At 40.7% G+C, this 115343-nt stretch carries 103 protein-coding genes, 1 tRNA gene and 1 pseudogene (2 of these 105 cut by a window edge); 9 read left to right on the top strand and 96 right to left on the bottom strand.

Going from position 1 to position 115343, the window contains the following annotated elements; translation table 11 throughout:
• From DL92_RS0101055 to DL92_RS0101040, 4 genes are all read right to left on the bottom strand, one after another.
• A protein-coding gene (locus DL92_RS0101055; RefSeq protein WP_026666654.1) for a methyl-accepting chemotaxis protein crosses the window boundary here: on the bottom strand, window positions 1–174 show its start. The gene continues 1902 nt to the left of window position 1, outside the view; 174 of the gene's 2076 nt are visible here — the first part of the coding sequence; the start codon lies at window positions 172–174; its stop codon lies beyond the left edge, outside the window.
• A gap of 50 nt (window positions 175–224) precedes the next feature.
• On the bottom strand, window positions 225–2012 hold the full coding sequence (locus DL92_RS0101050; RefSeq protein WP_026655106.1) for a methyl-accepting chemotaxis protein: 1788 nt from the start codon (window positions 2010–2012) through the stop codon (window positions 225–227).
• Between the two features lie 154 nt (window positions 2013–2166).
• The gene (locus DL92_RS0101045) at window positions 2167–2439 is read right to left on the bottom strand and encodes a hypothetical protein (protein ID WP_026655107.1); all 273 of its coding nucleotides are present in this window, start codon (window positions 2437–2439) and stop codon (window positions 2167–2169) included.
• A 188-nt stretch (window positions 2440–2627) separates the two neighbouring features.
• On the bottom strand, window positions 2628–2882 hold the full coding sequence (locus tag DL92_RS0101040) for a hypothetical protein (protein ID WP_026655108.1): 255 nt from the start codon (window positions 2880–2882) through the stop codon (window positions 2628–2630).
• Window positions 2883–3065: 183 nt separating this feature from the next.
• Here DL92_RS0101040 and DL92_RS0101035 point away from each other — a divergent pair, with 183 nt between their 5' ends.
• Entirely contained in the window at window positions 3066–4766 is a 1701-nt protein-coding gene (locus DL92_RS0101035) for a hypothetical protein (protein WP_026655109.1), read from the top strand.
• A gap of 86 nt (window positions 4767–4852) precedes the next feature.
• Here the strand turns inward: DL92_RS0101035 and DL92_RS0101030 are convergent, their stop codons facing one another.
• The gene (locus tag DL92_RS0101030; RefSeq protein WP_026655111.1) at window positions 4853–4990 is read right to left on the bottom strand and encodes a cyclic lactone autoinducer peptide; all 138 of its coding nucleotides are present in this window, start codon (window positions 4988–4990) and stop codon (window positions 4853–4855) included.
• Between the two features lie 109 nt (window positions 4991–5099).
• Window positions 5100–6410, bottom strand: coding sequence for a sensor histidine kinase (locus tag DL92_RS0101025; protein ID WP_026666653.1), 1311 nt, complete (start codon window positions 6408–6410; stop codon window positions 5100–5102).
• Between the two features lie 226 nt (window positions 6411–6636).
• Here DL92_RS0101025 and DL92_RS0101020 point away from each other — a divergent pair, with 226 nt between their 5' ends.
• Window positions 6637–7377 (top strand): LytR/AlgR family response regulator transcription factor, encoded by a 741-nt coding sequence (locus DL92_RS0101020; protein WP_026655113.1) that lies wholly within the window; start codon window positions 6637–6639, stop codon window positions 7375–7377.
• Between the two features lie 26 nt (window positions 7378–7403).
• The gene (locus tag DL92_RS0101015; protein ID WP_026666652.1) at window positions 7404–7967 is read left to right on the top strand and encodes an accessory gene regulator B family protein; all 564 of its coding nucleotides are present in this window, start codon (window positions 7404–7406) and stop codon (window positions 7965–7967) included.
• A gap of 16 nt (window positions 7968–7983) precedes the next feature.
• Here the strand turns inward: DL92_RS0101015 and DL92_RS0101010 are convergent, their stop codons facing one another.
• From DL92_RS0101010 to DL92_RS0100950, 13 genes are all read right to left on the bottom strand, one after another.
• The gene (locus DL92_RS0101010; RefSeq protein WP_026655115.1) at window positions 7984–8994 is read right to left on the bottom strand and encodes a TRAP transporter substrate-binding protein; all 1011 of its coding nucleotides are present in this window, start codon (window positions 8992–8994) and stop codon (window positions 7984–7986) included.
• Complete coding sequence (locus DL92_RS0101005) at window positions 8994–9779, bottom strand: response regulator transcription factor (protein ID WP_026655116.1); 786 nt, start codon at window positions 9777–9779, stop codon at window positions 8994–8996. Before DL92_RS0101005 ends, DL92_RS0101010 begins: the two co-directional genes overlap by 1 nt.
• A 3-nt stretch (window positions 9780–9782) precedes the next feature.
• The gene (locus DL92_RS0101000; protein WP_242827147.1) at window positions 9783–11321 is read right to left on the bottom strand and encodes a sensor histidine kinase; all 1539 of its coding nucleotides are present in this window, start codon (window positions 11319–11321) and stop codon (window positions 9783–9785) included.
• A gap of 42 nt (window positions 11322–11363) precedes the next feature.
• Window positions 11364–11834, bottom strand: a complete 471-nt coding sequence (locus tag DL92_RS0100995) for a YcxB family protein (protein ID WP_026666650.1) — start codon at window positions 11832–11834, stop codon at window positions 11364–11366.
• A gap of 11 nt (window positions 11835–11845) precedes the next feature.
• Window positions 11846–13144 carry a TRAP transporter large permease gene (locus tag DL92_RS0100990; RefSeq protein WP_026655120.1) on the bottom strand — a complete coding sequence of 433 codons (1299 nt, stop codon included), beginning with the start codon at window positions 13142–13144 and terminating at the stop codon, window positions 11846–11848.
• Window positions 13144–13668 carry a TRAP transporter small permease gene (locus DL92_RS0100985; protein ID WP_026666649.1) on the bottom strand — a complete coding sequence of 175 codons (525 nt, stop codon included), beginning with the start codon at window positions 13666–13668 and terminating at the stop codon, window positions 13144–13146. Before DL92_RS0100985 ends, DL92_RS0100990 begins: the two co-directional genes overlap by 1 nt.
• 99 nt (window positions 13669–13767) lie before the next feature.
• A complete protein-coding gene (locus DL92_RS0100980; protein WP_026655121.1) occupies window positions 13768–14844 on the bottom strand; it encodes a TRAP transporter substrate-binding protein in 1077 nt (358 codons plus the stop codon).
• Between the two features lie 128 nt (window positions 14845–14972).
• Window positions 14973–16094: a PrsW family intramembrane metalloprotease gene (locus DL92_RS19940; protein ID WP_051198928.1), complete on the bottom strand. Its 1122-nt coding sequence runs from the start codon at window positions 16092–16094 to the stop codon at window positions 14973–14975.
• Between the two features lie 249 nt (window positions 16095–16343).
• Window positions 16344–18272, bottom strand: coding sequence for an EAL domain-containing protein (locus DL92_RS0100970; RefSeq protein ID WP_026666648.1), 1929 nt, complete (start codon window positions 18270–18272; stop codon window positions 16344–16346).
• 4 nt (window positions 18273–18276) lie between these two features.
• Window positions 18277–19035, bottom strand: coding sequence for a response regulator (locus tag DL92_RS19935; protein ID WP_026666647.1), 759 nt, complete (start codon window positions 19033–19035; stop codon window positions 18277–18279).
• 14 nt (window positions 19036–19049) lie between these two features.
• Complete coding sequence (locus tag DL92_RS19930; RefSeq protein ID WP_051625194.1) at window positions 19050–22832, bottom strand: EAL domain-containing protein; 3783 nt, start codon at window positions 22830–22832, stop codon at window positions 19050–19052.
• A 33-nt stretch (window positions 22833–22865) separates the two neighbouring features.
• Complete coding sequence (locus DL92_RS0100955) at window positions 22866–24095, bottom strand: EAL and HDOD domain-containing protein (protein ID WP_026666646.1); 1230 nt, start codon at window positions 24093–24095, stop codon at window positions 22866–22868.
• Between the two features lie 96 nt (window positions 24096–24191).
• A complete protein-coding gene (locus tag DL92_RS0100950) occupies window positions 24192–25112 on the bottom strand; it encodes a glycosyltransferase family 2 protein (protein WP_034462001.1) in 921 nt (306 codons plus the stop codon).
• 173 nt (window positions 25113–25285) lie between these two features.
• On the opposite strand from DL92_RS0100950, the gene DL92_RS0100945 reads away from it, so the two are divergent.
• Both DL92_RS0100945 and DL92_RS20920 read left to right on the top strand, forming a co-directional pair.
• On the top strand, window positions 25286–26752 hold the full coding sequence (locus DL92_RS0100945) for a methyl-accepting chemotaxis protein (protein WP_026666645.1): 1467 nt from the start codon (window positions 25286–25288) through the stop codon (window positions 26750–26752).
• Between the two features lie 178 nt (window positions 26753–26930).
• Window positions 26931–27104, top strand: coding sequence for a hypothetical protein (locus tag DL92_RS20920; RefSeq protein WP_155833748.1), 174 nt, complete (start codon window positions 26931–26933; stop codon window positions 27102–27104).
• Window positions 27105–27200: 96 nt separating this feature from the next.
• Here the strand turns inward: DL92_RS20920 and DL92_RS0100935 are convergent, their stop codons facing one another.
• Window positions 27201–28058, bottom strand: a complete 858-nt coding sequence (locus tag DL92_RS0100935; RefSeq protein WP_026666644.1) for a hypothetical protein — start codon at window positions 28056–28058, stop codon at window positions 27201–27203.
• Between the two features lie 163 nt (window positions 28059–28221).
• Here DL92_RS0100935 and DL92_RS0100930 point away from each other — a divergent pair, with 163 nt between their 5' ends.
• Window positions 28222–28473, top strand: a complete 252-nt coding sequence (locus DL92_RS0100930) for a hypothetical protein (protein ID WP_026666643.1) — start codon at window positions 28222–28224, stop codon at window positions 28471–28473.
• 203 nt (window positions 28474–28676) lie between these two features.
• Here the strand turns inward: DL92_RS0100930 and DL92_RS0100925 are convergent, their stop codons facing one another.
• The 18 genes from DL92_RS0100925 to DL92_RS0100840 all read right to left on the bottom strand — a co-directional run bounded on the left by DL92_RS0100925 (window position 28677) and on the right by DL92_RS0100840 (window position 51927).
• Window positions 28677–29636: a D-2-hydroxyacid dehydrogenase gene (locus tag DL92_RS0100925; RefSeq protein WP_026666642.1), complete on the bottom strand. Its 960-nt coding sequence runs from the start codon at window positions 29634–29636 to the stop codon at window positions 28677–28679.
• 33 nt (window positions 29637–29669) lie between these two features.
• Window positions 29670–31103, bottom strand: coding sequence for a GGDEF domain-containing protein (locus DL92_RS0100920; RefSeq protein WP_026666641.1), 1434 nt, complete (start codon window positions 31101–31103; stop codon window positions 29670–29672).
• A gap of 85 nt (window positions 31104–31188) precedes the next feature.
• Complete coding sequence (locus DL92_RS0100915) at window positions 31189–32883, bottom strand: phospho-sugar mutase (RefSeq protein WP_026666640.1); 1695 nt, start codon at window positions 32881–32883, stop codon at window positions 31189–31191.
• A 13-nt stretch (window positions 32884–32896) separates the two neighbouring features.
• Complete coding sequence (locus DL92_RS0100910) at window positions 32897–33721, bottom strand: TrmH family RNA methyltransferase (RefSeq protein ID WP_026655135.1); 825 nt, start codon at window positions 33719–33721, stop codon at window positions 32897–32899.
• Window positions 33714–34286 (bottom strand): GNAT family N-acetyltransferase, encoded by a 573-nt coding sequence (locus DL92_RS0100905; RefSeq protein ID WP_026666639.1) that lies wholly within the window; start codon window positions 34284–34286, stop codon window positions 33714–33716. Before DL92_RS0100905 ends, DL92_RS0100910 begins: the two co-directional genes overlap by 8 nt.
• Window positions 34286–35962: a M3 family oligoendopeptidase gene (locus tag DL92_RS0100900; RefSeq protein WP_026655137.1), complete on the bottom strand. Its 1677-nt coding sequence runs from the start codon at window positions 35960–35962 to the stop codon at window positions 34286–34288. The genes DL92_RS0100905 and DL92_RS0100900 overlap by 1 nt, the downstream gene beginning before the upstream one ends.
• Before the next feature lie 86 nt (window positions 35963–36048).
• Window positions 36049–37560 carry a CapA family protein gene (locus tag DL92_RS0100895; protein WP_026666638.1) on the bottom strand — a complete coding sequence of 504 codons (1512 nt, stop codon included), beginning with the start codon at window positions 37558–37560 and terminating at the stop codon, window positions 36049–36051.
• Entirely contained in the window at window positions 37557–39791 is a 2235-nt protein-coding gene (locus DL92_RS17830) for a DUF3160 domain-containing protein (protein ID WP_051625193.1), read from the bottom strand. Before DL92_RS17830 ends, DL92_RS0100895 begins: the two co-directional genes overlap by 4 nt.
• A gap of 131 nt (window positions 39792–39922) precedes the next feature.
• A complete protein-coding gene (gene mmsB, locus DL92_RS0100885) occupies window positions 39923–41113 on the bottom strand; it encodes a multiple monosaccharide ABC transporter permease (RefSeq protein ID WP_026655138.1) in 1191 nt (396 codons plus the stop codon).
• Window positions 41113–42660, bottom strand: coding sequence for a multiple monosaccharide ABC transporter ATP-binding protein (gene mmsA, locus DL92_RS0100880; RefSeq protein WP_026655139.1), 1548 nt, complete (start codon window positions 42658–42660; stop codon window positions 41113–41115). The genes mmsB and mmsA overlap by 1 nt, the downstream gene beginning before the upstream one ends.
• A gap of 97 nt (window positions 42661–42757) precedes the next feature.
• Window positions 42758–43906: a multiple monosaccharide ABC transporter substrate-binding protein gene (gene chvE, locus DL92_RS0100875; protein WP_026655140.1), complete on the bottom strand. Its 1149-nt coding sequence runs from the start codon at window positions 43904–43906 to the stop codon at window positions 42758–42760.
• Window positions 43907–44122: 216 nt separating this feature from the next.
• Complete coding sequence (locus DL92_RS0100870; protein WP_026655142.1) at window positions 44123–45190, bottom strand: sugar ABC transporter substrate-binding protein; 1068 nt, start codon at window positions 45188–45190, stop codon at window positions 44123–44125.
• Window positions 45191–45195: 5 nt separating this feature from the next.
• Window positions 45196–46791: a helix-turn-helix domain-containing protein gene (locus DL92_RS0100865; protein WP_026666637.1), complete on the bottom strand. Its 1596-nt coding sequence runs from the start codon at window positions 46789–46791 to the stop codon at window positions 45196–45198.
• Between the two features lie 21 nt (window positions 46792–46812).
• A complete protein-coding gene (locus DL92_RS17825; RefSeq protein ID WP_034462002.1) occupies window positions 46813–48294 on the bottom strand; it encodes a sensor histidine kinase in 1482 nt (493 codons plus the stop codon).
• On the bottom strand, window positions 48287–49330 hold the full coding sequence (locus DL92_RS0100855; RefSeq protein ID WP_026666636.1) for a substrate-binding domain-containing protein: 1044 nt from the start codon (window positions 49328–49330) through the stop codon (window positions 48287–48289). The genes DL92_RS17825 and DL92_RS0100855 overlap by 8 nt, the downstream gene beginning before the upstream one ends.
• Window positions 49331–49481: 151 nt before the next feature.
• Window positions 49482–49631 (bottom strand): FeoB-associated Cys-rich membrane protein, encoded by a 150-nt coding sequence (locus DL92_RS20915; RefSeq protein WP_155833747.1) that lies wholly within the window; start codon window positions 49629–49631, stop codon window positions 49482–49484.
• 44 nt (window positions 49632–49675) lie between these two features.
• Window positions 49676–51667 (bottom strand): ferrous iron transporter B, encoded by a 1992-nt coding sequence (feoB, locus tag DL92_RS0100845; RefSeq protein ID WP_026666635.1) that lies wholly within the window; start codon window positions 51665–51667, stop codon window positions 49676–49678.
• Between the two features lie 47 nt (window positions 51668–51714).
• On the bottom strand, window positions 51715–51927 hold the full coding sequence (locus tag DL92_RS0100840) for a FeoA family protein (RefSeq protein WP_026655145.1): 213 nt from the start codon (window positions 51925–51927) through the stop codon (window positions 51715–51717).
• A gap of 390 nt (window positions 51928–52317) precedes the next feature.
• Between DL92_RS0100840 and DL92_RS0100835 the strand changes: the two genes are divergently transcribed.
• The gene (locus tag DL92_RS0100835) at window positions 52318–52683 is read left to right on the top strand and encodes a metal-dependent transcriptional regulator (RefSeq protein ID WP_026512717.1); all 366 of its coding nucleotides are present in this window, start codon (window positions 52318–52320) and stop codon (window positions 52681–52683) included.
• A 75-nt stretch (window positions 52684–52758) separates the two neighbouring features.
• Here DL92_RS0100835 and DL92_RS0100830 read toward each other — a convergent pair whose 3' ends face one another.
• The 7 genes from DL92_RS0100830 to DL92_RS0100800 all read right to left on the bottom strand — a co-directional run bounded on the left by DL92_RS0100830 (window position 52759) and on the right by DL92_RS0100800 (window position 57235).
• Window positions 52759–53241, bottom strand: a complete 483-nt coding sequence (locus DL92_RS0100830; protein ID WP_026655146.1) for a hypothetical protein — start codon at window positions 53239–53241, stop codon at window positions 52759–52761.
• A 184-nt stretch (window positions 53242–53425) separates the two neighbouring features.
• The gene (locus DL92_RS0100825; RefSeq protein ID WP_026666634.1) at window positions 53426–54457 is read right to left on the bottom strand and encodes a S66 family peptidase; all 1032 of its coding nucleotides are present in this window, start codon (window positions 54455–54457) and stop codon (window positions 53426–53428) included.
• 138 nt (window positions 54458–54595) lie between these two features.
• A complete protein-coding gene (locus tag DL92_RS0100820) occupies window positions 54596–55201 on the bottom strand; it encodes a DUF6088 family protein (RefSeq protein WP_026666633.1) in 606 nt (201 codons plus the stop codon).
• 155 nt (window positions 55202–55356) lie between these two features.
• A complete protein-coding gene (locus DL92_RS20910; protein ID WP_155840966.1) occupies window positions 55357–55512 on the bottom strand; it encodes a hypothetical protein in 156 nt (51 codons plus the stop codon).
• Between the two features lie 10 nt (window positions 55513–55522).
• Complete coding sequence (locus DL92_RS0100810; RefSeq protein ID WP_026666632.1) at window positions 55523–56236, bottom strand: metallophosphoesterase family protein; 714 nt, start codon at window positions 56234–56236, stop codon at window positions 55523–55525.
• Window positions 56233–56625 carry a resolvase gene (locus DL92_RS17820; protein WP_242845817.1) on the bottom strand — a complete coding sequence of 131 codons (393 nt, stop codon included), beginning with the start codon at window positions 56623–56625 and terminating at the stop codon, window positions 56233–56235. Before DL92_RS17820 ends, DL92_RS0100810 begins: the two co-directional genes overlap by 4 nt.
• 115 nt (window positions 56626–56740) lie before the next feature.
• The gene (locus DL92_RS0100800) at window positions 56741–57235 is read right to left on the bottom strand and encodes an RNA polymerase subunit sigma-70 (RefSeq protein WP_197027229.1); all 495 of its coding nucleotides are present in this window, start codon (window positions 57233–57235) and stop codon (window positions 56741–56743) included.
• On the opposite strand from DL92_RS0100800, the pseudogene DL92_RS21775 reads away from it, so the two are divergent.
• Window positions 57163–57333 (top strand): annotated as a pseudogene (locus DL92_RS21775) (IS256 family transposase); the annotation flags it as partial. The gene DL92_RS0100800 and the pseudogene DL92_RS21775 overlap by 73 nt on opposite strands.
• Window positions 57334–57390: 57 nt before the next feature.
• Here DL92_RS21775 and DL92_RS0100795 read toward each other — a convergent pair.
• The 44 genes from DL92_RS0100795 to DL92_RS0100575 all read right to left on the bottom strand — a co-directional run bounded on the left by DL92_RS0100795 (window position 57391) and on the right by DL92_RS0100575 (window position 103353).
• On the bottom strand, window positions 57391–57954 hold the full coding sequence (locus DL92_RS0100795) for an HD domain-containing protein (protein WP_026666630.1): 564 nt from the start codon (window positions 57952–57954) through the stop codon (window positions 57391–57393).
• A 500-nt stretch (window positions 57955–58454) separates the two neighbouring features.
• On the bottom strand, window positions 58455–59057 hold the full coding sequence (locus tag DL92_RS0100790; protein WP_026666629.1) for a hypothetical protein: 603 nt from the start codon (window positions 59055–59057) through the stop codon (window positions 58455–58457).
• An 85-nt stretch (window positions 59058–59142) separates the two neighbouring features.
• Entirely contained in the window at window positions 59143–59475 is a 333-nt protein-coding gene (locus tag DL92_RS17815) for a type III toxin-antitoxin system ToxN/AbiQ family toxin (RefSeq protein ID WP_051625191.1), read from the bottom strand.
• 476 nt (window positions 59476–59951) lie between these two features.
• Window positions 59952–60818: an Abi family protein gene (locus DL92_RS0100780; RefSeq protein WP_051625190.1), complete on the bottom strand. Its 867-nt coding sequence runs from the start codon at window positions 60816–60818 to the stop codon at window positions 59952–59954.
• Between the two features lie 232 nt (window positions 60819–61050).
• Window positions 61051–61818: a type IV toxin-antitoxin system AbiEi family antitoxin domain-containing protein gene (locus tag DL92_RS0100775; RefSeq protein ID WP_026666627.1), complete on the bottom strand. Its 768-nt coding sequence runs from the start codon at window positions 61816–61818 to the stop codon at window positions 61051–61053.
• 182 nt (window positions 61819–62000) lie between these two features.
• On the bottom strand, window positions 62001–62582 hold the full coding sequence (locus DL92_RS0100770) for a hypothetical protein (RefSeq protein WP_026666626.1): 582 nt from the start codon (window positions 62580–62582) through the stop codon (window positions 62001–62003).
• Between the two features lie 35 nt (window positions 62583–62617).
• Window positions 62618–62785 (bottom strand): hypothetical protein, encoded by a 168-nt coding sequence (locus DL92_RS20905; RefSeq protein WP_155840962.1) that lies wholly within the window; start codon window positions 62783–62785, stop codon window positions 62618–62620.
• A gap of 72 nt (window positions 62786–62857) precedes the next feature.
• Window positions 62858–63055: a hypothetical protein gene (locus tag DL92_RS0100760; RefSeq protein ID WP_026666625.1), complete on the bottom strand. Its 198-nt coding sequence runs from the start codon at window positions 63053–63055 to the stop codon at window positions 62858–62860.
• 99 nt (window positions 63056–63154) lie between these two features.
• Window positions 63155–63763: a hypothetical protein gene (locus tag DL92_RS0100755; RefSeq protein WP_026666624.1), complete on the bottom strand. Its 609-nt coding sequence runs from the start codon at window positions 63761–63763 to the stop codon at window positions 63155–63157.
• 18 nt (window positions 63764–63781) lie between these two features.
• A complete protein-coding gene (locus tag DL92_RS0100750) occupies window positions 63782–65725 on the bottom strand; it encodes a P-loop NTPase fold protein (RefSeq protein ID WP_026666623.1) in 1944 nt (647 codons plus the stop codon).
• Between the two features lie 108 nt (window positions 65726–65833).
• Window positions 65834–68131: an SEC-C metal-binding domain-containing protein gene (locus DL92_RS21685; protein ID WP_305879430.1), complete on the bottom strand. Its 2298-nt coding sequence runs from the start codon at window positions 68129–68131 to the stop codon at window positions 65834–65836.
• Between the two features lie 106 nt (window positions 68132–68237).
• Window positions 68238–68402 (bottom strand): type I restriction-modification system subunit M N-terminal domain-containing protein, encoded by a 165-nt coding sequence (locus DL92_RS20570; RefSeq protein WP_330371010.1) that lies wholly within the window; start codon window positions 68400–68402, stop codon window positions 68238–68240.
• Between the two features lie 143 nt (window positions 68403–68545).
• On the bottom strand, window positions 68546–69400 hold the full coding sequence (locus tag DL92_RS0100730; RefSeq protein WP_026666621.1) for a hypothetical protein: 855 nt from the start codon (window positions 69398–69400) through the stop codon (window positions 68546–68548).
• A gap of 102 nt (window positions 69401–69502) precedes the next feature.
• On the bottom strand, window positions 69503–70762 hold the full coding sequence (locus DL92_RS19925) for a hypothetical protein (protein ID WP_051625189.1): 1260 nt from the start codon (window positions 70760–70762) through the stop codon (window positions 69503–69505).
• A 315-nt stretch (window positions 70763–71077) separates the two neighbouring features.
• The gene (rlmD, locus tag DL92_RS0100720) at window positions 71078–72481 is read right to left on the bottom strand and encodes a 23S rRNA (uracil(1939)-C(5))-methyltransferase RlmD (protein WP_026666620.1); all 1404 of its coding nucleotides are present in this window, start codon (window positions 72479–72481) and stop codon (window positions 71078–71080) included.
• 9 nt (window positions 72482–72490) lie between these two features.
• The gene (locus DL92_RS0100715; RefSeq protein WP_051625188.1) at window positions 72491–72757 is read right to left on the bottom strand and encodes a hypothetical protein; all 267 of its coding nucleotides are present in this window, start codon (window positions 72755–72757) and stop codon (window positions 72491–72493) included.
• Between the two features lie 113 nt (window positions 72758–72870).
• Complete coding sequence (locus tag DL92_RS0100710) at window positions 72871–75306, bottom strand: ATP-dependent helicase (protein WP_026666618.1); 2436 nt, start codon at window positions 75304–75306, stop codon at window positions 72871–72873.
• A 14-nt stretch (window positions 75307–75320) separates the two neighbouring features.
• Window positions 75321–75965, bottom strand: coding sequence for a DUF1836 domain-containing protein (locus tag DL92_RS0100705; protein WP_026655161.1), 645 nt, complete (start codon window positions 75963–75965; stop codon window positions 75321–75323).
• A gap of 10 nt (window positions 75966–75975) precedes the next feature.
• Window positions 75976–77676, bottom strand: a complete 1701-nt coding sequence (gene recN / locus DL92_RS0100700) for a DNA repair protein RecN (RefSeq protein ID WP_026666617.1) — start codon at window positions 77674–77676, stop codon at window positions 75976–75978.
• A gap of 16 nt (window positions 77677–77692) precedes the next feature.
• Window positions 77693–78145 (bottom strand): arginine repressor, encoded by a 453-nt coding sequence (argR, locus tag DL92_RS0100695; RefSeq protein WP_026655163.1) that lies wholly within the window; start codon window positions 78143–78145, stop codon window positions 77693–77695.
• A 32-nt stretch (window positions 78146–78177) separates the two neighbouring features.
• Window positions 78178–79029 carry an NAD(+)/NADH kinase gene (locus DL92_RS0100690; RefSeq protein ID WP_026655164.1) on the bottom strand — a complete coding sequence of 284 codons (852 nt, stop codon included), beginning with the start codon at window positions 79027–79029 and terminating at the stop codon, window positions 78178–78180.
• 28 nt (window positions 79030–79057) lie between these two features.
• Window positions 79058–79960: a TlyA family RNA methyltransferase gene (locus DL92_RS0100685; protein ID WP_026666616.1), complete on the bottom strand. Its 903-nt coding sequence runs from the start codon at window positions 79958–79960 to the stop codon at window positions 79058–79060.
• A gap of 6 nt (window positions 79961–79966) precedes the next feature.
• Window positions 79967–81817, bottom strand: a complete 1851-nt coding sequence (dxs, locus tag DL92_RS0100680; protein ID WP_026666615.1) for a 1-deoxy-D-xylulose-5-phosphate synthase — start codon at window positions 81815–81817, stop codon at window positions 79967–79969.
• Window positions 81818–81823: 6 nt separating this feature from the next.
• Window positions 81824–82768 (bottom strand): polyprenyl synthetase family protein, encoded by a 945-nt coding sequence (locus DL92_RS0100675; RefSeq protein WP_026655168.1) that lies wholly within the window; start codon window positions 82766–82768, stop codon window positions 81824–81826.
• The gene (gene xseB, locus DL92_RS0100670) at window positions 82768–83001 is read right to left on the bottom strand and encodes an exodeoxyribonuclease VII small subunit (RefSeq protein ID WP_026655169.1); all 234 of its coding nucleotides are present in this window, start codon (window positions 82999–83001) and stop codon (window positions 82768–82770) included. Before xseB ends, DL92_RS0100675 begins: the two co-directional genes overlap by 1 nt.
• A 14-nt stretch (window positions 83002–83015) precedes the next feature.
• Window positions 83016–84236 carry an exodeoxyribonuclease VII large subunit gene (gene xseA, locus DL92_RS0100665; RefSeq protein WP_026655170.1) on the bottom strand — a complete coding sequence of 407 codons (1221 nt, stop codon included), beginning with the start codon at window positions 84234–84236 and terminating at the stop codon, window positions 83016–83018.
• Window positions 84226–84627, bottom strand: a complete 402-nt coding sequence (nusB, locus tag DL92_RS0100660) for a transcription antitermination factor NusB (RefSeq protein ID WP_026514247.1) — start codon at window positions 84625–84627, stop codon at window positions 84226–84228. Before nusB ends, xseA begins: the two co-directional genes overlap by 11 nt.
• Before the next feature lie 25 nt (window positions 84628–84652).
• Complete coding sequence (locus DL92_RS0100655; protein ID WP_026655171.1) at window positions 84653–85006, bottom strand: Asp23/Gls24 family envelope stress response protein; 354 nt, start codon at window positions 85004–85006, stop codon at window positions 84653–84655.
• Between the two features lie 147 nt (window positions 85007–85153).
• A complete protein-coding gene (locus tag DL92_RS0100650; protein WP_026666614.1) occupies window positions 85154–86596 on the bottom strand; it encodes a transglutaminase domain-containing protein in 1443 nt (480 codons plus the stop codon).
• A 33-nt stretch (window positions 86597–86629) separates the two neighbouring features.
• Window positions 86630–88507: a transglutaminase domain-containing protein gene (locus tag DL92_RS19920; protein WP_026655173.1), complete on the bottom strand. Its 1878-nt coding sequence runs from the start codon at window positions 88505–88507 to the stop codon at window positions 86630–86632.
• Between the two features lie 31 nt (window positions 88508–88538).
• Window positions 88539–90143 carry a peptide chain release factor 3 gene (locus DL92_RS0100640; RefSeq protein WP_026655174.1) on the bottom strand — a complete coding sequence of 535 codons (1605 nt, stop codon included), beginning with the start codon at window positions 90141–90143 and terminating at the stop codon, window positions 88539–88541.
• Window positions 90144–90308: 165 nt separating this feature from the next.
• On the bottom strand, window positions 90309–92396 hold the full coding sequence (locus tag DL92_RS0100635) for a polyribonucleotide nucleotidyltransferase (protein WP_026666613.1): 2088 nt from the start codon (window positions 92394–92396) through the stop codon (window positions 90309–90311).
• A 195-nt stretch (window positions 92397–92591) separates the two neighbouring features.
• Entirely contained in the window at window positions 92592–92858 is a 267-nt protein-coding gene (gene rpsO / locus DL92_RS0100630; RefSeq protein WP_024864377.1) for a 30S ribosomal protein S15, read from the bottom strand.
• 160 nt (window positions 92859–93018) lie between these two features.
• Entirely contained in the window at window positions 93019–94578 is a 1560-nt protein-coding gene (locus DL92_RS0100625; protein ID WP_026666612.1) for an ABC-F family ATP-binding cassette domain-containing protein, read from the bottom strand.
• The gene (locus tag DL92_RS0100620; RefSeq protein WP_026666611.1) at window positions 94579–95493 is read right to left on the bottom strand and encodes a bifunctional riboflavin kinase/FAD synthetase; all 915 of its coding nucleotides are present in this window, start codon (window positions 95491–95493) and stop codon (window positions 94579–94581) included. It abuts the gene before it with no gap.
• 22 nt (window positions 95494–95515) lie between these two features.
• Window positions 95516–96475 (bottom strand): tRNA pseudouridine(55) synthase TruB, encoded by a 960-nt coding sequence (gene truB, locus DL92_RS0100615; RefSeq protein ID WP_034462003.1) that lies wholly within the window; start codon window positions 96473–96475, stop codon window positions 95516–95518.
• A 76-nt stretch (window positions 96476–96551) separates the two neighbouring features.
• On the bottom strand, window positions 96552–97502 hold the full coding sequence (locus DL92_RS0100610) for a DHH family phosphoesterase (protein WP_026655179.1): 951 nt from the start codon (window positions 97500–97502) through the stop codon (window positions 96552–96554).
• The gene (gene rbfA, locus DL92_RS0100605) at window positions 97492–97887 is read right to left on the bottom strand and encodes a 30S ribosome-binding factor RbfA (RefSeq protein WP_026514257.1); all 396 of its coding nucleotides are present in this window, start codon (window positions 97885–97887) and stop codon (window positions 97492–97494) included. Before rbfA ends, DL92_RS0100610 begins: the two co-directional genes overlap by 11 nt.
• An 11-nt stretch (window positions 97888–97898) precedes the next feature.
• Complete coding sequence (gene infB, locus DL92_RS0100600) at window positions 97899–100748, bottom strand: translation initiation factor IF-2 (RefSeq protein WP_081816794.1); 2850 nt, start codon at window positions 100746–100748, stop codon at window positions 97899–97901.
• A gap of 15 nt (window positions 100749–100763) precedes the next feature.
• Window positions 100764–101075 (bottom strand): L7Ae/L30e/S12e/Gadd45 family ribosomal protein, encoded by a 312-nt coding sequence (locus DL92_RS0100595; protein ID WP_026655181.1) that lies wholly within the window; start codon window positions 101073–101075, stop codon window positions 100764–100766.
• Window position 101076: 1 nt separating this feature from the next.
• Window positions 101077–101337, bottom strand: a complete 261-nt coding sequence (gene rnpM, locus DL92_RS0100590) for an RNase P modulator RnpM (protein WP_026655182.1) — start codon at window positions 101335–101337, stop codon at window positions 101077–101079.
• Window position 101338: 1 nt separating this feature from the next.
• Window positions 101339–102565: a transcription termination factor NusA gene (nusA, locus tag DL92_RS0100585; protein ID WP_026666609.1), complete on the bottom strand. Its 1227-nt coding sequence runs from the start codon at window positions 102563–102565 to the stop codon at window positions 101339–101341.
• A gap of 26 nt (window positions 102566–102591) precedes the next feature.
• Window positions 102592–103056 carry a ribosome maturation factor RimP gene (gene rimP / locus DL92_RS0100580; protein WP_026655185.1) on the bottom strand — a complete coding sequence of 155 codons (465 nt, stop codon included), beginning with the start codon at window positions 103054–103056 and terminating at the stop codon, window positions 102592–102594.
• A 225-nt stretch (window positions 103057–103281) separates the two neighbouring features.
• Window positions 103282–103353 (bottom strand) — tRNA-Glu (locus DL92_RS0100575).
• A gap of 369 nt (window positions 103354–103722) precedes the next feature.
• Between DL92_RS0100575 and DL92_RS17800 the strand changes: the two genes are divergently transcribed.
• Window positions 103723–104586: an Rpn family recombination-promoting nuclease/putative transposase gene (locus tag DL92_RS17800; protein ID WP_051625187.1), complete on the top strand. Its 864-nt coding sequence runs from the start codon at window positions 103723–103725 to the stop codon at window positions 104584–104586.
• Between the two features lie 44 nt (window positions 104587–104630).
• Here DL92_RS17800 and DL92_RS0100565 read toward each other — a convergent pair whose 3' ends face one another.
• The 7 genes from DL92_RS0100565 to DL92_RS0100530 all read right to left on the bottom strand — a co-directional run.
• Complete coding sequence (locus tag DL92_RS0100565; RefSeq protein ID WP_026666608.1) at window positions 104631–106301, bottom strand: hypothetical protein; 1671 nt, start codon at window positions 106299–106301, stop codon at window positions 104631–104633.
• A gap of 225 nt (window positions 106302–106526) precedes the next feature.
• Complete coding sequence (locus DL92_RS17795) at window positions 106527–111050, bottom strand: PolC-type DNA polymerase III (RefSeq protein ID WP_034468243.1); 4524 nt, start codon at window positions 111048–111050, stop codon at window positions 106527–106529.
• A gap of 71 nt (window positions 111051–111121) precedes the next feature.
• Entirely contained in the window at window positions 111122–112180 is a 1059-nt protein-coding gene (gene ispG, locus DL92_RS0100550; protein WP_026666607.1) for a flavodoxin-dependent (E)-4-hydroxy-3-methylbut-2-enyl-diphosphate synthase, read from the bottom strand.
• A 24-nt stretch (window positions 112181–112204) separates the two neighbouring features.
• Window positions 112205–113257, bottom strand: coding sequence for an RIP metalloprotease RseP (gene rseP / locus DL92_RS0100545; protein WP_026666606.1), 1053 nt, complete (start codon window positions 113255–113257; stop codon window positions 112205–112207).
• A gap of 9 nt (window positions 113258–113266) precedes the next feature.
• Window positions 113267–114418, bottom strand: a complete 1152-nt coding sequence (locus DL92_RS0100540; RefSeq protein WP_026666605.1) for a 1-deoxy-D-xylulose-5-phosphate reductoisomerase — start codon at window positions 114416–114418, stop codon at window positions 113267–113269.
• Window positions 114419–114503: 85 nt separating this feature from the next.
• A complete protein-coding gene (locus DL92_RS0100535; protein WP_026666604.1) occupies window positions 114504–115328 on the bottom strand; it encodes a phosphatidate cytidylyltransferase in 825 nt (274 codons plus the stop codon).
• A gap of 14 nt (window positions 115329–115342) precedes the next feature.
• Window position 115343: a 1-nt sliver of an isoprenyl transferase gene (locus DL92_RS0100530; RefSeq protein ID WP_026666603.1), read on the bottom strand. The gene runs 728 nt beyond the window's last position; only 1 of the gene's 729 nt is visible here; the start codon falls outside the window, past its right edge — the gene reads right to left on this strand; the stop codon is cut by the window's right edge — 1 of its three bases falls inside, at window position 115343.

The raw sequence follows: 115343 nt of genomic DNA, 5'->3' as shown, positions 1-115343 counted from the left end.
AAGCTCATAGTAATTTGCCATCTGCTGCAGCGCAGTCACGGCATTACTTTCATAAGTCTCCTGTGTTCCACTTGATGCTATAGAGTAAGCGGTATACCCGACAATAATTATAAAGATGACAGGTATCAGAAAGAATGCAGTCAGCTTAACCCTAAGGCTGTTCAGCTTTTTCATTGAGCGGCTCTCCTTTCATGTACAAAAGGTGGTGATCCCCCGTCCCCAAATCAGAGATTTGCAAATCTCTTAGTGCTGTTGCTTAGCTGATCTGTAACTTTGTTGTTCTCTCCCATTGCTTCGCTGATACCCTGAATCTGTCCGACAATCTCGGAAGAGTTGGCTGCCGAAAGGTTAATTGCCTGAGTACTCTCTTTTACAGACTCAGTAATGGATTCAACCGAGTCAGCCATCTTATCCATGATAATGTTAAGGTTATCGGCTTTTCTGTTGAATTTATCAAGGATATCATCCATGACTACCGCTGTATTCTCATACTTATCGCTGGTCTCAACGAATGTATCATAGTCATTCAATACGTCGTTATTTATAAACTCTATAACATCCATGGCGTTGGTTGAAAGAGTATTAACCGCTTCCGTAACTTCGTTACTGATAGTCTGGATATTTCCGGCCGTCTGCCTACTGTTGTCGGCAAGTGCACTGATTTCTTCTGCAACAACCGCGAAGCCTTTACCGGCTTCACCTGCTCTTGCGGCCTCAATCGAAGCATTGAGAGCAAGAAGGTTTGTCTGCGATGCAATATCAAGGATAACCTTGGTAAGCTCATTGATCTGTGCAACCTTCTCACTGTCTTTAACTGATTTTTCAAGAACCGCGCTGAGTTCTTCAACCTTCACGCCGGTATTCTCTTTCTTCTTAAGAGCTTCGTTCTTGATCTCGTCAGCTTCTTTCTTGATATTCTCGGCGGTCTCCGCTCCGTTAGCAGCTTCCTGTCTGATTTCGGAAGTTGCCTCCTTAACTTCATCGAGCCTTCCTGAAATCTGGTCCGCAGTCGTCGATACGGTATCCATACTTGCGGACAGCTCTTCAAGAGCAGCCGATGTATTTGTGATATTATCGCTTGCTTTTTCAATCTTATCCGTCATTGAATCGGCAGATGTATTAAGAACAGTGGAACCATCCTTAACTTCTTTTATTATTCCCTGCAAAGTCTCAATAAAGTTGTTGATACCGCCCACGATAAAACTAAGCTCCGTAGTTGTCTTAGTTCCAATACGAGACGTAAGGTCACCTTCATTATTGTTAATTCCTTTGATGATTCCCTGAAGTTCGGAAACGATACTTGCGATCTTCTTACTAATTCTAACCTCATTGAGAACAAGGCTCACAGCAATAATGATAACGAAGACAACTACGAGGACTATAGTCTTTGTAAGTGACTTGCCATACATCATATCAAGATATGCTTTAAGCTCATCTCCGAGGACGGCGATTGAAGCTTCCGCAGCATCATAAGCAGCATATACAGCGGCCTGCGCATCTATATACTGATTGATATATATATCCATCGCTTTTGCGGCATCCGCAGCACGAAGTTGAACAACCATGTCATCTGTAATAGCCAGAAACGCATTGGTAGTCTTATTTATCTCATCCATCTGGGCAGGTCCGTCCGCTGCCTGTGTGACAAGAATACTTCCCTGCAAGAACGCAAGAAGATCAGGCATCTCTTTTTCTACCGCATCAATATTGGTGAAATATACTTCATAGTTTGCGGGATCGTTGGTTCCCATTGATACGGCACCGAGCAAAGCAGAAAGATTACCGTCAATGGTTATAAGGTTTTCTCTGAGTCTTGCTTCCTTACTCAGAAGTTGTATCTCATCGTTACTTGCCCCAACAGAAATATTGATAATATTCTTCATATTGCTGTCCATGATCCCTATAGCGATTATGAACATTACAAGCATAACAACATTTACTGCCAAGTTCTGAAAACCGATTTTCTTAAAAAGATTAATCCCTTCTGTTCTGTTCTCTGCGTTATTATTCACTTACATGCACTCCTTTCCTCCAAAAAGAAAATACACATCACCATATAAGCAATTATAACGCAATTAAAGCATATTAGCGCACTATATCTCGATAATTAAGAAATTGTTTATACTCTTATTATAATTGCCAAACAATTCCTCTATTCATGCGTTTTTAATAGTCTTCGCGTTCGCTAAAGAAATCCTGTCCGTACTGTGACTCGGCAACCGTATCTGATGCAGGCATTGAAGAGCTTGCAGTTCTGTTGTTCTTTAATGCCGCTCTCTTTTCAGCCTTCTTTTTGGCTTCTATCTGTCTGGTTGTTCTCTCACCCAGCTGCTGACGAATCTTCATAAGTTGCTCAAGTGCAGATAATTTCTTCTTTGTTTCAGAAATCTCATTTGCAAGTTCGTCCATACTCATCGTCAAAAAGTTTTGTGCATCCATTTTTTAGTCTCCTTCCAGTTATAAAAGTGTTATGTTTCATTAGTACAAAAAAGCGGTATCTATCAACAGTTTTTTTGATAAATACCACCTTGTATTGCTATTTCAAATTGCACGTTTGTCCACGCACATGTGATAACATATATGCGAACATGTTAATTATATCATCACATTTCGTTATAGTCTATACCCTATTTGTCCCATGACATTTCGGAGCTGAACCGCGCCCACAAAAGCTCACAGATCTGTATAAGATAGGTAAGTGTCATCTGGTATCGAACATCGGGCCCCGGACTTTCATTCCAGGAATCATCATCTTTATCATTCTTGCGTACTATCTTTTCCAGCTGTTCCAATTCGCCTACAAGTTGCTTACGTTCCGCTATAAGTTCATCGATTGAATCGGATTCATGCATGGACTTATAACCTTCAGCCGAGATCATCATAATTCAAACCTCCTACTTTATAACACACAAAAATCTTCAATAAAAAATCTACTAATATCTTATCATATTTTTTTACGTTTTTTTCTAATCTAAATATTTATTTTTTGTTAATTTATATTTACAAATTGTTAATTATACAATAAAATATTTATAGTGATTAATGGATGTGGAGGACACACTGAAATGAACCAAAGAATTTATGATCCTATTACAGGACAACCAATTACAAATAATCAGCAATCATATGATGCTGCTCAGACTATAGAATTAGACAAATTTCAGTCAGAAAACCGCGCAGGACAGGATTTCAATCAGTTTTATCAGCAGGGTTATCAGCAGAATCCTTGGGGACAGGAAAATTTCTCATTTCAGCAGCCTTTTGGCAATCAAAACGGGCAACCTTTTGGTCAGGGATATCAGCAGCCTGCCATGAATCCATACGGACAATCATATCAGCAGCCTATGAACAATCAGTTCGGCCAGCCTATGTCAGGCGGATACGGTCAGCCCATGCAGGCCATGAACAGCATGTACGGACAGCCTTATCAGATGAATATGGGACAGAATCCATATCAGGGATACGTTCAGCCCAAAAAGAATAAGTTAACTCCCCAGTCAGTTGCACTGGGTTCATCTATAGCCGCAGTGATCGTTTTGACAGCGCTGTTTTTCAGCACTACTACATCTCGTGCCAACCCGTACGATCAGAACATTATTACAAAGCAGAGTCCGACTACCACAAGTAGCCAGAGCACACCGGGACAGACAATCACAAAGTCAACTCCCGCATCAGTTAACGAGTCTGCAATGTTCTCGAGTTTCAGCGTAGACGGCAAGCAGTATGCTCTTCCGATGAACATCGACGAACTTCTTGCCAACGGTTGGACATATGATGACAAGGAAGATGCGAACAAGACATTGTACGCCGGAGACTGTGAGACCGTAAAACTTAACTATTCGGGAAAAGGTAAGGATTCTCAATATTTTGGCGTGATCAATCATTCAATAGATGCTCAGCCGCTTTCAAAGTGCCTTGTCTATGACTGTGATTTTTCGGATTCATTTGTAAAGCAGACAGGCGCAGAAGTAAAATTCTACAATGATAAATTTACTTTACAGAAGACTACAGTTGACGAAGTAAAGAACGAACTCGGAGAGCCCAGCAGTACCAATACAAGCGGCAATTCGGTTACGCTTACATACAGAGGAAAAGGCAAGGAAGACGAATTTAACCTTTCCGCCACATACAGCTTTGAGAACAATGTACTGACATTTATCAGTATCCGTAACAAGACAATGCCTGCAGATTTCGTGCAGCCTGCCGTAAGTTCCAAAACACCTGATTATCTTGGTCTTTACAAAGCTCCTTTGACACTTGGAGATGACCTTTTATCCGGTAACTTCACTCTTGACGGAACAACCTACAATTTACCCGTTCCGTATAAGACACTTGCCGAGCAGGGTTGGACAAGCACAGGCGAATCAGAATCTGTTCCTTCAATGAACGGCGTGATTCTGACACTTAAAAAAGGCGATTTCAACATTACTGCAAAGGTGGTTAATCCCCTTCCGAACGCTGTGACACTTGATAATACAATAGTTGTGTTTATCTCAGCATTTAACAGCACACTTAATCCTCTCGACCTCACAATGGCGGGAGACATTAAGCTCGGAATGTCCAAGGCCGAACTTGAAAGTGCACTTAATGCAAAGGGAATCAAGAACTTCACATACAACGAGAAATTCAACACTTACAAGATTCCTTTCGATCAGGCTGATAAGTCGGAATTTCCCAAGGAAACCATCGAGATCTATTTAAGCGATGACAAAAATATCATCAGCAGTATCGACATCGAGCGCTACGACTGGCTCTCAGAAAAGTAAGAATTAAGTATCATAGGAAGCTATGATATAAAAGATAAATCCCCGTAAGCGTCATCATGCTTACGGGGATTTTTAATGTCTATTCTTTATTGAATTCTCCCGACATCGGAAGGCATCTTAGGTTGATGCATAATATACATGCACCTGCTGTCGCTACTTACTTTTACTGACTTGCGGGCAATTTCTCTTAATATTTTTGCAATAAACGTTTTCTCTCTTTTCATCTTGAATACCCTCCTTAATCCTTAAAAGTGTTATATTCCCGCAATAATTATACTTTATATTACGCAAATTATTCACTTCATGTAGAAAAAGCGGATATTCATGTAATTATTACGGATTATCACCTTCTTCTTTTCCGTACATTATTACATCAACTCCGAACTGATTTCCTTTGTCATCGATGATAACTTCTCCATCATATCCTGAAACCGCCTGTTTTATCGATGCAAGACCTATTCCGTGATGTTCCGCGTCATGTTTTGTCGAAAAGAATCTTCCGTATCTGTCTCGTCTGTTTTCATAGATACAGCTGTTCTTTATGCTGATCTTGAGCATGTTCTTTTCAAAGTTCATATCAAGACGGATAAATCTGCCCTTCGGCTGAACCTTCATACATGCATCAAACGCGTTTTCCAAAAGGTTACCTAATATAATTACGAGATGTTCACTCTTAAACGGAAGAACCGACGGCACAAAAGTTGATGCCTCAAATGCGATTCCTTCTTTTTTGGCTATGGAATACTTGTAATTTACAAGCGAATCAATGACTATATTGCCGCTCTTTGATATCTCTTCGCCTGACCTGCCTAATCCGTCGGCAAGAAGCTGCTGTATATAATTTACCGCTTCATCTTTTTCCCCCGACTCGACCATTCCCAGGAGACTGGCCAGATGACTCTTCATGTCGTGCCTCGTCCTCTTTATCTCCATGTAGAGTTGTTCCTGCTCTGCCGCCTGTCTGCTGCACAGTTCAAGCTGCTGGCCGTAAAGCTTATTAAGTGACTTAAGCTCGGCATCCCTGCTCATCCACGTATATACCTCGAAAATTATGTAATTCATCATTAGGAGAAAAGCACTTGAAATAACCGCAAAGTCGTTGTATTCATTGTGATGCGTCGCTATCAGAAAAATGCGGTTTGTAAGAAAGATGCTGATAAGCGGTATAGAAAGAATCATTAAAAAATATTTGAGCGGAATTTCACCGTATTTCGGCCCCTTCCATGTCTTATCCAAAGCTACTACAAGAAGAAGCATTATCAGAAGTGAAACAAAGCACACAGCGTCCCTGTTTTCTACGAAATCAATGCCGTACATCTCAACTACGATCACGGCTCCGACTTCCACAAGCATCCAGACTGCACATACGATAAATGAGAAAAAGCAGGCAATCTTTACCGACGCCTTTCTGTCCAGCATCGCAAGTGTAAAGATAAAGAGAATATTCGTAGATATCAGAACGAGCGGTCTTACTATATCCGTCAGATTTGACGCCGAGGAAAAAGTAAAATACATTGCCCACACAACATATCTGACTATGTTGTTGCTGCGTTCAGGCAAGAAAACGTCCATACATTTCCGAACGATCATGATAAAAAGAAAAGCCAAGAAAACTCCAGTAATAATCGACATGTACTCACCCATTTATAAGCCCCTTCTTTCCTTATAAAACCACCTGTTATAAATCATAACATAAAAACAACGGGCTTTTTCCAATTTGTAATATTTACGGCCTTTCATGTAAGAATCGCGGTTTTTGCATATTTCAGAAAAAAAATGTATACTTTCTTAGACAATATTGAATAATGATTACCAATCCTGCACTTTTGTTACTTACTTTGAATTTTTACCCGATTTTTGGAGGTAGGATATGATTAAGATTGCAATTTGTGATGACGATGTAAAGCTTTCCGGCAAAATTGAAACGCTTTTAAACGGTGAGTGCCTTGCAAGAGGAATACGCCCCGAGATTGATGTTTTCTACGACGGTTCCCCACTTGCACGCAGCATCATTAAAGGCGACCGCTACAGCATAATCTTTCTCGACATTGAGATGAAAGAACTGGACGGAATAACCACAGCCCGCATGATCCGTACGATAGACAAGGACTCGCTCATAATCTACGTTTCAAACTACGAAAGCTATCTCAAGGAACTTTTTGAAGTCGAGCCTTTCAGATTTCTTTCAAAACCGATAGACGAGAAAATATTCAAAAAGTACTTCTCTCAGGCTCTCACCAGAATCGACAAAGCCGAGGGCTATTTTCAGTACACCTATAACAGGAAGGTGAAAAAAACTTCAATAGGCAATATCGTTTACTTCGAAAGCAAGAATCGCGTGATAACGATTCATCTAAACGACGGTACAAGCGATATCTTCTATGGCAAATTAAACGATATCCAAAAAGAACTCGAAAGTTCAAGTCAGTATTTCTTTAGGATCCACCAGTCTTATCTTGTTAATTACAAATATGTATGCCGCATGAATTACAGCAGCATGACGATAAATTACGGCAATAACGAATTCTGTCTGAAGATCAGCGAAAACAGGCAAAAAGAAGTAAGACGAAAGATAGTCGAGATGATAGGCGACGGCAACTACACCGAATAAACCTGATTGGTTAATGGGATTTCTTTATGGACTACATATCAAAGAGACTCACAGATTATATATTAAATAAAGGCGTTATCGAAGAAAAAGATTATGATATATACAATTACGGCTTTGTGTGCTTCCTTGAAGTTGCACTGAGCACCCTGACAAGTATAATCATAGCTCTTTTTCTTGGTATGCTGCGCCCGTGTCTCTTCTTTTTTCTGATCTTCATCCCGATGCGTTCGTTTGGAGGTGGACTTCATCTAAGTTGCTACTTCGCGTGCTACATAGCTTCCTGCCTTATCCTTACCGTAACACTCCTTGCGGTAAAATATGTTACTCTCCCGCTCTTTATATCTTTTTCAATCTACCATTTCTTTGCAACCCTGATTCTCCTTACAGGTCCTGTAGATCATCCAAACAGGACTGTCGACGACTTTGAAAATAATATATTCAAAAAAAAGACGAATATAACGATTTTTGTTTCAACCGTTATATCCATCCTTCTTCTTTTTTATAAAAACAACTCCTATCTGATGCTCGAAGCCATTGTCTTCGTTTTTCTCGGCATTACTGCAATAGCCGGGAAACTTGCACACAGATAAGCACTCATTCTCATTATCAATATGTCATTATTCTGCGCACAACGTCCATATAATCACCACAATACTTCTCATAGACGTTTGCCATAGCATCTCTGAATTTCTTTCTCTCTTCGGGAGTAAGCTCGATAACCTGTGTTCCGTTGGAAACAGCGATCTTTCTTGAGCTTTCTTCTCTATCCTTCCAAAGCTGCCTCTCATACGCCGATGATTCAAGCGCACAATCGTGTATTATATTCCTGTCCTCTTCACTGAGCTTGTTCCAGATAACTTTGGAACACACCTGCAGCTCCGGAACTCTTATGTGTTCGTCGATCGTATAATACCCCGCAACCTTGTAGTGCTTCATACTCTCATACGACGGCCAGTTATTCTCTGCTCCGTCAACCAATCCCTGTTCAAACGCCGAATATACTTCAGAATATACAACCTCTACAGGCTTAGCACCGAGAGCCTCAACCATATCCGCCATCATCGAAGATTCCTGAACTCTTATCTTCATTCCGTTTATATCTTCAATGCAGGTGATTGGCTTTGTTTTACTGTAGAAATTTCTGGCGCCCGCATCATACCATGAAAGTCCGACAAGATCGTATTCATCTGCCTTTAAAAGAAACCTGTCTCCAATATCTCCTTCAAGCACTCTCCACATATGATCCGAATCATTATATAGAAAAGGCATAAGAAGAACGTTCATCGAAGGTATTCTCTCTGCCAGCTGTGAAAGTGATACTCTGGCAAAAGCAATTCCGCCGTATTTCATCTGGTTTATCGCTTCTGATTCGCTTCCCAGCTCCGCGTCATATTTTACAATTATCTTTATCCTTCCGTTTGTCCTCTCATATACAAGATCCGCAAATTTCTGTCCTCCGAGTGTAGTCGGATAATCTGCGGCCTGATTCTCTGCATACAATAGAACATATTCCGGAGAATTAGCTTTATCTTTTCTGTTATTAAAAAAGAATAAGACAGCGACCATAATCAAAATTATGCATGCTATCATCGCCACAATGGGCCATCTTTTTTTCATCAGTCAATGACTCCGTTTCTGTATTCACTGGGTGTCTGCCCCGTCATACGCTTAAAAACTCTCGCAAAATAATTGGCATCTCTGTAACCTGCTTCAGAACTGATATCTTTGATATTGATAGCAGGATTTGCCAAAAATTCTTTTGCCTTGCTGATTCTAAGTTCATTTAAATATACTATAAAGCTTTTACCGAAATTCTGCTTGAAAAGTTTGCAGAAATATACATCTGAGTACCCTAAAACTCCGGCAACGTCTTGTAGTGAAATATCTTCTTTATAGTGCTCGTCTATATATTTTTTTGCTTCACGCACTATCTCTCCCGACTTTGAGAAATCCTTTTCATCAAGATTAAAGCCTGAAGAAGGAGTGCTCTTTTTTATAGTATCTACGTTCTTTACCTCTGTTCCATATTTGTCCGCGATTGAAAATGCTTCTTCCAATACATTTATAAGTTCATTGTCCGCACCCGGTTTAAGTAAATAATCGAGCGCTCTTACTTCGATAGCTTTTTTGGCATAGCTGAATTCATCAAAAGCCGTGAGAAAGATAATACTGCATTTCTCATCAAAGGTTCTGATTTCTTCTGCGGCGTCAAGTCCATTCTTTCCGGGCATGGAAATATCAAGAAGCGCGATCTGACAATGCTTCTCTTTTACCAGCTCGACAGCCTCAACTCCGTTAGCCGCCAAAAATATCTCTATCTGATCTTTAAAAAATCCGTTTAATTTTTTTGATATAACCTGTCTCTCAATAGGCTCATCATCTGCAATCAGTACTCTATACATTCTTTAGTCTCCTCGAGTATAAATTGAATCTCCTGCACGGTAGGGAAGAATAATAATTACCTGTGTACCTTTTCCCAAGACGCTGTTAACTCTCATATCCGCGTCCTCATACATAGCCTTTATTCTCCTGAAAATGTTTCCCATGCCTATACCCATGGTACTGGTTTGTTTTCCGCCCAAGCTTCCACGTATCTCCCTAAGCTGGCTAAGTTCCATTCCCTTTCCCGTATCGGTGACGGAAATTATAAGCTTGTCAGCCTTTTTGCCAACCAAAACAGATACACTACCGCCCTCAACTTTCGGTGAAATTCCATGAATAATACAATTCTCGATTATGGGCTGCAATGTAAATGTAGGAACCATTACATTGTCTGCGTTCACCCTACAATCAACCGTATACTTAACTCTTTCCCCGAAACGCATTTTCTGCAAATACATGTAATCGGCTGCAACCTTAAGCTCCTGAGAAAGAAGTACTTCCTTCTCCTGATGCTTCAAATTATATCTAAAGAGCGAACTGAGTGCGCTTATCATCTCCTCAGTCGTCGATGCGCCCTCAAGGTTGGCCATTCCACCAATTACATTAAGAGTGTTAAAAAGAAAATGCGGATTGATCTGGTTCTTAAGAAGTTCCAGATTCATTGCATCAAGCTGCTTCTCTGCTTCAAGAGTCTCAACTTCTTTTGCGTGAAGCTTATCAAGAGCCTGTCTTCTCTCCTCCAAAGCACCTATGTACTCACCTGTCGCGTATTTCATCTTGTTAAAAGCAATGATCAGCTCACCAAGTTCATCCCTGTTGTTTGCGGCAACATCATCCACGTCGAAATCATTTGCCGCAATCCTTCTGGACGCATGCGCAAGCTTAAGCACAGGTTCAGTAATAGATTTATTCATCATCCTTGAAATCTCAAGTACCGTTGAAAACAGCAAAATTCCCATTATTACTGCAATCACCGGAACCATAAAAACTTTCGGTAACAGCTCATTATACTTGGCATTACCCTCTTTAAGCGTAAGGTCTATAAATCGCTGCGCGTAAGTATGCAGATAATTCTGCATATTATAAACGGCATACAATCTGCTCACATAGTCTCTTCTCGGTAATTTACCGCTAAGGACTTCATCTCTGTATCCGCAATAAACGTCATAACAGGTCTGAAGCGAAAAAAGCTGTGCATATCTGTTTTCTCCCAATCTGGAATAATTAAGCGGAATCGCATAGACAGCAGCCTTGGTCTGCTTCATCGCAAGCTTAAAAGCATCCTCGTTTTCACTGGTAGTACTGTTTACGTATTGATCGAACAATTCTTTCTCCCTGTCGATAACGGTAATTATCTCACCGCATCTGGAATTGTCCTCCATTATGTCATTAACGTCGATCATAAACAGCCTGATCAGGATCGCATCAAAGAATACTGCGACCAGGATTGTCAAAAATACACTTCCCGTGAAAAGTGATATTTTGTTTTTGATTGTGATCGTATACCAAAAGTTTTTTAAGTTTTTCATCTTTACAAAGACAGCAGCGTTATACTTACTCATAAAAGTATTATAGCGCTGCCGTCATCATTTTTCTAATATTCGTTAGTTTCTGATCTTTTTACAAAGAAAATCATAAAACTCATCTTTTTCATCACCGAGAATACGATTGGTCAACATGTATCCGTGGCTCTTGTCCGACATGACGATTATCATATTGGACTGTTTGATCGCATTTACGATCTTATTCCACATAATGTCTTCCTGCTTCCCGTCACTGCTGACATGAACTCCGTTATCATCAAACAAAAGCTCTACTCTTCCCGGAAGTGTCTCCAGCTGTTTAATGCTCCGTAAATAAACTAGAAAAGGCTGGATAATCGGGAACAGCATACATCCAAACATAAGCAGTGCTCTGACAAATGGCCCTGACGTTCCCCAAAACCTAATCGACAACATGATCATCGCAACTGTAAATACAACATTTACGACCCCCGCGAGTGATCTGTATGTACGAATCATGGCTATAAACCATAAATCCTTAGGCTTAACATCAGATATGTAACGATATTCCATAATTAATCACCTTATTTTGCTCCAAGAAGATTAGGTAAGAACATACTAATCTCAGGAATAAATGTAAGAAGGAGAAGTGTAACGATCATGCAAATGTAGAAAGGAAGTGTAGCCTTTACTACTTTCTCCATCTTAACCTTACCTACAGCAGAACCGATGAAAAGAACGGCTCCAACGGGAGGTGTCAAAAGTCCGATACCACAGTTAAGAACGATCATGATACCAAACTGTATGGGATCAATTCCGATTGACTGTGCAATAGGAAGAAGGATAGGTGTTGCGATCAAGATAATCGGAGCCATATCCATGATACATCCAAGTACAAGAAGAATCAGATCGATCAAAAGTGCAATAACAACAGGATTACTTGAGAATCCCACAATCATATTCGCTGCAATGGCAGGAACATGAAGCGTTGTAAGGCAATAGCCAAAAATACTTGATGTAGAAATAAGGATAAGTACGATTGAAAGTGTATCGATACAAGATTCCAATGTCTTCCAAACGCCCTTCCAGTTGAGTCCTTTATAGATGTAAACGCTTACAATCAAGCTGTAAAGAACAGCGATAGCGGCTGACTCAGTTGCTGTAAATACACCGCCTACAACACCAAATACTACGATAATAACTGCAGCAAGTGCCCAGAATGAAGTTCCAAGCTGCTTTAAGAGACCAACAATGCTGAACTTGTCTCCCTTGGGATAATGTCTCTTCTTAGAAATAATATATGATCCAACCATGAGTGATACTGCGAGAATCGCACCTGGTATATATCCTGCAAGGAACAAGCTTCCTATAGAGATACCGCCGGCACTCATGGCATAAATTACCATGTTATGACTGGGAGGAACAAGAAGTCCCTCACATGATGATGTAATTGTTACTGCTGTTGAGAAATCATCATCATATCCTTCTTCGACCATCATAGGAATGAGAATACTTCCGAGTGATGCAGTATCAGCAGCAGCTGATCCTGAAATACCACCAAAGAAATATGATGCAACGATATTAACCATTGCCATTCCACCGGTCATCCAACCTACACAAGCGTTGGCCAAAGCAATAAGCTTCTCTGAAATACCACCGGTACCCATAAGGCATCCCATTGTAATAAAGAACGGAATTGCCATCATACTAAACGAATTGATTCCCTTAACCATCTGCTGACAGATGCTTGTAAGAGGGAGTCCCTGATACATTAAACAAAAAAGTGAAGATAATGCCACTGCATAAGCAATCTGAAATCTGAGCATAATCATTACAAGAAAGCTCACAAGCAATACTGCAATAGCTGTTGAATTTACTGCCATTACTTATTTCCCTCCTTTAATACTATGCGTTTGATATCATTGTAAATTGCCTCAAGTTCAAATACAAACATAGCAATACCTGCTACAGGAATTGGGAAATACAACCAAAACTTTGAAAGTGAAGGCATACTAACATATGATCCCTTCGCTCCGATTGTTGAAGCATACCCCCATCCAATCACGATCATAACGATTGCAAGGCCAAGTACACAAATATCATTAAGGATATCGAGTGCCTGTATAAGTTTCTTAGGTAAGTAAACGTCCAATGCTGTCATTCTTATATGAGCACCGCGTCTGATGGCCAAAGCTGCAGATAATACAGCCATATAAGCCATAAGTGTAAGTACAATCTCCTCGCTCCATGCAGGATCCGGAATGAAAGAAATATATCTTCCTGCAACACTCATTGAGGTGATCAGGATATCTGCAATAAGCAAGAGTTTGCAGATAAAAAGCATAATCTTATATGTTACGTCATATAAAACCTTGAATTTATCTACCTGTTTAAAAAAGCCTTCCATAATTCCTCTTTTCTTCTAAAAAGGGCATGGGAAGGGATACCCTCCCCATGCCGGCGTTAAAAAATAAATTGATAAGTTACAACTAAAGGTGGTAAAAAATTACTGCATATCAAGGATCTGCTGGTAAACGTCTTCCTTGCCCTTTATGTTTTCTTCAACAACTTTCTTAACAGCGTCCTGCCAAGGCTTGATATCCTCAACTTCTGTGATCTTTGTTCCGTTAGCCTTAAGCTGCTCAAGTACTTCCTTCTCCTTCTCTTCTGAGATTGAACGGTTGTACTTAGAAGCCTCTTCACCGGCTGCCATAAGGATATCCTGCTGATCAGCTGAAAGCTTGTTCCAAGCGTCATCTGTGATGATAACCTGGATAGCACCAAGTGTGTGTCCATCAAGGATCATGTTGCCTGCAACTTCGTTGAATGAGTTTGATGCATAGTTTGCGATAGGCTGCTCAGCACCATCAACTACACCTGTCTGAAGTGCACCATAGAGCTCTGTGAAAGCAACTACTGTAGGAGAAGCACCAAGGCCTTCTACAAGACCGTTCATAACAGGGTCATTAGAAACACGAAGCTTTAATCCCTTAAGAGAATCGATACCTGAGATTTCCTTTGTTGTGAAGAAATGACGGAAACCTTCCTCACCATAGAAAAGTCCTCTTACACCGCTTCCGTTCTCTGAGGGCTCAAGCAAGAACTGCTTAGCAAGATCAGATGTAGCGAAGTTCCAGAAATGCTCACGGCTTACAAATGTGTAAGGAAGTGAAAGGAGCATTGATGACTCTCCGCCGTAGCTTGTAAGTGAGAAAGCGGAAATTCTTGCAAGATCGATTGTTCCGCCGCCACCAAGCATTGTATCAAGAACGTCCTGCTCAGCACCAAGAACCTGGTTAGCCTGAAGATCGATGATGATTGATCCGTTTGATCTCTTCTCAACTTCTTCTTTGAACTTTGCATCTGTCATACCTGAAATAGAATCAAGAGGGTTAACCTCAGCCATAACAAGTGTGATTGCATCCTTAGCAGGCTCTGCCGGAGCGTCAGCTGCCTGTGCATCAGATGCCTGTGCGTCAGCTGCAGGCTGTGCTGCGGGTGTCTCAGGTGCTGATACACCACAAGCTGTCATTGATACAACTGTTGCTACTGTTAATAGTGTCGAAATAAGTTTCTTCTTCATTTTTTACCTCCCTAAAATAAAAAAAATAATGACATAGTCTATTCGACAATGTCATTATAGTTGATTACTCGTATATAAAAAAGCGGATAATTTTAATATTATCTAGCACTTTTTTTACATTTTTGTTATCAATCGAAATCAGATACGGAAAATACGGGTGTCGGATTGGTCAATCCGTCACATATTCCATCACTTAACTTCTCTGTAGCGGGGCCGTTTTCATAGCCCACATAACTCTGAATAACCTTGAAATCCTCAGAAGGTTGTACCTCTTCCTCCTGCACGGGACGTGCATTTATCGGCTGAATATTCCTTACAGACTGCTGCTCACGATAAAACTGCGGCTGCATGGGCTGTCCGTTTACAACCTGCCCCTGATAGAATTGTCCTTGTCCCTGCATAAACTGCCTGTTTCCGGCCATCTGCTGCCCCTGATAGAACTGAGGCTGCATAAACTGTCCGTTCGCTACCGGCTGCCGCATAGGATAAAATTGTCCTTGCATGGGATTCATACCGAAGTATCCGCCATTCATCATCTGCCCCGGCATCATGCCCGGTCTGAGCGGAAGATCCTTTGTTGAAATACGCTTAACATATAAAATAGCCTTTATGACCATGAACAGCTCAAGTCCGATAAATACAAGCATTGTAAGAGTATGTTCCGTCGAAAGACAAAAATCATACAGTCCGTGAAGTCCGACAGGTATCCAGAACGCCTTCTGTGTATTGGCATTTCTCTTGTCAAACCTGCCCCTGCACTCATATCCTTTGGCAAGTCCGTAATATGCGCCCATAAACACGCCGAATATGCAGTGTCCGGGAACCGAAAGTACCGCGCGCATAAGTCCCGTCATAAATCCAAACTGGAATACGTACATAACATTCTCAATCGTCGCAAAGCCCAGAGATGCGCACACTGAGTAAACTATTCCGTCGAAAGCAAAGTTAAACTCTTCATTATTCCAGGTACACTTCTTTAAAACGAAGTATTTACCTGCTTCTTCAGCCACACCGATCACAAGGAAATTTTCTATAAGATGATAAACAACGTTCTGCTTAGGAAAGACCATATCAAGGACGAGGATTCCAAAATATTCCAAAGCCACCGCACTTACCGTTGTCAGCGCCCCAAAAAAGAACACTGCCGCCATAAGTCCCAGAGGCTCTTTCTCGACTTTGTCCGCCTTGTAGATAATACATAACAAAACAGCTGCCGGTAAAACAGCCAGAATCGCCAAAACTATATCCATTAGAATCAATCCCCTTCTCTTATAAGCAAATGTTAAAAATAATTTTAAAGCTCTTTTAAAAAAAGTATTATATTTGCACCAGAATGTCAATAATTAATCGCAGAATTATACTATAATTATCAAAAAAATTATCATATGTAACAAATATCAGACAAAAAACCTCTTTGTCAGACTTTTTTCGACAAAGAGGCATAAATCCTGTATCTATCCGTATTTCACAAAAACACAATTTACGTATTATAGTTTATATCATACTCTTCCCGCTTTTGCAATCTCCACAAACTCAATCTTTGATACAGCCGGTGACAGATAGTCGCCCAAAATATAGTCGGCGTAAATATCTTTCATCTTATCATAGTATTCAAAAGAATCCACTCCCGATACCACAACGGTCTTATTTATCTGCCTCAGCATATCCATTCTGTTCTTTAGTATAATGCCGCGCTTTGAGCCTCCGGTTGTCTCCATGAAGTGCTTGATATTTACTATAACTCCGTTAAATCCGCTAAGCATATCGTACCTTACGCCCATTGAGTCGTTCTTGTAATTTCCCATAAAGATCCTGACTCCGTCCTCGCTTAGCCTCTCTATTACATAGTCCACGGAATCCGTCTCAACATACAGGACATTGTCATTTATATCAAGCGCAATCTTGGAAAGGTCGACATTGTACTGCTTCGCATACTCTCTCACCACTCCGACAAGTTCTTTACTGATAACCTTATCCGACACCGTATGCACCATGATGAAATTTATACAATCCGGATTTTCCTCAAGTAGCTCCCCCGCAAATCTAAGGATCGAACCTATCATCCTGTTCTCTATTTCTTCCGCAAATCCCGACTTCTCGGCAACTCCCATAAACTCTGAGAAAGATATCACGCCAAGCACCGCATCGTCCAGATTAAGAAGAGCTTCCGCTCCGCATACCTTGTTTCCGCTCTTATCAAAGATCGGCCTGTATTTAACCTTAAAATAATTCTCATTCATTCCGCGGACAATAGCTTTTTCAACCTCAATCTTCCTAAGAAGAAAATCAAGATCATGGTCGATCAAAAGATTTTTTCCCGTATCCTCGATATGCGCTTCCGACAGCATCAGAATATCCTCTTCGCTATTGAACATATCGGGTGTTCCCGCACACATTATGAGCGCATTGATATTCATCTGATTATCTTCAAGAAGCCAACCTCTGTCAAACCTGTCTCTTATCGCATACGCAAGCTTATTGCTCTCGCTCTCATTCCCGTCCAGACACAGAATATAAAAGCAGGCAACACCGCTTATATACACGTCGTACTTATCCGCCACATCAAAAAGATATTTAGATATCTGCTTTATTATCGAATCAAAATCCGCATATCCCGTAATATTTATATACGCATCCGCATTTTCTATACGAACGCAGATAGTCCTAAAGCTCCTGTTAAGACCAATATAATTCTTGATATCCTGCAACAGCGCCATTCTGTTATAAAGTCCCGTTCCCGAATCAACCCTGTCGTCGTCTTTTTCCAGAATTATCATGATTCCCATAAGTCCGATTGACTCGCACAAAAGCTCACATGTGATCGTAGGAAAAAGCATCTGTATGATGACTCCCATGATCGCAAGCGACAGAAAATACACCATTGCACCTTTTTTAAGGTGATTTATACTCTTCCAGTATCTCACAAGCAAAAGAACACATAGGATAAAATAGAACGCACTCAGAATATAAGCCGCATAAACGACGGGTCCTCTGTGGAAAACAAGGTCGGATTGCGCCGTAAACGCAAGTTGTGTCATGGGATTAGAGAAAAGAACCGTCTCAAGAACAGCCATCGGAATTGCAAATGCAACTCGGAATCTCTTAGAAAAAAGATGCAAAATACCGCAAACTACGATTATGTAATACAAAAGTACGGGCATCATCAAGAAATGCGTCGCATAGTAAATATATTTACTCAGATAACACACAAAAAACTTGATCGCATAAGGAAAATCATAGTTATAGGCAATATAAGAAGCGATACCTGTACAGGAATCAAAAAGAACTATCAAAAGAAGCACAAGTAATAAAGTGTTCTTAAGACTTTTCTTTTTCCTGATCACTATCGCACAAAAAATACTTGTTAAACTGACTATCAGCGCCGCTATACAAAACGTAAGTCCGCCGTTTGGATTACCTTCAATCATAATGTTATTCCTTTGAATCAAAAAAGTTCCTAAGTGTTTCCAACAGTTTTTCTTTGTCTATAGTCTTCAAAAGATAATCGGCAGGTTTAAGAGCAATTACTTCGGTAACGCTCTTTTTATCATTTTTTCCCGTAAGGAACATAATGGGTATTCCACTTGAAAAAGACTCTTTCTTAAGCATCTCCATTACTTTCGGTCCGTCTATTACAGGCATATCATAATCAAGAAGTATCAGATCGGCCTTGTTGTTAGCAAGCCACGCAACCGCCTGCGCGCCTGAGTTTGCGACTCCGACTCTGAAGTCATCCTTAAGCCACTCCCTCAGCATCTGAAGATAAGTGAAATCATCATCTACAATAAGGATGCATTTTCTCTTCATCTGAATGTACTCATCGTCGGTAACGATAAATATCTTACCGAGCAGCTCATCCATATCGAGAGGTCTCGTAAGCTCACACGCAATGTCCTCTTTTGGTATAAACCTGTGGATAAACTTGAACGCATCGTTATCGCCTATTATTATGACGATCATATTCTCTTCAATGCAAAGATCCTTGAAGTATATGATCGCATCCTGATGCTCCACAAAATCAGAATCCGTATAAAGAATCGCAAGACTTGCCTCTTCCTTGTTGGCACTGATATCAGAGATTGAATATGATGACTCGGCCACAACAAAATGATTATCGGACAAGCTCTTCTTAATTGCATTCACCATGAACGTCTTATCATTTCTGACTAAAAGAATTTTTTTATCAAACATTCCTTTGCTCCCGTCTACAACTCATTCTGTGCAATTTTCTCTATACTTTCCCAATCAAGCTTTGTAAGATAGTCCTTTATCTTCCCGATATTTCCCATGTCTTTTTCGGAAAGATTGTAGTCCTTAAGTGAATCAAGTATCAGCTCCATCGTGTCATAGTTAAGTCCCTTGCAAGCTTCAACCATGCTTCCGTAAGCATCTTTCATTTCAGATTCCTTAATATCAATTTTTTCGCCTGTCTCTTCCTTCACTTCATCACCTGCAATCCCCGGCACTCCGGCTATTTCATACTCTGCAAGAAGGTACCTGTTAAGAAGCTCCGAATGATGTTCCTTGATATACATCGTATCGCCGATATTTCCGGCATTTTCAAGTTTTTCCGCAATATCAGATAATATAGTCGCTCCGATCGCTCTGCTCGTACTCTTAAGCGAATGTACAAAGCTCGTGTAATCCTTCCAGTTCTTATCTTCGTACGCCTTCTCAATATTTGCTTTCGTAAATTCAATTGATTCGTAGTACACTTTCAGAATATTAAAATAGCTCTCTTCGCTTCCGCTGTTCTTAAGCCCCACATCCGACTTTATCTGCGTAAGCCCCGAAACATAATCCTTAAACTCATTGTTTTCCGAAGTTTTTTCCTCACCCTCAGTCTTCTCGGGTTCTTCAGGGTTATATTCAATCTTTTCCTCGGGCAGATAATTTATGAGCGCTTCTTCCAACTTATCACTCTCAACAGGCTTACTCAGATAATCCGTAAATCCTTCGCTTATAAAAGTTTCTTTTGCCCCGGATATCGCATTGGCTGTAAGTACGACTATAGGAGTGAAGCTGTTCTTGCTCTCTTCGTCTTCCCTTATGAAATGAAGCGTTTCAACGCCGTCCATGCCGGGCATTCTGTAATCGAGGAAAATAATGTCGTATTCTTTCAGTTTCTGCATCTTAAGACACTCAGCGCCGCTCCTTGCTGTATCTATATTGACGAGCGTATTCTTAAGAAGCTCCTTTATAACCACGTGATTTACGGGCGTATCGTCAACAACAAGAATATTGGCATCTTTCGCCGTAAACTTAACTCTGTATTTCTTGTGTATCTTGTTAAGCTCCGCGATCTTGTTCTTGAAGTTTCCGATTTTCACATCTCCCACTTTCTTCTGCGGAAGAACAATCTTAAATACAGATCCTTTGCCATATTCACTCTCAACTTCTATAGAACCGTTCATCAGCTTAAGGAGATTGCTTGTGATCGCCAGCCCCAGTCCGCTTCCTTCGATAGTTCTGTTCTTATCAACATCAAACCTCTTAAACTTGGCAAAAAGATTCTCAATATCCTCCTGTTTGATTCCTATTCCCGTATCGATGATATCTATGAAAAGATTTACTTTGTCCTCCGAGACCTCTTCTCCCCTGATTTTCAAAGTAACACTTCCTTCAGCAGTATATTTGACGGCGTTGTTAAGGACATTTACAATAATCTGTCTAAGTCTCATCTCATCGCCGCAAAGGCTGTCGGGAAGTTCCTCATTTACCTCAAATATCAGATTAAGCGCTTTCTGCATAGCCTTAAAATATATCATGTTATAAGCATCGTTGAGCACGGAGCTCAGCTCGTAGTTTCTCTCGTTGATCTCCATATTGCCCGCTTCGATCTTGGAGAAATCAAGGATATCATTTATAAGTGACAAAAGAGTCTTTCCCGCACTCTCGATATTTCTAGAATATTCAAGGATTTTCTCATCCGTACACTCTCTTAAGATAACCTCATTCATTCCAAGAACTGCATTGATGGGAGTTCTTATCTCGTGCGACATATTGGCAAGGAAGTTACTCTTTGCCTCATTGGCCGCCTTTGCTCGTCTCTCCTCCATTCTGGCTGTTTCCGTAGCCTTTAGGATAGCAATGAAGTCATTTTTACTTACCGCTCTCGAGTAATATTTACCCTGCACGTAATCTGCCTTTACGTTCTGGATGCGCTCTGCGAGCTCCTTTGAATTAACGGAAGCCATAACAATTTTTTTACCCGTCTGATTCATTGTGGAAAGACGGTTTTCAAGTATGAGTTTTCTCTGAGCCGATGAATCCGACTCAATCAGAAGTCCCGCATTGACCTTTATTCCCTCGAAGAGATACGAAGTCGACGATTGCATGCCAAAAAAACTGGTTCCGTACTCATCCATATAGAACCTGATTCCCATATCGCCAAGGTCTGAGATTACCTGATATATCAGATTTTTGTCCGTGACTGCCGCATTCTCCGTTATGCCAAACACTATGTTCTCGGGTTTAACCCCGTATCTGGAAAAGAGCTCTTTTACCTGAGCAACGAAATCTGTCTTGATTATCTGCGCCGACGTAAGTTTGATGCATATGAACTCAATCCCCATCTCCTCAATGATTCCGCCGCCGATGAAATACAGGACTTCTTCGATCATGAAAAGGCCGAGTTTTTCTATGGTTCCCGTCTGATTCGCGATGGGAATGAATTCATCCTTGGATATTTCACCAAGTTCCTTGTCATTGAACTTAAGAACCGCCTCAGCCGCACAGATAGACAGATCTTCCTTCGTATAGATAGGCTCGTAAAAGACCCTGAAGCTCGAACTCTCAATTCCTCTTCTAACTGCCTTTTCAACGTCCGCCCTTCTTATAACAAAGCCAAGTTCATCACAGTAAATGGGCCTTCCCTTATCAGCCTCAATATCCGTGTCCGACAAAAGGAGCAGGTTATCGAGATTTTCAAACTTATCAGGTGAAGAGGCCTGAATGACCAGTGTCTTTAACTGCACGCTGCTTCCGTCAAGCATAATGCTCTTTCCGAGTTTAAAAAATACTTCGTCCGCGATCCCCCTTGCATAAGCATCCGTGATATCAGGGCACACAAGGAAAAAACACTCGATTCCAACGCGGTATACTTCGAATTTCTTATTCACATCACCAAGATAACCGGCGACATGTGAAAGTATCTTTTCATAATTCTCATGACTCGATATCTTCCTCAGAATATCGCCGTTTAAGATTTTCACGCATATGGCGTTAAACTGTCTGCCATATCTGAAATAATTGCCGATATCGGTAATGAAAGCATTCCTGTTAAGCGCCTTCGTCGAAAAATCTTTTCTGTCATCATCACCTTCAAGCATGATCATAATGCCCATCGCGCCGATTGCTTCGCACATAAGCTCGCACGTGACATTGGGCCAGATCATCTGAACCGCTATTCCCACAATCGCAAGTATATAAAAATATATGATAGCTATTTTCTTGAGTTTATTAAGGACGCTCCAGTAGAGATACAGAACGATTATAGAAAAAACAGTGTAGAAACCTATTATTACATAAGCAACGTAGACGCCGCCTCTTCTTATGTAGCTCATGCTGTCATCTATCTCGTAGACGATATCAAAGAGCGGATTTATAAGAACCAGCAGCTCCATAAAAATAAAAGGTATGCCTAAATAAAGACGTACCTTCCCCGTAAACCTGTGCTGAACTCCGCACTCCATCACTATGTAATACACAAAAATAGGCGCCATTGCAAAATGTGTAAGAAAATACACGAAAAGATTTGCATGACCAATTATAAGCTTAGTTTCAAACGTAAGCCTACTATATCTCAAAAACTGCTCCACAATCCCCGAAAAGGAATCAATGGCGATTATCATTATGAAGGCAATGAAAAGCCAATTCTTAAGCTTTACCTTACCTCTGATGATCAGTTTATAAACAATGCACGTAACGCTGATCACTAGGGCGGATAAATTGAAGGCACTACTGCCTATCACTTCAGTACCGACCATAAAGTCACCCCGTTGCACAAAGCTATCATCCGGTTACTGTCTTACAGGAAAAAGATCTCTATACCATCTGAGCGCTGACAGATAGGCATCGTAAACCTTTGTCATATCCATATTTCCAAGGACCATCAGTCTTGAAATCTCGGTCCAGTCCGCATCTTCATATCTCCTTATGAAATTGAGAACAGGCGCGAAATCTCCTTCATTATTAAGAAGCGCGAGCTTGACATCCTTTGGAACAAGTACCATATCAAGAGCTTCCTTCATTGTCTTGCCAAGCATTATATCTATAGCAGAGAACAATCCCATGATAAAGAGCTCCTGTCCCATCAGAGCCAGCTCAAAACTCTCTGCAAGATTCTCCGCAAACTTAGCCCTTATCATTACAAGCCTTGTTATCTCAGTCGGCCTGTCTGCGCAAAGCTCTTTTGTCACAGCGGTATTTATCCATCTCTTTAACTCTTTCTGACCAAGCATGGCTGTTGCGTGCCTGATGGATGTGATCTCGGAATTAAGTGCCATTCGGTTTACCATCTCAAGAAGCGAGATTGTAAGCGCGGGGTCTTTGCCGATAACATCCGCAGCGTCAGTAAGGTCAAAGTCCGGAGCATTAACGACATTAAGAAGTTCTATGTAATTTACTTTTAGAGGATTGACCTCAGTTTCAGACTCACGCACCGGCATTCTGAAGAATCCGCCCTCGTAAAGGTCATATCCTCCGTGCGAGATAAGCATGTCATACTGTTCCTGAGTATCGACGTTCACCGCGCACAGCTTGATTTTCGGATAAACTTTTCCAAAATAGATCTTGGCTTTCTCTATATCGATTTTTGCATGATTAAGCAAAATATAATCGCACTGATTAAGGATTTCTTTATAGGGTTCAAAACCGGAAATAGGAAGTTTTCTGATAGCAAGTTTGTATCCTTGCATTTTGAGTTCCTTCACCCTCTTAACGTAATGGGGCTCGGGTGTGATACTGTTATCCATAAGGAGAACAACTTTATTTGCGGGAACTGTGCACTGAAGCGATATTTCTGCGAACACAGAAAACTGATTGACCGGAACAAATACTTCTTTTCCCCCGGATAACATAGACATCCCCATACTACTTACAACTTCCAGTTCATGGACCGTTCCTGCACCGTCGTATCGCGCTCCACCCTCCATTTCAGGATTCAAAAAGTGGTTATCTTTACGCGCAAACACAGAATATGCACAAACAGACATTTTATCGTCGAACAGTGGAATTAAAGTAGCTAACATTGCCTGTCTCCTTTCTCCTCCAAAAAAGACATAATCCGCTCAATTACATTTTACCCTAAATAGCGGATTTTTACCAAGATTTTTTCAAAATTTCGTTTATTTTTCGTATGTGGTTTTATCAATTATGTAACGAGGCCTTCCCTTAACCTCATCGTAAATCTTGGAAATGTATATACCTATGATTCCGAGGCCTATCATGATCATGGCCGATGTAAAGCAAACCAGGACTATAAGTGTTGTAAATCCGGGCTGGTCATTGCCTATAAAAAAGTGTCTGTACAAAGCTTCAACACTGAAGCCAAATCCCAATAGGGCAACAATCCATCCTGATATTGTAATGAGATGAAGCGGTGCCGATGTAAAAGATGTTATATTCGTGATTGCGTATTTTATAAGAGATTTGGTGCTCCACTTTGATTCACCCGCTTCTCTTTCTCTGACATTATATTCTACTTCGGTGCTCTTAAATCCAATCCATGATGAAAGCGCTCTGAAAAAAGCATTCTTTTCATTCATGTTAAGAAGTACGTTCATGGCCTTTCTGTCGAGGAGCTTGTAGTCAGAAGCTCTGGACATATCAAAACCGACAGATTCACTCATGATATTGTAGAAGCTCTTTGCCGCAAACTTATGCATGGCAGACTCTCTCCCCCTGCTTGCCTTAACACCTTCGACTATCTCATAACCCTGTTCCCAGAGTCTGTACATATCAACGATTTTTTCCGGCGGATGTTGAAGATCGCAGTCAAGAACTACGCAGCAATCTCCGCAAGCCTCGGCAATTCCCGCAAAGACAGCGGATTCTTTTCCAAAGTTTCTTGAAAAGCAAACACCCTTAACTCTTTTATTGCGGGCAGATTCTTCATCAATCGCTTTCCATGTGTTGTCACTTGAGCCGTCGTTAATAAAAAGAAGCTCAAAATCTATATTCTCCTCATCCAATATTCCTGATATTGTTTCGGATGTCTTTTTTATCATTTCCTCTTCATTGTATGCGGGAATTATTACAGATAGCATAAGCAAATTCCTCCAACTGACTATTACTAATTGCATATTATAGCATATTTCACGACTCAAAAAAACCGATTATCCAGATATACTGTAGGTTTTACTCTAGATATGCAAACGTTTTTGTGATAGAATCTTTCCATTGTTCTAAAAATTTATATCCATTTCTACGGAGGCATATCATGGACGCTCAGCAGTATAAGCGCGCAAACGCAAACAGTTTTTACGTAAGTATCATCACGGTAGTAACAGGAATCGTATTAACTCTGTTATCGCTAATCACCAAAGGTTTTGACATCGGAAAGGCGGTCATATTTGCAAGTGCCGTAGTCAGTTTGATCATCATCTTTATCGGTAATTTCAAGTTCTGCGAAGAAAAAACAGGTGCAGTCTTGATAATGTGCGGAGTTAGCGTATTCTATCTCACTCTTGTTCTTGCAGGAAACGATCTTGCATATTTTGCATTCGGACTTCCGATACTCATCTGCAGTACACTCTACTCAAACGTAGCTCTCTGCGGTACCGGAGTCGGTATTATCTCAGTTTCTTTTATAATATCGATAATCACCAACCTGCTCACATCGGGACTTCAGAATAACATTCTGGTTCCTGCGATAGCTACACTGATACTCTCATTTATATCATGCATCATGACGGTTTCTCTTCAGAAGAATTTTATCGATGAAAAAAGACTTTTAATGAGTCAGACCGCGAAAAAGACACTTGATGCCGGAAACAACATGGCAGACATTGCAAACAAGATTACCGAGCTGTTCAACGCTTCTCAGGACGATCTTGATTCACTTCAGAAAATCCTTGAATCACAGCAGTCGGGAATGCAGAACATCGCAACAAACATGGAGAACACATCGCAGTCCATTATCAAACAGGCCGAGAAGGTTCAGTCAATCCAGGAAAAGACATCTACAACAGAGCAAGACAGAATCGAAATGACCGAGGCTTCAGAAAGCACTCAGACAGTAATTGATGAAGGTATAAACATCATATCTGATCTTAAGCTCAAATCACAGGACGTATCAAAAGCAAGTCAGATAACGGTTGATGCAACACAGGCAGTTATTGATAAGGTCGAAGAAGTCAAAAACATCGTAAGTTCGATCATGGCGATCTCAACACAGACCAATCTCCTTGCCCTCAACGCAAGCATCGAAGCTGCTCGTGCAGGTGAAGCCGGAAAAGGTTTTGCAGTTGTCGCAAACAATGTCCGCGAACTTGCCGCAGAGACAAACAAGGCTTCCAACGAGATCACAAACATCATCAACGAGCTTAACGAAGATGTTCAGAAGGCAATGTTCAGTATAGATGACACTGTTACAACAGTTGATAAGCAGAACGCGATGATCGAGTCTGTAGGTGAAAGCTTCAACAGCATTAACAACAACGTATCGGGAATGATCACACGCTTCTCTCACATCGCAGAGGGAATGAAATCAATTGCCGATTCAACAAACGAGATCAACGATAGCATCTCTACTCTCTCGGCAACAAGCCAGGAGGTTGCTTCTCTTTCACATGAAGGTGCAAAGGCATCCGATGAAGCAACAGAGAAATTCAATGCATTTAAAGCAATTCTTGTTGATATCTCAGATCAGGCAAACAAGCTTCGCGAAATCAACGCAACAAGATAAAAAACTTGAAACGAGGGCAATTCCGGCAAAAAAAGGAATTGCCCTCATTTTATTAAATTTTCATACTTTTTAACACAAATTAATTAACTTTTTATACGTTTTTCCGATATAATATTTAGTAACAGATAGACACACCGATAAAATTATCTGACTATTTATGAAAGGAGGAATCACGTGTATGACAGCTACATTAGACTTAAGAAATGAAGTTCTGGACTGCATCAGAAAGGATTGTGAAGACGAGTTTTATCCGGATCCCGAGAAAGTAGCTCATATTACCGGCTTACCGTTAGGGGATGTTTTTGATCTGCTCATAGAACTGAAAAATCAGGGTTGTCTCGGAAAGAGATGATTCGCCATTAAAAATGGAGAATTATAATGGATGATTCTATAAAAGAATAAAAGTCCTATGCTCACTAAGCATAGGACTTTTATTTATATCACTTAATCAGTCAATTGAAAGATCTACTTCTTCTACATCAGTATTCTGAGCATCCCCCTCCGCTTCTGTGTTTGTTTCTTCCGGCTGAGCTTCTTCCGCGTTCTCTGCGTTCTCGTCCTCAGCAGGTGCTTCTTCATCTGCCGGCTGCTCTTCAACTTCCGATGTATCAACCTCTGTGTTTGTCTCAGCTATTACCTTGCCGTTTGCTGCACTGTCGTAATCCTGAATTTCAGTAATGGACCAATCATGTGAATCAGGGTCTTTTGTAATTGTGAATACAAAGATATAGGTTTCTTCTGAGCTCTCAGATATTACATCTTCATATGTTTCCAAAACAAGATTGATCAAATCATTATATGCCTGCTTGGCAATTTCAGGATCAGAATTATCGATCTTATCGGGATTTGCTTCCTTATAAGCATCAACTTTAACACCGATTCTTGCCGAAGCATCCTCACTGCCGATTACATTAAGCGGAAATCCTGTATCTACCGAAGCAATTACAGTACCTACACCCTTTTTAACGGTAGCAGACTTAATCTCATAACCTGTTATCATATTCGAAAGGCTGGCACAGAGATTATCAAGCCTTTGAGCTGTTGCTTCATCAAGCTTATCCGATTCAATACCCGACTTAAGATTATCTGTAAGAAAAGTAGAGTCAAAGGTACGAACAAACTCACCTTCCAAAACTCCCGCACTTGCATACGCTTCAATATTTTCAGTTGAACCACTCTGTACTATCTCCAAAAACTGTTCTGCGGTTTCTGTAATCGCCTTCTTAGAAGATGTACAGCCTGTAAGAACAGTTGTACTCATTGTCAGAACAACGATCGCAGATACTAATTTTTTCCCTAAACGCATAAATGTCTATCTCCGTACCCTATAACAAATTTTTATGTAAACACAACCTTAAGTATAGCATATTTGGATAAATAATCAAAGAATATCGTATTTTCGTTAGTATAGTGGTAAAATATAGATTATAGCAAATGGCAACGCAGCCGCAATAAGGAGGGATTTTTAGATGTTAGTACTTTTTGGAGAAGGTGTAATCAAAGATGTATGTGCAGTAGAAGTAAAACCCATGGATATAGGAGAAGGCAAAATTGTAGGAACGCAGATAAATTTCACTCTTACAAGCGGTGACAGACTTGAATATGTCTACGACCAGAACATTCCTATCGAGAAGTCCGGCCAAAGAGCCATCGATTTCGTGCGCACTCTGTACAACGACGGGAAAGCCGATTTCTCCGGGGAGCCGGTTGAACTTATGTGATAAGGGGACGATAGAAAGGTCGATACTGCGGTAACGGCGGCAATATGTACAATTTTTGCGCAAATTGTGCCGGACACTGCGATGAAACCAGGACATAAAAAATGGGTGCAGAGGCACCCTTTTTTTATTGGTTTCATCTCCGTGGCACAAAAAAGCGCAAAATATTGTACATGCTTCCCTTTGCATAATCTCAGCGCACAATATTAATTCACGATATTGCGAGGTGCTCCGGCCATGAAGGCTTGGATGTTCTTCTTTACCTCTTCCAAACATCTGCGTCTGGATTCTGTGCTACCCCAGGCCATATGTGGAGTGATAAAAAGCTTTCCGCTATCATGAATCTTGAGGAGCGGTGAGTCTTTGGCCATGGGTTCGGGGTTAAGCACGTCGAGGCCTGCTGCCTTTATTTCGCCGTTCTCAAGTGCTTCGCAGAGGTCAGCTTCGTTCACAACAGCGCCTCTTGCAACGTTGATGAGGATTGCGTTTTTCTTCATCTTTGCGAAAGCGTCTTTATTGAAGAGTTCTCTTGTCTTGTCACTCAAAGGACAGTGGAGAGAAATCACATCCGAACGTGATAATAACTCATCAAACGATACTCTCTCGTATTCCGTGCATGTGCTGTTTCCGGAAGCGGAATAGAAAATTACTTTTGCCCCGAAAGCAGTTGCGATCCGTGCAACTTTTCTTCCGATATTTCCCATTCCTACAATTCCGTATACTTTGCCATCAAGTTCCTCAAATGGAATATCAAGGCAGCAAAAATGCGGCTGTTTTGCATATCCGCCGCTTTTTACAAATTCATCATAATGGCGTGAGTTTTCCATAAGATAAAACAGTAATGCGAAGGTATGCTGGGCAACTGAAGCTGTTGAATAATTGACTACGTTTGCCACTTTTACGCCATGTCTTTTACATGCTTCAATATTCGCATTGTCAAAGCCTGTCGCAAACTCACATATAAGTTTAAGATTGGGAGCATCATTTAAAACCTTTTCGGTTATAGCACTCTTATTGATAAGCAGTATCTCCGCTCCCTCAAGTCTCTCCTTTGCATTCTCATCGGTAATCTTGTCCCCGTAGTAGGACACTTCTCCGAGTTCATCATAAATACTGTAGTCCATGTCAGATCCGACACTGTCTACATCTGCAACAACAATTTTCATATCCTGTGTAACTTATGCCTTTCTTTTGTGTTTTTATGTTCTAACAGCCTTCATATCTTTTTTATTCTGATACATCAGTCTGTCAGCTCTCTTAAGTACACTGTCCGCATCGTCATCCATAGATTCATCAAATATAGCAAGTCCGATGGCAGCCGACAGTCTCTCCCACGGTTGCAGGCTCTTATTGTTCTGAAGCTCTTCCATGTGACTCTTAAGCGAATCAATAAGCTCGTCTTTGTGGTTGAAATCTTTATTCTCAAGAAGCACAACGAACTCATCTCCGCCCACCCTGAATACAGGCGAATTTTCGAAGGTATCGCATATAAGTGTGCACATATTCTTGATATAAAGATCGCCTGCTTCGTGTCCGAAGGTGTCATTTATCTTTTTCAGATAGTTTATATCTATCATCAGCATACCAAACTGTGCAGTCTGAGTGATGATATCGGAGTTAAGTCTTACTTCTACTTTATCATATGCCGCTTTATTTTTTACACCGGTAAGAGCGTCTCTAAGTGCGAACTCATTAACCTTGGTCATCTCAAGCGACATGTTCTGGATCTTATTGGAAGACCTCATAAGATCCTCCGCATATTCCCTCATATCCTGGGACATGGAAAAAACTGTGTCGGCAAGCGATTCAAGCTCATCTCCCGTGTGTATGTCGGGATTCTCCATAAGAAGTAGTTCGGGACTTTTCTGTGAATGGCTGTTTTCTGCAAAATCGCGCGTTGTGCGTTCAATCTTCTGAAGAGGTACGATTACTCTTTCATTAAGCCAGAATATCATTCCGAAGATAAAGATAACGGCAAGAACAACACCGCACACCGCCATGGTTATGATGTATTTTCTAAGGTTATTCGAGATATCCATTGTGCTGAATCCGCAGCTAAAAAGAGCAATTCCTTCACCGGATGCATTTCTTATCGAAGCACTTGCGCTAAAATCTTCGCCGTACTCAGTCTTAGCGGTAGTATAATTGATTCCCGTGTTATTCTTCATAACATTATATGAAATCTCACAAAGCTCTTCTCCGAGAAAAGATCCGATCATATCTCCGAGATACGGAACCGGAATATCTTCTTTAAGATCTTCGCCGCTCTTTTCACGCTCGGTAAGCCCGGATGCAAGCTGCATACAGTCATATCTGTCATCAATCTTGCAAGGAACCGTAAGCAGGATAAAATCAAGATCGTAGCTCTCTCTTACCCTACCCATAAGATTCACAAGATTATTAAACGTATCAGAATACTCTTTTGTCTTAATACGTTCTTCAAGGTCCTCAATATCTATATTTTTCAATGTATAATCAACAACATAAGTAAGCCTTGTCCTATACTCATCAAGCATGGTATTTCTAAATATCATGAAGCTTATCGTGCCAAGTGCCACGCAAAGAATAACAATAAAAACAAGACATACCCAAATAACTCTGTATCTAAGTGAATTGTTATATTTTTTCTCCATCCAATGCACCTCACAGCTTTCTATTTACTTATGATAGCACACGAGTAAACAATTATACATTAAAAATATATCAATTTTTCATAACTTATTTTACTGAGTTAATAAGCGCAAAAACCTCTTCTTTTATGGCTTTGTTGACATTGAGTGCCTTCTCTCTCGAGTCTGTGTTTGAATAGAAATAGAACTTTATCTTAGGCTCCGTTCCGCTTGGTCTTATCGCAAACCACGAACCGTTCTCAAGAAACAGCCTGATCGCATTCTGCGGTGGAATATCCTCATATCCCCCGAGATAATCTATAACTTTGCTAACCTTCGATCCCGCAACTTCTGTGGGGATGTTCTCTCTAAACCACTTCATCATGCGCTGTATTCTCTGCGCTCCGGGAATTCCCTCGAGTATAATATTGGGTTCATCCTCTGCAAAGAATCCGTATTTTGCATATATTTCCTGCAATACATCAAAGAGTGTCTTGCCCTGTTTTCTATAATATGCCGCAGCCTCCGCAACGAGCATTCCGGCAGAGATACCGTCTTTATCCCTGATATCCTCACATGCCGCATATCCTACGGACTCCTCATATCCAAAAAGATAAGTATATCCGTTTTCGTGCAGATACGGAATCTTTCCGCAAATATTCTTAAATCCTGTGAGAGTCTCAAACATTTCAACGCCGTATGCCTTGGCCATTACGGTTGAAAGAGTTGAAGTAACGATGCTCTTTACCATAGCGCCCTTCTTGGGAAGTGTGCCCGCGGTCTTGTGTCCCTCAAGGATGTAATTAACGAGAAGATATCCCGTCTGATTGCCGTTAAGAGGCACATAATTGCCGTTGTCATCTCTTATCTCAATAGCGAATCTGTCCGCATCAGGATCTGTCGCCATAAGAAGCTCGGCACCAAACTCGCGTCCATATTGTTCACTTAACTTGAACGCCTTTGGATCTTCCGGATTCGGATATCCCACGGTTGTAAAATCAGGATCCGGATGTTCCTGCTCGGGAACAATCTTCCAATTGGTAAATCCTCTGTCATTAAGCATCTGTCTGAACGGTATGGAACCGCAGCCGTTTAAAGGTGTGTAAACAAGAGGAATCGAAAGATCCAGCTCATCATGTTCATGAATTGCCATTCCTTCAATCTTATCAAGGTACTCTCTGTCGTACTCATCTCCGAGAACAACAATCTTTCCGCTTGCAACGCCCTCGTTAAAATCAGACTTCTTGATTCCGGTCCAGATGTCAACCTTGGAGATCATCTCAGTCATTCCGTCAGCGACCTCTGCTGAAACCTGGCATCCATCGTCCCAGTATGCCTTATATCCGTTGTATTCTCTCGGATTGTGAGACGCTGTAATATTGATTCCCGAAACTGTTTTAAGTCTTCTGATCATAAAAGCAAGCTCAGGTGTAGGTCTGAGATCGGGGAATGTATATACTTTTATTCCGTTTGCCGCAAAGATTCCCGCAGCAAGATGTGAAAACTCTTTTGAAAAATGTCTCGGATCGTGCGCGATAACTACGCCCTTATCCATAGCTTCTTTTCCACACTTTATTATATAATCGGCAATTCCCTGCGAGGCTTTTCCAACGGTAAGGAAGTTCATCATATTCGTTCCGGCACCGACTTTTCCACGTAGTCCTGCTGTTCCGAAAGAAAGATCCTGATAAAATCTTTCTTCCTTTTCTTTTTCATTGTCTTTTATCTTATAAAGTTCTTCCTTAAGTGGATCTTCCTCTGAAAGATGTGACATCCATTCATCATATCTCTTGTTGTAATCCATATTGCATCCTCCGTTATTTATTCTTTTGTAGCTCCCAAAAAGTAACGGCACTGCACGCCGCGACATTAAGAGAATCCACTCCGTGTGCCATCGGAATCTTAACGCAATAGTCCGAAGATCTGATAGTCTCAGGTTTCAGGCCGTAGCCTTCAGAGCCAAGAAATATCGCAAGTTTTTCTTCCTCAGCAAGTCTCTTGTCATCGATATCAAGCGTATTATCGTTAAGTGCCAGCGCAACAGTCTTAAATCCCATTCCGGCAATTTCCTCAAGCTCTTTTCCCTGCGAAAGAAATGTCCACGGAATCTGAAAAACAGTTCCCATGCTGACTCTTATAGCCCTCCTATATAGCGGATCGCTGCTTCCTTTTGTAAAAAGAACCGCATCCATGTTAAGTGCCGCCGCATTCCTCATTATCGCGCCGACATTGGTTGGATTTGAAACATTTTCAAGAACCGCGATGCGCTTCGCATCCTTGCAGATCTCTTGCGCGCTCTTTAACTTTTTTCTCTTCATCGCGCAAAGAATGCCTCTTGTAATGTTATATCCCGTGATCTGCTTGAGGACTTCTTCCTTGGCAACATATATCTTTGAAAGGGGAAAATCATTTAATCTTGTTATTATGTCTTTTGCTTCCCTATCAAGTTCTTCCTCTGCAACCAGGAGGGAAAACGGCTCATATCCAGCATCAAGCGCGCGTCCTATGACGATCGCACTCTCCGCGATAAAAAGACCTTCATCCGGCTCATTTATGTGATACAGCCTGTTCTCCGACAGAACGTTGTAAATTTCAAGTTCCGGCACCTCAAGCGTATCAACAAACATCATATTTTCATGCATTCTTTATGTCCCAATTTCCGAATTTCACTTCACCGGGATTTCTTGTGTGATCTCCCAACATCTTCTCCATCCAGATCATGTCGTACCACTTTCCGAATTTGTAGCCGGAATCATGGAATGTTCCGACAAGGTTGTACCCCAACTTTTGGTGAAAGTGATAGCTGTCGTTTGTAAGATTGTCATCTTTTTTATCACCGGAAATATACGCTATGCAAGCATTCAGATTCAAAACGCCCATATCTTTCAAAGAGTTTTCAAGTGTGCTGTAAAGAAGCTTTCCTACTCCTTTTCTTTTCACATCCTCTCTGACATAAACGGTTGTCTCTACCGACCAGTCATACGCGCGTCTGCCCTTAAAGCTTGTCGCATAAGCGTATCCGAGAATTTCTCCGTTCTCAACTACTTTGATATACGGAAATTTTGAAGAAATGTTTTTTATCCTTCCCTCAAACTCCTCAAGTGAAGGTACTTCATATTCAAAAGAAATCGCTGTCTTTTCAACGTAAGGTGCATAAATCTTAAGCAGCTCAGCCGCATCTTCTACGCTTACTTTCTCAACTGTCATTACTTAAGAGCCTCTCTTTCCATTTCGCTTGCAAGTTTACTTATTGTTCCGTCCTTGAAGGGGCTCATCAGTCCAACCTGTGCGAGTTCATTTTCATAAAAATCCTTTGCCGATAATTTACACAACTCAAGATAATGCTTCCACGCATCATCAAAGTCCTTGTCCATCCATACCTTAAACTGCATTGCAACTACGCTTGCAAGCACATAATCGATGTAATAGAAAGGAAGTCCGAATATGTGAAGCTGTTTCTGCCAGAATCCGCCCTGTCCAAGGAACGGATCATCTTCATAATCCATCTCGGGTCTGTAGGTCTTTTCAAGCTCCATCCATACTTCTTTTCTCTGCTTCGGAGTCATATCGGGGTTGTCGTATACGATATGTTGGAACTCATCAACCATGCAGCCGTAAGGAACGAAACAGATTGAATCCGCAATATGCATCTTGAGATAATCTTTTTCCTTATCTCCGAAGAACTTCTTCATCCATCCGTATGTAAAATACTCCATGGCCATTGAATGAATCTCAGCTGTCTCCATAGTTATATCAAGGTTCTCAAGGATTTCTTCATTCCTTGTCACATAGCCCTGAAAAGCATGTCCGCACTCGTGTGTGATAACATCTACATCTCCGCTGGTGCCGTTAAAATTGGCAAATATGATCGGAGCCTTGTACTTTGGCAAATACTCCATGTATCCGCCCTGCTTCTTGTTCTTTCTTCCAAGCACGTCAAAAAACTCGTTCTCGATCATAAAGTCGATGAACTCTGCCGTCTCAGGCGAAAGCTCTCTGTACATCTCCTGTCCGGCTTTCATTATCTCTTCCGGAGTTCCGATCGGGCAAGGATTGCCGCCCTTGATATAAACTTCATGATCGTAGTATTTAAGCTTATCTACGCCAAGCTGCTTTCTTCTCTCTTCATGTATCTTCGATACAAGAGGAACAAAAGACTCTTTTATCTGCTTTCTGAAATTCTCAACTTCTTCTCTTCTGTAAGAATTTCTGATCATTCTGTTATAACCAAGCTCAACAAAAGACTCGTAGCCAAGTGCCTTTGCCTGCGCCGTTCTGTTTTTTACGAGCTTATCATAGATCTCGTCAAGCTCATCCGTAACGGTAAGGAAGTAATCGGAATAAGCCTTCCAAGCTTTCTTCCTGACTTCTCTGTCGTTGTCTGTAAGAAACTTTCTCAAAAGAGAAATGTTATAAATCTCTCCGTTAAAAGGAATCTTTGCAGCCGCGATGATATTGTCATACCTGCTGACAAGAGCATTCTCCTCCTGCATAAGAGGCAGTATCTCATCGCTTATCGACTTTATAGAAAGTTCGATATTCTTAAATGCAACTTTGCCGATCTTCTCTTCAAGATAAGCTCTGTACGGAGAATTAAAAAGAACTTTCTTATACTCATTCTCAAGCTGTTCAATAACAGGAAGTTGCTCATCTATATATTTTTTCTCTGCAGCATAGAATTCATCCGCTGTATTGATGTCATGTCTGAAGTTTCCGATTCTTATAGTCGAAACTATATCGCTGCTGAGTTCATAGTACTTCTTATGAATCTCAAACTGTTCCTCACCGCTTGCAGCGTTCTTACTGCTCTCGATAAGGCTCTCATATTCTTTTTTTACTTCGTCCATATCAAAACGTTTGTATGGAATTTCAGAAAATTTCATAGATATTAATCCTTCTTTCAATTTCTATATCGTATTAATTCTACCATAAATATCGAAGATAGCATCTACAGAATTTTGGCATATTCTCACTTCCAGTATGCATCAATCTCCTTAGTATCATAGTCAATGAGCGAAACGCCGTCATATGTGTGAGCGATTGTGAATACAGCTTCAGCGCCGCGTTTGGTTTCTTCGCTCTGTGCCTGATCGGCACGGAAGTTTCCGAGTGAGTAATAAACAATCATTTTGCCACCATCGGGTCTGTCCAATGTCTCGGTTTTCTGAACAACGTGGGGATGTGTGCCTATCACTACATCGGCGCAGCCTTGCGCAAAGAGATCTGCAATATGCTTCTGCTCCGAAGTCACTTCTTTGTTGTACTCTTCGCCCCAATGCACGAAGGCTATGATAAAGTCTGCCTCCTGTCGAGCACTATGAATATCGCTTATCAATTTACTCTCTTGTTCGTTTGCTGCCGGATCCTTCATTTCATCTGGAGCAGTCTCATTTTTCCCTATCTCTTGCATAACTTTTCTTGGCAGGTAATGCACCACGTTAGGATAATCCTCGGATATATCCCCGACATTGGTTCCGTAGGTATAGGAAAAAAGTGCTATACGCATACCGTTACGGCTGATAAGCTCATATGGCTTATATTCGGCATCACCGCTACTCTGTATTCCAACACAGGTAATCTCGGCGTCTTTATAAAAGTCCACTGTAGTATCGATTCCCTGGATTCCTCTGTCGAGGGCGTGATTGTTGGCGCAGGACACAACGTCAAAGCCGGCTCTTCTGATTGCCTCTCCGACTTTGACAGGCGAACCGAAACTCGGATATCCTCCGACCATACTGTCCTTGTCGACGAGTACTGTCTCTGCATTAAGCGCGGCTATGTCCGCAGATTGTATCTCATCAAGAAAAGGTTCATACAAAAAGTCAAATTCTCCCTTTTCCTTGTTTCTTGCATATTCATAGATTGGCTCATGGATCAGGTTATCGCCAAATGCAACAACTCTGACTTTGTTGTCGATGGTCTTAACTCCCCAACCTTCCCACATCCATAGGGTGCAGTTTTTATCTTTGTCTTCCATCATGAAGATCGAGTTATTTTTCTCCATCAGCTTGATTCGGCCGGCAACCGAACCCATGTCCGACGCGCACCATTTCTCGGTGACTTTGCCATCCCTATCGACATCATAGATAAACACGTGCTGGGAATAGTTCTTTTCATCCTTCTCAACCCAGAACGGCTTGTGCATGCCATATTTTCCATGCTTCCACAAAAGAACTATCATCTCATTGTCGCCGTCTCTGTCTATATCGGTTACGAGAACGTCCTGAACCTTGAAATCTTTTTTGCTGACAAAGGTTGTCTCTCCGCCTGAATTGATGACTTCAAGTTTCTTTTTTCCAAGCTTTATTGAAGCCCCACCATCATATACAGCTATCTCTTTATCATTCCAGCCAATCCACGCCGGAATATAATTATTTCTCGCAAAAACAAAAATAACGCAAACAGCTACCGCTATTCCTAAGAATAGCAGTAGCCTCATGAAAACTTTTTTAGCCTTGATTTTATCTGCAATCAATTTCATTTATCTTCCAATCTGTAGCTCTTTGTCCACTCGGGCTGAACAGGCTTATCCGTATTCTCAACCCAGTTCCAGTCATCGTCCATATGGCCGCCGTTGATCATGTCTCTCCACTGGCTGTCCGTAAGCCTGTTACTTAAAGGCTGCTCGAACTGATAGAACGAGTACACACTTCCGCTTCCGATGTGAAGCTCTCCGTCTATCGGGAACACCACGTAGATCGTATTTGCTTTGCCGGTTCCGACTTCAAGAACGCTTCCGTTTGGATCTGTCGCAATATCCGCAATCACAGGGCAAGGAGCCTGATAGCTATCGGTAAGATTCTCAACTTCGGCATTTACTTCTCTCCAGAAATGCTCAAGGTTTCCTCCGTAGCAACGAATAAACTCATAATCATCATCCGACAGTTTTTCATTCTTAAGTTCTTTTTCGGATATTGTCAAAAGAGTTCCTGCGAGCTCCGAAAGCTTATCGAGGTTCTCTTTTTCTTTTGCATCAAGAACTCCGTATCTGTCGAGCCCTTCCTTGGTCTTCTCTGAAAGGAACTTGAATCTGCTAAACACAACAGGCTGCGTGTCCACAAACCCTCTGTCATCAGGCGTATCCTCATCTCCGCCGCCCATCTCGGCACCTATCTGCTTTGCATAAAGAATCGTATCATGTTTGAGCTCAGCAAAAGAACCCGCGAATGTCTCAAGGTTCTTTTTTACCCACTCATCATTCTGCATGTACTTGGGATATCCCGTTCCCTTCTTCTCAAAAAGAGGCCTCAAAGTATTGAGCCAGCCGGAATACAGACTGACATTCCATATTGAAGGCTCATTGTTATTAAAGTGCTCTTTTGCGCGCGCCATATTCTCCGAATAATTCTTAAACTCCGTAGCTCCCTGCGAAGTCAGTATTTCCATGGCTTTCTCGGAACCAAGTGCCGCAGCCGCATCGAGCGTATCGGGAAGCATACGCTTTTGTCCCGCGCCGTTTTCTTCAACAGCCCTATATACGAGCCTTTGCATGATCGCAGCATCAACCGTAAATCTCTGCCCCATAAATCTGTAAGAAGGAATCACGTTCTCCTCTTTTTCATTTACGGGAATCGAGTTTATCTCGGGAAGTTTAAGTTCCTTTATCGCACTCACAAATTTACCGAACGCATCCGCATTACCTGCGACCGCGCTTGCATCAACATTCTCTCCGTAGCAATTTTTTGCTATATTTGAGAATTCGTAATATCCCGGATCATCCGATGTTCCTGCAAAAAAGCTTGTTATACTGTAAATACGCTCCCAAGACTCTGCATTTTCCGCTATCGCAAGACTCTGAAGTAGTCCCGAGCGCACAAGATCCTCGTTATCAAATGCAAAAGCAATCCTTCCGTACCACATCATTGCCCTGAAGTATTTCTCAAGTTCGGCATCGCCCTCATAGTAGCCTCTGGGCTTATACTGGGAATAATCCTCTTCTTTATTTGTGATTCCGCATGTAGCGATAGATTCCGCTTTTGCTATCTTAGAAAGTTCATCGTTTACGACTTGGTCAAAAGAGCTGTCATTTACAGGAGCGGCAACGCTGTCATCAAGGAGCTTACTTCCAATATAGAAAAACTCTACATTCCTAAGCGCCGCAGCTTCGAACTCAGTACCTTTAAGTGCATCATACTGCTTCTTGGAACTTTCAAGCATCTGATTACCAAGCTTTTTGAGTTCTCCTGTAATATGGTTCTTCTCTGTCTGCTTCATTAGATAGGAAAAATAGAGATGATACGTATGCATAAGAGAATCAACGGTCACGAAATTGGGCCTTAGATCGTATCTGTTGCTCTCATATTCATCAAAAAACTCATCAGATCCCGTCCCCTCAACTACAAAGCCATTCTTAATAAGAGCATTCCTTCTGCCCTGCACATCGTTGTACTCGCTTTGATTTTCAAGGCTAAAGCGACCTTCCTGATGCGCATTATATACAACATTGGAAAAGTCTTCTTTTATGCTGTAATCCGGAATTGCCGGAACAAGATTCTCATCATAATACTTCTCTTCAGAATTACCAAGAAGATAAACCTTCCCGCTCACAGCACCATCCGCCGCATTTTTCCCTTCATCGGTACTCTCCGCCGCAACACTGCCAGAAGCGACACTACCTGCATCCGAAGCCACATTACCTCCATTTTTGCCAAAAGAGCATCCCGACATCACCATCGAAAGTACCAAAACACATACCACAATTCTCTTCTTCATAATTTCTCCTAAAAAAAATTAATATTATCCTCTAGCACTAATTATACCCCTCGAACCTCCCACACGCAAAAAAGCCGCCGGTCGAAGCGACCAACGGCTTTTTGTGTCAATATCAAAGAAACTTAGTTCTATCAGTTCTTTACGATAAGCTTTCCACCACGCTTTGATACTACGTCGAAGATAACGGCTGCAAGAAGAACGCCACCTTTTACTACCTTCTGCATGTTAGCATCTACACCCATAAGTGACATACCAAGGTTGATAACACCCATAAGTACAGCACCTACAATAACTCCGGGAACAGTACCTGTTCCACCGTAAGCTGAAGCTCCACCGATGAAACATGATCCGATAGCATCCATCTCATAGTTCTGACCATATGTAGGCTGAGCTGATGTAAGACGAGCGATTGTGATCATTCCTGCAAGTGCTGCAAGGAATCCCATGTTTGCGTAAGCGATGAAGTAAACTTTGTTTGTGTTGATACCTGAAAGCTTTGTAGCCTTCTCGTTACCACCTACTGCGTAGAAGTAACGTCCAACAGTTGTGTTATTTGTGATGTAGCCATAGATAAGTACAACTACGAGAACCCAAACAAGAACTGTAGGAATACCTTTGTACTGAGCAAGCTTGTAGCAGAATGCCATAACAACTGCAACAATACCAACTGTCTTTACAAGGAATTTCCAGATGGGCTCAATCTCATAACCCTTTGACTTTTTCTTGATGCGAGATAAGCCCTGTACAACAACGAAGATTGTAGCAGCTACAAGTCCACCAAAGAGACATGTAAGGTTAAGTGATCCGTTTCCGAAGAAATCATGGATATAGCAATCAGCACCGCCACCGAAAAGGTTAACGAATGAAGACTTATCCTTGATTGAAATTGTAAGACCGTTAAGTACTACGTTTGAAAGTCCTCTGAATGCAAGCATTCCTGCAAGTGTTACGATGAAAGGAGGAATTCTAACAAACGCGATCCAAAATCCCTGGAAAGCACCGATCATGATTCCTACAACGAACATGATAACAACTGAAAGCCAGATGGGAACGTTCTTATTAACCATAAGAGTTGCACCAACTGCACCAACGAAACATACAACCGATCCAACCGAAAGATCGATGTTACCACCTGTTAAGATACAGAGAAGCATACCGGTTGCAAGAACGAACACATAAGCGTTCTGTGAAATTAAGTTACTTACGTTCATAGGAAGAAGTATTGCTCCCTTTGTCTGGAAAGAGAAGAAAGCAACTACTGCTATAAGAACGAGTATCATTGTATTTTTCTTTATGAATCCGAGTACCGAATCGTTATTCATTATTTGACCTCCTTATTTCCGGATGACTGTAAAATATAAGTCATAATTTTTTCCTGAGTGGCTTCTTTGCCATCAAGTTCACCAACCATCCTACCTTCATTCATTACGTAGACTCTGTCACACATTCCCAATACTTCCGGAAGTTCGGAAGAGATCATGATAACTGATTTTCCTGCATCTACAAGCTGGTTGATAATGCAATAAATCTCGTATTTAGCTCCTACGTCAATACCTCTAGTAGGTTCATCCAAAATAAGTATGTCCGGATCAGCGAACATCCATTTTGCAAGAAGAACCTTCTGCTGGTTACCACCACTAAGGTTACCAACATTTTGCTCAACAGAAGGACATTTTGTCTTAAGCTTCTGTTTGTAATCAACTGCTACTTCATACTCTTTATCTTTGTCGATTACTGTATTCTTACTAACTGCATCAAGGTTTGCAAGTGTAGTGTTAATCTTAATAGGATTGGTTAAGATAAGTCCGTTACCCTTACGGTCCTCAGTTACATACGCAAGCTTATGCTTGATCGCATCCTGAACCGTCTTAAGTTTAACTTCTTTACCATTTATCTTAAGTGTTCCTGTAATGTTTTCGCCGTAACTTCTTCCAAAGATACTCATTGCAAGCTCTGTTCTGCCGGCACCCATAAGTCCGGAGATACCTACAACTTCTCCCTTTCTGACGTTCATGCTAACATTATTGACAACTTTTCTATCACTATATAAAGGATGATAAACATTCCAATCTTTGACTTCCATCATTACATCCCCAATCTTAGGTACTCTCTTGGGGAAACGATCTGATAATTCACGGCCTACCATGCCGTTGATGATACGTGCTTCCGAGAAATCATCCACACCCTTTGTAAGTGTCTCAATTGTTGATCCGTCACGGATAACCGTGATCTTATCAGCAACATAAGATACCTCATTAAGTTTATGTGAAATGATAATTGAAGTAAGATTCTGTTCTTTCTTCAGTTTAAGTAACAAATCAAGAAGCGCCTTTGAATCACTCTCGTTAAGTGATGAAGTCGGCTCATCGAGAATAAGAAGTCTTGCATTCTTTGAAAGTGCCTTCGCAATCTCAACAAGCTGCTGCTTACCAACACCAATATCCTTAATCAATGTCTGGGTACTATCTTTAAGTCCCACTGTATCCAAATACTTACGAGCAAGTACACCCGTCTCTGTCCAATTAATCTTGTACTTTGATCCTCTTTCATTACCAAGGAACATATTCTCAGCAATTGTCATATACGGAATAAGCGCAAGTTCCTGATGTATAATTACAATACCTTTTTGTTCACTATCCTTTATAGCGTTAAAATTGCAAACCTCGGAGTCATAAATGATATCACCTTCATAGCTTCCGTAAGGATACACGCCACTGAGTACATTCATCAGTGTGGATTTACCGGCGCCGTTTTCACCTACCAGCGCATGAATCTCGCCCTCTTCAACCTGAAGATTTACATTGTCCAAGGCTTTCACACCGGGGAATGTTTTGGTGATATTTTTCATTTCCAATAATATCTTCGCCAAGTTTACCCCTCCTTCTATCTCTTTTTTTCTAATTCTGTTATTTTTTCTATTAAAGAGGCGGGACAAAAGCCCGCCTCAGCTTTGTTACTAATTTAAATTATTTAAGATCGTCCTCTGTGTAGTATCCTGAATCGATAAGAAGTGTCTTATAGTTCTTAGCGTCAGCGAATACAGGCTCGCAGAGGTATGAAGGGATAACACCTGTTCCGTTGTTATAATCCTTCTCGTTGTTGATAGGAGCCTCGCCGCCCTTCATGATAGCGTCAACCATCTTAACTGTCTGTGCAGCAAGTTCACGTGTATCCTTGAAGATAGACATTGACTGCTTACCAGCGATCATGTTCTTAACGTTGGGCTTATCGCAATCCTGACCTGTGATGATCGGCCAATCACCTGTGTAGTTAGCCTCAAGTGAGTTTGTAACACCAAGTGCTGTTGAGTCATTTGAGCAAAGAACTGCATCAAGCTTTGTTCCATCTGCATAGTTAGCTGCGATGATAGCATCCATTCTTGACTGAGCATTCTCTGTCTTCCAACCCTGTGTAGCAACCTTATCGAACTCAACCTGTCCTGACTTAACAACAAGCTTGCCTTCCTTGATGTAAGGCTCGATTACATCGTAAGCACCCTGATAGAAGAACTTAGCGTTGTTATCACCGGGGTCACCTGTGAAGATCTCGATGTTGAAAGGTCCCTTTGCGTTCTCAAGATCAAGCTGATCTCTGATGTACTCACCCTGCTTTGTTCCTACCATGTAGTTATCGAATGTAGCATAGTAGTTAACTGCGTCTGAGTTCATGATCAAACGGTCATAAGCGATAACAGATACGCCTGCCTGCTTAGCCTGGTCAAGAACTGTTCCAAGTGAATCACCTTCGATAGCGGCGATAACAAGAACCTTAGCTCCTGAACTGATCATATTCTCGATCTGAGAAACCTGTGTAGGAACGTCATCTGAAGCGTACTGAAGGTCAACTTCGTATCCAGCTTCCTGGAGCTGTTTCTCCATGTTTGCACCGTCCTGGTTCCATCTCTGAAGATCCTTAGTAGGCATTGAAACACCAACTCTTCCGCCTTCGCCGGCAGGAGTCTCTGCTGCAGGTGCCTCGCCACCCTCTGCTGCTGTTGCATCAGCAGGTGCCTCTGCGCCACCTTCGGGTGCTGCGGGTGTTGATGATCCGCAACCTACAAGCATGGCTGCAACCATAGCTGCTGAAAGAACTGCACTAATGATTTTCTTCTTCATAAATGTATCCTCCCTTTTATTTTGGATTCCTGCAGAAATATTTCTGCGTTGTTTATATTCTAAAATTTACCACAAAATTAATAGGAATAAATTACGATGTTCTGTAAATTTTTACTATCGTTACAAAAAATTAACCGATTATGCTAGCATTATTTTGCACTGCATAATCGGTCGTGTCAATTTTGTGCTACTGTTCCAAACCCGCATGTTTACTGACTAATTTGGCATCTCATCCGGTACATTCAAGTAAACATCCTCTTTTAGGTGGAATCCGCTTTTTATTATCACTTCATCAATGTTATTCCTGGTCACACTTGTAGGTTCTATCTTAAGATAAGGTACCATTTTGGAACCATCGCTTATCTTTGAGATATCATATTCCGTTATTTCTTCTCCCTTAACAAGTTTGACTGCGCAAACAGCTGCTGCCTGCGCAAGTTTCTCGATTGGCTTGTAAACGGTCATAAGCTGAGTTCCCTCAACTATTCTCTGGCAGGCTTCAAGATCGGCATCCTGCCCCGCTACCATAAGCTCACCGGCAAGTCTTCTCTCTGAAAGAGCCCTTACCACATTACTTGCGATATCATCATTTCCGCACATTATTGCATCGCTTTCCCTGACAAGCCCTGTGTTCTTATATATATACTCACTTGCCTTCTCGGCGCGCCAGCCATCCGCATAGACTGTATCAACAATCTCATTTCTATACCGGGTCATTACAGATCTGAATCCTTTTTCGACAAAAGAAACATTGCTGTCCGAAGGAGATCCGCATATCATTATCACCTTGCCGTCCGCAAGTCCGTTATCTACCATGGTCTGCGCCATCATCGCCCCTACTTTTTCATTGTCAAAAGATATGTAGAGATCGACTCCCGCATCGGAGATAAGCCTGTCATAGGCAATAACAACTATGCCTGCATCTTTGGCTTTTTTCACAGAATCGCCAAGCGAACTTGAATCTATGCAGACGATAACTATTGCATCCATTCCGTTCTTAATAAAGTAGTCAATCTGCTTTTTCTGTTCTTCAATATCGCCGTTCGCGTTCTGTACGTTAACTTCGGCGCCAAGATCTTTTGCCATGGAAACAAAAACATCCCTGTCCCTTTGCCATCTTTCTATTACGAAAGAATCAAAGCTCATTCCAATCTGAATCTTATCGGAATCGGAACTTTTCTTTTTCTCGCCTTCGCCGCTCTCTTTAGCACACCCCGTAACACTCAGCATCAGCAAAAGAGCTGCAAGCGCGCCGGCGAGCATTTTCCCCATATACCTTCTCATATGCGTCACCGTCCTTCTTTGTATTCGGTTGGCGTAACGCCTACATTCTTCTTGAAACTCCTGCTAAAATAATTCGGATCCGTGTATCCGCACGCTCCGCAGATTTCCTTCATGGACATATCAGACTGTGTAAGAAGCTCTTTTGCCTTTTCTATTCGCACACTCGTCAGGTATTCAATAAAGTTAAGTCCAAGCTCATCCTTGAATATCTTACTGAAATAATACGGCGAGATGTTAACCCTTCTGGATACGTCATCAAGCGATATGTCTTTTGCAAAATTATCATCTATATACTTTCTTGCTGTCTTTATGACATCGTTGGACTTCTCTTCTTTCTTGGCTATAACGTTTCTGCAGGCAGACGTAATCTTCCCCATAAACCACTCTCTGAGCCCGTCTGCGGTGCCAAGTCCCATAAGTTCAGGCAGATAGTCGTCACGGCCTGAGTACATATATTTCTTTCCGCTGCTGTTAAATGCAAGTCTCTCCGCATAAAGAGTCATCTCAAGAACCTTTATTCTCATGGACATGAGGTCGCCGTTCTTTGATCTATTGTACATCCAGTCGGCGTACTTTCCCGCCGTTACCATGGTCGCATTGAGATCTCCGTTGGAAACCGCATCAAACATTGGCTTCTCAAGCTCTACCGGATAATCTTCTTCATGGTCATCGCCAAGCGCAAGGTCATCTACATGCGCCACAGAACCGGTTGTCGCAATAAGCGCATTAAGCGCCTCTCTGTATGATTCTCCGAGCTCTCTGAGCGGCTTAACGCCTCCGATTCCTATTCTGAAACTTATATCGGTTTTTTTCTTAAGAATTCTTGTGAGCTGTCTTGCCTTATCGATAAGCTCCGTTCTGTCGTTGTACTCTATCTTTGAAGAATCAAGCGGTATCAGTACAGCGATCTTGTTGGCCATTACGTTACCAATCTTACAGTTAAAAAAGTCTTTTACCCCTTCACGGATTTCCTGATAACGTCCCGAAACCTTGACGGAACTTCCGATTGCGTTCGTCATGTGGTTTCCTTCCTGCGAATCACCGCAGACAATAGCCATCATGTAGCCGTAATCCTGCTCTATTCCAAGTATCGTCTTGTAACTGTCGATGTCTTCCTCAAAATGCTCCTGAAGAAGGATATCGTATATAAGTCCGTTCTCAATTATAGGCTCAATGGTTTCAAGCTTTTCTTTTATCATAAGCTCATTGCTTCGCTTTTCGCGTTCTCCGTCAATAAGCTCCATTGCCTTTTTGAGGACATTTACAACTTTCAGCTTGTCCATGGGTTTGTTGATATATTCAAGCACTCCAAGTTTTATCGCCTCTTTTGCATAATCAAATTTGTCGTATGCAGACATTACGATAAAGATTGTGTTTGCTGAGAATTGCTTAATCTCCTTGATTGCCTCTATTCCGTTTATTCCCGGCATATGGATATCCATCACCGCAATATCCGGTCTGAAACGCTCGGCAAGCTCTATAACACTTCTTCCTGTCTTGGCAAACTGCACTTCGCATTCGTTACCGAATTCTTTTTCAATTATAAACTTCATGGAATCGATGACTATACCCTCATCATCCGCGATCATTATCCTGTACATATTTTCCCCCTCGATATAATACTACTCTTCCTTTTCATCAAACGGCAAACGTATTATTACTTCGCACCCCTTGTTCTCACCTTCGCTCTTTATTTCAACGGCTTTGTCATTCTCCGTAAAGAGCCTCAGTCTTGAAATTACATTATCCATACCAATTCCGTTATTGTCATTCTGATCTTTTTTTCTTTCCCAATTTCCGCTCAGTATCTTATCAATGTTCTCACGGCTGATTCCCTTTCCGTTATCGCCGATACTGATGCAGATGTTGTCATCCTCTCTGTAGACCTTAAGAGTAATCTTACCCTTATCGCCCATTTCCCTGATGCCGTGATTTACAGCATTTTCAACTATAGGCTGCAATACCATGTTAGGCATCGAAGCGCTGAGAAGTCTTTTATCAACCTGCTTCTCATAACCGATATCACCGGAGAACCTAACGTTGAGGATCCTAATGTAGTTATCGACCAGCGTAACTTCCTCTCCGATCGTAACCTCAGTTTTCTTTCCCTTTACATTATACCTGAAAAAGTCGGCTACTGTCTGAACATACTCATATGTCTTATCCGCACCCTCCATCATTGCCAACTGTGCGCCCGCATTCAACGTATTAAAAAGAAAATGCGGATTGATCTGCGCCTGCAAATATTTAAGCCTTGCATCCTTAAGATGCGATTCCATCATAAGTTCCCTCTCCTGCATATAGCGCTCTTTTTCTATACTCATACGAAGTCGCTCGATATATTGCTTGATACTTATGACCATTTTGTTAAATGCGTTGCTCACTATGCCAATCTCGTCGTTATATGTGGTCTGCAAAAGCTCCGCATCAAAATTTCCCTCAGCGACTTCATTGGCAGAATCCGCAAGTTTTTTAAGCGGCTGAATGATCGTGCTGACAAGGTTCGTTATGATGATGATGTTTCCGCCCATAACGATGGTGATAACAATGAAACTGACAAACTCATACGTCCTGAACATTTCGGTAAGTTCCGAATAATGCGCCGAATTACTTACAAAAAGTTCCAGGTTAAGACTCGTAATATACTCACTTATATAATTATAAAGATCTGTCGTACTCTCATAATACGCGCGGTATTTCTCAACGTTTCTTCCACGCTTTGCTTCTATCGTCAGCGAAACCTCATTTAAATAATTCTGCGACATATTTTTAATATTTCTTTCCATTCGTCCGAAAGAAAGATCTGTAACTCTGTCGTCAAGTTCCTTCGTAAGATCGGAAAAAACACCTGCCGAGCTAAAATATGTCTTAAGCGAATCCGACGTCTTCGACCTAAGATATTCCGTCATGGAATCCTGAACATCGTTTAATGCATCCGAAAGCCTGTTAAGGTGCCTGTTATCCTGATACACCATCTCCATTTCCGTCGACATACTATTGATTCCAAGAAGCAAAAAGATATTTACGACAAAAATAATCACATTTGAAAAAACACAGATACTTACAATTTTATATTGAAGGGGACGGTCAAGGAATCTATTCATTCTGCTCTTCCTCCTTCTTCATATATTCCGCAACGTTGCTCTTATTGATCAGGCTCACGTCTGCGGCATAATACTCACTGGTATTACCTGATTCATAATAATCGGAAAGAGCTTTTATGCACTGCTCACCCAGCTGATTCGTATCTATGGCAATAGTAGCATAAACAACACCTATGTCTATGGCATTGATTATCGATTCGGAAGCATAACATCCCAGGATATTTACTTTACCTACTTCGTTAAAATCTACTACTGCCTGATAAGCGCACGTGGTATTTAGCTCATTAAGGCATACAATGACATCCGGCACTTGCTCCGTATGGAAAATGTCTCTGATCGATTCTTCCGCAGAAAAATCATTGGCATTATCAACAGTCTTGATAGAAATGGAAACATCAATGCCGTCCGCCTCTTCCTGCGCGATTCCTTCCTGCATTGCCGCGATTATTATATTCTGAATATTTTCACCGGAATTACCTGCATCCGAATTAACGAGCACAGTAACCTGCATAGTTTTATCCTGCTCGTTTTTTTCAGATTCTTCCGTATTATCAATTTTCTTTTCACGGATAATATTATTGATCTGCTTAGCATACTCACGACCTATTGCATATCCTCCGATACCAACGTAGCTAAGCCTCTTTGAACGGGTATTGTCTCCGTAAAGAGTAACAACCGGAATTCCTTCAGCAGCTGCCGCATCAATGAGCTGCGTCATCTCATCCGACTCATTTGCATAAAGAATTATCCCGTCAACCTTAGATGCCGTCGCAATCTTCATAAGTTCTTCCGTCTTATACTTGGTTGAAAAATTTTCTCCCAAAAGATCGACATATATATTGTCCTCTTTTGCAGCCGCGAAAGCACCACGGTAAACAGATTTCCAGAAATCCGACTTATAATTATCGGTTATCATGACATAGTACTTGTCGTACTCATGCGCTTCATCTTTTCGCTTAAATCCCTTGAGACTGATGCTGAAACTTACAGCGATAAGAAAAAGCGTAACAATAACGAAAGTCACTGTCGCTATCATGATAACTCTCTCTCTTTTATTAAGTTTACGCTTATTATTACTACGGGGAGTGTTCACAGTATTCATCACTTAATGATTATACCGTTTACACTCCCCATGTTTCAACACAATTTCTGTTTATGGCTATGTAAGATACCGCACTTTTATATATTCATTTACGATTGCAGTTACGGGCTTTGCTGCAATTTCCCGCAGAAGGACATCCTATGCAATGTGTGCCTTTTTTCTTTTCTTTATAAATGTAACCGATTGCCAAACCCAATATCAATACCAGTGCCAAAAAAGCAATTATATTTACCATAATACATATCTCCAAAAAACTATATTTGCAAAAGCCGATACTTCTTATCCTACTCTGAATTCAACCGGCATTTCTTTTTTATTCTTCTTTATCAGATATATTATAATACCTGCAAATACTAAGGTTGCAATAAGTCCGTAAGCAAATCCTTCTCCTGGCTTCCCGGTCGTGATAAGCGTCCCTATCTGATAAACAAGGAATCCTACCGTAAATCCCGTCGCAAGCTGAAAAGCAATTGCTCCCCAAAACCACTTCTTTGACTTCATCTCGGAATTCATCGCTCCAAGGGCCGCAAAGCAAGGCGGTGTATAAAGGTTAAACATAAGAAATGCAAGAGCTGCAACCCTTGTTATTCCCATTACTGCCGCAACCGCGTTTCCTTCTCCTATAAGCTCAAGTTCTTCCGTATCAATGAGATTTGAAACCGCAAATACAGTAGCTATGGTTCCTACAACATTTTCTTTTGCTATAAAACCTGAAATAGCTGCTGCCGCAAGCTGCCAGCTTACGATTCCGACAACAGGAACCAGTATGTATGCAAAAGGTCCTGCAATGCCTGCCAGGATTGAGGTATTTTCCATACCCTCTTCCACGGGTTGAAGTCTGAAGTTGAAGGTCTGCATGATCTGAACCGCAGTGTTGCAGACAAGTATGACTGTTCCCGCTTTTATGATGTATGACTTACCTCTCTCAAGCATTGACTTGACCGCAAACACAAGGCTCGGAACCTTATAATCAGGAAGCTCTATGATAAAAAAGCTCTTTCTATGCTTCGAAGTAGTGATTGCCCTGATGATAAGCGCCCCGAAAAGTATCAGTACAATGCCTCCGACATAGCAGATAAAGCTGACCCACTTTGATTCGGGGAAAAAAGCTCCTGCAAAAAGTGCTATAACCGGAAGCTTGGCACCACACGGCATGAATGTTGCAAGCATGGCCGTGGCACGTCTTTCTCTCTCATTTCTGATGGTACGGCACGCCATAACAGCGGGAATACCGCACCCTGTACCGATTATCATAGGAATAACGGATTTTCCCGAAAGACCTACTTTTTTGAAAATCGGATCAAGAACAACCGTTGCTCTTGCCATATATCCGCAGTCTTCAAGAAGTGCGATAAGAAAATACATTACCATTACAAGCGGAAGGAATCCTACAACCGCGCCTACACCTCCGATTATTCCATCCACAATAAGTGCGTAAAGAAGCGGATTTGCATCTGCCATCGCCTCTCCGACAAATCCCTTGAAAACATCAATCCATCCGGCAAGAATGTCCGCAAGCCATGTTCCCAAAGTTGTCTGTGATATATAGAATACAAACCACATAATCACTGCAAAAAGCAGAATACCGATTACCGGATGAGTAATGACATTATCTATCGAATCGGTGATATTGTGCTCTTTCGGGTTATCTCTGCGACTCTCGACTTGATCTACTATATTATTTACAAATTCAAAACGCTTTCTGTCGGCCGCTTCAACTGCTGCCTTATCATTAAGGTCAACGTCTCCCTGATTGTAAGGCATCTCCTGCGCTTTACCTTCAAATGACATTGCAGTTTTTATAACTTCCTTAAGGCCTGTATCTGAAGTTGCTATCGTCTTGATCACAGGACAACCGAGCTTTTTCGATAAAAGCCTCTCGTCTATTTCATTTCCTTTTTTATCGTTGGCATCATTCTTGTTAAGTGCGACAACAACAGGAATCCCAAGTTCCAAGAGCTGTGTTGTAAAGAAAAGACTTCTGCTCAGATTGGTCGAATCAACAATATTGATGATCGCATCGGGATGCTCGTTTTTTACATAATCACTTGTAACGCTCTCTTCCGAAGTAAATGGTGACATTGAGTAAGCGCCGGGAAGATCTACAGCGATCAGCTCCTTGTCACCATCATAGTAGTTTTTCTTTATAACACTCTCTTTTTTATCAACAGTAACCCCTGCCCAGTTGCCGATTTTCTCGCTTCTTCCTGTCAAAGCGTTAAACATGGTCGTTTTTCCGCTGTTGGGGTTGCCCGCCAGTGCGATTCTCATTACAGTTCCTCCAAAAAATATATGATCGGTATCCGCTACCAAAAGTATCAGATATTGATAGCGTCAGCTAACTCAGGATCGATGTTGTATCTGGCATCCTTTATAGCGACCACCAGGTTGCGCTTCTTGTTCACAACAGTGATCTTCTCTCCGCTGTAGCATCCAAGCGAAAATAAAAAACTCTCCATCTCATCATCTCCATCTGTATTAACAGCATTGATCATATACTCTTTGCCAAGCTCTGCATTGTTAAGTGTCATATATGCCTCCTAAAAAACAGGTTAGTAATAGTTAATCATAATTAGTCATTGCTAACTTTCCTAACATAGAATATTCTTATTAAGAATTATTGTCAATAGGGGCACTGAATTTTTATGTTATTTTATCCTTTTTTCATACGTATAAATGGCCTTCCCAAAGTCCTCAAGCAAAGAAAAAAGCCGCACTGGCAAGATGCGGCTTTTCAGGTAGGAGATTTCTTATGACTATGTATGTCACGTGTTAGGTTATCTAACGATGTTAATGTTAGCACTCGCTAACACATATGTCAACCCTTAAATCAAATTATTGATTTTTTCTTTCTGTCATTTGGTTGTGTTTATGCATCTCTTGTAGTATTCTTAAAAGCAGAGAAAGTAGGTGAAAAAGCGATGGCGTTACAGGAATCAGGCGAGATGTATCTCGAAACAATTTATGTGCTTTCAAAAAGCCACACAAACGTTAGATCAGTCGATATAGGTGAGGAATTAGGCTATTCAAGACCATCTGTCAGCCGTGCCATGCACCTGTTAAAAGACGAAGGACTTGTCAAAATTGACGAGTATGGTTTTGTAAAGCTTACTGAAGCAGGAACTATACTTGCAAAGCGTATCTACGAAAGACACACAGTCCTTACAAAGCTTTTTGTCGATCTGGGAGTAGATGAAAAGATTGCCGCAGAAGATGCGTGCCGTATCGAGCACTACATCAGCGACGAATCCTTCGAAGCAATAAAGACCCATATGGCAAAACACTGATTAAAGAAAATAAACCGCCGAATCTCATTTTTTATTTTAAAGAGATTCGGCGGTATTTTTGTTTATATTTTCAGATCAATCATACTTCTTATCAAGTTCTCTGTAAGCTTTTTTTATATCTTGCGAATAATGCGTAAAGATCAGCGCTCCGCCAAGATCAAGGGTAACCAAAGCTTCATATCTGTTGACGCGAACAGGATGTCCGTCAATTATCTCCACCTCTGTTTCTCCGTCAATCGGAAAAATATCTTCCTTCTTGTTTTCCTTAAAATCTTCAAGGATCTGCTCCATTGGCTTGCGGTCTCCCATATACGTTACATATGACAGATTATCCATGTTGTATTTGTATACGTCGCATCCATCAATTTCTCCAAGCAGTGTCAGCCCTGATTCATCAATGTCTCCGCAAGAAGGTTGATGATATATCCCATTCCTGTACTGCGAATCCCATACCCTCCTTACAGCAACCGAAAATAATAAATAACATATTGCCACACCAAAAATTGCTATCACCATTATTGCTTTGCCGGTCTTACTCGTACACTCTTCTTCCAACATTTAAGCCTCCCTCAAAATGTAATGTATAACCGTTTTTTCAATATATTCAACATTTGGTACAAGATTTATTTTACACAAAAAAATTCTGTAGTTTACAACGACTGCGTAAACTACAGATTTCTTGAGCAAACAGCATGTACGAGATAGACTAAACGTTTGGTTATATCTTTTTTGCAAAGTATTTTTAAATAACTGCCGATTCAGAAAATCGTATTATTTTTTCATCAAGGTCCAGTTCATATTCTATCCCGAGCGGAAGAATTCCGATAGGAACAGCATGTCCGATATTAACGTTGTATATGATCGGTAAGTTCTCACAATTGAATTCTTTTAAAACAGACAAATAAACCGCCTTATATTCTTCATAGAATTCTTCATCTTGAGGTTTTCCGACGATTATTCCGTTGACTGCATTCAATATTCCCTGCGCGCCAAGGTTCCGCAAATAATATGTCACATAATCCGGATTTGGCTTTTCCTCGCTGGTTTCAAGAAGCAATATTTTTCCCTTCCACTCATCAACTTTTGGCCAAATATCAGTTCCGACAATCATAGGAAATACATCCAGGCAGCCTCCGAGTAACTGCCCCGAGACCTTACCCGTTCCGGATAACATCTCATAATGATGCGTTTCAGGAATAGTCTTGTACCGGGCATTGATATTCTCTTCAGCCCACTCTATATGGTCATTGGACCAATAATCGCAAGACGGAACTTCATATCCTTTTGTCTCGGAGAAAAGAATGTTTTTTACAGCCCGCTCGGTATAATCAAAAATCCGGCCATATTCTGCAAACTCTTTCATAATACAAGGACCGTAATACGATACGACACCTGCTTTGTTCATAATAAAATGAGTAACTGTTGTATCTGAATATCCCATAAAAATCTTAGGATTGTTATGAATAACATCATAATCGATATAAGGCAAGATTCGCACCGAATCATCACCGCCGATTGCACTGATAATGCCCTTGATTGTGGGATCTTTAAAAGCATCCATCAAATCTTTTGCCCTTAGCTCAGGGTTATTATATACAAACTCACTTCCTTTGAGCGCATGTGGCATAGTAACCACTTCCAGACCAAATATCTTCTCCAGACGCTCTTTTGCAATATAATATTTATGTATCAGCTCTTTATCGCCCAATCCTCCCCATGATAAGCTCACTATCGCAACCTTATCACCGGGGATTAATCTAGTTGGTTTTATCATCTTTTGCCTCCGCTCCTTTAGATATTCTTTTTTTTTGCAATTGCCGTAAATTCTCCTGGGAGTCTTTCATCATCCCAAGAAGGATGCTCGTCAAACTTTTTCAATGTAAATCCGCGCTCAATTATAGAATTGATAATCTCACTGATAGTATATTTCCTTTATTACTTTATATATCCACGCTGTCGTTGTTATTGCCTCACAAAGTATAGTTTCCTTATCCGCCTTCGACAGCACATTTGATAATCTTTCTATATCTTCCTGCTGTATTTTATCTTTACCTATATACTTAATTGCCTGAATGACAGCTATCGTAATGAAACTTTTACCAGATATTTCCTTATTGGCACAATGCTTAAACTCAACCTGATACGAACCGATTTCATATTTACGATATGGGCCATCACTTATATAACTCCAGGTATTAGGTACCTGTGTAGATAAATGCAGATAATTTAAAGCCGTCTCTCCTGAAGGAGCAATAGTCCAGTTATATTTTCTGGCAATAGCTTCTGCTACTTTCTCAATATTAGGAGCACTATACTCTCCTAATAACTTACTGTAAGACGGCTTGTCATATATTCCCTTTATGACCCGCCTGATTGTTCCAGATTCACCAAGCCTCGATAATGCCTTGTTGGTAGGATCTGTTCCAGCAATATCAATAAAATCTATAGCCGAAAAAGCATAGCCAGAGCCGAAATTCTCTATTCTTTTTTCTATTTCAATCTGATATTTTTCTCTCATCTTACATTCCTTTCGTCAGATAAATTATATAGTTTATCTGACGAATTTGCAAGATTTCTCACCATTTTTGTCAGATATGTTGTATAGTTTATCTGACGAATTATCACGTTTATTACATAAAAATCGTGACAATAATAGAAAAAACATACTTCAATTCAGTTATTTGGAATTTCCGAAATCTGTTTCACCGACACAGGATAAAAGTTATTTGCATCCACTCCGACATCATACCTGAGCACACCTTCGTTCCTGTTCTGCATGGTTATGATGCCTTTATGCCCCAGATGTAAATCACTTGTAAAATATATCATTCGCGCCCCTTTACACTTCTATCTTCTCAAACTCCCTCGATATCGAATCAATCACTACCATCGCAGATTCGCCAATTTGCCTTCCGTCCCGATAAGTAGAAAACACATCTGTCGAGATGAATCCATTTTCCTCATATATCTTATCAACAGGAGTATGCCCTACAACCTGCGTAAATGTCTCTTTTCTGAAAGCACCAACATTCCTGTGCTGTGGCCTAAACCAGAGTGGAGATTGATTATTCCAAAGATATTTTGGTGAGGCTTCATTTATAACAGAAAAAATCTCATCTATATCAGCATCAATTAGTTCTTCATTCAGGCAGTTCACAAAATCTTCTGTCAGCCCGCCATGGCAAAAAAGGACATTATCAATCCTATGGATAATAGCTATCTGCAAAGAATCTGGCAGCGTATTCGTCAGCTCCTCCAGTTTGGATATAACTGTTCGCTCTGCATATGGAGAATACCCTGTTTCCAGCTTGCCCCACGGATAGCTCACATCATGATTACCATAGCACCACAGGGTATCAGGATTCTCTCTTGCAAATCTGATTGCCCGGTCAAAAGTATCTCTATAGCGCGCAATATCAAGTTCCATGTCCCAATCATCCGGAATATCCATTAAGCACACTGCTCTATCAGCTTTTCCACTGCGCATTATCTCTTCTGCTCTATCAAAAATCCAGCTTTTCAAATGAATATCAGGTATTACAAGAACTTTCATTTCTTATACTTCTCCTTAAGTTCTTTCTGAAACTCCTCACGAGTCGCATCACCATTGAGCATCCTTCCAAGCTCCTTTTTTCCTGAATCACCAAGTCTGAGGTTGCTAATTTCCAACGTGGCTTCAGTCTGACGTAAAGCATCATAATAAGCCTTGTAACGATATGCAGTTCTCCTGCTTATTTTGCCTTCTGCTACAATCTCCATGATCGTCATACCACTTTCAAATTTGACAGCAAAGTCATTATATGACTGCGTCCAAGCTGCATCATGTTTCTGTCTACCAGCAAACTTACGACCTCTGTATTCCTCAAGCTCAGCCTTCAGATTAGCATTTTCCGCTTCAAGTTCACTGATCCTTTTCAGAGCATCTTCCAAGGTAGTTATCATATTTGTCTCCTGTGTCAAGATTTTTATGACACAATTATAGCCATTCAAAAAGAGAGTGTCAATTTAATATTGACACCCTCCATGAATCTATTCTTATTAACAGGCAGTTTATTGTTTAAAGCGCAATCTTTATTGTCTTCCTATCAGGATTCTTGGCTACTACTCTGTCCTTATCACCATCCGACCAGAACCGATCCATGATATAGCAGTCGTGGCAGCAATACTTCTGGCCCTTCTTCCCATATGATGAAAAGAAGCGGCCACAATAGGCGCAAACCTGATTGTAATAAGCGCCAGCGGATTTATTACCTGCATCAGGATGCTCTTTCCACCATCTTCTCCTGCACTCATCTGAGCAAAAGAGCTTTTTCCCAGAATGAGGCTTTCTTACAAGATGCTTTCCACAATACTTGCAGTTATCAGGAGTATTGCGTTGTTCCCTATAATGCATCTTTACCTGCTCTGCATATCCATCAAAGCCATGTGTCTTACAATAGTACCTGACATTCTCGCAAGAAGTTCCTACTACTATGGCTATACCGCAGATTAAACAAGCAAAGAAGCGTATCCCCAAGCTCACAGGCTCTAATGAAAGCCTTATATTTGGCAACTTTTGAGGCTACCAAGAAATGGACTATGCTAATCAGAAACTGGGGTAAAGTTCGAGGCGAACTTTCAATCATGTATTCTGGCAGACTTTCAGATTAATAAACAAAACCACTATCTCATTATGGGATAGTGGTTATTTGTGTAAACTGGAATTGTTTAACTCTCCAAATCTATCTTTTTAATAGTGTCTTCTAAAATGGCTTCTCGTAATTCTGTAAGCCAAGAGGAAAATGCTACCGTATCAAAAGCATAGGTCTTATTGAGCTCAAATTCATTTTCTGACCAAGTATCAATAGGTGATTCGTTATGCTGAATCAAGGCTTCTAGTTTATCTAACGATTTATATAGCTTAGCTTCCTTGGTTTCTTGTGCATCCATTTCATTATAGAGTTCAGCTATATCTTCAGATAATTCTGTAGGAAGCGATTTTACCCATTGATTTAATAGTGAATCTTCAACTTCTCTATCAGAATCAGTCTTTATAAAGGTCGGTATGTCACCCGTAAAGCACTCCCCAAGATCATGTATAAGGCACATATCAACAACCTTGTTTATGTCTAAATCTTTGAATTCATGTCTTAATAAAAAGGCCATAAGCGAGATTCGCCAACTATGTTCGGCTACACTTTCCGTCCTACGTTTTGTTGTCGTGCAATGTCTTGGTGTATCTTTTAGTCTTTCCGCTACATGCAGTATTTCCAAGTACTCTCTAGCATTCATAGTATCCTCCCTTTAATTATGCCTGTTTGATAAATAGTGATTCTTTTGATAAAAATATTACTCCATTACACTTTCAAAATCCAAGTTTTTATTGACTTACAACATACAGAACTGTATAGTCTAAAAAAGGAAGCAACCAGTCGGATTGCTCCCTCATAAATCTAAATTATCATAGAAGTTCCATATTTACAGAAAATTTTTCATATCGTTAAACTGTATTCACTTTTTAAAATTGATAGGACCGCCGTCTCAACATGCGTAATCATCTATGTTTGCATGTACATATACGGACTAATACTGTATCCCCCGTTGAGAAACATAGAAATTATGGGTGTTAAAAATACTAGGTAAATACATTTTTCTGATATTTACTGTATATGCTACATCTTCCTTTGTACATTCAGATGTATTCTAACCCTCAGTATGTGCTAAAGCCAGAACCAGTCTGCGTTTGCATTAAGAGTTTATGCAGTGCGTAGGGATTTTATTACCTATAAAAGTTAATGGTTGTTTCTTTCGATAGCATTTAACAGTGCTAAAAAGTCTACATACTGATTATAATAACCTTGATTAAGGTCTGCTTCCATAAAATCTCGTATAGCACTTATAACATCCACTTTATCAAGGTTAGATTTAGCACCATCGGAAGCATTATCATGTGCATGATCGTAAGCGGTTAAAATATCATTAAGATTTGCTATCTCGCCTTTGTCTTTTAGATATATCCCATAAGCAAAAGTCTCAATCTCGTTGGCATGTGTTAAATCCACGTCCTTAAGATGAATCTCTTTTACTATAGATTCCGAACCATCCCATGGATAGAGCCTTGCTATATATACTGGATCTTCTTCATTATAATCAGCCGGCTTATAAAAATTGCAGGGCAAATTATTAGGATCACCCTCACTTCCAGAAAGAGCGAAGTTAAGATATGTCTCTCCTACGCCACAATCTTCCTTACTGTGGAATACACTTGGGATAGGATCCTTATAATAGCTGGTTTGTGGAAGACTGGTAGGCGCTTCCATTTTTCTTATAGGTTTGTTAATGTTAGGACGATACATTGTTCCATAGTTAATCCCCGGATTAAATGCAACATTCATAAGATTGCTCCCTTTCAAGAAAAATGCGCATCATTTCATTGGATTTCATTCCGTTGAAAAGACACGCATACCATTGCTATCTTTATTATCGGCAAATATATTTAGAAATATTAGGAATCATATGACTAATCCTTAAAGTCCCCTTTAATTCCTTGACACCATTATTCTTTTCAATCATACGGATTATCGGAACAATGCTCTTCCTTATTACCCTATTTCCACCAGCCATCTGATAATCAGTATCCTTTGGCGATGACATTGGCACAAAATACTTATAACCATTCATCTCTAGAACTGTTCCTATATATTTTCTTGTATGAATCCTATTCTCCACTTTATTTGAATATACGTTTGGTTCTATTATTCTCAAATAATCTATATACTCATCCGTCACACTATAAATCTTAAAATTGTCCATATTACCTCACAAAAATAAGAGGACTGCAACAACAGTCCTCTTAGAGTTTAAGCTTTCCCACTTATATGGTAGGGACTCACCCGAGTTTAAACTTCTCCACTTATATGGCAGGAGCTCTCCCGATTAATTGTATTATAGCATCAGCATCTCAAAAGTCAATTAAATGCACATTTTCAATATCATGGAGTACCACCGTCTCAACCTTCTCGTAGTTCAGTTTCCCTACACTTTCAAAATGGCATAAAAATAACGGTGCCACCTTGCCTGCTAACATCTTTTAACGTTAGCCACAAAGCGCACCGTTAAGCCACTTGTGTTTTTCTATTTAAGTGTGTTCAGTCTTTGTCAGCAATACTACCGTCTCAACATGCGGTACTACTGCAGACAATTTAAACATACTGCGTAGATACTAGGCTTTGATATGTTCACCCCTTTTTACATAGTTTGCGGTGAAGGGGGTTAAGAAATAGCGGACATCATTTATACAACAGCATAGATTTCCATTTATATGGAAAATCAATATGCGCCTCCACTATGTCCGATTTATACTTCCTCATTAGTTTCGCCAACGGTTTTACAAATTCATCATTCCATCTTTTATGATCTGGATACATAAGTTTCAGCATATATAGCTGAGCAAATAATCTTCTTGTAGGTATATATTTTTCGCCTTGTGGCATCCTTGGTAACGCTGTAAATATCCAATAATACAATCTAGAATAATGAGCACATTTATTTCGTAAATCAGTAAGACACCTAAACCAACTATCAAGTACCTGATAATTCACACCATATGTATCTTGTGCAATAGTCGCTTTATCTATATTAGGTAGATCACGATAAAAATATGAAAGCATTCCAATAGAAAAATACTCAATCAATACCCATATTGGAAAATGACCGCCATAATTATTCATATGGTGCTTAACAACAAGAGTACGCTGGTTTTCAGCTATACAGGTTGATACACGTTGCAAAAAAGCATTATGATTATGTTTGCTATTGTAATTTGCACTATCTGTATAACCTTCTGCGTCATACTTCTGAGAATGGTAATACGAAATCTGAGATTTCAAGTATATCTCTATTTCATCTATTGTTCCCATTATCAGCTTTCTTAATTCTGAGTCAAAATGATATATATTCTCTAATTGCTCAAAGCTTGTATCATCATGAAATTTTTTGTCTGTTTTTGAAATAAACGGAAGAAAATATCCCGAAAACCTATAATAGTTAACATGATTGAGAAAAGAAATAACATTGCCACTGTTCTGAATTTTAAGTCCCTTATTTCTTAATATTTCAACCTGCTCCTTATAAGTCTTAGACTTTTTAAGTTGCATAATAACCCCTAAAATAAAAATGTGCTCCCATTGGACACTTCAAAGAGAGGTGTGGGAGCTCCTGTTAGTTTCATTATAACAAAAGCTACTATTTTTTCAATAGCATTTTTCGCCATCCATTTTCGTCAGATAGATTGTGTAGTTTATCTTACGAACAACTTCTCGTATTCCCTAGTTTCAGTATCAATTATGATCATAGTATCCCCTTGCTTTATTATCAAGCTCTTGTCTATTAAATGTTGGCATCTAAAAATTCCCCATTCTTTATGTATTTAATATTTTCCGGATAAACGAGTTTCCATCTTCTTGAATATGCTACTTCTATTGCATCTTCAGTCAAATAACGTTTTGAATTTCCAATCATATCTTCGCATGCATTTAAGAAATCAGTGCTTATGCCAAGCTCCTCCTGAAATAATTCAGTTAGAAAACCTACCTTCTGACACAAAAATATGCTGTCGTATTTTCTAAGATATTTCAATATTTTTTCTTCATCAAGAAGTTTAAAAGAAGTCATGCAAGAAATAACCTCTTCCAGTCCTGCAATACGATTCATGTCTTTAATTGAATCAAGCATTGTCTGCTCTTTATCTGTTATCTTGATACCACCACTATATTCGGGAGTGTAAACGCCATCAGTGATTTTAGCGCGGATAAAATGATAGTTATATCCATCAAAATAGAAATCTTGAAATCGTGTCTGTGAACTAACATATACTTCATTAAAGACCTGATCTGATACTCCATAGTACTCAAACGCTGAATGATGCGATACATAAGATGTCGATGTTATAGCACTTGCAATCTGAAATCGATCAGCTACTGGTCCACCATTTTCTCCACTTACGCATGTATATAAGCCATTGCGTATTTTAAGCACCTTGCCACTTCCCATCATCTTTTCAAGAGAAACGCGGGCGGTGCGCGCATTTTCTATATACGTGCAAACATCTTCAATTGAAAACACTGGATGCTTTAGTAATTCAAAATAAATGTCCATGATATGGCTACTCCAAGTTTAATTTCAGTATATTTCTTCTTGTATTTACTGTATTATCGTACCTATTCTAAACTTAACTCATCAAAATCATACTGTCAAGTTGATTTTGAGTATATTATTACAATATAATCGAGATATTTAATACTCATTTTCAACGCTCACTAAACATTGCCATCGTAAACTTATTTTCTTTCACCAACCTTCAAAAGCTTAAACGCTTTGACTGAAATGAAAATAGCATAAAGCGAAACAAAAAACATGCAAATATACAGGATAATTTTTATAGTTCCCATAGCTGTTACTCTTTCAATTATAGATACATCAACGTCCTGCTTATTAACAACAGTTTTATACTGAAATCCATCTTTATCACAATCATAAAAGCTCGCCTCTGTACCAAAGCATTCATATCCATATGGATCAACTTTTATAATCTTTCCGTTTTTGGGAGACACATATCCCCTAACCTCATATGCCAAGTATTCCATGTGGCCATCATCATCCGTGTCGCTATCTACATCAATTAATAGATTCCAGTAGTATACCTCTCCATCTTCATCTTCTACCTTCACCAATTTTGTCACATTTTCATTATGAGGAACGTTTGTATTTACATCTAAAAAAATGCTGTATGAAACAGCCAGAAATCCTATGATAGGAGCAAACAGTAACCACTTATACTCACTTACAAGTTTACACTTAGGATAATCGCCAATAACTGCGATACTAGCAAGAAACGCTAAAAAGCCAATTGTCATACCCATTATTCCCACTCCTATTCAACTTCGCTAAAACTTTCCTATTTCAGCTCTAGCCATTCGACATTTTTGCCTTGTTTTATGAAATCCGTTAACCCTTCTTCCTTTTCTTTTTCTACAATCATTTGTTCAATCTCATCCAACGTATAAATGTGTAATGCATTTTCATCAAAAAATTTTTTAAGCGGATGTGAATCATCATACTGCATACTATCTTTAATGAGTTTTCTGTAAAAATATATCTGTTCACCTTCAATCCAGCTTTCACTGGCATCACCATCCTACTTAGCGTATGTATAAACATTATCCGCAAAATCTTCAATACTATTATTAAAATCAAATTCTAAGAAAGCATACTCTCCAACTATATCATTAGGGCAAATATGAGAATCCCCTTTAAACCATAGATCTCCACCTGGAACAATACAGTCTGTCGTTTCATCAGAGAATATATAATGCCATTTTCCAACTGAATCCACAAAACTTTTCTTAAAGCCATGGTAAGCTCTGCCTTAAATTCAATAGTTCATTACCCAATCATCCACATATAAATTCTTACACTATCTATATCCTCGTTTCTATTTTTTCTTTCCATAGCTCTTAAGGAAATACTTCTTTCCAAGTTGCCACATATACTTATCAATTTCTTTCAAATTATATTGGTCAAGGTTATAAAAAGCCCTAAAATCAATAAGCGTTCTTTTAAACTTTGCATATTCCTTTAGTTCCGGAGTCTTAAATGATGCAAAACCATCACAATCTCTGAAGTAGCATAACATTTTTTCTACGTAGCTATCATAAATCGGATAATCTAGCGGTTTGTGATGGCTACAATACTTTGTGGCAAAAGAATAAAAGTTCTTCTCAACGCCATCTTTAATAGTTACTTTCTGTATTTCAGATACAAGCGCAGCATCGCCCAATTTTAGCCTATCATCTATATTCAAGGATAAAATATGCTTTGCAACAGGATATACCGAAAATATATTTGTGCTATAAAAATCATTCAGTGCAGCAACTTTCAAAAGTATATCCGGCATTTCTTTATTCTCCGGGCAAAGTGTGAAGAAAAGTTTATCAAGCGCATCTTCCTGAAGATGATAGTTTTCCAATTTATCCCATGCTTGTAAATAATACTCCACCTGTTCAGAGGAAGGCTTCGGCACATTTGTTTTTACAGCCTTCATACAATTTACTCCTCCTTATTAATCGGAATTACCTTCCGGATCTTCTTGATCAATATCATCATAGGATTTCAGCCCCTCTTGATATTCTTTACCAGTATTGATCATATATGTTTCTTTTATTTGCCAAATAACATACTCTAATGCCTTTCGCTTTATCAGATCAACTTCTTTGGAAGGATCAAGATTTTTACATATTTCTTCCATTACCGGCCAATCTAACTTAAAACTATTTTTCCTTATATTCTGTGGATATAGCTTCCACATCCATGATCTGAAATCATGGATAGTTCTTGATGAACTTCTTTCCATTGCTTCAATCCATAAATTAGAAGTTGCTAACGAGAACACCGCAATATCTCTAGTATATATATCTCCAGATTGCTGAATAAATTCATCTAATAGATCAACCCATTTTTCTTTGGCCAAAATAGATATAATGTTATCCTTATTTTTATCTTCACCACTGTTCCCAGTATCTATATCAATCAAAGAAATATATTCTTTAACTCTCTCAACGACATTCTTTTCAGATATATGATTGAGTGGAAATTCGAGTAAAAATTCCGTTCCATCTATATTTATGTTATATGACATTGCATCAATAAATTTTTTTGAAATCTCCTTAGAAAAACCAATATCTTCTAATTTAGCTAGTAATATAAGCATTCTTTCATATATATCTTTTGGATATTTGTTTTTCTCTAATCTATCAAGTATTTCATCCAGCATTTCTTCACATTTAGCCTGTGTAAGATTGTAATAATCTTCTGATAATTTTGAATAAGGATCATCCCTATCAATAGAATTTTTATAGATTCTATTGATATCTTCGACATCAACCTTAAAATCTACAAAATAAAACTGTCCGCTCTCTACAAATTCTTGAATTGTTTTCGAACGAGGTTCTGCCTTTTGAAATATCCTATATCCAAGCTCATCATCCGTTTTGTTGTAATTACTTTTTAATCTCACTGCGCAATCAAAACATTCTGAAACAACATAATTTTGAATCTTGTCAGAATACTCTTGTTCCACCGAAATTCTATTTAACTCAGAAAGGAGGAACGATACTTTTGAAAGAAAAAACTGAATAGTTCTAAGATTATGATGATTATAATAATCCATCTTTTCTTTTAAAACAGAATAATTACGAATAATAACTTGCTCAACTTGTTCAGGATACTCCGCATTCTTCAATATTTCTTTAGTAATAGATTCAATATCTGATTCATATTTGTATGATACCCCAATAAGTTTCTCGCGAATTTTTTTATAATCAATATTTGATTCCTGAACAGGAAAAAGCTTTTTCCTTCTAAAATTCAATTCTTCGATAGAAATTTTAGAAGAATCGCCTTCCTTAAATAATGAATAAAAGTCTCGTTTCCCTTCATACTTAGGCCAGTCAACATCAGTATCTAAGGCAACAATATATTGTTGTTCAAGATTATTCGGTCGGACCTCATATGATATCTCTTTTTCATTTGCAACAATGATAACTTTTGCATTTTGATGCTCTACAATTTCATTTATTAGCCCAAACACTACATTTAATTGGCAATCACACCTTTCAAGATCATCAAAAATATAGAGGCTTTTACTAAAATCAATCCAATCCCAACAAAAAGATGTAATCGAGATATTCGGAATTATATTTATTTTGTCAGTAATTGCTTCGCATATCGCTTTTCCGCTATTTTTTATCGTGTCTATTTTTTTTATTTCACTCTTATCTTTATTAAAAAAGACACTAAAAAGAATTTTTTCTTTCACTTCTTCAATAGTTTTACACCCATATAAGCTGATATATTTAATAGACTCGTCAACTAAGGCAGCTCTCAAAGTATTTTTTACAAAAAAGGTCTTTCCACATCCCCATTCTCCATCAATCAATACCGCATAATTATAGAGTTTATCGTTCAAATATCGTTTAATGCCTTGAATAATCTGTTGTTCGTTCAAAAGATATACCCCCATACAGTTTTTTAATATCTAAGCTTTCAGTTCGATCATTCCTCGATTAAAAGCATTCATAATTTGACCTCCAAAAGTCAAATACATGTACACTTTTTATGGCTTACCACAACATTTCTTGTATTTTTTTCCAGATCCACATGGACATGAATCGTTCGGATATATTTTCTTACCCGCCCATCTATTTCTAGCCATTTGTATTTTTCTTTGTTCAAGAATATACTGACTATATTTTTTTACTCCTTCATATTCATCGTCTTTAATGTCTTCACGCGTTAACTTCTTGTACTTCACTCCATTAACATGGCCATCTGAAGAACAATTCAAATCAATTCTCCAGCACTCATCTAATGAAGAATTTATAAGATTTGCAAGCAAATAATTATCTCGTTGTTCATCATCCAAACCTTGTATTTTTGAGTCTTCAACATAGCATGCAAGCATCATAGACTCGCCACTCAGGTACAATGGTATCATCCTTTTAAGCTCTCGTTGCCTTTTCATCAGGGGCAGAATTTGAGAATCTACCTGTTCTCTGGTTTGAAAGGTCCAATTTAAAACAAAGCTTGAGAACTCTATACATCCGCGTGGTTTTTCTTTTTCTAACAAACGTATTATTTCATTGATTCTTTCCGGAATTTGTTGGGATGGCTTCTCCGCACTAAGCAATGGTTCATGTAAACCATTAAAATACTGATCCAATTCTTCTCTAAAACCATCAGGTATAAACAAATAATTCTCATCCGCTGCATTTTCATGCACCATTTCTGTATAAAGATTCTGAGAAATATACATTCCAAGATGGTCAAGTTCATCAAAAGTTTGAAGCATTTTTATAGAAGAGGCCTTAACCCTTTCTTGCAAAAAATGCATGAATTCCAGTGAAGAATCAAAGTATTCAACATACAATTCGAGGTCGTCAATATTTATAGTAATTATACCGACGCCGACATCCAAAAAATGCATTTGTTGTATCCTGCATTCAAATTCATCTATGTTATCTACAGTCACAACAAAAGAATAATAGTATTTATAGTCTTTATTTGATATCGTAAACTGAGGTTCTTTATCTTCGTTGTAAAAAGTAGCATTATCCCTACTCTTAATATAATTTATTGTTCTCTCAGCCTGTGAATTAGCCCTTCCAATTAGATCCGTAAATGATTTTTTATGAGAAGCGTAATCTATAATTGCTGGCCTTGGCGTAAATTTTCCAGCTTTTACTTCGATCACTATTAAGCATTCATCATAAGAAAGCAATATATCATTTTCATCCATTTGTTTTGTAGAATTTCTAACCGGATAATAATTGCCTTCATGAATATCTGCTGAAGGAAAAATTTTCTTAAACAATGATGAAACATACTGCTCACTTGCTATTTTCTGATACTTCTGCCAATCATCTTTTGTAAGCTTATCTGCCCTAAATATAGCATCTTGAATAGCCCTATAGAAATTATCAAATAAACTGTAGTAATCAAAGCAATAGCTTACGTCATTAATAATAATAAATGGCCTTTTTTGTATTGGCAGTTCGTTTATAGGCCACCATGCATAGAATTCATCATTGCTGAATGTCCCCTCATACTCTCCAATTCTCCATGATAGGGACTCTATCAGTGCATCGCTCCACCCTGTAATCTTTTTTACATTAAAAGCAGCATCGCCGGCACATAATGACATGATTTGTTTCATGTCATCGTTATTATTTATTTCCTCAAGAATCTGATGTTGCTTTTCTTTGCTCTTCCCTTTACTTCTGTCATAATAAAATTCATACTTTCCAAAAAGAGTCTTAAAAGCTTCAAATCGTTGTGACGATAATGCATACTCAAGCTTATGAAGCCCTTCTGCTATACTTGCTGTAGACTCGCCAAATTCGTCATTAAGAACCTTTTCATGTGTTTCAAGGAGATGCACTATACCATTTGTTTGTTGAAATTGATATCTATTTCCCCTGACATTACCAGCCATTTGTGATTCTAAAATATAAGTAATATCATCTGTAGACAGGATATCCGAAGCAATACTTTCTTTAGCAGCCCACGCCATATAATACTGATACATTTGTGTATACAGCGCTTCTATGTCATCTAATAAGTTTTCAACTATCTTCCTACTAATTTTTTTATGTCCTACCTCCATTTTCTCAGCAGCATATAAGCTCTGAATATACTCAACGCCTCTAATAGCAAGCGAATTATCAGAGACTTCTTCCCCAACATAGTGTACCTGCTTCAACTGATTTCTATCGGCCACACTAACCAATAACTGCAAAGGTTCATATTTTTTAACAGTACTACGAATCTTTTCAATCTTCTTATTAATTGAAACGACTGTATCGTCATAACTACTCGCCAATAACTCCGCTCCAACATTACTATTTTCAACCATCCCCTGCATAAATCTCCATTTCTATTCAACTGGTTTTGAGTAAATATCCTCTACATACATCTCAGGAGTTGCCTCTTCAATAACACCTGATTTAGGATCATAAATCTTAGGCATCCTTTGTGTCTGCTAATATGCAGTCAAATCTCCTAATAACTGTAAGTGGCAGAATAACCTCACCATACTCGTGTGGCTTATAGACTCCAGTAAGTTTATCAGCTATAGCCCAGATAAGATCCTCTTTCTGATCGATTTTTGCACTTCTATTTGCCATGGTACTGAACCTCCACATGTTGTAATCATCTATTATTTATTTTACGAGATATAGTGTCTCTCGTAAAATAAAAACTGAAATAAAAACTGCAGACCAAAGCCTACAGTTTTTGTTTAATAATATTTCAATAACAATTATAATATTTAAATCATTTTCTCAGAATACTCTTCCCAGTACTTTTCCTGATTTTCCCATTCATGACAATATATGTACAAGAGAATACATTCTATTTCCTGCTTCTTTCCTTTGATAAAGGGTTTCTTAGGCATTTCTCTATATAACATGTCTAACCCAAACAGGTTGCTTTTTTGTTTATAATCATAATCATATAAGAAAGAATTTGACATTTTAAATTTTCCATCTTGTTTACTATATTCATCATAGTACTCTGATCTTTTTTTATGAGTCTTAGGCCATCTGTCTGGATCATCCAAAAAAGAGAATATGTATTCCGAGCAAAAATCATACATATTTACGCCGTATTTAATGTATGTTTTGCTAATCCATTCATCAATACTATCAGTAATATGTGGTATTTCAAACTCTTCTGAAATCAAGCTTCTTGCATGATGCTCATCTTTTATAAAGCGAAACAACATCTCCGACTGTGATTTCATGAAATCATACTTTTTTACTACTTTTGGGTATAACTCATATGATAATGCTCTGAACTCAGCTTCTGAATCATATAGCAGAAAATATGGATCCTTAATCATCCTTGGTATTGTCGTGCTTAAATACCTTCCATAAGAAGAATACATATCCACAAGCCACTCCTGTATCTCATCTGAATATTTCCCGAGTGTACGAGCGTACTTTTCTATTTTTTCATCATGCAAAAATGTCTTTTCTTCACCGGCTGTAGTCTCAAGATAATTATTGAAATACTCAAACACATAATTCACACAGATTCTAGTATTCTCAGCTCTTTTGTCCTTATCAAACTCATTGATACCATCTTCCGTTTTTCTCTTAAGAATGTATTCCTCAAGTCTCATAGCTTTATTTCCTTATTCGTTTTCTTTTATAATTTACTACAAATACGTGGAAGATAATCCAGACAGCCCTATGTAAAAATGCAGGCTGGCACGTACAGCTTTTTAAACCTTTTCTATAATACTACTTGATATAAGTAATTCTTTTATTGATTCATATGTCTTTGTTTTATATGAAATTTCCAAATAAGGAATATTGTGAGCGTTAACATAATCACGTTTTAATTCATCATTCTTTTTCTGCCGTTCAAAACCTGTCTTTCCTCCAAATTCATCAACCGGCATATAATGTTGTTCACCTTGGCACTCTATTAGAGCCTTCAAATTCCCATTATCATCCTTAATGGCAAAATCAAATCTTAATAAGTTTTTGCCAGCAGCACCATACAGATCAGAAAAACTATACTCTACCTCATAATTAATCTTGTTTTCTATAAGCAGCTTGCAAACAATCCATTGAAAAGAAGATATTTCGTGGCAATCACAAAATAGATCACTCCAATACCCAAAATACGCATGATATCCATATTCTGTTGGAGGATAAATTCCAAATTTATCGCAAGTAACAAGCTGTTCCTTTCCACAACATTTGCATTTACACTTATACTGTTTATAAACAGTAATAGCTGACCATATTTTATTGTGGCGTTGCGTGAAATGATAACGTGGTTGACTTTCAAGATGATCATTAACGCAACTTTCTACAAATAATGACTCATACTGCAATCCTGTAAAATCCTCATCATAATTCTCTGCATATACCCTAGGGAGATCAGCTACAATACCTTGGAACTTTTTCTCCTTCTCTAAGAGTTGCTTTGTTTTGTAATCATTATATTTGCCACAATAGTCATCCGCCGGAAGACATTCCTCCTTATCCTTCAATACGACATTTTCTTGATTCTCATATTTCTGCTGTTTGCGATACGTAGCATTTTGTGCTTTGATGCTGTATGTATACTTTGTTGAAATCGGAACCGGATAATAACAAAATCTAGGTTTTGATTCTATTGTTTCCTCATTATAGAAATGTACCATGCCACATTTGCATTGACACTTATAATGCTTTTTTAGTTTGTTTGATACAATTTTTATTTCTTTTGCCTCGGAAGCAGTAGCCCACTGTATCCTTCTCAACCTTGGAATAAACCCAGGTTCACAAGCAGAATAATTATGATTAACATATGCCTCAAACTGCTCTGGATATTGCTCTTTTATTTCTTTCAGTTCATCCTTATATGGTTTTATCTTATCTTGCAAGAGCCTGGCTTTTTCTTGCAAATCTTTATATAGCTCTGTGTGAAAGTATTCTTCGCCTTCATCAATAATTGTCAAGCATCCATATTTTTCATTACACTTTATCATCGTGTTCTCCAATAATATAAATCTTACTTTCAAAAAAGGAAGCCTGCGTGTACACAGTCTTCCTTTAACGCCATTCATTGTCCGCCAATATCTACCTCTGCTCCATACCTCTCCGCGGAGTTAAATACTGATAAAGACATCAAGATAAATCTTGGCGTACGATGTAAAATCCTTATATATTTGCGTACAACAACCTTGTCCGCAGATATGTATTTTTCCATATCCCCTTAGCTTCATTGTCCGCCAAAAGTACATAATTTTTGCTTCGATTTTAGTCGATTTGTTTCCTTGTAAATTACCCTCAAACCCGCATGGTTATGCGGTTGTCTTAGTGAGCAACACTACAGTCTCAACATGGCTTGTCCAGGGGAATTGATCATGAGCGACAGCCCTGGTCATGACGTATCCATTCTCCTGAAGTATCTCGAGGTCGCGTGCAAGGCTTGTGGGCTTGCACGAAACGTAAATAATATATGGCACGCCGTAGCCGATAATCTTGGTGAGTGCCTTAGGATTGATTCCGTCGCGGGGCGGATCGAGAATAATAAGATCGGGTTTCTCCTCAATCTCATCAAGAACCTTCAACACGTCGCCTGCGATGAAATGGCAATTATCAAGATGATTGAGCTTCGCATTTTCTTTAGCGGCTTCAACAGCTTCCTCAACTATCTCAACGCCGATAACCTTGTTGGCAACAGGCGCAAGAAGCTGAGCAATAGTACCAGTTCCCGAATAAAGATCGAATATTACCCCGTCATTTCCGATCTTGCCCTGATCGTACAGACTCTTGATATATCCGCGGACAGTCTTATACAGCACTTCTGCGCTCAGGCTGTTCGTCTGGAAGAACGAAAACGGACTGATTTTAAATTTAAGTCCCAAAAGATATTCGTAGAAATAGTCCTGTCCAAACAGGATATCGGTTCCTTCATCAATGACCGCATCCGCAAGACTGTCATTCTTTGTATGAAGGATTCCGACAATTCTGCCGCTCAGACTCAGATTAAGAAGCGCATCCTTGAATCCCTCAAGATCATGTTCTTCCTGAGTTGTTGTAATCAGATCAACCAGAATGTCGCCGGTTTTAACGGCACGTCTTACAAGCAGGTGCCTCAAATAGCCTTCCTGCTTCATTCTGTGATAAAAAGATATTTCCTTCCTCTCATACATGGGAGTGAAATAATCAAGCGTAGCGCTCAGAATTGCCTTGTAATCATCGTCAACAATACGGCATCCCGAGACAGTCACGATGTCATAAAAACTTCCTTTTTTGTGCATACCAAGACAAAGAGGTCCGCCTACGACTTCATCACCGAAGCTGAACTCCATCTTATTTCTGTATGCAAATTTTACGGGGCTGGTCTTTATGCCTTCCCAGGTAACTTTTGAGCTCTGTCTCTCAATGGCAGGCTTAAGTATACTTCTGACCTGCTGTTCCTTGAGTCCGAGCTGCTTTACGTAAGGCATGGTAAGATAACTACAGCCTCCGCATTTCCCGAAATGGATGCAGGGGCTTTCAACGTAGTCCGGAGATTCTTCCAAAACTTCGAGAAGTCTTCCCTCAGCTCTGTCTTTTCTCACTTTTTGAATTTGTACAGAGACCTTCTGATCGGGAAGGACGCCCTTAACGACGACCTTTCCCTCCGGGGTCTCAATTATTCCCTTATTGGGAAATTCCACTCTTTTAACTGTTCCTGATATAACTTCTTTTTTCTTCACGGCCTGTTCTTAGCTTTCTCTCATAAATTCTTCGTCATCAAAATCATCGTCGAAGTCATCAAAATCATCATCGTAGAAATCATCTTCGTAAGCCGGTGTCATGTAGCGGTATACCATATAAGCAATGATGGCAACTGCCGATACAGAGCCGATAACCGCAAGCACCCACAGAATCACGTTGGAAGGCTTCTTTGCATTTGCAGCCGCTCTCTTATCGAGAAGTTCGTTAATTCGTGTCATTTCAATAATATCGTCAATCTTAGATTTCACTTCCATAAGTGACCCCTTTCTCATAAAAAAATTATTCAAAATACATAACATGCAAGCATGTACGTATTATGGACTTTTATACCCTATATCATTCAGTATACCACAATACCACACCTTATTCAGATTTTCTTCAGCTTGGCAAATGCCGCATACATGATTTTCTGTCCGCATTCATCAAAATTAACGGTAACCTTATAGTCTCTTGGTCCCTGTTCAAGCGAAGTAACAACGCCGACGCCATACTTTATATGACTGACTTTATCTCCCACGCCGTACTCAGGCTTTCCGCCCGTTGTAGGCATTCCCTTGGAAAGACCTGCAAGAGAACCTCTTGCATAAGTCTTCGCCGCAGATGCGATATAAGGCTTTTCTGTCGGAACAGCCCTTTTCTCCTTCTTAGGCGGCTTAGGCACTGCCTTTATCCTGTATGTATTTGCAAGCTCCGACCTTCCGACAACATGCTTGCCCGAAGAACCTGCGCCAAATCCCTTGGCATAAGACGCCTTGATCCCTGAATTTGAATTTGAACTTCCGAAAGTATCTTCAACACTCTCATAATCATCGATCGTATCACCGTCATCGAAAAGAAATTCCGGCTTACTCTCGGCACCCGATCTTTCGATCATCGTATGAGGAATCTCGGAAATAAATCTGCTGAGACGATTAAACTGCGTCTCTCCACGAACCATCCTTCTCTTTGCTGCAGTGAGTGTCAAATGCCTCTTGGCTCTTGTAATTCCAACATAGCAAAGTCTTCTCTCTTCCTCGATACCCTCAGGATCCGCATCCTCGGTAGCAAGTGCCATATATGAAGGGAAAACTCCCTCTTCCATTCCGGCAAGATATACGTGCTCAAACTCAAGTCCCTTGGCACTGTGAAGAGTCATAAGAAGAACTTTCTCATTGTCCTCACCAATCCTGTCTATATCCGCAACAAGAGCAACCTCTTCAAGGAATCCCGAAAGAGTAGGTTCCTCTTCCTCCATATTTTCCTCATACGCAGCTATCTTGGAAATAAGCTCGTCCACGTTCTGCGCCCTGTCATTGTCTTCATTCTCATCGTCATCCAAAGTCTTAAGATAATCCATATACCCTATGACATCGATAACATCCTTTAAGAGCTCCTCAAGCGAATAAGTCTTCATCTTGGTTCTGAACGCTCTTATCATTGTAACAAAGTCACTAAGCTTACTTACGCTCCTCGAAACAGCCATTATCTGGTCCGCTTCGCAAAGAGCATCATAAAAGCTTATCTGCCTCTCATCGGCATAAGCCTGAACATAATCCACAGTGGTCTGACCGATGCCCCTCTTGGGAACATTGATGATTCTTCTTACCGCAACATCATCAAGACCGTTATCAATCGTTTTAAGGTATGCCAAAAGATCTTTTATCTCGCGTCTTGCATAGAAATTCGTTCCGCCTACTATATCATAAGGAATTCCTTCAACGACAAAACGCTCTTCTATAAGTCGTGACTGGGCATTTGTCCTATACAGGATTGCCGTATCACTGTAGTTAAGCTTCCCGTTTCTCTTAAGCTTACCAATGTCGCTCGCAATAAATTCAGCTTCATCATAAGCTGTATCAAACTGCTTTAATTTAACGATATCGCCGTCTTTAATTTCAGTCCAAAGAGCTTTCTCCTTGCGACCTCCGTTATTGCTGATAACCGCATTTGCTGCATCAAGGATCTGCTGCGTCGACCTGTAGTTCTGCTCTAATTTAATGACAACGGCGTCTTTATAAACCTTCTCAAAATCAAGAATATTCCTAATATTAGCGCCTCTGAAGCGATAGATACTCTGATCGTCGTCACCTACAACGCAAAGGTTTCTGTATTTATCGGCAAGTACACGGATAAGCTCAAACTGTGCATTGTTTGTATCCTGATACTCATCGACCATTATGTACTTAAAGCGCTCCTGATAACTGTCAAGAACATCCGGATTTGTCTTAAAGAGTTCGACCGTCTTCATGATAAGATCGTCAAAATCCATCGCATTGTTCTTTTTAAGAGCGTTTTGATACTCAGTGTATGCCTTGGATATCCTGACTTTAATAAAGTCATTCTGCGTATTGAGAGCATATTCCTCAGGCGTAACAAGATTGTCCTTGCATGTGGATATGCTTCCCATGATTCTCTTAAGCTTAAGCTGAGTGGTCTCGAGCTGATACTTTTTGCAGATATCCTTCATAAGGCTCTTGGAATCATCCGTATCATAGATTGTAAAATTGTTCCCGAAGCCGATCCTGTCAGCGTATCTTCTGAGTATCTTAACGCAGCTTGAATGGAAAGTTGAAACCCAGATACTCTCTGCGCCAAAGCCGACAATCTTATCGACCCTTTCTCTCATCTCTCCCGCTGCCTTATTTGTAAATGTGATTGCCATGATATTCCAGGGATTTACTCCGCACTCATCAATAAGATAAGCAACCCTGTGAGTCAAAACCCTGGTCTTACCCGATCCTGCTCCCGCAAGAATAAGCACAGGGCCGTCTGTCTGAAGAACAGCCTTTTTCTGCTGTGAATTAAGTGTATCGTATATTCCCATCTATAAATAAATCCTTACTTCTTTTTCTTTTCCTTTGGAGTTTTCTCTTTATCCTTGGATTCTTTGTCCATGGTGTTGTCTATTATCTTCTCGATCAGAAGCTTTTTTACATATACATCGTATGAAAGAAGAATAATAAAAGAAAACATCTGCATCCTTTTCTCTTCTTCTTCGGAAAGTCCTGCATCATCAAATGTCTCAAGCGATCTCTCGTACTTTTTCTTAAGATCTTCTATAACAGGTTCAAGTTCCTCTTCCTGAAGCGCAAAAGCACGCTCATAGATACTTCCGAGATTAAGCTCATCATCGCTTACATGAAATCTTTCTTTTAAAGGTTCAAGCAAAGTCTGTATGTCGTTTATCGACAAGATATTTTTAAGATAATAAATAAAAATAAGCAAAATGATATGATCTTTTGAATACTTCTTCCTAATGGGAGGCGGCAAAAGATCGTTCTTTGCATAGTTATTTATCATTGTCTTAGTAAGTATCTTATCCGTGTCGGGATGACGTGTTGACCTCTTAAGACGCTCATCCATAAATGTGGTGAGCTGATCCATATACAGGTCAATATTTGGGATGTCATCCAGCGAAATAGCATTTATTCTGCCAAGTGACGCTATCACACTGTTGATAAGGTCGTCATTATCTATAGTCATTATTTGTTCCTCATGCCTTTAATAAAGCTTTTTTCTCAAGAGCCATCTGTTTCATTTCACGTGCATTTAAAAGAGTCGCCTCGGTGAGTTCATCGCCTCCGAGAAGCCTTCCAAGTTCCTTCTCCGACAGCTTTTCGGAAAGAGCGTAAATGGATGTGACCGTCCTTCCACCGTCAAGTCCCTTTTCAATCATATAATGTGTATCCGCCATTGCCGCAATCTGCGGAAGATGCGTGATACAGATTATCTGATGATTTGCTGAAAGTTCTCCGAGCTTTTGTGACACCTTCCATGCCGTTCTTCCGCTTATACCCGCGTCAATCTCATCAAAGATGAGCGTGCTGATATCATCTCTGTCCGCAACAACAGTCTTAAGCGCAAGCATGATCCTAGAAAGCTCACCGCCGCTCGCTATCTGATCAAGCGGTCTGAGCGCCTCGCCGGGATTTGTTGAGATCATAAACTGCGCCTCATCATATCCCCTTGAAGAAATCTTGTCGTCGCTGCTCTCTATATCTATCTCGAATCTGACATCAAGGAAATTCAGGTCGATAAGCGCTTCCTTCAGTTTCTCCTGAAGACTCTTTGCGCCTTCCCTTCTTACCTTTGATATCTTTTCGCAAAGCTCTTTTACCTTGTCAAAACTCTCTTCATAATCCTTCTTAAGTCTGTCTCTGTGCGCATCAAGATCTGATATCGCCTTAAGCCTCTCCTCTTTTTCCTCAAGGCTCTTTAATACCTGTTCAATGCTTCCGCCGTATTTATCCTTAAGATGATTTATAGTATTCAATCTGTCTTCCGTAGTCCTGAACTCTTCGTCGTCGAACTCAAGCCCGTCAAGATAGCCTGAAAGCGCATGATTAAAGTCGGTCAAAAGATTCTCCACATCCGAAAGCTGGGATAAAAGACCTTCCAGCTCGCTGTCATACGAAACAACGGATGTAAGTTCTCTTACAGCCCTTCCGACAGCATCCGAAGCACTCTCTTCCATTTCTCCCGATCCGGTAAGATTAAGCGCGATATTTGCAGCTTCTGATATCTTGCGCCCGTTCACCATTTTCCTATAGGCAGTCTCAAGCTGTTCGTCCTCGCCGATAACAGGCTCGGCCTCTGATATCTCTTTTACCTCATACTCAAGAAGTTCGGTCTCACGAAGTCTGGTATTTTCATCAATATCGGTCTCTGAGAGCTTTTTCTCAAGCTCCTTCATTTTGGAATATTCTTCTGAAAGAAGCTCAAAAAGTCCGTTCAGATCGTCCAAGCAATAATTATCAAGTATCTCTATATGCTTTTTCTTGTGAAGTAGTTCCTGATGGTCGTTTTGCCCGTGAATGTTTATAAGAATATTTGAAATGTCTTTGAGCTGCTTGGCTGTGACAGTTTCGCCGGATACTTTTGAAGTACTCCTGCCCTGCATGATCTTTCTCTGAATAACAAGTGTCCCGTCTTCCTCCACGGGAATCTCAAGTTCTTCCAGGAGTTTCCTCTGAAGATCGTTCTCTACGCCAAACACAAGCTCAACAAGTGCATATTCTTCGCCTGTTCTTATAAGTGAAGGATCCGCCTTTGCTCCGAGAGCAAGATTGACAGATCCGATGACAACAGACTTACCCGCACCTGTTTCTCCGGTCAAAATATTAAGCCCTTTGGAAAACTCAATTTCCTGTTCTTTGATAAGGGCAAGGTTCTTTACATGTAAACTATATAACATATTTCCCCACTCTGTGTTATTGCTGCATCATTTCATGAAGTCTTTCCATGACATTCATTGCTTCCGCTTTGCTCTTTATTGCGATCATAATGGTATCATCGCCCGCGATACATCCGACTATCTCCTTAAACTCCAATGAATCTATAGCCGTAGCAAGTGCCATAGCCATTCCGGAAACAGTCTTTACAACAAGGAGATTCTCCGCAACATCCATGCTCAAAAATCCGGCTCTCAAAACGCTGACATACTTGCTCTGCATAACTTCAGGTCCGGCAGTCGTATATACATATTTGGAAATACCTTCTTCGTTTACCTGCTTGGTAAGCTTAAGTTTCCTGATATCTCTTGAGACAGTAGCCTGCGTAACCTTGTATCCCTCCTGATTTAAAAGAGATACCAGCTGTTCCTGCGTCTCTACCACGTTTTTTGCAATGACTTCGATAATCTTATCTTGTCTGTTCTTTTTCATCGTCGGACAATCATCCCCCAATCTCTTTTTTATTACATACTGAATTTTTTACCCAGAACTTCCAAAAAGCTTACTCTGTTAAATTTAACAATCTTGGTTATCTTCTTTGATTTATTGATCACCATCTTATCTCCGGCATTAAGCTCGATTGCTCCGCTGCCGTCATAAGCAGCGACCACCTTGGGATTGCGTTTGCCGCGTCCCGGAAGGAGTTCAACTTCAATCTTTGCATCTGCCGAAAGCACCATACTTCTCGAATTGAGCGTATGCGGACATATTGGTGTTAAAAGAATCATATTAGCCGAGGGCTCCACAATAGGGCCTCCTGCTGACATATTATATCCTGTAGAACCGGTCGGAGTCGAGATGATAATTCCATCGGCATGGTAGCTGTAAAGCAAAAGGTCATTTACATAAATATTGTAATCTATGGCCTGTATATCCGAAGCCCTGCTTATTACAATGTCATTCAGAGCATAATCTTTTCTGTCTCCTATGACACCACGAAGCATCATCCTGTCTTCAACATAATAATCGCCTGCCAAAAAACGTGACATAGCCTCGTCAATGCCGCTCTTTTCAACTTCGGCAAGATATCCCAAAGTTCCGAGATTGACACCCAGAAGCGGTATATCCTGAAACGCAACGCTTCTTGCCGCTTGGAGCATGGTTCCGTCTCCTCCGAGAACAATACAGCAATCCGTATCTTCAGGAATATAACTCATAAATTCTCTGCCGATGGCATTTGATTCTTTTGAAAGCCCGGTGGCACAATCCGCTACAACGCACTGTTTACCGTGACTAATAAGATAGTCCTTGATATGACCGGTAACTTCAAGGTTCAGGTCTTTACTCTTATTCGTAACAATACAAAACCGTTCCATATCTTCTCCCGCCGCATAACTTGATGACTTAATTGTCTAATTTGCCATGCGCCCTCATGACAGTCTCGGAAATAAGCTTCTCCATCTCAGGAGTATGTGAGAATCCATCTCCTCTTACTTCTGTCTCTTTTAAGATTTTTTCACCCTCTGCCTCCGTAAGTTCCATAACTCTCTCATCGGCATCGGGATTTTTTCTTATATGTATAAGATACTCAATATTTCCCTCAGGTCCCTTTATAGGGGAAAAATCAAGATGCAAAACTTCAAATCCCGCTATATCCACAAAATCCGTGATCCTGTGGACCACTTCTTCGTGTACCTTAGGCTCTCTTACAACACCTTTTTTACCGACTTTTTCCTTGCCTGCTTCAAACTGGGGCTTAATAAGGCATACCATTTCGCCCCCGTCTTTCAGAAGCTTTCTGGCAGGAAGAAGTATCTTCGTAAGTGAGATAAAAGAAACATCACATGACGCAAAATCAAGATCGTCATCAATATCGTTTCTTACCATATATCTGAAATTGGTCTTCTCCATGCAAACGACTCTGTCATCGTTTCTAAGCTTCCAGTCAAGCTGTCCGTGTCCGACATCTACGGAATACACCTTGCTGGCGCCGTTCTGGAGCATACAATCCGTAAAGCCGCCTGTAGAAGCACCTATATCCATGCAGATCTTCTTTTCCAAAGAAAATCCGAAATTATTGACTGCTTTCTCAAGCTTCAGTCCGCCTCTGCTGACGTAAGGAAGAGTATCACCCTTTACTTCAAGAGTCTTTATCTTGCTCTCCTCAAAGGTGGTTCCGGGCTTATCCTCCCTCTGTCCGTTTACAAAAACGTCACCTGCCATTATAAGTGTTTTTGCTTTTTCTCTGGAAACGGCAAGTCCTCTGTTTACAAGAAGGACATCCAGTCTTTCCTTTTCTTTTGCCATATATCATTACCTGTGCAATTCATTCATAATTCTTTCTGCGATAGAATCTGCATCTATCTTAAGCTCACTTCTGAGCTTGTCGACACTTCCGTGTGTAACGAACTGATCGGGGATCGCAATATTAAGCACACTCGCATCAATTCTGTTTGTATCGACATATTCTCTGACTTTCTCACCAAAGCCGCCTGTAAGGACATTCTCCTCCATTGTGACAAAGAGCTTGTGGCTGTGTGAAGCCGCCTTGATGTAATCAGTATCTATAGGCTTGTAAAAGCGTGCATTTACAAGACTGCAGTTAAGCCCTCTGTCTTTAAGGATCTTACGCACTTCCTCGCCTATCTTTACCATAGGTCCGAGTGCAAGAAGACAGATGTCTTTCTCTTCATAAAGTGGTTCGCACTTACCAAGCTTTACGGGTGCCCTGAAATCTTTGAGCCCGTCGTAAGCATTTCCTCTCGGATATCTGACTGCGATCGGCATATCAAAATCTACCGCAAACTTAAGCATATCCGAAAGCTCCCATTTATTCTTGGGCGCCATTATGTGCATATTCGGCATCGATGAAAGGAATGCGACATCAAAAATACCCTGGTGGGTCTCTCCGTCGCTTCCGACAAGTCCCGCTCTGTCAATTGCAAAGACAACCGGGAGTTTCTGAAGACATACATCCTCAAGTATCTGGTCATACGCTCTCTGAAGGAATGATGAATAAACCGCAAATACAGGCTTATATCCTCCTGCTGCCATTCCTGCCGCAAATGTTACCGCATGTTCCTCTGCAATTCCCGCATCGATAAATCTGTCGGGATACATGTTTCTGAATCTCTTAAGTCCGGTTCCGTCCGCCATTGCCGCAGTGATCGCTGCAACCTTGGCATTTCTCGCACCGAGCTTACACATTACAGTGCTGAAAATGTCCTGATAATTGGCTGTGGTTCTGGGATTTCTCGGAAGTCCGTTCTCAACGATAAACGGCTCGGTTCCGTGGAATCTTGCAGGATGTCTCTCTGCAGGGCCGTATCCCATACCTTTCTTGGTCATAACATGTATCATAACCGCTTTCTTGACCTTTTTAGCCTCTTTTATGGTCTTCTCAAGGCTTGCGACGTTATGTCCGTCTACGGGGCCCAGATAAGTAATTCCAAGATTCTCAAATACCATTCCCGGTACAAAGAGCTGTTTGAAACTGTTCTTAGCCCTTCTGATACCGTTTACAACCTTGTGATTACTGCTAAGCTGTGCATAAATATCCTCTTTGAGGTTAAGATATCCGTCTGCCGTACGAACGCTGTTGAGGTATTTCTTCATTCCTCCGACGCTCTCCGAAATGGACATCTCATTGTCATTTAAGATAATGATAAAGTTTGTCTCAAGTTTTGATGCGTTATTGAGCGCTTCATAGGCAAGTCCGCCCGTAAGCGATCCATCGCCGATAACAGACACAACGGTATAATCCTCTCCCATAAGGTCTCTTGCCTTTACCATACCAAGTCCGGCCGATATGGAAGTCGAACTGTGTCCCGTATCAAAACAATCCGTACTGCTCTCACATCTTTTGGGAAATCCGCTGAGTCCCCCAAACTGCCTGAGTGTATCAAATTTATCTTTTCTACCGGTAAGAATCTTATGTGTATATGCCTGATGGCCTACATCCCATATAATCTTGTCCTTTGGAAGGTCAAGTGCCAAATGAAGTGCCATTGTAAGTTCGACCGCACCCAGATTGGACGCAAGATGTCCACCTGTTTTTGAGATGGTCTCGATCAAAAAATGGCGTATTTCCCCTGCTAGTTCCTGATATCTCTGCTGGGGTATTTTCTTTATATCACCGGTTTTATTTATTAGTTCAAGTAACATAACATATCATTTCCTTCTGTGGATCAGAGAATCAAACAGATTACCCAAAAAAGAATCCTCAAATCCCTGTTTTTTCAAAATCTCCTCTGCCATTTCAGACAGTTCTTTTACCTTTGCCGATGCAGCCTCCATGCCGTTAAGGCTTACATACGTGCTCTTATTGTTCTTCTCATCGGAGCCCACAGGCTTTCCAATCTCTTCCTGATCTCCGATTATATCAAGAATATCATCCTGAATCTGGAATGCTATTCCGACGCAGCTTCCGGCTTTCTCCATAGCTGCAACGGAATCCTTTGAGGCTCCGCCCAGGATTGCGCCGACCATAAGACTGCTCTCAATAAGCGCTGCAGTTTTATTTTCGTCTATATATGAAAGTATATCACTCATCTCGTCTTTTGGAACACCGGTCGCATTCTCAGCCATTATATCCGCACACTGACCGCCGACCATTCCATATATTCCGGCCTTTTTTGACAAGACTTTAAGCGCTGCAAAATATCTGTTGTCTGTATCTCCGTCATAAGAGGATAGCTTTTCCCCTGCAACTGCGCCGTTTATCGCTGTCTCAAAAGCAAAGTTGAGCAGCGCATCGCCCGCAAGCGTTGCCATTCCCGCGCCATATACGGCGTGTGTTGTCTTTCTTCCCCTTCTGTATTCATCGTTATCCATTGCAGGAAGATCGTCATGTACAAGAGAATACGTATGTATCATCTCCATTGACGCCATGAAAGGCTCTACCACCGCCTCATCGGCATCTTCACCTGCAAAAAGTTTATATGATTCAAGCATCATGACAGGTCTGAGTCTCTTTCCGCCTGCCAAAAGACTGTAATTCATAGCCTCGATTACTTTCTTTGCATATCCTTCTTCTTTCGGAAGAAACTTCTTTAATATCTCTTCCACATGCTCAGCTCTCTTTGAAAGCTCGGCATTAAAATCATTTTGTGACATTAATCAAAATCCTCCAGACTGCCATCCGTTGCAATTTTCTGTACTTTTTTCTCTACGCTCTCGATCATCTCATGACACTGCTTTATAAGTGTCATTCCTTCCTGATATTCTTTAAAAGAATCATCAAGAGATATATCATCTTTTTCAAGCGCCTGTATCTTTTCTTCTATCTTGGAAAAAGCTTCCTCGACAGATATGTTATTTTTTTCTTTCTGTTCCTTTTTGGCAGCCATAAAACATCTCCCTGTTATATGTTACTTCTGTCTATAGCGGTAGTTTCTGTAGCCTCCGCCTTTATAACTCCGTCGGTTACATATATTGATAATTCATCGCCTTTCTTTACCTGATTAATGCTGCGAACATTCTTACCGTTTTCATCCGCTGTGTACGAATATCCTCCCATAAGCCTTTCAAGCGGCGACAAACCCTTTAATTTCTGTGCATCGACCATGAATCTGTTACGCGCTTCCATGATCTTTCTGTCCATGAGAGTCTGAATCGCATCCTGCAACTTATCCATTCTGAGAAGCTTTTCCTTTATTCTGCCCATCGGACTTAAGTGCCTTAAACTGTCGGCGTACTTTGCCTCTTTTAGCTTAAGTGTACCGATTACCCTGTTCATACTCTTTTGCAGCGTATAAGAATAGTCTTCGAGATCCTGCACAAATCTTCTATACTCAAACACTGCAATCTCAGCTGCCGCTGAAGGTGTAGGTGCTCTTCTGTCCGCCACGTAATCGGCTATTGTTGTATCAGTTTCATGTCCGACTGCTGAAATGATTGGAACAGGGCAATTAAATATTGCTTCCGCAACAATTTCCTCATTAAAAGCCCATAAATCTTCGATAGAACCTCCGCCACGTCCGACAATGATAACATCAGTCTGCATTTCCGATAAAGTCTCGATTCCTCTGACTATGCTCTCGGCAGCCTGATCTCCCTGTACGATGGCAGGATAAAGAATAATCTGAATATGTGGATTTCTGCGGGTGGCAACATTGATAATATCCCGCACAGCCGCTCCCGTAGAAGCAGTAACTACGCCAAGAGTTTTTATATATGTCGGAATGGGCTGCTTGTATTCATCAGCAAACATTCCGGATTCCGCCAATCTCTTCTTTAACTCTTCATATTTCTCAAAAAGAGCTCCTTCGCCGTCAAGTTCGATATTTCTGGCATAGAGCTGATATTTGCCATCTCTTTCATATACATCAACAGTTCCGGAAACTTTGACCTGCTGCCCTTCCTTCATCTGAAACTTAAGGCCGCCCCTGTCTCTGTCTCCGCGAAACATTACACAAGAAATGGCACCACCCGAATCCTTCATCGTAAAATAGATGTGTCCCGAAGAGTGGTACCTGCAATTACTGATCTCCCCTTTGACTGTGATCGATCTCAAAAGGAAATCCTGAGTAAACATGTTCTTTATATAGGCATTAACTTGTGTGACTGTATATTCACTCCGCAAATTTAGCTAACACTCCATTCACAAAGGCGGGTGAACCGTCCTGTCCAAATTTCTTTGCAAGTTCAACTGCCTCATTGATAGCAACTCCGGTAGGAACAGAATCATCGTGCTTAATCTCGTATACGGCAAGCCTTATTATTGTAAGCTCAACCTTGGCCATACGATCTGTGTCCCAGCCCTTTGTCTTCTCATTGATAGCCTTGTCGATATCATCGAGTTTCTCGGCTATCTTCTCATATTTTTCTCTGATATAATCAGCATCTTGTTTGGAAAAATCGTCGTCACTTGTTGAGGTAAAAAGCTCCTCCTGTTCAGGCATTTCTTCCATAGGGTTAAATTCAACACGAAAGAGCAGTTTAAATACCTGCTCTCTCAGTAAGCTTCTGTTCATCATTCTTCTCTCACTCTGATATTTTTTATGCTTTTGGCATTGTAATGCCGGCAATCCTAACATTTACGTCAGTAACTTCAAGACCTGTCATGTTCTCAATAGCTGTCTGAACACGAGTCTGAGCCTGCTGACATGTAGCAGGAATATTGTATCCGTAAGACATCATAAGGGAAAGATCAACTTTCACCTGAGTCTGTCCCACTACAACCTTGGCTCCCTTCGCAAGATTTTTGCGACTTACCTTTTCAAGTACATCGCTTGTATAATTACCTGCCATGGCGGATACACCGTCAACTTCAAGAGCTGCAAGGGCTGCTATTCTGGCTAAAACGTCATCGGCAATCTTTACTGCTCCGATTTCCGCAAGTTCTTTTCCCATATTACTTTCACCTCATATTAAGTCTTTCTACATAGTATACCACACTTCTCAGTTAAATAAATAATTTCCTACGATATTAAAGCACAGAAAAACATTGTTGGCATTAACGATATTACCGCTAATACCAACAATGTTATAGTTTACCTGTCACAACCAGAAAATAATTGTCTTGGTTTCTTCAAATGTCGTATAACGAACATTTTTCTTGTTATCTTTGTCGTAGCCGCCTCTGAGATAATCAAATACGGCTCCTTTCGATACCAATTTATCCAATAACAGATTATATACATCTTCCGTTGCGCATTTTATCGTAACATTTTCGCTTCCTTCACTGTAGCGTCTGTCAAACAGTTCTCTGACATGTTCAAGATCGTCATTATTAAAATAGGCGCCTTCTCTCACATAGTAGTTGTCCGCCATGCTATTACATTCAGGAAGTGCAATAACATCCGAAAACTTATGATTGCTCAATATATTCTCTGTTGTAACACAAAGATATTCGTAATTTACTCTCGGAAGGTTTGTAACATTTTCACTATCGCTGCTTACCGTCTGATATGAAGAATCACCCCATGTAGTGTCAATATAATAATATTTTCCATTACATTGCACCAGATTCCACGAGTGTTTTGCATCTGAAGTTGTTCTTGTATCTACCGTTCCGGAAACAGTTATGCACTCAATACCAAGCTTATTCAGCAAATACTGCGTAGCCTTGGCATATCCGCTACATACACTCTCTCCTCCGATAAATACAGAGCAAATATTCTGGTTATCAGGCGCTCCGGACACATAGTCCGTTTTCGCGATAATATACTCATAAATATACTTGATCTTTAAATAATCATCGCCGGATGAAGGTGCACCCGAAATGCACTCATTCACGTATTTATCAATCTTTTTCTTTCTTTGGGCAACTTCCTTAAGGTCATAGGTATATTGACCCGAAAAAGCCATTTTCTCAGTGACATCACCAACAGTATACCTTTTAAAAGAATAGCCTTCCACCCAGAATATTTCAGGATGGTCGATCATCAGATAATTAAAAACTATATCTATTGCCTGTTCACTTGTTGTGGAAACATATACCTCTTCGGACTCTTTTGTAAGAACCAGATACAGTTCGGCATAAAGAGTTCTGCCCGCCTCGGTAAGCTTGTCATAAGCATAGTTTCCTTCCTGCTCTTTCATGACCTTTTTCAAATTTTCATCGGTAAGTCCCGCTGCTTCACGAACTTTTTTTACATCACCGTCCGTGTCCGTATCAAAGAACTTTTTGTAGAATGATGAAAAGTCGAAGTTTTCAGGGTCTTTTATCTTACTGGATATCCCTGAATCCAAAGAATCACTACCTTCTTCCGCTGCTTCGTCGGCGGCCTCTTTATCCTCTGAAGCAGTTTCATCTGACTCTAGAAATGTCGAATCGTCATAATCGTAATCCGACAGATCAAATGTTTTCAGTAATTCATCAATGTCAAAATACTCACAACCACACAAAAATGTAGATGCTATAGCAACCGTGGCAATAACCACAACCATTTTTGCATGTATGCCTTTAAACTTTATCTTATTAACCAAGATATTTTTCAAAATGTCCCCTCACCTACGCCATATTATTCTGCTTTAATTAAGCCAGATGGCAATAGTATTACTATCTTCGAAAAGCGTATATGAAAGCTTCTTATCACCCTGAAGGTAATCATATACAGCTCCATCTTTTATAAGCTGTTCATACAGTGAATTATATGTATCCTTAGATTCACATTTTACTGTAACATTATCGCTTCCCGATTCATATTCCTGTGCGAAAATTTCTTCCACCTGAGTGAGATTCGGGCTTTCCATGTAACGGTTTTCCCTTACATAGTAGCTATCCTTTGTACTTGTACAATCAGGATAATCAATTCTGTCAGAAAGCTTGTGATTGACACTCATTGCTGCTTCTGTAGCGCACAGATAATCATAATTGATTCTGGGCCTTCCATCGCGTGAAGTTATTCCTGTATCTCCCCAGGTTGTATCCATGTAATAATAATCACCGTTACATCTTACAAGGTTCCACGCATGAAGTCCAGGACTTCCGGATCCGTTATCAGCCATTCCTGTAACGTATGTACACTTAATTCCAAGTTTATTAAGCAAATACTGCGAAGCTCTTGCATATCCGCTACAAACTGTCTTTCCGTTAAGGAATACAGAGCAAATATTCTGATTGTCAGGAGCTCTGAGATCATACTCAGTATTAGCTATTAGATAGTCATAAATATATTTTACGACAAAATATTCATCTTCAGTTGAAGGTGCACCTGCAAGACATGTATCGATATATCCCTGCATCTTTGCCTGCCTATTTGCAACTTCATTTAAATCATATGTATAAACTCCTGTAAAAGCAAGCTTATCAATTCCTCCGTTATTTGTAAAATGTTTTACATAACGGTAGCCGTTCACCCAGAATATCTCCGGATGATCCATCATTAGATAATCAAAAGCGAGCTGTATTGCATTTGGATCTCTTGTAGAAACAAATATTTCATTTGCCTCTTTATTGATAATCTGAAGAAGTTCAACATAAAGAGTCTTTCCCGCATCACTTAATCTGCTGTATGCGTAATAACCTTCCTGCTGCTTCTTAAGCTCGTCAATGCTTGCATCGGTAATTCCTGCAGCTTCACGATTCTTTCTTGTATAATCATCGTCAAAGCCTCTGTATGAAGCTTCATACGCTGCATCCATCTTAGGTCTTCCGTCATCCGGAAGCGGTTCGCCACCATTCTGGTCGCTGACATTGCCCTTGGAATCGTCAGGCTTATCTGAGCTATCCTCATTGTTTGCACTGTCAGTGTCTTCTTTATTGGCCTCATCATTTTTATCAGTGTCTTGTTCACTGTCAGTGTTTTCTGTAGAATCTCTGTTCGGATCGCAATCCTTATTTTGATCGGTATCTTTCTTCCTATCGTCACCGGTATCTTTTTCTTTATCTTTGTCACATTCTGTGCTCTGATCACCGGCATCATCCTTGTTACAATCTTTGTCTTTGTTACAGTCGCTGTCTTTATCACAGGTACTGCCGTCATTGCAATCATTGTTATTGCAATCTTTGTCTTTGTTGCAGTCAAAATTAAGATCTAAATCGGAAAACTTATCATCATCAGAATCATCTTTCTTCCCCTCGTCAGAATTATCTTTAGATGAATCATCGAGCTGATTCAGGAGATCACTTATATCTTCCAGATCATCCGTAGATATATCATTCTCGTCAAGAATCTTTGAAATATCAATGTCTTTATCTGTGTCTATATCTTCAAGCAGGTCATAATATGCTTCCATATCACTGTAATCACATCCACATAAAGACATTGATGTTGCTGCTACAATTCCGAACACTGTTGCGTATCTTAATAATTTGCAACTTATTTCTTTCGTCCATATTAAGTTTTTCTTAACTATTAAATCATAATTTTCCTCATTTTTTCTCTTTCCTCTTAAGCGTATCCTCAATAAATTACCCCCGTTGTGTTGCTTGTACTACTTAGTTTCTCTTAAATTCTGAAAGTTTTAATCCCTCATTTCTTTCCATTGTCATTCCAACACTCCATTCGTTAACAAATAAAAGGAGTGGTCTGTCATGCATATCTTTTATCTTTTTCATGTCAGAAGTGCCGATAATAGAGGCCATATCTATGTTATCGTTGTCCACCCATCTGATGTGTTCGTATGGAAGATTTTCTAGAATGATATCTACATTGTACTCGCTTTGTAACCTAAATTTCAAGACATCAAATTGAAGAATTCCTACAACTCCAACAATTATTTCTTCCAAACCCGTGTTAAACTCTTGAAATATCTGGATTGCACCCTCTTGAGCAATTTGTGAAATTCCTTTAACAAATTGTTTACGTTTCATTGTGTCGACCTGACGAACTCGTGCAAAATGTTCCGGAGCGAATGTTGGGATACCCTGATAAACAACATTATCCTTAGGCATGCAAACAGTATCTCCGATAGCAAATATACCCGGATCGAATACGCCCATGATATCTCCGGCATATGCCTCGCTAAGAATTTTTCTCTCATCAGCCATAAGCTGCTGAGGCTGTGAAAGGCGCATAACCTTTCCACTCTGGACATGCTTAACTTCCTTATTTGCATCATATCTTCCCGAACAGATTCTCATAAATGCCACTCTGTCTCTGTGAGCTTTATTCATATTGGCCTGAATCTTAAATACAAATGCAGTAAAGTCTCTTTCAAGCGGATCGATCATTTCGCCGTCTGCAGACGAACGTCCCATAGGAGGAGTAGCCATCTTAAGGAAATGATGCAAAAAGAGTTCAACACCGAAGTTCTGAAGAGCAGATCCGAAGAATACGGGGGTAAGTTCTCCCTTTCTGACTCTCTCAAGGTCATATTCAGCTCCTGCCCCATCCAAAAGCTCAATCTCACCCTGAAGTTTCTCAAATGCATCGTTTCCGACAAGTGATTCTATTCCTGCCTTATCGGTAAGATCTATAATTGTCTCCTTGCCTTCTTTTGTACCCTTCTGGGTATCTGAGAAAGTAACGATATGTCCTTCTCTTCTGTCATATATTCCCTTGAAGTTCTTACCTGAACCGATTGGCCAGTTCATAGGGCAAGTTGCGATTCCAAGGTTATTCTCGATATCATCAAGAAGATCGAATGTATCCATTGCATCACGGTCAAGCTTGTTGATAAAAGTAAAGATCGGAATATGGCTCATAGCGCAGACTTTAAAGAGTTTTCTTGTCTGTGCCTCAACGCCCTTACTTGCATCAATTACCATGACAGCAGAATCCGCAGCCATAAGTGTTCTGTATGTATCCTCAGAGAAATCCTGGTGGCCCGGTGTATCAAGAATGTTTATGCAACATCCCTCATAATTAAACTGAAGTACAGAAGAAGTAACAGAAATACCACGCTGTTTCTCGATTTCCATCCAGTCAGATACGGCATGTCTGGCAGTTGCTTTTCCCTTAACGCTTCCCGCCATATTGATCGCACCACCGTAGAGAAGGAATTTCTCCGTAAGTGTTGTCTTACCTGCGTCAGGGTGGGAAATAATCGCAAATGTACGTCTCTTGTTTATCTCATTGATTGTTTCTTTTGTATTGCTCATCTTTTCCTCTACTCAACATGAGGTCGGCATGAATTAACATCCCGACCTCATAAATCTGTTTATTCTATAGTTTCTTTTTACAAGGACATAAGGAGGTTCTGCTCTCGCACGAAGTGCTCGCCAGAACAAGCTTCACACTAGACTCGATAATACCTCGTCAAGTTTTCAGTCTTTAGCGTCCTTGATTGAGAAGCTGATTCTTCCCATCTTATCCTTGCCAAGGCATACAACCTTAACTGTATCACCAAGTGTAAGAACATCCTCTACGCGGTCGATTCTCTCCTTTGAAATCTTGCTGATATGAACCATACCCTCTTTTCCGGGAGCGAACTCAACGAATGCACCAAACTCTTTAATGCTTATTACCTTTCCTGTAAAGGTCTGGCCTTTCTCGAAGTCAGTAACAATGATATTTACCATATCGATTGCCTGCTGGAGCTTCTCCTGGTCTTCTCCGCATACAGAAACCTTACCGTCATCGGTAATATCAATCTTAACGCCTGTGCGCGCAATAATCTCGTTGATTGTCTTTCCTCTCTGTCCGACAACATCACCGATCTTCTCGGGATCGATCTGAACGGATACGATCTTGGGAGCATACTTTGATACTTCCTTACGAGGCTCGGCAATAGCCTTGCTCATGCACTCGTCCATGATGAAGAATCTTGCCTCGCGGCACTGCTCGATAGCTGTCTCAACGATAGGCTTTGTAAGGCCGTGAATCTTGATATCCATCTGGATAGCTGTGATACCGTCTTTTGTACCTGTTACCTTGAAGTCCATATCTCCGAAGAAGTCTTCAAGTCCCTGGATATCTGTAAGTACGATGAAATCATCGTCTGTATCGCCTGTTACAAGACCGCAACTGATACCTGCAACCATCTTCTTGATGGGAACACCTGCAGCCATAAGTGACATACATGATGCGCAAGTTGAAGCCATTGATGTAGATCCGTTTGACTCAAATGTCTCTGATACGCAACGGATTGCATAAGGGAATTCTTCAGGACTTGGAAGAACGGGAAGAAGTGCTCTCTCTGCAAGTGCACCGTGTCCGATCTCTCTACGTCCGGGTCCTCTTGAAACCTTTGTCTCACCTACTGAATAAGCAGGGAAATTGTACTGGTGTACATATCTCTTATCTGAAGCGAACTCATCAAGTCCCTCAACCTTCTGTGCCTCTGAAAGAGGTGCAAGTGTTGTAACGTCACAGATCTGTGTCTGTCCACGAGTGAACATAGCACTTCCGTGTACTCTGGGAATGATGTCAACCTCAGCTGCAAGAGGTCTGATCTGCTTGATATCACGTCCGTCAGGTCTCTTGTGATCCTTAAGGATCATCTTACGAACTGTCTTCTTCTCATACTGGTAAATAGCCTCACCGAGAATTGCAAGCCATTCTTCGTTCTCTGCAAACTTCTCTGTAAGCTTATCTGTAATCTCTGCGATATTGTTCTCTCTTGTCTGCTTATCGTCTGTAAATACAGCCTTTTCCATCTCCTCGGGAGGAACAACCTCTTTGATTGCGGCAAAGAGCTCTTCAGGAACAGCACAGCTTGTATACTCATGCTTGGGCTTACCGATCTCTGCTACGATTCCCTTGAAGAATTCGATAATCTGAAGGTTTACATCATGAGCCTTGTAGATAGCTTCCTTCATCTTCTCTTCAGGAATCTCGTTTGCTCCGGCCTCGATCATGATAACCTTCTGTCCTACTGATGCAACAGTAAGCTTAAGGTCACCTGTATTCCACTGCTCCTGTGTAGGGTTGATGATAAGCTCACCGTCAACCATACCAACCTGCGTCATAGCACAAGGGCCGTCGAAAGGAATATCCGAAATTGATACAGATACAGATGCACCGAGCATAGCTACAAGTTCAGGTCTGCACTGATTGTCAACTGCCATTACCATAGTCTCGATCGTAACGTCGTTTCTGTAATCCTTAGGGAAAAGAGGACGCATAGGACGGTCGATAACACGGCTTGTAAGAATAGCGTTCTCAGAAGGCTTACCCTCTCTCTTGTTATATCCGCCGGGGAACTTGCCCACTGCATAGAATTTCTCACTGTATTCAACACTCAGAGGGAAGAAATCGATTCCTTCTCTGGGCTTTGCAGATGCTGTAGCTGTACAAAGAACTGTTGTGTCACCATACTGCATAAATGCGCATCCATTAGCTTGTTTACCTACTTTGCCGATCTCTACTTTAAGAGTACGTCCGGCAAGATCCATTGTGTAAGTCTTAACCATTTTAATCTCCTTCACTCACATTAAATAATAATATGATACGTGGGTTTCAAGGTCATAATATGCGCCTCGCAAGAATCGAACCGTATATTATAACTTTGAAAGCCCTAGATCATATTACAACGCATGTACCAAACATTAATAAAGACGGAATAAGCCGATTTGCATCAGCCTCATCCCGCCTTTCTGTTTTACAGATTACTTTCTCAAACCAAGATCTGCGATAAGCTTACGGTAAGCTTCGATGTCCTTCTTCTTAAGGTATCCAAGAAGGCTACGTCTCTGACCAACCATCTTAAGAAGACCTCTTCTTGAGTGGTGATCCTTAGGGTTCTTCTGAAGGTGAGCGTTGAGCTCCTGAATTCTCTCTGTAAGAATTGCAACCTGAACTTCCGGTGAACCTGTATCTCCGGCTTTTCTCGCAAACTTGTTGATAACTTCTGTTTTCTTCTCTTTTGTGATCATTTTTTCACTCCTTAAAATATTTTATGAATCCGCCCGATACACAGACAAGGGTTGGAGTATCCCATATCCGAGTATAGGTAGTTCTGTTGATGTGCCTAAGATTGGTAGGCAACTAAGTTATATTAGCATATATATTCTTTTATGTAAAGTCATTATCGGATTACAGACGAGTTGTCCACTTTGAACAGTCTAAAACCTCCGTGGCAAGCCCATCGTAAAAATCAGGCTCATGGCATACCATCAGAATGCTGCCCTTGTACTCCGAAAGTGCTCTCTTAAGCTCTGTCTTTGCATCAACGTCAAGATGGTTCGTAGGCTCATCAAGAACAAGAAGATTTGATTCCCTGTTTATGAGCTTACAAAGTCTTACTTTCGCCTGCTCTCCTCCGGAAAGCACCTTACACTTGCTTTCTATGTGCTTGGTCGTAAGTCCGCATTTTGCAAGAGCCGAGCGAACCTCATACTGCGAAAATCCCGGAAATTCGTTCCAGATTTCCTGCATACATGTAGTTTCGATATCAGGCGACATCTCCTGCTCAAAATAGCCTATCTCAACGTTTTCTCCAAGTTCTACGGAGCCTTCAAGCGCAGGAATAAGACCGAGAATACTCTTTAAAAGAGTTGTCTTTCCGATTCCGTTTGCACCCGTAAGAACAATCTTTGAATTGCGCTCCATAGTTATGTTAAGAGGCGATGAAAGAGGATCGTCATAGCCTATAACAAGGTCTTTTGTCTCAAATATAACTTTACCCGGAGTCCTTGCAACCTTGAAATTAAGCTCAGGCTTCGGCTTTTCTTTTACCATCTCGATTATATCCATATTATCGAGCTTCTTCTGCCTTGCCATCGCCATATTTCTGGTAGCGACTCTTGCTTTGTTTCTCGCAACAAAGTCCTTGAGGTCGGCAATCTCCTGCTGCTGTCTGTTATATGCGGCTTCTCTCTGAGCTTTTTTCATCTCATAGACTTCCATGAACTTGTCGTAATCGCCCACGTATCTGTCAAGAGAATGTGTCTGACCGTCCATGTGGTAAATGATGTTTACCACACTGTTAAGGAACGGTATGTCATGGGATATGAGGATAAAAGCGTTCTCATAATCCTGAAGATATCTTGTAAGCCATACGATGTGCTCCGCATCAAGATAGTTCGTAGGCTCGTCAAGAAGAAGGATATCGGGCTTTTCAAGAAGGAGCTTGGCAAGAAGGATCTTTGTCCTCTGTCCTCCCGAAAGTTCCGTTACATCCCTGTCAAGGCCAAGATCAAGAAAGCCCAGCGCCCTTGATACCTCTTCTATCTTGGAATCTATCAGGTAAAAATCATGATTTGTAAGAAGATCCTGAATTGTTCCAAGCTCTTCCATATACTCTTCAAGTGTCTTTTCATCCGCTTCAGCCATTGCATCGCAGATCTCATTCATTCTGCGCTCCATCTCATAAAGCGGCTCATATGCGGAAGCGAGAACGTCGCGTATGGTCATTCCCTGCTTTAGCTCCGCGTGCTGGTCAAGATAACCTACTTTCACATTTTTTGCCCAATCTATCTTTCCGGCATCAGGCATAAGTTTTCCGATAATAATATTCATAAAGGTGGACTTTCCCTCGCCGTTTGCTCCGACAAGTCCAATGTGCTCACCCTTTAACAATCTGAAAGACACATCATCAAAAATGGCTCTGTCTCCGAAGCCATGTGTGAGATGCTCAACATTTAAAATACTCACTTAAAAACTCCTCACTGCATTTTTTATATCTTGCTGAATCTGTAATTTCAGCTGTTCCATATTTTCAAACTTTATCTCGGGTCTTACAAAGCTGTGGAGCACAACTTCTATATATTCCCCGTACACATCGCGGTCAAAATCATATATATATGTCTCGACGCCAACCTTTTCTTTTTCCGAAACCGTTGGCTTGCGCCCTATATTTGTCATTCCTTTGAACTCATTCTTCCCTATCTTGACCGTACTTGAATACACTCCGTAGGGAGGAAGAAGTTTCATTGAAGGAGGAAGGATATTCACCGTAGGCACGCCAATCGTATGTCCCAGATGATTTCCGTGTTCAACGATTCCGGAAATCGAATACTTCGTTCCAAGAAGCCTTTCGGTGAGATCCATATCCCCGTCAGATACGGCATTTCTGACTCTTGTAGAGCTCACTTCTTCGCCGTCGACCTTCACCTTATCAATAATGCAAAGTTCATACGAAAGCTCTTTTCCAAGTCGCTCAAGGAGCTTACTGTCGCCTTTTCCCTTATTGCCAAAAGAAACATCACTTCCCGCCGCGATAAAACCGGCATTAAGTTCATCCACAAGTATTCTTCTGACAAACTCCTCAGGATCCGTCGCAGCAGTCGCATCATTAAGCGGAAACATCACAAGGATGTCCACTCCAAGCTCCTGAAACGCCTTAAGCTTTTCTTCACGTGTAAAAAGCTGCGGTACGGAGTGTCCTACAAAAAACTCCTCAGGAGAAGGATCGAACGTAAACACAGTTGCCTTAAGTCCATCCTTCTTCTTTTCAAGAATCCTGGAAAGAAGTTCCTTATGTCCCACATGTATACCGTCAAATTTTCCTATTGCTACCGCAGTTTTTTCGCGGATATTCAATTTATCAAGTTCAGTTATTATCTTCATTTCGATCCGATATCCGTTCCGATTATTTTTCAAAAAAGAATTTATCTACGTTAAACATACCCGTCTTGGCACTGAATGTATATATCCCAAAGAAAACATCATCCTCCGAATATACTCTGAACTTATTGCCCTCGGAAAACATCTCTTTTTCAAATTCCTTGTCATTTACGCCCTCGGGATCTTCATTTACGATATTATTCCTCCTGAAGCTGTTTCCGTTCTCTAAAAGCGTTCTGGCGGCGTTTTTCACATGTATTTTATCAAGATCCCTGAAAATATATTCAGGCGACTGTATGATCTCGGGAAGCGTTCCCGCATCCCTCATATTCTCAATCTGAGAAAGGGTCACAGCAGTATCAAGAGTAAATGCTCCTACTCTCGTTCTTGTAAGATGCTGCATTGCCGCACCGCATCCGAGTCTGAGGCCGATGTCATGGCAAAGAGTCCTTATATATGTTCCCTTGCTGCACTTAACTTCTATTGTGAAAAGGCCATCCGAATCAATATGCGAATCATCAAGAACCGATATCGCGGATATGTGGACTTTTCTAGGTTTACGTTCAACCTCAATGCCTTCTCTCGCAAGCTCATAAAGCTTTCTTCCGTCTTTCTTAATAGCGGAATACATGGGGGGAATCTGATCGTAATCGCCGATAAATGCTTGCACCGCTTCGTGTACCTGTTCTTTTGTAACTTTGACGTCCAATGTCTCCAAGATGTTCCCTGACATATCCTGGGTATCAGTGGTTACTCCGAGCCTGCAGACGGCAATGTACTCCTTGTCATGATCTGTAAGCATCTCGACAAGCTTGGTGCCCGTTCCGAGGCATACAACAAGAACGCCCACCGCGTCAGGATCAAGAGTCCCCGTATGGCCGATCTTTTTTTGCTTAAGTATTCCTCTTAACTTTGCAACCACGTCATTTGAAGTAAATCCGGGTTCTTTATAGATATTTATAAGTCCGTTGTAATTACTTTTCATATTCTCCCGTGCTCTCAAAAAGGTACCCCTAAATGCAATCTTTATGGGTACCTTTTTCGTTTAATACAATATGTTCTCACTCTTCAAGCTGATGCTGAACATATTTCATTATATTGTTTATTACATCATGATAAGTTCCGTTTACGCTGCATCCTGCCGCTCTCTGATGACCACCGCCACCAAATATCGCTGCAACCTTGGCTACATCGACAGCGCCGTTACTGCGAAGGCTGACCTTATATTCCAAAGGAGCCAGCTCATAAGCAAAAATCGAACAATCAACTCCGATGGTGAGAAGCATCTGACTTACTATACCATCAAGATCGCTTGATTCAGCGCCGTAGAAATCCATTGTCTGCTTAGAGATAACAGATACGATACATCTTCCGTCAAGAAGACGAATGCTCTCTAAAAGCGCTCTTCCAAGTATCTGGTTCTGAAGATAAGTCTTTTCATAAAAAACATGGTCGATAAGACTTCCGAAATCAAAACCGTAAGCTATGAGTTTTGCCGCAATCTCCATTGTCTTCGGAGATGTGTTTGAATATTTGAAGACTCCCGTGTCAGTAACCATTCCGGTATAAATAGCCTTAGCTATCTCAACATCCATGCGCTCTTTATCAAGAACGTCATAAACAAGCTCACAAGCAGAACTTGCTGTAGGAACAACGTAATTTGCATCACCTGTTCCGGGATTACTGATGTGATGATCTATATTTACCGTCTTTTTTGCAGAATCAAAAAACTTCTCCGCGCCGCCTGTGCGCTCTTTTCCGCAATCAAGCGCAATAAACAGATCGTAGCTTTCAACTTCCGAAACAAAATCATTGTTTATCTTGTCGGAATCTTTGATAAATGTAAGCTCCTGAGGTATTTTTTCAAGAAAAACATCCACCTTGATATTCGGATAATTCTTTCTGAGGTAAAGATACATACTCATACATGACCCAACACAGTCTCCGTCAGGTCTCACATGTCCGCTGATTCCAACTGTACCGACATTAGTCAAATAATCATCAATCCTCATCGATTTCCTCTCCGCGAGCAATCTTTGCTTCATTATCCTTTGCTGTTACTTCATCAATCTTCTTGGACATATTGATTGCATATTCAATGGAGTCATCCATGATAAAGCGAAGCTCGGGCGTATATCTCATATTGAGCTCTTTTGCCAGAGTACTTCTGATATATCCCGCTGCGCTCTTAAGTCCGGCTTCGGTTCTCTCCCTATCCTCATCATTTCCCATTACAGTGACCCAGACCTTACATGTCTTAAGGTCCGGAGCAACTTCAACATCCATTACGGATGTCATGGGACTGATTCTGGGATCTTTGCTATATCTGATAGCTTCGGATATAACTTTCTGAACCTCACCGTTTATTCTTTTATTTTTATTGCTGTTCTTTCGCATTTTTACCTTTCTTATGTTCTGGGTACTTCCACCATCTCGTAAGCTTCTACAAGATCACCTTCGTGAATCTGATCAAAGCCGTCAAATACAAGACCGCACTCGAAGCCTTCCTTAACTTCCTTGACATCGTCCTTGAATCTCTTAAGGGATGCAAGATCACCTTCGAAGATTTGCTCACCATCTCTGGAAATACGAACCTTGCAATTTTTCTTAATGATACCGTCCTTAACGAAGGAACCTGCGATATTTCCGACCTTAGAAGCCTTGAATATCTGTCTGACTTCGGCATGTCCGGTAACTCTCTCTTCGAAGATAGGAGCAAGCATACCCTTCATGGCAAATTCGATTTCTTCGATTGCCTGGTAGATAACCTTGTAAAGCTTGATCTCTACGCCTTCGTGCTCTGCCATGCTCTTTGCTGTCGCATCGGGACGAACGTCAAATCCGATGATGATAGCACTTGAAGCTGCGGCAAGAGTTACGTCAGACTCATTGATGGCACCAACACCGCCGTGAATAACCTTAACAACAACTTCCTCGTTTGAAAGCTTAAGGAGGCTCTGCTTAAGTGCCTCTACGCTACCCTGAACGTCTGCCTTGATAATAATATTGAGTTCCTGAAGTCTTCCTTCCTCAATCTTGGAGTACAGATCGTCAAGTGACATCTTAGCCTTTGTCTCTTCGATAAGGTCTTTCTTATGCTGCTGAAGGTATGTGTTGGCATACTGCTTAGCCTGCTTGTCAGTCTCATGTCCGAGGAATACTTCACCTGCGTTTGGAACATCTGAAAGGCCAAGAATCTCAACAGGCTGTGAAGGAAGTGCTTCCTTGAGCTTGTTGCCCTTATCGTCAACCATCGCTCTAACCTTACCTGAGCTTGCACCGGCTGAAATGAAGTCACCAACGTGAAGTGTACCCTTCTGAACAAGTACGTTTGCAACAGGTCCGCGACCCTTATCAAGTCTTGCCTCAAGTACGAGACCTCTTGCTTCTCTGTCAGGATTAGCCTTGAGCTCGAGAATATCAGCTGTAAGAATGATAGTCTCAAGAAGCGTCTCAATTCCCTCTCCGGACTTAGCTGAAACGGGAACAAATTCTGTTGTTCCGCCCCAATCTGTTGAAATAAGGCCATATTCAGTCATTTCCTGCTTAACCTTATCGATATTTGCATTAGGCTTATCTATCTTATTAACTGCTACGATAATCTCAACTTCAGCTGCCTTGGCATGGTTGATAGCCTCAACAGTCTGTGGCATTACACCATCATCGGCAGCAACAACAAGAACTGCGATATCTGTTGATGTAGCACCTCTCATACGCATTGCAGTGAATGCTTCGTGACCGGGAGTATCAAGGAATGTGATCTTCTGGTCATTTACAGATACAGTGTAAGCACCGATTCTCTGTGTGATACCGCCTGCCTCTCTGTCTGTAACGCTTGTCTTACGAATAGCATCAAGAAGTGAAGTCTTACCATGGTCAACGTGACCCATTACGCAGACAACAGGAGGTCTCTTCTTAAGTGTCTCTTCTGCGTCCTCATCCTCTTTAAGAAGCTCCTCGATAATATCAACGGGAATCTCCTTCTCACAGATGATGTCATATTCGATAGCTATATTCTCGGCCTCTTCATAAGTAAGCTCTGTATTAACGGTAGAAATCTGACCTGCCATAAAGAGCTTCTTGATGATTACTGAAGGCTGCATCTTCATCTTCTCAGCAAGTTCCTTGATGGAAACCTTCTCAGGAATTGAGATAACCTTGATCTGCTCTTCGGGTTCTTCAACCTTCTTAACTTCAGGCTTGATGAATCTGCCGACTCTCTTACTTCTCGGCATCATCTCTTCCTGCTCGTATGCAAGATCCTTCTTGTTTCTCTTATCCTTTTCCTGACCGATTCTTCTTCTCTCGTCGTCTCTGCGACCTGAGTTTTCTTTCTGAGGTGCATCGGCAAATCCGCCTCTTGCGCCCTTATCAAACTTATTTCCGGCAAACTTATTGTTGTCGCCCTTGCCCCTGAACTTACCGTTCTGAGCATTGTTTCCGTTATTGTTGTCCCTGCGTGGACCGTTACCCTGAGCATTGTTGTTTCTGGGCCCGCCCTGAGCACCGTTTCTGTTCTGGAATGAATTTCTGTCTCCGTTCTGACGAGGAGTTCTGTTATCTCTTCTGTCGGCACCGTTTCTGTTATTGTTCTGTGCAGGAGCCGCATTTCTCTCTGCGGGTCTTTCTGTTTTCTCCTTAACGGGTGCCTTTACCGGCTGCTTATTCTCAACAGCAGTCTCCTTAGGCTTAACAGCCTGTGTCTCCTGTTTTGCGGGAGCTTCCTGCTTGGCAGATGCCTGCTTCTGAACCGGAGTCTTGGAAATAGAACTGTTTCCGTAACTCTCGAGCTGAGAAGGTGCAGTTAAAGGCTTAATGGGATGATAAACATTCTGTGACTGAGCAAAAGTTCCTCTTCTGTTGTTCTGATTACCGGAATTTCTGTTGTCACGTCTCTGGTTGTTATTTCCCGCATTATTGTTATTCTGGTTCTGATAGCCGCCCATCTTGGAATTTCCGGCATTTGTAACCATTATGATCTTTTTCTTTTTCTTAGGTGCATCACCTGAAGCACTCTGATCGGACGCGCCTTTTGCAGATGCGTCTGTCTTAGCAGGCTTAGCTTCCTTATTGGCATTGGAGGGTGCATCATTTGCACTCTTTTTGCCGAAATGCTTTCTTGCAATTTCCGCCTCATTGTCATCAATCGAGCTGTTCGAACGCTTCGCCTCTATTCCCTTTTCCTGCAAAAAGCTAAGCAGTGCTTTTCCTTCACACCCAAGCTCTGTTGCAAGTTCAGATATCTTAATTTTTGCCATTCACATTTCCTCCAACTAATCTTCTTGTAGTAAGTTCTTTAAAAGCGATTGCGCCAGCCCTTTGTCGGTGATGACAAGGCTTGTTCGAACTCCTTTACCAACTGCATGCCCGAGGCTCTCCATGTCTCCAAAAAAAGCAATAGGCACATTATAATAACTACATTTATCTTTGAACTGCTTCTTTGTGTTATCAGAAGCATCTTCACTCACTATCACGACACATGCTTTGCCGCTGCGGATCGCATCCAATACGGAAAACTCTCCGCTCTTTAATTTCCCGGCCCTTGCACTAAGGCCAAGCAAAGAATAAATCTTTTTACTATCCAATTTACTCTCCGAGCTCCTTATTCATCTGCTCAAGTATGTCTCCGGGAATCTGAGCTTTCAAAGATTTCTCAAGTCCCCTGTTCTTAACTGCTTTTTTTAGACATTCGGCACTGTTACATATATATGCGCCTCTTCCATTCGCCCTGCCTGTGACATCAAGACATATCTCACCTTCGGGAGTCTTGATAACTCTTATCATGTCCTTCTTGTCACGCATCTCTCCGCAGCCTACACACTTTCTTGTTGGAATTTTCTTCTGCATCTTATTCCTCTGCGTCAGTGTCCTCTTCTACTTCAATTTCAGCATCTTCTGCTTCTTCAATCTCAGCGTCGTCTACTTCAACTTCTTCTACTTCTTCGATCTCGCCTTCTTCATACTCCTCATCGTAATCTTCTTCATCATCAAGATAATCTTCCATACGGAATCCGGGAGCATCCTTAGCCTGTGTTTCGCTCTTTATATCGATCTTGTAACCTGTAAGTCTTGCTGCAAGTCTTGCATTCTGACCTTCCTTACCGATTGCAAGTGAAAGCTGATAATCGGGAACGACTACCTTAGCACTCTTCTCATCGGGATCGGCAAATACGGCAACGATCTTTGCGGGTGAAAGAGCATTCTGAATGAGGTTACCGGGGTTCTCATCCCAGTTGATAACATCGATCTTCTCACCGTTAAGCTCATCTACAATAAGATTAACTCTTGCTCCGTTGACACCTACGCAAGCACCTACAGCATCAACATTCGGATTGTTTGAGTATACGGCGATCTTTGTACGGCTTCCTGCTTCTCTCGCGATACTCTTGATCTCTACTGTTCCGTCCTGAATCTCTGCAACTTCCTGCTCGAAAAGTCTCTTTACAAGATCGGGATGAGTTCTAGAAACAAGAATTCTGGGTCCCTTCGAACCGTTCTTTACTTCGAGGACATAAAGTCTGATTCTTGATGTAGGTTTGTAGAAACCTGATTTTGCCTCGCTCTCAACCTGCTCGTTCTCATTGAGAATAGCATCTGCACGACCAAGATTGATGCTGATATTCTTGCCGACATATCTCTGAATAACACCGGTAACGATATCATGCTCTTTCTTGTAATACTCGTTATATATAGCTCCGCGCTCTTCCTCACGAATCTTCTGAAGAATTACGTTCTTGGCATTCTGAGTAGCAATACGGCCGAACTCTTTGGAATTGAGGGGAACATTGACAATATCATCAACCTTGCTCTTCTTGCTGATCTTCTTGGCATCATCAAGAGAGATTTCAAGCATAGGATCCATAACATCATCTGCGGTTTCAACAACTGTTTTCTCAGCATAGCACTTGAAATCACAGTTCTCTCTGTCAACTTCTACCCTGATGTTCTCAGCCTTTCCGAAATTATTCTTGCAGGCTGTGACAAGAGAATTCTCAATAGCATCAAACAGAGAATCCTTGCTGATGTTCTTCTCCTTCTCCAAGAGGTCAAGGGCATCCATTAATTCTTTACTCATCGTAGTCTCCTTCTTTTTCGCCCGGATTAAAAATCCAGAGCAAGCTTAATAACTGATATTTCTTTTCTCAAAAAAGTTTCGTCTTTGTCATTTATAGTTACGGTAACCGAAGTGCTATCGTAGCTCTTAAGTGTACCGGCAAACTCTTTTACTCCGTCAATTGCCTTGTATAGCTTAAGCTCAACTTCCTTACCGAGACTGTTCTCAAAATGTCTGTCCTTCTTAAGCTGCCTTCCCAGTCCCGGACTGCTGACTTCAAGTGTATATGCATCCTCAATGAAGTCATCCACGTCGAGGGCATCGGATAAAGCATGATTTACATTGACGCAATCGTTGATATTAACCCCTTCGTCCTTGTCAATATATGCTCTGAGGTACCACTCTCCGGCTTCCTTCACATATTCGACATCATAAATCCTTACACCGTTTGCCTCCGCAATAGGTGCGAGCAATTCTTCTGTTTTCTTCTCGATATCTTCTTTCCTGGACATTCAATCTCCTTAAATTCAGATATTTCAAATTTCACTTCTTTATTTTTGCCGTCAATGAAATATGAAAAAAATCCGAAACATGCAAAAAGTGGACTCGCGAAAGTCCACTCCTAAAATCAACTACATTATAACTTGCGTCGCGCTGTTTGTAAACAGCTACTTCAAAGAAAAAATCAAGTCACAAAGGACTTGATCTCGGGTTGGGCTGTTAAAAACAGTCTTGCGTACCTCGTAGCGGAATCGAACCGCTGATTCTGCCGTGAGAGGGCAGCGTCTTAACCGCTTGACCAACGAGGCTTAGTAGCTTTGTGTCAGCCGCTGTATCGCGGCGACTTGTTTATATTATCTCATAGTTTGAAATAATGCAAGCACTTTTTTAAATTTTTTTCAAAAAATTTTAAAAAAGTAGCCGTCACTGCCCTTTTTGCGCTGTATATATATGGAAAAAGCCGCATGGAAAGCGGTTTTCTCTTGAACACATCATCCTCTATCATGGTGAAAACGATTGATGCTGTATAACATCACAATCTACAAGAAATCTTAAGATTTTTCGTAGGTATTTCTTAAGATTTATATGATATCCTATCTAAGTCAGCAGGTTTTTCAACAACCATTCTTTGCTGAATTCATGGCTTATCGCCAAATCTATACAATTGAAAGGTGCATATGGGAAAGAAAGATATTGCAGAAAAGCATTTTGAAGAAATCAATAAAATCTTCGCAGACATTGTAAACGGAACATTATTTGGAGGAAATCAAACCATCAAAGAGGACGAACTAATCGACCTCCCACATAAATCACAGTATAAAGCTGATGACGGCAAGTTACACGAACAAAAACGTGATATTGTAAAACGATGGTCAAAAGAAAATGTCATATTTTCCATAATAGGAATTGAAAATCAGACCACAATAGATAAAGACATGGTCTTACGCGTGATCGGTTATGACGGAGCATCATACAGAAGCCAGCTTCTGGAAAAAAATCAATCCAAGCGATATCCGGTTATAACTATTGTGTTATACTATGGAAAAGAGGCATGGAATGCTCCCAGAAATCTCAAAGAAAGATTAGACATTCCAAAATGTCTTGATAAATATGTAAGTGATTATCATATCAATGTATTTGATATCTCTCACATGACCAATAACGAAATCAACACTTTGTTTCATAGCGATTTTAAAATACTTGCCAAATACATGAGTGGGATTACCGACACAGCTGATTATAATGAACAAATCGAGTTTCCTGATCCACTACTAAAAATAATATCTGTCTTAACAGGTAATAACCATTTTGAAATATTACGAGAACGCTTTCCAAAAGGAGGTACTACAATGAATTACTTACTTGATGATGCAATAAACAAAGGTCTGCTTGAAGGAAAAAATGAAGCCAACCGTCAAACAGCAATCAATCTTATAAAAAACGGAGTTTCTTTAGATACAATCATTGCTTCAATTCCGGATCTTCCAAAAGATGAAATTCAAAAGATTTTTGATAGCATCACCCAAAATGAAGCCAAATAATTTCAGGCACCATCCCTGAATTGTGGATGGTGCCTGTTTTCTGCTTATTTACTGAGTTCTGCAAGCAGCGTCTCATAATCCATATCGCCGCACAGCTCTTTGTAATCATACTTGCTGTATTTTGTGGTTATTTTTTTAATTTCTTTTTCGGACATTTTCTTGTCAGTATTGTTATGATATTCGACAAAGCAATCATCTCCATCGGACGCAGCAAGTTCTTCTTCAGAGGGATTTCCGTCACCGTCAAGATCTTTGAAATAGATATATTTTATATAATAATCCGTCGCAATCTCACCTTTATCGCGCTTTGACATAAATGAAGTGTAATGAACGTTATAATCGGAATTATCATTGATGAAAACATTTTTTCTTTCGGCATAGTAATATCCGGAATTAGCGCCTGCTCCATATGCCCAACCATCAATAAGCCTGTGAATATGGCCGTCTTCATATGCAAAAAGCGACACCCAATATCCGGGCCGTCCGAATACAAGTTCAGGAATATCGTCATCATCAGTATATGCAAGATCAAACTTATAGCCGTCATCTGCCATATGATAGATCTTTGCCATTTGAGCATATACCTCTTTATAGTTGTTATACACTCCGTTTTCATTGTTACCAAGAAGATATTTTTTTGCTCCTGCTATTGTTAGATTGCCTTTTAGCTCAGGTACATTTTCTTCATCCAGCTCTGCAATTCCACAGAAACCATTTGATTCATAATCATATTCATGCAAAATAATCTTTTTTCCGCAATATGAAATACACAAAACAGCAATATCCTGATAGCCGTCTGCGTTAAAATCAAAAAAGCCTATATCGTCAATAATTACCGGATATTGTGCATCATCAGATGCTTTGACATAATACCGAATGGTTGTAAGATATTTCCCATCTTTTACGATTTCTAATTCCGTCTCTTCAGGATCAACATTATATGTATAAAAACGCAGAGGACTGTCAAACTGTGTCAAATTCGCATCGAATGTTTTGTCTTTGACGCAAAGATCGTCCCACTGAATCTCATTTGATATCATTACAAGTTCATCATTTTCTTTAGTGAATTTCAAAACTCTGTCGGCGTCTTTTCCATAATGATCATCTGTAGCCATCTTGAATCTGATAGTATATACGTTTCCTTCTTTTTCTCCTGAAACACAACTGCAGTATTTTAGTTCCTTCCAACATACATTCATAAAATAATATGAATCATACTTCTCCAGATAGATCCAATGATTATAATCGTCTCCCCATGTATCCAGATCATCTTTATCGGGAGCATACTCATATCCTGCATGTTTTTTCGTGAAATTCATCATATCAGTCTTTCTAATAACTATAAAAGTGTCAATATCGTAAAGACAATCTTGATGTGTTGCCTCCAGATAGGCTTCTTTCTCGTCCTCACTTATATTTTCTACATTTATTCCTGCACCGTTTTGAAAAACATCTTCCCACTCAATATCCTTGGGGCTGTTAAATCCGTCATCTAAAAAACCGCTATATTCACAAGTCCAGAACAACTGAGCAAATTCAGCCAGTTCTTCATTTGTCAAAGCGTTTTCCACAACCTCGCTTTGGGCTTCGGATGCCGAATCAGCTTCAGATCCGCTTTCCACCGCAGCTGTAGACTGCGCATCCCCGTTCGATGACTTGGCACATCCTGCAAGCAGAAATGCCAGCGCAGCTAACGCAAATATTTTTTTCTTCATTGATTGTCCTTTCGTTGCCCATTACCTAACCCAAAGCATATTATACATAGGCGCAGGCATTTGAACTGTGAAATGTTTGTGTAGTTTGCACCGGCGCCAGGCTGACGGCATACAGCTGTATCTGCTGGTGTTCGGCTATGCGCGGATTTTATTAATTTCAAAAAGCTCGAAAACACTTCCTTTCGACGTTGCTCAAAGAAGTCAGCATTTTCGAGCTTTTTTCTATCATTTCATTAGATCAAAGATACTGATCTGATTGGAGTCGGGAATATCGCCAAGGAGCCCCATGTCTGCCATCTTGTCGATAACTGCCTGAGGGCACTTTGTTCTTTGTTTAAAATCGTCCTTTGAAAGGAACGGACCGTCTTTGGCCGCTTCAACAATCTGATCTGCGGCTTTTTCACCCATTCCGTCTATACTGTTAAGGGCAGGCATAATCTTGTCGCCTATAACCTGAAATTCTCTGGACTTAGCCTTAAAGATGTCGATGGGAAGAAATTCAATTCCTCTCTCATACATCTCCTCAACAAGTCTCATATCGCCGTACTCAGCCTGCTGGGCATTTGAAAGCTCATCCTTCCTGTTTTTGTAATCATTCATAATGGCATGAAGGTGATTCTCTCCCTGGCACATATGCTCGTAGTTAAAGGCTTTCGCTCTTATACTGAACCACGCAGCATAGAATGCCTGTGGAACATAAACTTTAAAATACGCGATTCTCCACGCCATCATAACGTATGCGGCCGCGTGAGCCTTAGGGAACATGTACTTGATCTTTTTACAGGACCAAATATACCAATCGGGCACTCCCGCCGCTATCATCGCTTCTTCCATCTCAGGCTTAAGGCCTTTTCCCTTACGTACGGACTCCATGGTTTTGAAGGAAAGAGACTTATCCATGCCCTTCTGAATGAGATAGATCATGATATCGTCTCGACAGCAGATACATGTATCGATTGTCGCCTTGCCTTCCTGAATAAGCGTCTGCGCATTTCCGAGCCAAACGTCCGTACCGTGTGAAAGTCCCGAAATCCTTATAAGATGGGATAATGACGTAGGTTTGGCATCGATAACCATCTGCATGGCAAAGTCTGTACCGAACTCGGGAAGTCCAAGGCATCCCAGCTTTGTTCCTCCGAGCTGCTCAGGAGTAACGCCAAGAGCGGTCGTATTCATAAACAGACTCATTACATTTTTATCATCCAAAGGAACCAGCTTAGGATCAAGTCCCGTACAATCCTGCAAGAACCTTATCATCGTAGGATCATCGTGTCCCAGAATATCGAGCTTAAGCAGGTTGTGGTCGATCGAGTGATAGTCGTAATGTGTCGTTATCGTTGCGGTTGTCATATCGTTCGCGGGATGCTGAACAGGACAGAATGAGTTAATATCCTCTCCCACCGGCAAAACTATGATTCCGCCGGGGTGCTGACCTGTACCTCTTCTGATACCCGTACATCCCTGGACAATTCTGTTAATCTCGCATTTTCTCTTGCTTGAACCGATACCGTCGTAATATTTCTTTACGAAACCGTAAGCCGTCTTATCCGCAAGAGACGCGATTGTTCCGGCTCTGAAAGTCTGTCCGTAGCCAAAGATAACCTCTGTGTACTTGTGGGCCTTTGACTGATACTCACCGGAGAAGTTAAGGTCGATATCGGGCTCCTTGTCTCCCTTGAATCCAAGGAATGTCTCAAAAGGAATGTCAAATCCGTCTTTGTACAAAAGAGCTCCGCACTTGGGACACCTCTTATCAGGCATATCACAGCCCGAATTACCGCCGTATTTAAGCACTTCTTCCGAGTCAAAATCGCTGTATTTGCACTTAGGACACACATAATGCGGACTAAGCGAATTAACTTCCGTAATTCCCGATGTAAATGCAACAAAAGAAGATCCTACAGATCCACGAGATCCAACGAGATATCCGTCCTCATTTGACTTCCAAACGAGCTTCTGCGCGATAATATACATAACCGCGAAACCATTCTTGATAATGGAATTAAGCTCTCTTTCAAGACGCTCCTGAACTATCTCGGGAAGATCGTCTCCGTATATCTCATGAGCCTTGTCATAACAGATCTTGGTAAGGATCTCATCACTGTTCTCAATGACGGGTGCGCACTTATCGGGTCGTACCGGCGATATGCTGTCACACATATCAAGAATCATCCTGGTATTGTCTATTACGATCTCTTTTGCCTTGTCACCGCCCAGATAATCGAACTCAGCCATCATCTCATCTGTCGTTCTTAGGAAAAGAGGCGATTCTTCCTCGTCATTCATTCCCTTTCCGGCCATGATGATGGTTCTGTATATCTCATCCTCGGGATTAAGAAAGTGCGCATCACAAGTAGCGACAACAGGCTTATTAAACTGTTCTCCGAGTCTTACTATCTCTTTATTTATATTCTTGATATCATCTTCACTGTTTATATCTTCATATCTCTCGGAGTCGATCATAAAGCGGTTGTTTGCGACAGGCTGAATCTCAAGATAGTCATAGAAATCAACAAGTCTTGCGATCTCTTCGGGAGGTCTTCCTTCTACAACCGCGCCATAAAGTTCGCCCGCACAGCAGGCACTTCCGATGATAAGACCCTCCCTGTGCTTTATAAGTTTGCTCTTTGGCACAAGCGGAAATCTTCTGAAATAGTCTACATGCGACTCACTTACAAGTGTATAAAGATTAACCCTTCCAAGCGTATTCTTCGCAAGGATAATACAATGATTCGGGCGAAGGTGCCTGATCATCTCCTTTGTGGGCTTTCCGAGTATGTTTACATCCGTAAGTGTCTCTGCCTTCTGTTCTTTTAGCATGGGCACAAATTTATTGAATATAAGCGCCGTACACTCCGCATCATCGACCGCTCTATGGTGATGTTCAAGAACAACTCCCAGAGTCTTTGCGACAGCATCAAGCGTATGCTTTGCCTGAAGCGGGAAAAAATATCTTGAAAGCCACAAAGTATCGACTGTCGTGTAATCTACGTCTATTCCCAGCTCTTTGCAGTTCTGATTGATGAAGCTTATATCAAACCCTACATTATGTCCTACAAGTACCGCATCCTTACAAAATTCAACGAATCGCGGTATTATGACCTCTCTTGTAGGGGCATCGATGACCATGTCATCTGTGATACTTGTAAGCTTGGTGATCCTGTACGGAATCGGAACCTCCGGATTTATAAACTCAGAGAATCTCTCAAGTATCTCGCCGTTTCTTACCTTTACGGCACCGATCTCGATTATCTTATTCTTAATGGGTGAAAAACCTGTCGTCTCAATATCAAATACAACAAAGGTTGTATCCTCGATAGGCTGTCCCTTATCATTTACAACTATCTCCTTAAGGTCATCAACAACATAAGCCTCAACGCCAAGGATCAGTTTAAAGAAATCTTGTCTCTCGATAGGAGGCTCTCCTGCCTCTTTTCTTCTCTTTTTCTCGGCAGAATAAAGATCTTCCCAGACATGATTTGCATCCGTAAGCGCCTGAACAACGCCGTGGTCTGTGATGGCAATTCCGGGCATTCCCCATTTATAGGCCTGTTTAACTATATCTTTAACTTCGGAAACACCGTCCATATCACTCATCTTGGTATGGCAATGAAGTTCAACTCTCTTTACATCCGCTCTGTCGACACGTTTACTTGTAAAATCGGGAATCTTCTTAACTCCCGCAACAGACTGGATAGAAAGTTCATGGTCAAACTTATCGACCGCCGCGATTCCCTTAAGTTTAAGGAATGCGCCCATCTTGATATCTTTGGTTATCTCGGGAACATCCTCCGTCCTTACGAACATCTTTACAGTGATCGAATCAGTAAAGTCGGTTATATCAAAGATAAGAATACTCTTCTCGTTTCTGATATCTCTCTTATCAAAAAGAATTACCTTACCGTGAACACAGACTTCTCCAAGTTCTCCGACAAGATCCGAAAGTTTCATCGTCTCATCGTCAAAGTCTCTTCCGAAAATAACATCAGGATTATCCGACCTCTTGAAGCTTCCGCCAAAATCTCTTTTTCCGCTCCATTTGCCTTTGGAGAATCCGCCTTCTTTTCCAAAGGCTTTTCCGGCAGGTTTCTCCGGAGCAGTTTTCTTCTCCGCAGCTGCTGTCTTTGCAGCTTCCTGTTCTTCCTTCTGCTTTTTCTTTTCTTCCGACCTCTGTTCGGCGTCCTCAAGCTTTTTGGCCATCTTAGCCGACTCTGCGGAATAATCGGGCTCCTCTGTATTTTTTATAACCTCAATGAATTCCGGAGTTATCGATGCGGTAAGGCCGCACCTTTCATTGATTATCTTTGAAAGAACCCTGACGAGATCCGGCGCTTTTTTCTGCCCGACAACGCTGTCCTCAAGCTGAATTACGATATTGCCGTCCTCAGGATAAAGAAACTGCGCAGAACGAAAAAGACTATACTCCATATGGTCATAGTCCTTTAGTTCAAGCTCAATACTATCTTTGTATATATCAATAAGATTCTTGGGCGTATATTGCGCCGAGAGGGAGAATTTCTCGTAAATCTTGACCGTAAGATCCTGATTTCCAAAAAACTGCTTTTTTATCCCCGTCTCAGCCTTTATAACATCCGCCTTATCAATAAGATTGTTGCTTGATATATATATTCTTATAAAATCCTGCTTTCTTGTTGTAGAGACTTTTTCAACCACAGTCTGTTCCATGATCTCTTTAGTCTTTGCATCAAGCTTAAGCGTAGGAAAAACCTCAAAAAAACTTTTTGACATCTACTCCCTCACACGGAATACTCCGGTTCCCCAAAACTTCTTTCTACAGCACGTCCGATCCTAAAAAAAGCTTATTTCCAGTTATCAAGCTCCTCTTTAAGAACGGCAAGAAGCTCATCTTCTTTAACTTTCTTAATGATCTCGCCCTTTTTAATAAGGAGTCCTTCCCCTATGCCGCCTGCAATTCCTATATCGGCTTCCTTGGCTTCGCCGGGGCCGTTTACGGGACATCCCATAACAGCAACCTTGATATTAAGATCAGGATAGTTCTGAACGAGCGTCTCTGTCTGATTTGCAAGTGAGATAAGATCTATCTTGGTTCTTCCGCATGTAGGGCATGAAATAACTTCTATTCCGCCCTCTCTTATGCCAAGAGTCCTAAGGATTGCTTTTGCAGTCTTGATCTCTTCAACAGGGTTACCCGAAAGAGATACTCTTATCGTATCTCCGATTCCCTTATTAAGGATAATTCCAAGTCCAACCGATGACTTGATATTTCCGCCCCACAAAGTTCCGGCTTCAGTGATACCGACATGCAAAGGATATCTGCATCTCTCAGCAAGAAGTTCATGTGCCTTTACACAAAGCATAACATTTGATGACTTGATACTTACGACCATATTGTCGTATCCGAGTTCTTCGATTATACCTATCTTATCAAGAGCACTCTCAACAAGTCCCTCTGCCGTTACACCGTTATATTTTTCTACAAGATCTTTTTCCAGAGAACCACTGTTAACACCGACTCTTATGGGAATATTTCTTTCTTTTGCACAGGAAACAACAGCTGCGATACGTTCCTTAGAACCGATATTTCCGGGATTGATCCTTATCTTATCGGCGCCGTTTTCCATAGCGGCTATAGCCATCTTGTAATCAAAATGGATGTCCGCAACAAGAGGAATTGAAATCTGTTTCTTTATCTCTTTAACAGCTTCCGCAGCTTCCTGAGTCGGAACAGTGCATCTGATGATATCGCAACCTGCGGCTTCAAGCTCGTGAATCTGCGCAACCGTCGCTTTGACATCCTCTGTTCTTGTATTTGTCATAGACTGTATGAGAATAGGATTGCCTCCTCCTATCACTCTGTCGCCTATCTTTATGACTTTAGTATTATCTCTGTATGCCATAATAATTCTCCCAATAATCAATCATTACCTTGTAAATTTGGTAATATCGTTAACTAAAACAAATACCATAAGCGCTATAAGAAGCATCATTCCAACCATGTGCACAACGCCCTCTTTTTCAGGCGGTACAGGCTTTCCGAATATCACTTCTATAAACTGGAATACAAGTCTTCCGCCGTCAAGCGCAGGGAAAGGAAGAAGGTTCATGATTCCCAGATTCACAGACAGAAGAACCGTAAGCGACAGCATTACAACAATGACCGCCGATGCGCCGTATGGCTTAACTTCTTCATAGGTATCATCAACAATCTTGACCATACCTACAGGCCCCGAAACATCATCCTTCGAAAGTTTGCCCTGAACCAAAAGAGCAAGGCTTCTGTAAGTTGCTATAAAATTGTATCTTACAGTGTACCATGCATATTTAAGAGACTCAGGACCTTTAACATCCTTGTACTCACCAAGATACACGCCCATGTAATAGCGCTTGTTTTCCTCGCTGAACTTAGGTGTGAGCACAGTCTTCTTAACTTCACCGTTTCTTTCATAAACAATATCCATCGGTGAACCTTCGGCAAACTGGGAAATAAGCATTATCTCGGATGACATATATACCTTCTCGCCATCTATGCTTATGATCGTATCTCCGGCTTCCATTCCCGCTTCCTGAGCTGCAGAATCCTCGGTAAGCGCCTTTATTGTAGGCATATCCCAAGGAGATAAGTTCACAAGAACAACCGCCAAAATATAAGCGATTATAAAGTTTGCAAACGGTCCTCCAAACAAAGTTGCAATCCTGCGCCACACGGGTGCACGCAAAAATGAATGTTCATCATACCCTTCTTTTTCTTCTTCAACAGGATCCATTCCGTCAAAAACGCAAGCTCCTCCTATCGGGAGAAGTTTAATGCTGTAAAGAGTATCTCCTTTTTGTTTCTTCCAGATTGTCGGTCCCATTCCGACAAAAAATTCATTTACACGAATCCCACCGGATTTAGCTATTATAAAATGTCCGAATTCGTGTGATGTAACCAAAACTCCAAATATTATAAAAAAGATCACTATACTGGCTATCATTATTTTTCCTCAAATTCCATATTTTGTGCCAAGAAACTCATAAACTTCCTTCTCGGTATCAAGTATTGCAGACACATCCGGATTTTCTATCTTGTTATGATGTGCCATCGCTTCTTCTATCATATCGAATATTTCAAGATATCTGATATCACCCTTTAAAAATCTTCTGACTGCCATCTCATTTGCCGCATTAAATACAGTAGGCATGCTGCCTCCCGCATATGCCGAGTCAAATGCAAGCTTAAGACCTCTAAAGGTATCAGTATCGGGCTTTTCAAAAGTAAGACTTCCAAGTTCAAAAAGATCCAGCCTCTTCTCTGCCATAGGACGTCTGTCCGGGTAAAAAAGAGCATACTGAATCGGAAGTTTCATATCAGGTACTCCGAGCTGCGCAATAACAGCACCGTCAACATACTGAACAGCACTGTGAACTATGCTCTGGGGATGAACCAGAACTTCGATATTATCAAGGCTCACATCAAAGAGCCATCTTGCTTCCATAACTTCAAGTCCCTTATTTACAAGAGATGATGAATCTATCGTAACTTTTGGGCCCATATCCCAATTGGGATGTTTAAGCGCATCAGCCGCTGTCATAGCAGCGAGTTCTTCCCTCTTCTTTCCTCTGAAAGGGCCACCGCTTGCGGTAAGAAGGATTTTCTCAACCTTATCTTTGGGCTGTCCCACAAGGGACTGGAAAATAGCACTGTGCTCACTATCAACGGGAAGAATCTGTACATTCTTCTCCTTAGCAAGAGGCATGATAATATGTCCCGCACAAACAAGAGTCTCCTTGTTCGCAAGAGCTATGTCCTTTCCGCTTTCAATCGCCTTTATAGTAGGTCTTATTCCGATCATTCCGACAACCGCAGTAAGAACGGTATCTGCTTCGGGAACAGAGACCATCTCAAGAAGTCCGTCCATTCCGGACATAACATTTATACCGGTATCGGCTATTTTCTCCTGAAGCTCTTTTGCCGCTTCCTGATCAAACATACAAACATATTTGGGATTAAACTCCCTGACCTGCTGCTCAACTTCATTAACTCTCTTGTTTGCCGCAAGTCCCACAACTTTAAGCTCATCTTTATTATTTCTGACAACATCAAGTGTCTGTGTTCCAATGGATCCCGTAGATCCAAGTAATACTATACTACGCATCTTTTCTCTCTTTTTATACTCCTATATAACTTAAAAAGGAAAAGAGCCGCCGATCTAACTGCCTGCGACTCTCTAATGCCTTGCCTTATAACAAACGGTATAACACCGCAGCCAAAAAATATACACATGGTATCACAAAAATAACACTGTCAAAACGATCCATGATACCACCGTGTCCCGGAATAACATTTCCGTAATCTTTGATATTGTGGTCTCTCTTAATCCCCGATGCAAGAAGGTCTCCCAGTTGTCCGATAATACTTCCCACAAAAGTAATAATTATCATAACAACAAGGAATTTTATGTCATGTATTTTTTGAATATATACAACATATCCAATTATAAATCCCACTATTACCGAGCCGAGTACACCACCTACCGCGCCTTCGATCGTTTTCTTCGGTGAAAGAACAGGTGCGAGCTTGTGTTTGCCAAATGCTCTTCCCACAAAATAAGCACATGTATCACTTACCCATGCAATAAAAGGCACCCATGCAAAAATCCATCCGTAATCGGAACGAATCCTTAACAGGAATACAAAAGACATGTTGACCGGCGCGTATACAAAACTAAAAAAAGCCGACATTGCCTTTGTAGATGTAAACCTTGGAAATGTCAGAACATAACATGCCATTATCAGGAAAAAGGCAAACATCAATGAAAAAATATAATACCTGTAATCTCTTAACACTATCATCTGAAGATAATGTACTACTATCGATATATATCCGCAAATTTCAAGCGAATTATATTTTTTTTCGGAGTCATGAACTCCGGTAGCTTTCGTAAGCTCATTATAACTGACAAGTGAAACGGCAAAAAGCACGCCTGCCAGAAAATATCCCCCCGAAATCAGAACCGCCGCAAGCCCAATAGCTATCACGATTCCGCTAATCACTCTCGTTTTCAATGCTCTATCCCCGCT

This window comes from Butyrivibrio sp. AE2005 (genome assembly GCF_000686965.1).
In the GTDB taxonomy this organism is placed as follows: Bacteria; Bacillota; Clostridia; order Lachnospirales; family Lachnospiraceae; genus Butyrivibrio; species Butyrivibrio hungatei_A.
This window is presented reverse-complemented; position numbering and strand designations above follow the sequence as displayed.

Excerpts from the sequence above, each read along its gene's own strand:
- DL92_RS17815 (WP_051625191.1), bottom strand. The coding sequence starts at position 59,475 with ATGGACAATTTTAAGATTTATAGTGTGACGGATGAGTATATAGATTAT.
- DL92_RS17820 (WP_242845817.1), bottom strand. The coding sequence starts at position 56,625 with ATGATAACTACCTTGGAAGATGCTCTGAAAAGGATCAGTGAACTTGAA.
- DL92_RS0101030 (WP_026655111.1), bottom strand. The coding sequence starts at position 4,990 with ATGAAAAGAGAGAAAACGTTTATTGCAAAAATATTAAGAGAAATTGCC.
- DL92_RS0101045 (WP_026655107.1), bottom strand. The coding sequence starts at position 2,439 with ATGGATGCACAAAACTTTTTGACGATGAGTATGGACGAACTTGCAAAT.
- infB (WP_081816794.1), bottom strand. The coding sequence starts at position 100,748 with ATGGCAAAAATTAAGATATCTGAACTTGCAACAGAGCTTGGGTGTGAA.
- DL92_RS0100675 (WP_026655168.1), bottom strand. The coding sequence starts at position 82,768 with ATGTCACAAAATGATTTTAATGCCGAGCTTTCAAAGAGAGCTGAGCAT.
- DL92_RS17800 (WP_051625187.1), top strand. The coding sequence starts at position 103,723 with ATGGGAAAGAAAGATATTGCAGAAAAGCATTTTGAAGAAATCAATAAA.
- DL92_RS0100865 (WP_026666637.1), bottom strand. The coding sequence starts at position 46,791 with ATGTACAGGATAATGATCGCGGATGATGAGGGTATAGTCATCGATTCC.
- DL92_RS0100920 (WP_026666641.1), bottom strand. The coding sequence starts at position 31,103 with ATGGAGAAAAAATATAACAATTCACTTAGATACAGAGTTATTTGGGTA.
- DL92_RS0101005 (WP_026655116.1), bottom strand. The coding sequence starts at position 9,779 with ATGTATAGAGTACTGATTGCAGATGATGAGCCTATTGAGAGACAGGTT.
- DL92_RS19940 (WP_051198928.1), bottom strand. The coding sequence starts at position 16,094 with ATGGATATAGTTTTGGCGATTCTGGCTGTTTTACCGGCAGCTGTTTTG.
- DL92_RS0101010 (WP_026655115.1), bottom strand. The coding sequence starts at position 8,994 with ATGAAAAAAAGATGGCCCATTGTGGCGATGATAGCATGCATAATTTTG.
- DL92_RS19930 (WP_051625194.1), bottom strand. The coding sequence starts at position 22,832 with ATGGTCGGTACTGAAGTGATAGGCAGTAGTGCCTTCAATTTATCCGCC.
- DL92_RS0100635 (WP_026666613.1), bottom strand. The coding sequence starts at position 92,396 with ATGGTTAAGACTTACACAATGGATCTTGCCGGACGTACTCTTAAAGTA.
- DL92_RS0100790 (WP_026666629.1), bottom strand. The coding sequence starts at position 59,057 with ATGAATGTTGCATTTAATCCGGGGATTAACTATGGAACAATGTATCGT.
- DL92_RS0100925 (WP_026666642.1), bottom strand. The coding sequence starts at position 29,636 with ATGAAAATTGTTGTTGCAGATGTAGACAGTGTCGGATCTGACATGGAC.
- DL92_RS0100610 (WP_026655179.1), bottom strand. The coding sequence starts at position 97,502 with ATGAGGATTGATGATTATTTGACTAATGTCGGTACAGTTGGAATCAGC.
- DL92_RS0100825 (WP_026666634.1), bottom strand. The coding sequence starts at position 54,457 with ATGATAAAACCAACTAGATTAATCCCCGGTGATAAGGTTGCGATAGTG.
- DL92_RS0100945 (WP_026666645.1), top strand. The coding sequence starts at position 25,286 with ATGGACGCTCAGCAGTATAAGCGCGCAAACGCAAACAGTTTTTACGTA.
- DL92_RS0100905 (WP_026666639.1), bottom strand. The coding sequence starts at position 34,286 with ATGACAGTTGAGAAAGTAAGCGTAGAAGATGCGGCTGAGCTGCTTAAG.
- DL92_RS0100655 (WP_026655171.1), bottom strand. The coding sequence starts at position 85,006 with ATGGGAAAAGAACTTGCGGAAATCGGAGCAGTAAAGATTGCCGATGAC.
- rnpM (WP_026655182.1), bottom strand. The coding sequence starts at position 101,337 with ATGCAGAAGAAAATTCCAACAAGAAAGTGTGTAGGCTGCGGAGAGATG.
- DL92_RS0101015 (WP_026666652.1), top strand. The coding sequence starts at position 7,404 with ATGGACTACATATCAAAGAGACTCACAGATTATATATTAAATAAAGGC.
- DL92_RS0100640 (WP_026655174.1), bottom strand. The coding sequence starts at position 90,143 with ATGAGCAATACAAAAGAAACAATCAATGAGATAAACAAGAGACGTACA.
- DL92_RS0100995 (WP_026666650.1), bottom strand. The coding sequence starts at position 11,834 with ATGGAATATCGTTACATATCTGATGTTAAGCCTAAGGATTTATGGTTT.
- rimP (WP_026655185.1), bottom strand. The coding sequence starts at position 103,056 with ATGTCCAGGAAAGAAGATATCGAGAAGAAAACAGAAGAATTGCTCGCA.
- mmsB (WP_026655138.1), bottom strand. The coding sequence starts at position 41,113 with ATGAATAACGATTCGGTACTCGGATTCATAAAGAAAAATACAATGATA.
- nusB (WP_026514247.1), bottom strand. The coding sequence starts at position 84,627 with ATGAACAGAAGCTTACTGAGAGAGCAGGTATTTAAACTGCTCTTTCGT.
- DL92_RS20905 (WP_155840962.1), bottom strand. The coding sequence starts at position 62,785 with ATGCAGTATGATGATTCACATCCGCTTAAAAAATTTTTTGATGAAAAT.
- DL92_RS0100780 (WP_051625190.1), bottom strand. The coding sequence starts at position 60,818 with ATGCAACTTAAAAAGTCTAAGACTTATAAGGAGCAGGTTGAAATATTA.
- DL92_RS0101000 (WP_242827147.1), bottom strand. The coding sequence starts at position 11,321 with ATGAGTAAGTATAACGCTGCTGTCTTTGTAAAGATGAAAAACTTAAAA.
- DL92_RS21685 (WP_305879430.1), bottom strand. The coding sequence starts at position 68,131 with ATGGTTGAAAATAGTAATGTTGGAGCGGAGTTATTGGCGAGTAGTTAT.
- DL92_RS0101040 (WP_026655108.1), bottom strand. The coding sequence starts at position 2,882 with ATGATGATCTCGGCTGAAGGTTATAAGTCCATGCATGAATCCGATTCA.
- DL92_RS0100870 (WP_026655142.1), bottom strand. The coding sequence starts at position 45,190 with ATGAGAAGGTATATGGGGAAAATGCTCGCCGGCGCGCTTGCAGCTCTT.
- DL92_RS0100990 (WP_026655120.1), bottom strand. The coding sequence starts at position 13,144 with ATGGCAGTAAATTCAACAGCTATTGCAGTATTGCTTGTGAGCTTTCTT.
- DL92_RS17825 (WP_034462002.1), bottom strand. The coding sequence starts at position 48,294 with ATGAATAGATTCCTTGACCGTCCCCTTCAATATAAAATTGTAAGTATC.
- DL92_RS0101025 (WP_026666653.1), bottom strand. The coding sequence starts at position 6,410 with ATGGGTGAGTACATGTCGATTATTACTGGAGTTTTCTTGGCTTTTCTT.
- nusA (WP_026666609.1), bottom strand. The coding sequence starts at position 102,565 with ATGAGTAAAGAATTAATGGATGCCCTTGACCTCTTGGAGAAGGAGAAG.
- DL92_RS0100900 (WP_026655137.1), bottom strand. The coding sequence starts at position 35,962 with ATGAAATTTTCTGAAATTCCATACAAACGTTTTGATATGGACGAAGTA.
- feoB (WP_026666635.1), bottom strand. The coding sequence starts at position 51,667 with ATGAGAATCGCACTGGCGGGCAACCCCAACAGCGGAAAAACGACCATG.
- DL92_RS0100935 (WP_026666644.1), bottom strand. The coding sequence starts at position 28,058 with ATGCGTTTAGGGAAAAAATTAGTATCTGCGATCGTTGTTCTGACAATG.
- DL92_RS19925 (WP_051625189.1), bottom strand. The coding sequence starts at position 70,762 with ATGATAAAGTGTAATGAAAAATATGGATGCTTGACAATTATTGATGAA.
- DL92_RS0100730 (WP_026666621.1), bottom strand. The coding sequence starts at position 69,400 with ATGAGACTTGAGGAATACATTCTTAAGAGAAAAACGGAAGATGGTATC.
- rpsO (WP_024864377.1), bottom strand. The coding sequence starts at position 92,858 with ATGATCACAAAAGAGAAGAAAACAGAAGTTATCAACAAGTTTGCGAGA.
- DL92_RS0100970 (WP_026666648.1), bottom strand. The coding sequence starts at position 18,272 with ATGATTGAAGGTAATCCAAACGGCGGACTTACGTTTTGTATAGCGGCG.
- argR (WP_026655163.1), bottom strand. The coding sequence starts at position 78,145 with ATGAAAAAGAACAGACAAGATAAGATTATCGAAGTCATTGCAAAAAAC.
- DL92_RS0100755 (WP_026666624.1), bottom strand. The coding sequence starts at position 63,763 with ATGAAGGCTGTAAAAACAAATGTGCCGAAGCCTTCCTCTGAACAGGTG.
- DL92_RS0100690 (WP_026655164.1), bottom strand. The coding sequence starts at position 79,029 with ATGGAACGGTTTTGTATTGTTACGAATAAGAGTAAAGACCTGAACCTT.
- truB (WP_034462003.1), bottom strand. The coding sequence starts at position 96,475 with ATGAAAAGTAATTACAACGGACTTATAAATATCTATAAAGAACCCGGA.
- DL92_RS0100795 (WP_026666630.1), bottom strand. The coding sequence starts at position 57,954 with ATGAATGCTAGAGAGTACTTGGAAATACTGCATGTAGCGGAAAGACTA.
- chvE (WP_026655140.1), bottom strand. The coding sequence starts at position 43,906 with ATGAAGAAGAAAATCATTAGTGCAGTTCTTTCAGCAGCTATGGTTGCA.
- DL92_RS0100770 (WP_026666626.1), bottom strand. The coding sequence starts at position 62,582 with ATGGGTATGACAATTGGCTTTTTAGCGTTTCTTGCTAGTATCGCAGTT.
- DL92_RS0100985 (WP_026666649.1), bottom strand. The coding sequence starts at position 13,668 with ATGGAAGGCTTTTTTAAACAGGTAGATAAATTCAAGGTTTTATATGAC.
- xseB (WP_026655169.1), bottom strand. The coding sequence starts at position 83,001 with ATGGCTGCCAAAAAGGAACAGAAAGAAAAAAATAACATATCTGTCGAG.
- DL92_RS0100710 (WP_026666618.1), bottom strand. The coding sequence starts at position 75,306 with ATGGGAATATACGATACACTTAATTCACAGCAGAAAAAGGCTGTTCTT.
- DL92_RS20920 (WP_155833748.1), top strand. The coding sequence starts at position 26,931 with ATGACAGCTACATTAGACTTAAGAAATGAAGTTCTGGACTGCATCAGA.
- DL92_RS0100835 (WP_026512717.1), top strand. The coding sequence starts at position 52,318 with ATGGCGTTACAGGAATCAGGCGAGATGTATCTCGAAACAATTTATGTG.
- rbfA (WP_026514257.1), bottom strand. The coding sequence starts at position 97,887 with ATGCGAAAGAACAGCAATAAAAATAAAAGAATAAACGGTGAGGTTCAG.
- DL92_RS0100830 (WP_026655146.1), bottom strand. The coding sequence starts at position 53,241 with ATGTTGGAAGAAGAGTGTACGAGTAAGACCGGCAAAGCAATAATGGTG.
- DL92_RS0100915 (WP_026666640.1), bottom strand. The coding sequence starts at position 32,883 with ATGGATTACAACAAGAGATATGATGAATGGATGTCACATCTTTCAGAG.
- DL92_RS0100775 (WP_026666627.1), bottom strand. The coding sequence starts at position 61,818 with ATGGACATTTATTTTGAATTACTAAAGCATCCAGTGTTTTCAATTGAA.
- DL92_RS0100820 (WP_026666633.1), bottom strand. The coding sequence starts at position 55,201 with ATGAGAGAAAAATATCAGATTGAAATAGAAAAAAGAATAGAGAATTTC.
- ispG (WP_026666607.1), bottom strand. The coding sequence starts at position 112,180 with ATGGCATACAGAGATAATACTAAAGTCATAAAGATAGGCGACAGAGTG.
- DL92_RS0100855 (WP_026666636.1), bottom strand. The coding sequence starts at position 49,330 with ATGATAGCGACAGTGACTTTCGTTATTGTTACGCTTTTTCTTATCGCT.
- DL92_RS0100910 (WP_026655135.1), bottom strand. The coding sequence starts at position 33,721 with ATGCATGAAAATATGATGTTTGTTGATACGCTTGAGGTGCCGGAACTT.
- DL92_RS0100715 (WP_051625188.1), bottom strand. The coding sequence starts at position 72,757 with ATGGAAGTGAAATCTAAGATTGACGATATTATTGAAATGACACGAATT.
- DL92_RS0100620 (WP_026666611.1), bottom strand. The coding sequence starts at position 95,493 with ATGAAGATAATAACTGAACTTGATAAATTGAATATCCGCGAAAAAACT.
- DL92_RS0100810 (WP_026666632.1), bottom strand. The coding sequence starts at position 56,236 with ATGAAAGTTCTTGTAATACCTGATATTCATTTGAAAAGCTGGATTTTT.
- DL92_RS0100565 (WP_026666608.1), bottom strand. The coding sequence starts at position 106,301 with ATGAAGAAAAAAATATTTGCGTTAGCTGCGCTGGCATTTCTGCTTGCA.
- recN (WP_026666617.1), bottom strand. The coding sequence starts at position 77,676 with ATGTTATATAGTTTACATGTAAAGAACCTTGCCCTTATCAAAGAACAG.
- DL92_RS20570 (WP_330371010.1), bottom strand. The coding sequence starts at position 68,402 with ATGGCAAATAGAAGTGCAAAAATCGATCAGAAAGAGGATCTTATCTGG.
- DL92_RS20915 (WP_155833747.1), bottom strand. The coding sequence starts at position 49,631 with ATGGTAAATATAATTGCTTTTTTGGCACTGGTATTGATATTGGGTTTG.
- DL92_RS0100950 (WP_034462001.1), bottom strand. The coding sequence starts at position 25,112 with ATGCTATCTGTAATAATTCCCGCATACAATGAAGAGGAAATGATAAAA.
- DL92_RS17830 (WP_051625193.1), bottom strand. The coding sequence starts at position 39,791 with ATGAAGAAGAGAATTGTGGTATGTGTTTTGGTACTTTCGATGGTGATG.
- DL92_RS0100685 (WP_026666616.1), bottom strand. The coding sequence starts at position 79,960 with ATGGCAAAAGAAAAGGAAAGACTGGATGTCCTTCTTGTAAACAGAGGA.
- DL92_RS19935 (WP_026666647.1), bottom strand. The coding sequence starts at position 19,035 with ATGTTTGATAAAAAAATTCTTTTAGTCAGAAATGATAAGACGTTCATG.
- DL92_RS0101035 (WP_026655109.1), top strand. The coding sequence starts at position 3,066 with ATGAACCAAAGAATTTATGATCCTATTACAGGACAACCAATTACAAAT.
- rseP (WP_026666606.1), bottom strand. The coding sequence starts at position 113,257 with ATGATAGCCAGTATAGTGATCTTTTTTATAATATTTGGAGTTTTGGTT.
- DL92_RS0100540 (WP_026666605.1), bottom strand. The coding sequence starts at position 114,418 with ATGCGTAGTATAGTATTACTTGGATCTACGGGATCCATTGGAACACAG.
- DL92_RS20910 (WP_155840966.1), bottom strand. The coding sequence starts at position 55,512 with ATGATATATTTTACAAGTGATTTACATCTGGGGCATAAAGGCATCATA.
- DL92_RS0100930 (WP_026666643.1), top strand. The coding sequence starts at position 28,222 with ATGTTAGTACTTTTTGGAGAAGGTGTAATCAAAGATGTATGTGCAGTA.
- DL92_RS0100840 (WP_026655145.1), bottom strand. The coding sequence starts at position 51,927 with ATGACACTTAACAATGCAGAGCTTGGCAAAGAGTATATGATCAATGCT.
- dxs (WP_026666615.1), bottom strand. The coding sequence starts at position 81,817 with ATGTTACTTGAACTAATAAATAAAACCGGTGATATAAAGAAAATACCC.
- DL92_RS0100955 (WP_026666646.1), bottom strand. The coding sequence starts at position 24,095 with ATGTTAGCTACTTTAATTCCACTGTTCGACGATAAAATGTCTGTTTGT.
- DL92_RS0100895 (WP_026666638.1), bottom strand. The coding sequence starts at position 37,560 with ATGAAATTGATTGCAGATAAAATCAAGGCTAAAAAAGTTTTCATGAGG.
- DL92_RS17795 (WP_034468243.1), bottom strand. The coding sequence starts at position 111,050 with ATGTCAAAAAGTTTTTTTGAGGTTTTTCCTACGCTTAAGCTTGATGCA.
- DL92_RS0100705 (WP_026655161.1), bottom strand. The coding sequence starts at position 75,965 with ATGACTATAGATAATGACGACCTTATCAACAGTGTGATAGCGTCACTT.
- DL92_RS0101020 (WP_026655113.1), top strand. The coding sequence starts at position 6,637 with ATGATTAAGATTGCAATTTGTGATGACGATGTAAAGCTTTCCGGCAAA.
- DL92_RS0100980 (WP_026655121.1), bottom strand. The coding sequence starts at position 14,844 with ATGAAGAAGAAACTTATTTCGACACTATTAACAGTAGCAACAGTTGTA.